Raw genomic sequence first — 115343 nt, forward strand, 5'->3', positions numbered from 1 at the left:
GGCGCTGGGCGACCAATAGTAGAAAAGCAACGGCCTTTTCTGCGCGTAAGCCGAAACAATGGCCGCATCCATGGCCGGTCCGGTGCCGGGACGAAAATCGACATAATGCCCGTCCAGGCCATAGGCGCGCAACTTGGCACTGTTGACGCCTTCGCACGTCCAGCCCGAGGGACAGTTTAAAAATCGGCCCTTGGCCGGTTGTTCGGGGTCGCGGAACAGGGCGACATAGCGGGGTTGGGACAGTTGCGGAACGTCGCGCAGCCCCGCCGCCGGTGCGGTTTCGCCCGCCACCATGTAGTCCGGCACATACCAGCCTTCGGTCGCGCCGACGAACGGATGACCTACGGCGCGCACGGTCCCAGCTTGGGCGGCCCGTTTCCAGGTGTCGCTGCGGCTGACCCATTCTTCGGCGATGATCTGGACATCGTCATTCGCAAGGGCCTGCTCCAGGGTAACTGTGTTGCCGGGCAGGGAATCGGTCTTGCAACCGTATCCGCGTTCCAGGATTTCACGCAGCACAGCCGTGAGGAATTCACCGCTTTCCCAGTTCAAGCCGGCAAACATGACGGCCTTGCCGGTCTGGCACGAAGATGGCTGTGCCGCGGCCACGCCCGACGCCAGGCAAAGCCATACGATCACCAATATCCGCGTCATGCCGGCCATGCTCTTCATATGGCAATGAGGCCATCATCGTCCACCAAGGTCAAGGGCGGGTGGCGCGCTTTCAGTCGAACGGCACGCGCTGTTCTATTTAGGATAGGCCTGTATAGGTCCCCTGCCCGTACGATGTAGCATTTCTCGGTTTACAATCGCGCCATAAGAAGCGACACCGAAAGCCTTCAAGGAGGTTTTTATGTGCGAGCTTTTGGCCATGAGCGCCAATGTGCCGACCGATGTCCGTTTCAGCTTCAGCGCGCTGGCGCTGCGAGGCGGCGCCACCGGCGTGCACACGGATGGCTGGGGCATCAGCTTTTACGAGCACAAGGGCTGCCGCACGATCCATGACCCAAATCCAAGCGCCCAATCGGAGCTGGCCCGCTTTATACGCGCCTACCCGATTAAGAGCCTCATGGTCATCGCCCATGTCCGAAAGGCGAACCGTGGCAAGACATCGCTCGAAAATACGCACCCTTACACGCGGGAACTATGGGGTAACGCCTGGAGCTTTGCCCACAACGGTCAGTTGAAAGGCATAAAGAAGCGCAAACTCGGCCACTATCTGCCCATCGGCACCACCGACAGCGAACACGCCTTTTGCTGGCTTCTGGATCAGCTCAGAGCACTATACCCGCGCCGCCCGTCCGACAGCAAACTGGCGCGGACCGTGTCCGACCTCTTCGCCGACCTGCGCGGGCTTGGCGTGTTCAATGCGCTGCTCAGTGACGGCCGCTCCCTCTACGCCAGTTGCTCGACCAAGCTGTGCTATGTTGAACGCAAAGCCCCCTTTGGCCCGGCCAGCCTGATCGATGATGATCTGGAAGTGGACTTCGCCAAGGAAACCACGCCCGACGACCGGGTGATCATCCTGGCGTCTACACCCTTGACGCGCAACGAAACCTGGACGCCGGTCCCGCCCCACACCACCCTTGTCATCCGTAAGGGTGAACACGTCAGCGCCACACCGAAATAGCCGGGATGAACGCGTAGGATCAGGCGCCCTGAACCTGACGCAGAAAGCTTTGCACCGGCTGGCTGAGGTACTCCGCCTGACGCGAGCCACGCCCGTAATAATTCGTATGAACCCGTGGCTAAGGGCGTCTTGTTTGACGCGACGTTCTCTTAGGTGGCCGGAATAAAGCAAATCCGACAAGTTAGGGGAGGAGGATGCCGGCCGCAACGGTGCGCCACCGGTATCATATAACCATGTGTTGTAATTTTCGTTTAGTCGCCCTCTGATTTAACCATTTCTGAACCATAATGATCAACCTTAGGTTATGCCTTGTGGAGGAGGCGAGCATGTTAAGTAGCGTAAAGATTAAAACCAAATTGTTAGCCCTTGTAGGCGTACTCGTAACACTGACCGGAGGCGTTGCAGCATTCGGCGTAACTCAAATCGATAAACTTGGCCGCGCCATCGTCGAAGTCGACAAGGACGACAGTACCGCCACAGCATCGGCGCGGATGTCGGCCTTGGCGGCGGCCATGAACCGCTCAGAATACAGAGCCATGACCGATTTTTCTGACGGCACGGTGGCGCAGATTCGCCAAACAAATGTCGATCGCGACGCCAAGTTTGAAAAGCAGTTGAACGCGGCCATGTCCATGGCCACCGATGACGCGCAGCGGCGTCAGCTCGACGAAATCAAGGCCACCTATAACCAATACAAGGCCTCTCGCGAGATGACCTTCGCCTTGGCCGAAACACACGAAGGACAGCAGGCCTTGGCAGACGGCGCCGCAGACATGCTTGCCCATGTAAAGAAGAGCCGCGCCGTAGCCGATGACTTCACGAAAAAGCTTGATTCGTTTGCTGACGCGGCAGACTCCATCGGCAGTCAGACGGCGGCCGAACAGAGCCGGCGAGCCCACGCGGCTGGCATCGCGATGCTGATCGTGGCAATCGTTGGCATCATTATAGGCCTCGCGGGGGGGTACCTGCTCGCTACTTTCGGCATTGCCGCACCGGTAATGAAAACAGTGACGCAACTGCGAGAGCTGGCTGACGGCAAGCTGGACATCAGTATCCTAGGCGTCAATCGCAAGGACGAATGCGGCGATATCGCCCGTGGGCTGGAAGTGTTTCGCGAAAATTGCCTGCGCTCTCGGGAAATGGCGCGGTCGGTCAACGGTATCGTTACGGTCGTATCTTCGGCCTCAACCGAGATGCAGGCAACCGCAACCCAGTTGAGCGCCTCGGCTCATCAAACCAGCGCACAATCCGTGACCGTTTCCAGCGCGGCGGAGGAGGCAGGCAGCAACGTCACATCCGTTGCCGGAGCCGCCGAACAATTGGGGGCATCGATTACAGAAATAGGTCGGCAAATACACAGTTCAACTGAAATTTCGGCCCATGCTGTACAGGAAGCCGACAAGGCGATGCAGGTCGTCGACGAATTGAAACAGCTTGCAACCGGCATCGGCGATGTGGTCGACATTATTTCCAATCTAGCCAGCCAAACCAATCTGCTGGCGCTGAACGCTGCGATTGAATCGGCGCGAGCCGGAGAAGCCGGACGCGGCTTTGCGGTTGTCGCTTCGGAGGTGAAGCAACTGGCAACGCAGACAAGCCGCGCCACGACGGAAATCGGTAAAACGATAACCCAGATCCAGAGCTCAACCGGCCGCGCTGTTGAGGCCATCGAAGCGATCCACGGCACAATCGGCGATATCCAAAAGGCATCGAATAATATTGCCGTCGCGGTTGAGCAGCAGAGCGCAGCAACTGGTGAAATTGTGCAGGCTATCAGCCAGGCATCGATTGGAACGCGCAGCGTCACAGAGAACATGGTCGGCGTCGCTCAGGCGGCGGAAGAGACAGGCGCCGCTGCCAGCCAAATGCTCAGTGCGTCCAGCGAACTCGCGCAGCAGGCAGGCATGCTCCAGATACAAATGGACGATTTCATACGCGTGTCCAAGGTCGCTTAAAAAACACCTGTTTAGTAGAGACCTGTGGCTACCTCGTGTTTATGCGGGGTGGCCACATGCATTTGCGGAAGCGGTACTTTCGAGTGAGCCATAGTCTCCACCGCCACCACCCCATGTGAATTTTTTGTTAAAATCTGCGTGATGTGAAATCGCCTGCGTCACTTGTCCTGGGGAGCGGTCTTAAGCCGCCATCTACCCACACGAGGACAAAGATGAAAAAGCACACATTCAAACTGGCGCTGCTGGCGTCAGCCATGGCCTTCGGCAGCTATAGCGCCGCTCAGGCACAAACCCAGACATCCGACACCAAAGCGACCGACGACGGCACGACGGTTGTCACCGTATACGCCACGCGCGACAAAGCCATCAGCGCACAAATGAAGGCGACAAATACGATCACCGCGTTGTCAAAGGACGATCTGGACCACACGGCGGTTCACAATGTCGCCGAAGCCCTGGGCACACTGCCCGGCGTTAACGTCATGAACACGGGCCACTCCTTCTTTGGTGGCATCGACGGCGCCTCACGGGGCGAAGGCATGTTCATTTCACTGCGCGGCATGAACAGCGAATATAACCTCAACCTGATCAATGGTGTTTCGGTCGCTCAAGGCATGCCCTATTCGCGCGGCGTCCAACTCAGCCTGCTGCCGCCTTCCGGCCTGCAAACCATCGTCGTCAACCTGACCTCGACCGCAGACATGGACGGCGATGCGATTGGCGGCACGGTAGATTTCCGCACGCCGACGGCGTTTAACTTCAGCCAGAAAACCTCAGCCAGCCTGACCGTCTCCGGCCGCCTCGAAAGCCGCGCCCGTGACTACGGTGACAACGGCACCGGTGGCGGCGTCGCGGGTGAATTCTCCCACAAGTTCGGCGATCACGACCAGTTGGGCATTTACGTCAGCGCCTTCTACGATGAACGCAGCTATGCCAACTCGGAATCAGCCGGCGTCATGTCGGCCACCAATGACGGCGGCTGGGACTATCTGGTCACCGACGCAAAAGGCAATTCCTATCCGGGTATCGACAAAGCCGCCAACCTGGCCCAGACCGGCCTGAACATCGGCGTATCGACCGGCTCGACCAAACGGTGGGGCGGCAATATGTCGTTCGACTGGAAGCTGGATGACACCACCGATCTCTACGCACGCGCGTCCTATGCCCGTGCCGATACCGAGCAAAACTCCACCCTGGTGCAATATGTCAGCGCCTCCAAGAGCCACGCCCAGATTGGCACCACAGACCGCTATGGCCTGAGTGTCGATCAGATCTCGACGCGCGTCTGGTACGAAACCAATCCGGAAAAGGCGATCTTGTCGACCTTCACCGTGGGCGGTGAAAAGCGCCTTGACCAATGGACCCTGTCATCCAGCGCCTTCTATAGCCACGGCCAGAATGACCGTCCTGACCACATCGAGGCCTCGGCGCGCATCAACCAAAGCGACCGTTTCAACCATGGCTCGAACCGTCCGCTGGGGGGCCTGTCCATCGGCTATGACAACAATGGCTTCCCCATTCCGCTGTACACGACCCAGATCTATAACGATCTGAACAATTCGGAAACCGCCCTGCTCGCCCGTCGTTCGGGCCAATTAACCCAAGGCCTGTCCAAGCAGGACAAGGACGGCTTCCGCTTTGATGCCCGCTACGATGCGGACGGCGGCGCGCTGCAATATATCAAGACCGGCCTCAAGTTTACCGAAAGCCGCCGGGCCATTTCCAATATCGACTGGACGAACGACCATTTTGCCAATTCTCTCGGACATGGCGGCGAAACCTGGTCCTCTTTGGGCCTTGCCACGGACTATTATAACAGCGTCTTCCCGGGCGTTTACAATATCCGCGCCCCCAAGGTCGATCAGGCCAAGCTGTTCCAGTACTTCTACCAGTTCAAAACCGACGCGAGCCTTGATACCTGCTCCAACAACACGATCAACAATCTGAATTGTAACACGCAGAAGGGCACCGAAGACGTCAGCGCCGCCTATCTGACCGCGAATTACCTCTTCAACAACCTGGAAGTCATTCCGGGCGCCCGTTACGAGCACACCCAGATTGACAACACCTACTGGGTCACGCCGAGACAAGCCGGCGTCGAACAGGACGGCCATTTCGAAACCAATCACGTTCGCTATAACAAGTTCTTGCCGAGCCTGTTCCTGAACTATCGTCCGGCGTCAAACGCAGTCTATCGCGCCTCGGTATGGACCTCCTACACCCGTCCGCCCTTTACGCAGCTGGGTGGCGGATCGAACACCTCGATCTCTGCCGACGGTACGACCACCATAAGCATGGGCAACCCGAATCTGAAGGCCATCGACGCGGTCAACTACGACCTGTCCGCCGAATGGACCAACAGCGCGGGCGGTCACGCCATGATTGGCGCCTATTACAAGTCCCTGTCGCACTATATCTACGACAACGGCTCAAACTATCTCAATACCGCCACCCTCACCGAAGGCAAGGTTATCACCACCCAACCGCAAAACGGCGGCAATGGTCATGTAACTGGCCTTCAGGCGCAATTGCGTCAGAAGTTCTCCATGCTGCCGGGCTGGCTGTCCGGCTTCGGCCTGGGCATGAATGCCACTCGCCAATGGACGCGGGTGGACCTCGGTGCGGACATGGGCTCGGGCCAGTTCAAGCCGATCCAGAATGCCCCTGAATGGCTGGCCAATGCCTCGGTCTTCTATGAGAAACACGGCCTGAGCGTTGACTTGAACTGGAACTACAAAGGCGCCTATCTGACCGATTACGCCCTGATCGCTGGCCAGGACCTGTGGATCAAGCCGGCCCGCCGCGTGGATTTGCATGCCGGTTATACCATCAACCCGCATCTGAAACTCGACCTGTCCGTAGCCAACCTGCTGAAGGACTACAGCTACTGGTCGCATGTCGGCAAGAAGGCCTACACCATCAACGATATCGTTGACACGGGCCAAACCACCCTGGTTACGCTGAAGTATCAGTACTAAGGCCTACCCTGTCCCGCCGCTCGGCCTCTCAAGCCCGAGCGGCGGGATATCTATTTTTTACCCATATTTTTAGATCGAGTATCCCATGCGCCTGGCCTGTAAATTGTCTCTCGTCTGGCTCATGGCCCTTTGTGTCACTGCCCCCGCCTGCGCCAGGCCGGCGGCCGCACATATGAAGCTGGAACGCGTCGTCATGCTGTATCGTCACGGCGTGCGTGCACCGCTAAAGGGCGAAGCCGAGGAAAGCCTGTCGCATGACGCCTGGCCCGTCTGGTCAACACCTGAAAGCCTTCTGACACCCCACGGCAAGGAGGGGATGCGACTATTGGGCGTCTATGATCGCCTATGGCTGACGAAAGAAGGGCTTTTGCCGTCAAACGGTTGCGCGACCGCCGCGCAGGTAAATATCTGGGCCAATAAGGAAGAACGCACCATCACATCGGGCAACGCCTTGTCGGAAGGGCTGGCGCCAGGGTGCGCCGTGCCGGTCGGGCACCTGGCCGCCGACGCACACGACCCCCTGTTCGAGCCGGTAGAGGCAAAGGCCGTTCCCTACGATCCCGCCGCCGCCCTGTCGTCTTTTAAGGCCGCGTTTGGCAGCGCGGACAAACTGATGGCGCCGCATCGTCAGGCGGTTCGCACGCTAGAAGACATATTGGATTGCCGCCACACCCAGCCCGCCTGCGATCTGGCCTCTGTTCCCGGCGATGTCAAAATCGGCGCCGATGGGCGCGGCATAAGCCTGACTGGTCCGATTGACACGACCTCAGGCACAGCCGAAGTGCTTATATTGCAGTATATCGAAGGCCTGCCCCTCGATCAGGTGGGTTGGGGGCGCGCCAGCCGGGCGCGTCTCAGCGAAATCTCGCGCCTGCACGGCCTGCTGTTCGACGTTTACGTGCGCTCCCCTTACATGGCCCCGCGCGTCGCCGGCCCGATGGGCCGCCGCATCCTCGACACGCTTACAGCCGAAAAGGCGCCACCCGTGACGCTTCTGGTGGGACATGACAACAACATCGCCGCGTTGGCGGCGCTTGTCGGGGTGGATTTCCATATCGACAGCTATGGCTATCAGGATATGCCCGTGGGTGGCGCGATCGGCTTTGAGGTTCTGAAATCGCAAAAGACCGGCAAGCGTTATGTGCGTGTCATATATCAGGCGCAAACGCTCGACCAATTGCGCACTCTGACGCCTCTGGATTTGCAGCATCCGCCCGTTGTCCAAACGCTCCGGATGAAGACCTGCACGGTCAACGGCCAAGCCCTTTGCCCGTTAAAAAGGTTTACATCCCTGATGAACGATCGGATGCGCCTTGATAATTGAGCGCTTTCTGAAACGTGTGACGCACGTTTCGGATAAAAATTTTGACTTAAGGACACACCGTATGCCCATCGGACGTTTTTCCAGCCTGATTGCCCTGATGTGGGCTATTGCCCTTCCCGTCGCCGCCCAAGATCCCCTGCCCGCCGTACGCGACCGCAGCCAGAATATCGACTACTATCAGGGCGATAAGGCGCTGCAAGAGGCCCTGAAACGCGCACCGAACGTCCGGCCGGCCAAGAACGTCATCCTGTTCATCGGCGATGGCATGGGCATCAATTCCGTTACCGCCGGGCGCATCCTGGCGGGCCAGAAACGCGGGCTGGATGGCGCCAGCTATCGCCTGTCATTTGAAACCTTCCCCTATGGCGGGTTTTCCAAAACCTATTCGATCGATAACCTGGTCACCGACTCGGCCAACGGGATTTCAGCGATCATGACCGGTGTGAAAACCCGCAATGCCGCCATCGGCGTAGACGGGAGCATAACCACCAACCGCTGCCGCGGCGCGCTCAAGGCCCGGGTCGAAAGCCTAGCCGAAACCGCCAAGCTCAGCGGTCGCTCCGCCGGGATCGTAACAACGGCAGGCGTGACCGATGCCACACCCGCCGGCGCCTATGGCCACACCCCGTCACGTCAGTGGCGCGCCGACAGCGACATGAGCGCCGAAGCCATCGAAAATGGCTGCATCGACCTGGCGCGGCAACTGGTCGAAGCCCCGGCCGCCATTCGCATGGATGTCGCCATGGGCGGGGATATAGAGAAATTCCTGCCGGACCTCGATCCGCGCAAAGGCGCCCGGGCCGACGGTCGCGACCTGACCCGCGAATGGCTGTCGCAAAGTCCACATGCCGTTTTCGCCGACTCGCTGTCTGCCCTGAAAAGCCTGGACGCGAAAAAGACGGACCATCTGCTGGGCCTGTTTTCGGAAGGCGATTTGCCATCGCCCGTTGATCCGGAACACAACACTATCCCGGACCTGGATCAGATGACCGCCAGCGCTATCGACGTATTATCGCAAAATCCGAACGGGTTTTTCCTGATGGTCGAATCGGCTTCGATCGACAAATGGCATCACGTCAATAATGGCTACCGCGCCCTCACCGATGTCGACGAACTCTCAAAAGCGGTTCAGGTCGCCCTCGACAAGACCAACCCGGCGGATACCCTGATTATCGTCACGGCGGATCACAGCCATGGCCTGGTCATGTCCGGCTACGCGTCGCGCAATGCCTCCATCATGGGACTGGCGCAAATCGACGGCAAGCCGCTCCTGGATGATAAGGGCCAGCCCTATACCATCCTGAGCTACGCCTCCGGTCCCGGCGCCAAGCGCGACGACACGGACAAGACTCCGCTCACCGAAGAGGTGGCTGAGTCGCCAGACTACCACCAGCAGGCTCTGATCCTGACAGGCAGCGCCAAACATGCCGGAGAGGATGTGCCTGTCTACGCCACGGGTCCGCAGGCACATCTGCTCTCAGGCACAGTTGAGTCCAGCTACATCTATCAGGTCATGGCGTACGCCCTCAGCCTGAAGGCCGAAAAACCAGCGGCGACCAAGCCATGAAAGCCCTAGCGGCGGCCTGCCTGTTCCTGAGCCTCGCCACCTCCGCCCTGGCACAGGCGGGAAATGAGCAGGCGTTACAGATCGCCAATGCCTCCGCCAAAGCCGGCATGGCGCTGAAAACACTGACCCAATCGGCTCAGGCCATCCGCGATCCGGAGCTGCGTCAGGCGGCCCTGGCGGCCCTTGATGACACGGCCTGTATTCACCACCGCGCCGGTTTAACCGCTCGCGATAAAACGCAGATAATTGATCGTCTGGTTGCCGCCGGGTGGCTATCCGCCCCGCGCGACCCAGCCGATCGCCTGAGGCTGACAAACGGCGTTTTTCCGCCGCTTCATGCGGAGGACAGCGCCTGCCCCCTGCGCCCGCAGCCTTTCCTGTCCGCGCCTGGCGGCAATATGGGCAGCCATCATGATTGGCCCGGCGGCCTGGCGCTCCATGAGGCATTTAACCTGCGCCAGAGTCATGACCTCGTTCAGGCCTGGCACGACGAGTCCGGCATTATACTGGACCAAGATCTGCTGACCGCGGCGGTCATCTGGCACGATTGGGGCAAGGCCCTGGTTTTTCAATGGCGCGAAGACGGCTCGGAACAGGCGGAAATTCAGATGGCGGGCACGGGCGCGCACCATGTGCTGGCCCTGGCGGAGGCCATAAGCCGCGGTCTGCCCCCGAGGCTTATCCAGACCATGGCCTGCGCCCATGCCGCCCCTTTAGATGGCGATCAAAAGAAGGTATCCGCCTGGCTGGAGGCCGCCACTATCATCGCCCAAAAAGACGCGCAGACCGCGCTCTATACAGGGGCACCCTGGCCGCCTGAATGTTTCGTGCATACCGTAAGCGATCAGAATTGGATCGTCTCGGAGCCCGCCGCACAAGCCAGCGATGCCGCATTGGCCCAGGTGGCACATCGCTTCGGGCTCGTGCCCAGGACCGCCTATTATAACTGGCGTCTACGCCTGCCTGCCCTGGCCCAGATTGGGCCCCTGCGCCTGTGGCAAGCCTCGCAAACCGGTGGGGACGCAGCGACGGAAAAACTGATCATCGACGCGGGGCTGCCCGTGAAAGGGCGATGAACCGTCTAAAAGCTGGAATCGAAGGACAGGCGATAGGTCTGGCCGGAATCGACGATATCGGAGACAGCCAGACTGTGCTTGCCGACATGAGTCCAGTAGGAGACCTCATTTAACAGATTGTCGACGCCGAACCGAACCCGCGCGTGCGGTGTCAGCGCCCAACTGCCCTTTACATCCAGACGCTGCGATGGTCTGACCCACTGATCATCCCAGGACGATTGGATATATAGAACGTCATAGCTGGCGAGATAGGCCGAACTAAACCGGTAGTTCAGCGTCGCGCTCAGGGTTTGGCCCGCATAGCCCAGGCCAATACTGGCAATAAAGCCAGGCGCATTTTGCAGGGGCTTATGGCGGCCGACCGCAGCACTTCCGGTATCCACATCCGTCCATTGCCGCGTCAAGGCCGTCGATAGACTGAAGTGTCGATATAGGGAGACCTGCCCCTCCAGCTCGAGACCGACCACGCTGCCGCGACCGCCATTATGCGGAATGACATAACGGACAGTGTCGGCGTCTGACGAACTGGCATTCACAAAACTGGTACCCGAGTCGTAAAGGTAATCTTTTAGACCCTTGCCGAACGCGGCTAACCGTATCTGCCCGCCGTGCGCCACAGGCCAGACAAGGGATATATCGGCATTGGTCGCCGTCACCGGCTTCAGGTTTGGGTTGCCACTTTCAATGATGATAACCCCGTCCGTGGTCGTCGCCTTGGCGCCGCCGGCGAGTTGCTGGAAAGAGGGACGGGAATAGGACCGCCACACGCCCAGACTTAAAGCCATCCCGTCGTCCCCACGCCAGGTGGCAAAAAAGCTGGGCAAACCTTCATTGTAGGATGTCTCGCTGTTTTGCCATTCACCAGGCTGTTCGTTTCCGTTTTCCATAGGCAGAAACCAGTAGGTGTTGCGGATGCTTGTCAATTCCTGCCGCCACCCGGGTAAGAGCCACCATCTTCCGACCGTTATGTGCACGGCGGCATAGGCGGCAAGGCTCTGTTCGCTGCCCGACTGGTTGGCGCAATTGTCGTTATTTATGAACAATGCGCCGCACGTATCAAAACTGGCATCCGTTTTGTAGCGATGGAACAGGGCTTCCAAACGCTGACTGTCTACGCGCGGCAACCGCCAGTCATAGAGCCCCGGAACAGCCGCCGAATAGGTACCCTTGACCAGCCCCAGATCGGACCAGGTCACACCGGCACGCCCCAACAGGGCGCTAAAATAGTCGTTGCGCCAATCGCGGTAGGTCATGCGTCGCCAGCTATCCGTAAGGCGTGCCCCCCAATCCAACGTCAATCCGTCCGCCGCCCGCCAGTGGAGGTCAAACCCGCCGCCGGCGCGTGTTTGTTCTGAAGTCTGGGCTGTCAATTGTCCCGCGCGCCGGGCCAAAAGCCGCGTATCCGCCTGATCGAAATCCGCCAGCATGTCGGGCGTCAAATTGAGCAGCGGCCGTCCAGACTGACTATAGTGTATAAGATCTCCCCCCAACGGGCGTGGGGCATTGTCAGCATTTATGCCGTCATTTTCGTCAATGCGGATCGAGGTTTCCAAATGGTCGGGACGGTCAAAACCGGAATGACTGGCGAACAGGTAGGCAGACAGGCTGAACGCTTCCGTCTTTAGATCCACCCCGGTCTTTACATTGGCCAACTTGATCGTTTCCGGATTGGTTTCGTACCAGACCCGCGTCGAAACACTGTCCACACTCAGCCTGTATGTGTCCGTGTTGGTTTTGCTCCATGAGACGGCCGTCGGAACAATTTGGTCCAGGGTCGAGGCCTGCTCGGTGTGCGCTTTTATCATATTCAGCCGCAAATAGGCATCCAGGCCATCGGCAGGCCGCCAATCGATATTGAAAACGCCACCGGTGCGCCGCGTCGTCCCTTCCGAGACGCCAAAATTCAACCCTGTGAGGGCCAGATTGGCATCGGCGTCATGCGCGGGCACAGCGCCCGCCGCCGACGTGGCCAATCCGAACGCCCAGGCGTGGTCATTTTGCGCCGCCATAATCCCGCCGATTTCGGAATTGGCGAACAGCCGGCTATCGCTATACAGGCTGAGATAGACGGCTATATCTTTATGGCGTCCCCATCGCCGCGCCAGTTCAAACGTGACCCCGCCGCCTAGACCTTTTTGCCCATAGTCCCGGGCACGACTTTCCGTCGTTGAAAGCACTTGCAGGCGCGTATAGCCATTGGCCGGAAAATCAAACGGGCTTGGTGTGCGCCAATCCAGCGTGACGCCAATAGCATCGCCCGCCATATCCGCCGTATTGGCGCGATAGAGACTGACCGCCTGCAAACCATCGGGCGGCAGCACGCCCATCTGCATGGCTCGGGAATAGGGCATGCCTTGGGCGATCGGCACACCGTCCGAAAGATTCAGGCTGTACTCGGCGTTGAGCCCCCTCGCCGCGACATACATCCCCTCGCCCCGCGACGCCCCATCTACACCGCCGATAAAGGAACTTCCCGTATTCAGAATATGGATACCGCTGAACAGAGACAAACTGTCCAAGGCATTGCCGCCCTGTTTGGACAGCAAGACATCGCGGCCGATTTCGGCCACAGGCGCCCCGGCCTTCCCGTAATGGATACCCGTCCCCCCACCATCGACCGAGAGGGGCTGGCGACGTCCGGTAACAACGACCTCTACCGGCTTGGCTTCGGCTATCGGCGTCACGCGATCGACCATCGACGCAGCGGGCGGTTCGACATAGATGACAAAGGTGTGCGCACTGACGCGCCGCACGCATAGGCCGCTATGCCCCAGCCCCTTTTTAAACGCCGCCTCAGCCGTCAACTGGCCGCGAACGCCCTCACTGACGCGGCCACGGACGGCGTCCGGTGAAAAAAGCAGCTGCGTATGGCTTTGCTCCGCTATGGCATTGAGCGCATCGCCCAAGGGCTGACGCGGCACGTCAAAAGGCAAGGCCTGCGCCTGACCATGGACGGGAACGGCCAGAAACAGCAGGACTATTACCGCCGATATTCCGGCGCGCCACCGTGAGCGGTTTGGCTGTCTCATGTCAGGCACGCCTATCGCCACCATGTCATAGTTTTGTGACGTTGCCGGCGTATTAGCGTTTTTTTTGATTATTTGACAAAAGGCGCGGCGTAATCGCCACAGCCTTGCGTCACTAGTAACAGGCGCATTGAGAAAGGCACAGGTTCGTGACCCTCACGGAGACGACCGACGACACGTGCGAGCTCAAACGCGGCACTGAAGTTCACCACGTGATGGCGCGCTTCGACGGGCGCCTGCGCCGCTACTTGGCGCGCGCCTTGAAAAGAGAAGACGTGGAGGACACTTTGCAGGAAATCTATTTGAGGCTGTCGCGACTGGCCCAGGGTGAACCGCCCCCAGACTTCAATGCGACCTATGTCTTCAAAACCGCCGACAGTGTGCTCCATGACCTGTATCGCCGCCGGCGTGCCCGCCATGCCGGCGACCACGATGAAATTCCTGTAGACCTGGCCGCGGAACAACCGTCACCGTTTGACGAAGTGCGCTGGCGCCAGAATGCTGACCTTCTGCGCGCGGCCATTGCAAAACTGCCGACGCCGGAGCGCCGCGTCCTGTTACAAAGCCGCATCGAAGGCTTAAGCCTCGGCGAAATTTCACGCAAGAACCGCACCCCGATGCGTACCGTTCAACGGCAACTCAGCCAAGCCTTGGCGCATTGCCGCGATAGCCTAAAGGAATGTGGATGGTTCGAAATTTAATCAACTTCCCCTCTCGTCCCCCAGCCGACAGCGAAACCTTCGTCGCTGATCTGGAGACATCGGGAAGCCCCACACCCAAAGACGACGAAATGGCAGATGTATGGGATGCCATTGGCCTTTTGGACATCGAAGACGTGCGTGCCGACACGGCCGCCCCACAAATGTCCCGTCGTTGGGCCATGGGCGGCCTGCTGGCGGCCGGCCTCACGGGCGCGGCAATCGGCACGGCGCTGTGGACTCAACGTCCATTGACCTACAGCACCCCCGTAGGCGGCCAGCTGACGGTAGCGCTGAATGATGGCAGCCGCGTGACACTGAACACAGGGTCCAATCTGGAGGTGCGCTTCCACGGCCGGAAACGCGAAATCCAACTGGTCTCCGGCGAAGCCTATTTCGAGGTGGCCCATCGTGCCGACCGCGATCCTTTTTACGTAACGGCCGGCGCCGCACGCATCCGCGTGACCGGCACCCGTTTTGCCGTACAGCTACACCTGGACCGACGGATCGATATCGACCTGCTCGAAGGCCACATCCGAACCGGTAAACGAGGCGACCATGCGGTTGAAGATGCGGGCGTACGCAGCCTGTCCGCCGGGCAAGCCTTGCGCCTGGACAGCCAAGGGCAGGTCCTGGCCCAAATTCCGGCGGAAAGCCTGCGCGTTGAGAACTGGCTGAACCAGCGCGCCTATTTCCACGACACCCCGTTGGTTGACGCCGTCGCCGAAATGAATCGTTACCGCACCACCCCACTCGTCGTCGATAACGCAACCTCAGCCAGGGTGCGGGTCAACGGCGTTTTCGATACGCACAATTCAGGGGACTTCGTTGCGGCAGTACACGCCCTGTATGGCATCCGGCTTCGGGAAAGAATGCCCTCCGTATAACCCATCGAAGACCAGGCCCCTGTGACTCTTGATCGCCGGACATTCGTCACCACCTCTGCCGGAGCCGCGTTTACGGCAAGCGTTCCCGCGACGGCTAGATCGCGCAGCTCTCTGGTGGATGTCGAGCACGTCGACATCTGATGCAGGAAAACGCGCCTCATGACGCCTTCATTTCAACCCGCAGGACGGTATGACCTGGTTGCGGCGAGCCTGAACACTCTGTAGGCTTGTGCCGCCGATGCGATTCATAGCCAGCCGTCGATTCGATCATCTTGCTAGACGTCATCGGCCGAATGGTTTGGGTGGCGCGGCCGTGTGGCACGCGTTAAAGGAGGGGACTATGAAAAAACTAACTTTAGTGCTCACTCTGTTTGTAGTTGGAGGATGTGCGAGCACGCCCCAGACGATGTTGAGCACGTTGGATCGCGCTGATCCAAAATACGAAAGCCAAGGCTGTATCGATGCCAGAAACATCGCAATGCAGTACGACAATAAGCCTTTGACCCGTGGTGCCTTGGAGGCCATATCCATGGCACTGGGCCCGCTGGCTACTGGCGGCTACTCGCTCCTCGACAGCAATACCCATGTGCGAAACAGGGATGAGGTGATGGCGGAAATCCATAGGCGCTGCACGTCCGGCTCGGCCGATTTGAAAAAGTGCCATGAAGAAAACGGGAAAATTATATGCGTTTAGTATCGACAATTGCACTTATTGCCCTGGCTGCGACAGCGCTTCCGACACATGCAAAAATGCCCTTGGGTTTCGATAGCCGTTTCTTGTTTAATGGTATGAAATATGAGGTCGACGTCGATAGGGACAAAGACACGCTATTGGTTGCCAATGTCAAAATCAAAGAGGGCGCAAAAGAAGACGTAGGCCAGATACGGTCTGTTGCTGAACACTTTGTCGAGCCATCCGGGTGCGGCATTTCGGCTATTCACCTAGATGATACAACCTTCGTGAAGATGAAAATTAAGATTTGGTACGCGGATTATGTATGCCCCGAAGGTACTAATCTTCGAACTTTGATAGTCGATCAACGCGACGCCCTGAGGAAGGGCGAGCCACTGCATAAATGAACCACCCTGCTCGGAACTGTCGAGGGTTACAGTTGCAAAAATAAGCCGTGGAGTCCTACGCCATCAAAGGCTGGCGCCGATGGACAACTTCGCATTAAAGCCAGAGCACCAGGAGCAACCGCCATTGCTAGCATTAAATACGAAAAGCGAGGCACCGCGCTCATACCAAACTGCTGATCTTCAATAAAAGCTACGGTGTAGCCGTTAGGCAGCAATAGCCTGGTGAGCCGCGCGTCTCAAATGATGATATTTTTTGCTCTGGTCAGGCTGCACCACTGACCTCCAAGGTTTGGCAAGCCTGAGGCGCAGGCTTGCCAAACAGGTAGCCCTGCCCCGTTTCACATCCCATTTGCGTCAACCGCAGCGCGTGCGCGTGGGTTTCGATGCCTTCCGCCGTTGTTTTCAGGCCGAGGCTATGGCTCATGGCGATAATGGCCTTGACCAGCTTCCGGCTTTCCCCACTTTCACTCATGTTCATGACGAACGACTGGTCGATCTTGAGCTTGTCAAACGGCAGGGAGCGCAGGTGTTGCAGACTGGAATACCCTGTGCCGAAATCGTCGAGCGCCAGGGTCATGCCTCTGGCCTTTAGCGACATGAGCGTATTGCGTGCGACATCGACATCGTGCACCAAGGCATTCTCCGTAATTTCGATTTCCAGGCATGCGGCCGGAAAACCGGCCTTATAGAGGATGTCGCAGATTTTGGTGCTGAGCTGCGGGTCCCGGAACTGGACCGGAGAAATGTTGAGCGAGAGGTAGGTCCCTTTCGGCCAGTCGCGCGCCTGCTCACAGGCCTGCTCCAGGAGCGACAGCGAAATCTCACCGATCAGCCCGGCTTCTTCGGCGATTTTGATAAACCGCTCAGGCGAGACAGGCCCCCAGGTGGGGTGAATCCAGCGCGCCAGGACTTCGTAGCCTTCAATTCGGCTATCCCGCAAGCACACCAGTGGTTGAAAATAGGGGTGGATTTGGCGTTGTTCTACAGCCTCTCTTAGCTCCAGTTCGATCAGAGTGCGCTCATGAATTTTGGCATCCATGGCGTCCTGGTAAAACCGGAACGTACCACGGCCTTCCGTCTTGGCGCGATAAAGCGCCAGGTCAGCTTTTTGCAACAAAGCGTCAGGAGTCTGCGATGTTCCGCCCTGCGCAAAAGCGATCCCCATGCTCGCCCCGACGTGGCAAACAAGTTGATCGATGCGAAACGGCTCAGACAAACTTGAGATAAGACGCTGCGCCAGTCCGGAAATATCCTCATCGGCAGAACTGGTATTGACGATAAGGGCGAATTCATCCCCACCCAGGCGTGCCAACAGATCCCCTGAGCGGAGTTGCGCCTGGGCACGCTGCGCAATCTGTTGCAAAAGCTGATCCCCAACAAGATGACCGTGGATATCGTTGATCGGCTTGAATCTATCGAGATCGAAAATACAGACGGCGAAACCGTGGGCATCGGTGGGGCTTGCTCCCAACTTCTGCTTCAGAGCGCCGTAAAGATGTCGACGATTGGCCAAGCCGGTCAAGGCATCCGTCAAGGCCAGGGTTTCCATCCGACCTTCCGCCTTCAGACGTTGCTCATACTGCCGCCGCATCTCCATAGACCGCCGTACGCAGATGATCGTTGCACCGATCGCTGTAAACACCACAACAATCAATAAGTTGTCGATCTGGAGGCTCTCATAGGGGCGGGTGAACGCATAGAGGGCTTCGAACCAGTCGAACCTATGCAGCACCAAAGTGCCAATCAAACTTACAGCTATGACGACCAAAAGGTCGGGCATAACTTTGCGAGGTGCTAGATTTGGCGTGTCGCGAAAACGCTTTGACGGATACATGTGAACTCAATTGCCAAAAACAACTTTTGGCAACATACCGAAATTAAATAACGTCGATATTAACGGGGACGGTTAATGCGCAACAACATGCCTCGTAGTTTGCACACTCCCCGGCGCGATCTCCAGTGAGGAAACTCACGCAGGTTACTTAAATTCGCTACCCTCATCTGCTGATCTCTGCCGATGCATCGCTAAACCCCTCATAGTCAGTCACAAAACAAAAAAGAGCGCCGGGTGTGGCGCTCTTTCTCGTTTTTAACGGTAGATGCAGGCTTAGAAGCTGTACTTGAGGCCTGCCATGACTGAATACAGCGTCGCGGTCTGATTGACCGTCGGCGTCGTCATGGTCGTCGAGACGCTGGAGATCTGGTAGCCGGCGCAAACGGCGCTGGCGGACGAAACCACCGTACCCGTGGCGTCGGTACAGGCCACCTTATAGATCGGCGTCCCCTGACGGCCATCTGAACCGTACTCAGCCACGACGCCCCACTTCTTGTTGAGCAGGTTGCTCAGGTTGAAGATGTCGAGCGTTGCGGTCAGCTTGTGACCTTCCAGCATCGGAATAGGGAGTTCCTGGGAGAGGTGCAGATCCCAACGCTTGACGTCCGGATTGCGGTTGGAGCCCTTGCTCAGAATGCCCGTCGGCAGGCCAAACTTGTCGACGATCGTCTTCAGGTTAGCCAGATCGGCGGAGGTCTTGAAATAGACCGGCACGTTTCCGGTCATGAAGCCCAGCGCATTACCGGACATCGGCGTCGTCATTTGCGGAATGAAGGCCAACTGGTTATTGGACACCACGCCGAACACCTGGCCGCGTGCGGCCGAACCGGCGTCAGCCACGTAGAAGCTCAACGGGCGGCCGTCATGCAGATCGCCAAACAGGGTGATATTGGTCTTGGCGCCGCGGAAGAACTCGACCTCGTAGGTCGCATTGAACTTATAGCCGTGATAGATTTCGTAAGACGACTTGCCCAGGGTGGGCGCATTCGGATCTTCCAGTGAAATCTGATCGCCATAGTTCGAACCACCGCAACAATCGGTCGTGGCGAATTCCGGCACCCCGCCATACTGGTTGGTCTTCTGGTTGGTGTAGGCGGCCGACAGATCGAGATGGTCCGGCACGCGGAAGAGGTGCAGGCTGTCGAAGCTCTTGGTCGCCGAGAAGGCGATGGTGCGGCTCGACGATTCCTGAGAGGGGTTGTAGGCCTGGATGTCATAGCCGGAACCCGGATTGGCCAGGTCGAGATCGCTGGAGCCGTCGGCATTCTTGGCGGTGTCGAGGCCCAGAGCGGTACGGTTGACGAAGATCGAGGCGTTGCGGGTGTCAAGCGTCGTGCCGGTGGTGGCCGCGACGGACAGACCGTCATAGCGCATGCGGCCGTCCGGGGTGTACTGCTGCACGCCGTTGATAGTCAACGGACGGGCGCGGACATCGCGAAACGCCAGACCGGTGTGGCTACGGACAAAGACGGCATCGAGGCCCAGAACCACGCCAATCGGGGTGTGGTAATGCGTCGACAGGTTCAGTTTCCAGTCGGACGGCATCTCGAAGCCCGGCGCGATGCTGTTGGTATTGGCGACCCGAACCAGACCCGGATTGAGCGACAACAGAGACGTGGCGGAGGACGGAACGCCCTGGGCGAATTTGGCGTCGGTCTTGTCGATGTTCATCAGAGCCGAAACCGTCGGATCGTTGGCCGCGAAGACCGTGCCCGAGTTCGTTTCCTTGAACGTGCCATCGGCCTGGCGCTGCAAGGTGAAGGTCGCCGTCAGGATGCCCGTATTGCCGAAGCGGTTCGACAGGAAGACGTCCGGCAGGCCGCCCGTGTAGAGGCCGAAGCTGGCCGAGGCGTCAAGCGTGCCCTCTTCGTTATGCCACTTGGCGCCGATGCGCGGTTGCAGCACACTCAGGCCGTCGTAAGTGACCTGATTGCTGTAGCCATTGCGCGCCGTGAAGTTCGGGTTGAGCGCCGGCTTGTCGTCCATATTCCAGAAGTCGTAACGCAGACCATAGTTGACGGTCAGGTTCTCAATCGGATCGAAGGTGTCCTGAACGAACAGTGTGTTGTTCATGTAGGAGAAATCAGCCGCGGCCTTGTTGGCGTCGCCGGACGGATTGTTGTTGTAGAACAACTGGTCGACCTTGCCGTCGCTGAAGGATTTCTGGCTGTCGAAGTAGTACAGACCGTTGGCGGCCTGAACGAACAGGTTGTAGATACCGATTTGTTTGCCCTGATAGCCGGCCTTGATCGAGTGGCCGCCGAGACGATAGGTGCCGACAAACTCACCGGAATTGTTGGTGGTCTTCAAGACGTTGGCTTGGCGGAACTGATCCGGACCGAAATTGAGCGTCAACTTGCCGGTCGTACAGCTGCTGACCGAGGCCAGGCTGGTGGCGTCAGTACAGACTTGAATGCCGGAGAAGCCCTGGCCTTCTGGCGGCATCTGACCGCGTTGATAATTGCGCATGGTGATGCGCGCTTCCGTCGAGAAATTATCGTTCCAGCGCGAATTGAGCTGCAGGGCGTAATTGTCTTCGTTTTCAGGCTGCGTGTACCAGTTGGTGTTCAGGAAAAGCGCTGAGGAGGAGGCGGGCGCCCCTTTCCAGGTGTTGGAGAAGGCATGACGGTAGGTGAAGGAGACGCGCTGGCCTTCCATGACGTTCCAGTCGAGCTTGACCGAGTACTTTTCGTCCTTGAACGGTGTGGTCAGCGGGATCGAACCCGGCTTGAGCGATGCCGAGGCGGCATAGGTGTTCCACGGTGCCACTATGGAATCGATGTAGGACTGATTGATCGGCACGAAGGTCGACGGCGTGGTCGTATTATCCGTATAGCCCAAGCTGGTGCCGAAGCCGCCACCGGACGGACCGGCGGCAACGACCGAGGCAGAGGTGTATTTTTCATAGGAGGTGGCGAAGAAAAGCTTATCCTTCAGGATCGGGCCGGACAGGAAGAAGCCGTAGTTTTCATCAGGAACGTAAAGCTTCAGCTTATTGGATACGCCGGTGTCCGGATGATAAAGCTGGCTACCGTTCCAGGCCTTGTTACGGAAATTATCGAACAGCGAGCCGTGGAAGCTATTGTTACCTGAGCGCAGGACCAAGTTCAGCGAACCGCCGGTGAAGTCGCCTTCTTCGACGTCCGCAGGCACGGCCTGAACCGTCATCTGCTCAATGGCTTCGATCGAAATAGGGCCCAGATTGGTCGACAGGCCGCCGGTGTTCAGGCCAAAGTCATCGTTCGAGCGTACGCCGTCGATGGTAATGCGGTTGGCGCGCGGCGCGGAACCCGCGATATAGAGGCCGCCGGAGGGGCCGGTGCCGCGCGTGTTCGGGTCGAGATTGGTCAGGGGATCGCGGCGCGCGGCTTCACGAATGTCGCGCTTATAGGTCACAACCTCTGCCAGTTCGGCGCGCCCCATGCGCGTACGTGAACCGGGATTGGACAGAATAGTCGTGCGCTTGCCGGTTACCACTACGGTCGTCGCCCCGACCTCTTCCATGGCGACGTCGAGCTTTTGCTGGTCGCCCAGGGTCAGATACACATCGGTCGTCTGGCTGTCCTTCTGGCCGGCGGCGGCGATGTCGATCTCGTAAGGGCCGCCCACTTTCAGGCCGGATACATCATAGCGCCCGTCGGCGGCGGTGCGTGCAACGACGCGCGTGCCGCTCGGCAAATGGATGATGGTGACGGTGGCATCGGCAACCGGCGCACCCTTTGCGTCTGTAACGACACCGCGTATCGCCGCTGTTGTCTGTTGTGCGTACACGGCCGGGGCAGAGGCCGCCATCATGGCCACGGCGGCAGCGCCGAGCATATATTTGTTGAACATCGAAACTATCCCGTTGAGTTATGAGCGGGGCGTTGAATCGTCCCGACGTAAGTAGATGCGTATGAAATTAGTATGACAGTTTTGTTGCGTTGCAACGCGCCGCGAAAAATTAAGTCCCAATGCGGTCAAAATAGCACATGCACGAATTACCATTTGAAATATATGGCATTTTTCAATCTTGGATGGCGTAATATTGCAGCAATGTTACATTTGTCATTCACTTAAATTCGTCGTAGCCTGTAAACTTGTGTGCGGCGCGATAACGTGGCGCGTCGAGGAGATAGGCGATGAGTGTGAAAACGTTTCCGATTGCGCTCGCGGCACTCGCCGTCGCCTTCACCGCCATCGCACCGTCATCCGCGTCGGCCTGGGGCGACACGGGCCATCGCATGATCGGAGAAGCCGCCATGCGCCGGTTGCCGGAGGGCCTGCCGGCCTTCCTGTACACGGAAGCCTCTATTAGCGACGTCGGGCAGTATTCGCGCGAGCCCGACCTTTGGCGCAAGGCGGGTCTTGTTCATGATGCCGACCGCGATCCCGCGCATCTCATAAGACTCGATGACACCGGAACATCACTGGCAGGCATGGGGCTTACGGACCTGCCGGCCACGCGATCGCTCTACGAAGCGGCGTTACGGGCCAAGGGCGTCGATCCGGTCGTCGTCGGCTACCTGCCCTACAGTTTGGCTGACGCCTATTTGCAGGTGACCAAGGACATGGCCTTTCTGCGCCTTATCGCTCTGGCGGACGCCCGCGAAAAAGATCCGGTGAAGCGGGCGTGGCTCAAGGCTGCGTTACGCCGCCGCCAGGATCTGACCTTACGCGACATTGGCATTCTCTCCCATTATATCGGTGATGCTGCCCAGCCGATGCATATGTCGATACATTATGATGGTTGGGGCGATTTCCCCAATCCCCAGGGCTTTACGACCGCGCATATCCACTGGCCTTTGGAGGGCGCCTATGTGCGCCAGAATGTAACGTTCGCGGCCGTCCTTCAGGGCATGGCGCCCTACGCGCCCTGCGCGGACGAGGTCCAGGCGTGCGTAGCGCATCGCCTCGAAACAGATTTCAAGGAGGTCATACCGCTTTTCGAGCTCGAAAAAGCCGGTGGCTTCAAGCCAGGCGATCCCCGTGGGGCCGTTTACCTGACCAGCCGGTTGGCGCACGGCGCCTCTGACCTTCGTGACATGTTGGGCGAGGCCTGGCGCGACTCATCCACCATGGCAATCAATTTCGCCGAGCAAACCTACAGAGACGCAGAAGCCGGTCGTATCCCTGACCTTTACCTGCTTCTGACCGGAGACAGCTAGGCCGTCCACGGGCTTTGGAGCCTCTTGGTTACCTAGCTTAAACGTGTGTCTGAACTTCCCAAGTGGCATGAGCGACGTCATGAACCTTGGAAAGATGCGTAACGATTGCGTCAAGATCGGCGGCGACTGCCCCCGTGCTTATCAACAACGCTCTGATTTCCACCTGATCTTCCGACCTCTCGATAAGCTCAATATCCGCCACGGGATAGCGCATCAGTTCGAGATGATCGACGAGCAGATCACGGAGTGCCGGCGCCTTTTGCGGGTCTGAAATGATCGTCACCCAATAACTCGCCTCGACGCCGCTTCCCGACAGGGGAATGCGGTTGATGGCGTTGACAACCGGTCGCAGGAGCGTGTTTCCGGCGACGACAAACAGCGTAAGGGTTGCGGCCTCGGCCACCATATCCGTTCCCGCACACGCACCAACCGCCGCAGAACACCACAGTGTCGCGGCCGTATTCAGTCCGCGGACATTCATACCCTCTTTCATGATCACGCCAGCACCGAGAAAACCAATACCCGATACGACATAGGCTATAACCCTGACCGCTTCGGCATCTCCAGCCAGCCTCTGGCCAAGATCAACGAACGCCGCCGCGCCGAGCGCTACCAAAGCATTTGTGCGAAGCCCGGCTGTTCGCTGGCGGTATTGTCGCTCCGCCCCGATGAACGCACCCAGCAAAAGCGCGCTCCCGTAACTCACCAAAGTGTCAAGATAGTGGGCGAGATGAAATGTCGTGAGAAAAAGCATGAGCGGCGTCGGAAAAACAGGATGTCACGGCATCCAGTCAACATCGACAGCGCCCCGTTCGTTCAACACTGCCTTCGTGACGCGATTATGACAATGACTGCCCCATATCGTGCTACGTTCGAGCCGAAAGGACTATCAAACGAGGCCGCCGCTCTTGTTTGTCGGTCTATCGTCATAACTGTCAGTCCGCACCATTCTATGCAACCGCACCTACATCGTCGAATTCAGGTGGTTAGGCTGTTGATAAACGCGTCGATCAGGGCAAATGTCGCCTCCGGTTGTTCGATGTGCGGGAGATGCCCTGCCTTCTCTACCAAGGCGAACCGCCCATTTCCGAATGCCTCGGCCATTGCACGCCCATATTTTGCGGTTACTATGCGATCGCTTTCCCCCCAAATCACCAACGCCGGAATCATGACTTCGCGTAGTCGCTTGAGCAACTCTGGATCGGCCATACGGGTCCCTGCCACCGCCCTTAACGTGGCAACATTACCTTGAATCAAGGCTAGTCGCTCGGGCGGTAAAGCCTGTGGATTGACAAAGAACCGATCCGGATCGTGATACGAATGCTCAGCGATCTGCCGAGGTGTCAGACTGAAAAAATCCACGATCGGCTCGCCTGGTACTTCGACCCCGACACTATTGATGAGCACCACGCGGCCAATCCGCCGCTGAGAATCCCTTAGGGCCATCTCTGCGGCAATCCAACCGCCCATCGACGAGCCAATCACCAAGACGTTGTTTAAATCTCGCTGTTCCAACTCGCGCAAATAAAGTTCGGCAAGATCCGCCACGCTGGATACAGATGCTGGCCGCAATGTGCCATTCCAGCCGGGATGAGTCGGCATCAGAACCAAGCCATCAGAGGCCATATGCGTAGCGAGGCCAGCCACAGTGAGCGGCCCACCGCCGCCATGCAGCACGAAAATAGGCGCGCCTTCCCCTTGTTCGGTCATCGTGATCTCTATTTTCTGTCCAGACATTTTTCGCTCACCATGTTGATATAAACATATTTATATAAATACATTCACATTATGGATATGGCAAGTGTGGAGAACGCGACGTGTCGATTGACCTCGAAGGCTTGGGACGAAAGATCAAAGCCGCACAGCACCGGCAGCACCGCGTACTCGATGCCGCCCTGGCTCCACTTGGCACAACCATCGTGCAATGGGACGCACTCCGCGCAATAGGGGCAAGGCCGGCTGCCTCTGGCCATGAGCTGGCGTTGGCGACATTTCAAACCGATCAGGCGTTTGGCACGTTGGCCAACAGGTTGGAAGCCCAGGGACTTATAGAGCGTCGAGCCGGAGAAGGCCGCCGAATTGATCATCGGCTGACACCCGCAGGCGCCATGGTTCTTGATGCCGCGAACGAGGTAGCCAGCTACATTCGCGTTCAACTATTCGCATCGCTAACGGATACCGAATGTGCCACACTCCAGGTATTATTGGACAAGCTGTTGGCCGATGCCAAGTCGCGCTGAGGCGCCGATTGCGACCCTCTGGGGGAACACAGGTCCGGATTTCGGCATTTACGACGCCCAAGACACAGTTGAGCACGAGGCAAGACTGCGAGTGAATTGACTAAGGGCTGCATGCCATTGAATATTGAAATGCTTGTGTTATAATTTAACAGATCAAATTAAACTCCAAATATCTCAATATTACTACAAATAATAATTATTGAACACCCTACAGAAGGTTCAATGTATACGTATTTTAATGTATTAAATACACACTCATCTCTCAATTTATTTTGAACATGATTGGCGACTTCAATTCCAGACTGTCGTTCTATTTCACCTAAAGAGTCATCAATACTATCTATATTTATTATTCGAATATCTATCTCGTCGATTATATTCTGTTTCCCAAATCCAAAAATTCTCGACTCGATGACAGACGAAAATCGTAAGATAAGCTGATCGGTTCCGCGCACTTTAAGCTGGATGTTTACAATCTCGTCACTGGAAAATGAAACTGCCGAGATTGCAGCATCATGAACTAAATCTGAATGATCGTCGTATACAAATAACATCCTTCAGTCTTTCATAACTATTTCACTGTGCTCGCTTGCCAAACTTTCTCACGGGTCAGTTGACGATGCACGTTAGCGACATGTCGCCCCCCCCTGAAAAGAACTTAACATGATGCACTAAGGCTTCCGACTACAAAGCAGAGCGTCTGCTAATGGGCGGAAGCGGCCTCAAGTCGAGCTCAGGCTTGGGCCAACAGCGAAAAATTTGATAATACCGCCAATATCAGCGCACTACAGAACTGACAGATGCGAAAACGACCTTGCCGAAGCAGACCGAGCTCGCGCCCTGGCTGAGCCGGTCAGGTGCCCCTCCTTAACCGGCCAGCAGCATACAAATGGCGACCCCTGAGGGACTCGAACCCCCGACCTCTGCTTTAGGAAAGCCTTGCTCTATCCGGCTGAGCTAAGGGGCCATCTGCGCCATATGCTCCTCTTACACAATGCATCCCGCGATGAGAAGCATAGCGCGGATTTTTTCGTGCATAAGCCCGCATCGGCTATGCCCATATGGTTAATCCCCAAGCGGCCCACCATATCTGGTAGAGAACAAAAGCGGTATCGCGCCATGTCAGTGATTCGGACATGGTTTGTTTCCCCATCGTTCGGCGCTTCGGTAACACCTCGTTCATAACTGAGATTTGCGCTTTGCAAACGCCGCCCGCGCGCCTATCTATGCGGCGTGTCAAACCCTGCCCCCACCCCGCCCCGCCCCGTCATCCACACCCTCAGCGACGCAAAGCTGATGGCTGTTCTCGGCCCGACCAATACCGGCAAGACGCACTATGCCATCGAACGCATGTGCGCCTACGGCTCCGGCATGATGGGCCTGCCGCTGCGCCTGCTGGCGCGTGAAATCTATGAGCGGGTGGTGGCGATCAAGGGGCCGAACGCGGTTGCCCTGATTACCGGCGAGGAAAAGATCATTCCGCGCCTGCCGGCCTATTTCATCTGCACGGTCGAAGCCATGCCGTTGGAGCGGCAGGTCGACTTCCTGTGCGTCGATGAAATTCAGCTCTGCAGCGATACGGAACGCGGCTATGTCTTCACCGATCGCCTGCTGCATGCGCGCGGCCGGTTCGAGACGCTATTCCTGGGGGCCAAGACCTTTGCGCCGCTGTTCCACCGTCTTTTCCCCGGCGCCGAAGTGATGATGCGTGAGCGACTGTCGGCCCTCACCTACTCCGGCCCGAAAAAGCTGACCCGCCTGCCCAAACGCACCGCCATCGTCGCGTTTTCAACCGAAAAGGTCTACGCCATCGCCGAACTGATCCGGCGTCAACGCGGCGGCGCGGCGGTCGTCATGGGCAGCCTGTCGCCCAAGACCCGTAATGCCCAGGTCGAACTGTTCCAAAAGGGGGAGGTCGACTTCCTGGTCGCTACCGATGCCATTGGCATGGGCCTGAACATGGATATCCAGCATGTCGCCTTTTCCGGGCTGACCAAGTTCGACGGCAAACACACCCGCCATCTGACGGCTCAGGAGATCGGCCAGATCGCAGGCCGCGCCGGTCGGCACATGAATGACGGCACGTTCGGCGTGACCGGCGAATGCCATGAACTGGATGAAGACCTGGTACACGCGGTCGAAAACCACATCTTTGAACCGCTCGACGCCGCGCAATGGCGCAACCACAAACTCGATTTCTCGACACTTGAGGCCCTGCTGAAAAGCCTGAGCCAGCCGTCGCAGGTCATCGGTCTGCACCTGGCCAAGGAGGCGCTGGACGAAAAGGCCCTGCGCGCACTGAGCCAGGACGAAGAGATTTCCGCCAAGATCCGCAATCCGGTCACCCTGCGCACCCTTTGGGAAGCCTGCCAGCTGCCGGATTTCCGCAAGATCGGCTTCGACGAGCATCTAAAACTGGTGTCCCACCTGTTCTGGTCGCGGCTGCGTCCGGACGGCTTCATCGAAGAAGAGTGGTTCGAAACCGCCCTTCGCGATCTAGACCACATGGATGGCGACATCGACACCTTGTCGTCGCGCCTGTCGGGCGTGCGCACCTTGAGCTACATTTCCAACCGCGGCGCCTGGCTGGCGCGCACGGAGCACTGGCGAGATGTGACGCGCGATCTGGAAGAGCGCCTGTCGGACAAACTGCACGAAGCCCTGATGCAGCGCTTCGTTGACGCCCGGACCAGCGCCCTTTTGAAGGCGCTTGATGCCGAAGAGCTGCCGCGCCCGGAAGTCACCCCCGAAGGCCACGTCATCATCGAAGGCCATACGGTTGGCGAAATCAAGGGCCTGAGCTTCCGCCCAAGCAGCAGCGAAAGCCTGATCGCCGACAAGACCCTTCGCCAGGCGGCCAATCGCGCCGTCAAGCCGATCCTGATCGACCGGCTGCGCGACCTCGGCAACAGTGCCTCGAAGGCCTTTCAGATTAAGGGACACGACATCCTGTGGCAGAAAGAGCCCGTCGCCCGCATCGAGCCCAGCGACTGGTTCGCGCCGCGCCTCAAACTGATCGACGCCCCCGACCATCCCGCCCTGGCGGAACGGGCCGTCAAGCGCCTGACCGACTATGTGCGCCAATCGGCACAATCGGGCCTGAAGAGCCTGTACAAGGTCAAGCAGGCGTCGGAAGCCGAAACCGTATCGCCCGCCGTCCGCGCCATCGCGTTCCAGCTTTATGAAAACGGCGGCGTCCTGCGCCGTGACGAGGCGCTGAAATTGACGCCGGAAGACAAGGCGGCCCTGAAGGCCCTGGGCGTTGCCGGTCACCGCTACGCCTGGTTCCTACCCGACCTGCAAAGCCCCCGTCTGCGCCCTCTGATCCAGGCGTTCGGCGCCGGAGAGGGCCAGCGTAAGCATAGCCAGCGTGGTCAGTTGCTGCTCGAAGAGTACGGCGCCGTTGCGCTGAAAACCCTGTCGCAACTGGACAAGATCATGGGCGGCGGATTGTGGCAGAAGGGCGCGACCTACCTGCCCGAAACCGCTTTCGCACCCTTGTCGCTCGGTGAAAAGCAACGCGACAAGCTGCTTCAGGCGCTTGGCTTCGTGAAGATGCCGCCGATTGAAGCGCCCGCCCCCAAAACCACCGACCAGCCATCGGCAGAGACGCCCGCCGAAACGATTGTCGAGCCCATCGAAGACGCCGGGACCGAAATACCCCTGCCGATAGACGCCGAAACACGGCAACCGGCTGAATCGGAGGCCGAAACTCATGTTCAGGCCGACGTCGCGGCGGAAGAGGCTGCGCCGGATGCGGGCGCGCAGACCACGCCGAAAATGCTGGTCGGCTGGCGGCAGAAATCGTTCGAACCGCGTCCGCCCCGGCACGCGCGCCGGGAAAAGCCGCGCGCAGTGAAAGCCGCTGTGGCGGGCGAAGAGGGCGAAGGCACGCCGCCCGAGCAGCGCTCCGGGCGGCCACGCGGCGAAAAGGGACGTCGCGACGGCAAGGCTCAGGGCAAACCTCAGGCGCATGGTAAACCGGGGACTGGTAAACCGGGGACTGGCAAAGGCAGCGGCGGCAAATTCGGCTCGAACAAAGCCGCGCGTGAGCCGAAACCGCGCGAGCCTTATGTCAATCCCTACTCGCCCTTCGCCGTATTACGGGAAAAATTCGGCAACCAGAACTGATGGCTGCCAAAACGGCTGCGGCGGTATAATTAAAAATAGTAAATGACTATATTGCGGCGTCTAAATTCAAGCGTCGCAATATAACTTGCTATTTTCAATAAAGGCTCTATATTGAGCTTATCGATTTATGATTGTCTGCCGTTTTGTTTCGCCCTTTTTCCAAAAGGGCACCGAGCGATCCCATTCAAAAGTTTAGCGAGAGGCATCCGGACATGTTGTTTGGATGCGTATACACATGTCATTGAAAGGGTTCACTTATGAGCACCGGCACAGTAAAATGGTTTAATCCGACCAAGGGTTTTGGCTTCATCGAGCCGAGCGACGGCGGCCAAGACGTTTTCGTTCACATCAGCGCCGTTGAGCGCGCAGGCATGCGCAGCCTCAACGAAGGTCAAAAGGTCTCTTACGAGATGGCCCGCGACCAGCGTTCGGGCAAGATGTCGGCTGAGCAACTCGCCAACGTCTAAATCCGCAAGGATTTGAAATCAGGGCCGGCTCCGCAAGGGGCCGGCCCTTTTTTCGTTGCCGATGGCTTGCCATCTGATCGCCGCGGATAAACGGGCATTTGACATTTCGCAGCAGCTTTCCAATATCTGTCGCCATGCACACAGACTCTTCTTCCTGCCGGCTCGACGTCTGGCTGTGGCGGGCACGCTTTTTCAAGACGCGCGCCCTGTCGGCCAAGGCATGTGAAAGCGGCCATATCCGCCTGGAACGGTTCGGCAAGGTCGGCCGTGTTGAAAAGGCATCGGCGGCGATCCGCCCGGACGACCACCTGATCTTCGCCATCGGCACACGTCTTTTCGACATCGTCGTCGTCGATACCGGTGACCGTCGCGGGCCCGCCTCTGAAGCACAAAGCCTCTACCGCGCGGTCAATACCGTGCCCGACACCGCAGCTAATGCCTCGAATTAGAACAAATCGGGTTTCGCCTGCGGCGGACTCTTGACACGGCGGCCTTATCTGAGCATGACGCACATCTAGTTTGTAATCGAGGCTGAGACCATTATGACCTACATCGTTATGGACCCGTGCGTGAAGTGCAAGTTCATGGATTGCGTGGAAGTGTGTCCGGTCGACTGCTTCTACGAAGGCGAAAACTTCCTGGTCATCAATCCGGACGAATGCATCGATTGCGGTGTTTGCGAACCGGAATGCCCCGTTGACGCCATCAAGCCGGACACCGAGGACGAAGGCACCAAGTGGCTTGAGATCAACACCAAGTACGCCGCCGTGTGGCCGAACATCTCCGAAAAGGGCACGCCGCCCGCCGACCGTGAGGATTTCGAACGCGAAACCGGCAAATTCGAGAAATATTTCTCGGAAAAGCCTGGCGACGGTAAATAGCCCTTAAGCGATTGGCTGTCTGCTTCGGCCATGTTTTGGCTGTTCGCGCTCGCCTTCTTGTGCCTCATAAACCTCGCCACCTGGCACGCCTGGGCGATGGATAAAAAATATGCCCTTGCCGGCAAACGCCGCATACGCGAAACCACACTTTTGTGGCTATGCGCCGCCGGCGGTTGGCCCTTGGGATTGCTGGCCAGCCAGGTTTTTCGTCATAAGCGCAGTAAAAAAGCCTTTATGCACAAGCTTTATGGCGCGGCGGCCTTTCACGCGGCAATTGTCTGCCTTATAGGACTGATTTGGTAGGGCGTGTTAACGATCCGGCGCACCGACCCTTTATTTTGCCGTAAATTTGTGATATAGACGTCATATTGCAAGAGTCGCACGGCCCGCTTCTTGTCCAATTTGGACGAACCCAGACCACACGATCCGCGCAAATCTTCGTTTGTTTTTATGTGCTCCAGGTCCGCTGTTCTGGCGGGTTTGTTTGCACCATCGACGCAGGTCGGATGACACCCTTGTCCTAGTTAAGAAACACGCACTTTTTCCTTCCCTGAGAGCTTCTCTTTGCGGATGGTTTCGTGCGTTTTATTGGTCACCTTCAACCCTCCCCGGTTTGAAGACAGCCTGCTTGACGCCTATTGGATGACAGTGCCGCCGGAGCTGCCCTAACCGCTCGAAAGGTTCGCCATGTCCGATACCCTCACCGCCTCCCGCCACGAATTCACCGTAGGCGACAAGGTCGTTTATCCTGCCCACGGTGTGGGTCAGGTCGCCGCGATCGAAACCCAGGAAGTGGCCGGTTATACCCTGGAAGTCTATGTCGTTACCTTTGATCATGAAAAGATGACCCTGCGCGTCCCGACCAAGAAGGCCAAGGTTGCCGGCTTGCGTCACCTCGCCCAGGAAGCCGTCATGTCGCAGGCGCTCGTGACCCTCAAGGGCCGCGCGCGTATCAAGCGCACCATGTGGTCGCGCCGCGCCCAGGAATATGAAGCCAAGATCAACTCCGGTTGCCTGGTCTCCCTGGCCGAGGTGGTTCGCGACCTGTACCGTTCGGAAAGCCAACCGGAACAATCCTATTCGGAACGCCAACTGTACGAATCGGCTCTGGACCGCATGGCCCGTGAAGTCGCCGCCATCGAAAAGATCGACCGCGATTCGGCCGTCGCCATCCTGAACAAGAACCTGACCAAGGCCGCCTAAGCCCTGATGGTTTGAAATCAAGAGCCTCCCGGTTTCGCCGGGAGGCTCTTTTTATATGCGCGCGCCGCGCCTGCACTTGTTTCGAAAGACGATGGAACGATAGCGGAATGGGGCAAAAAATGCCGTTTTGCCCTTGACCTCGCCGCCTCATTTGCCTATAGAACCGCCTCTCGCGCGACGGACAGGCGTTCGGACGCGCTCCCCTATTTGTTTTAACCGAAGGTACATCCCATGTCGCGTCGTTGCGAACTCACCGGTGTCGGTCCCATGGTCGGCCACAGCGTGAGCCACTCTAACATAAAGACGAAGCGCCGCTTCCTGCCGAGCCTGCGTCAAACCGCCCTGCAGTCCGATGCCCTGGGCCAATCCTTCCGCCTGAAGATTTCGAACGCCGCCCTGCGCACGCTCGACTTCCGTGGCGGCCTGGACGCCTTCCTGATCAAGGCTGACGATGCCGATCTGTCGATCCGCGCCCGTCGCCTCAAGAAGCAGATCAAGGACAAGCTGGCTCAAGCCGCTGCCTAATCCAGCCTTAAATCCGAACACATGAAAACCCGGCCGCGTGCCGGGTTTTTTATTGCAAAAAATCGGGCCCAAGAACGGGCAAGGCCTGACGGATTTCTGAAATCCACCAGACAGACGCGATAAGAATTGTCATGCGGCAGCCTCCACAGGAGACTTGCCATGACCGACCTTCACACCTTGAACATCCTCACCCATGTCACCGCCGGGTGCCTGGGGATCATCACCGGGCTGGCCATACTCAGCCGCCCCAAAGGCACGCCCTGGCATCGGGCGGTGGGCAGAATAGCCCTGATCTTTGCCGGCATTTGCGTTGGCGGCGCCTTGATCGGCGCCTTCGTTTTTCGCGGTCGGATCGATCTGATCGGCGTCAGCCTTCTGGTCACCTATCATATCTGGTCGGGGATACGCAGCCTCAGACTAAAGGCCCGCGGCCGACGCCCTGCCGACCTGGTTCCCGCCACCGGCATATTGGCGCTCGGAGCAGCCGTGGCGGTGCTATACGCGGCGGGAGAAGGCCAGTATCATTGGCCGGCGGGCCTCGTCTATCCCTCCGCCAGTGGCCTGGTTGTCTATGGCGGCTGGGACGTCTTGCGCACCCTATGGCCGCTATCCTGGCGCATCGCGCTGAACCCCGCCGAACATGCCTACAAGATGACCAGCCTGATCGGTTCCCTTGTGTCCGTCGCCTTCGGCACCGTCCTCAAAGGCTATGCCTTGCCGGCATCGCTCTCCGCCTCCGCTGTCTTTGCGTTGCTGGGGTTGGTTCTGGCTATACGAGCCGCGCGAAAGGCCGTCGGCGTCACACCCTCGGTCGCCTTGAAGGCACGATTGAAGACCGACAGCGAGGTATAGCCAGCCTCAAGAGCCAGGGCGAGAATAGTTTCGTCCGAGTCGAGCCTAGCTTTCATCGCCGCAATGCGCAGCGCGTTCAGGTAGGTGCTGAAATTGCGCTGATCTTCGCCGATATGAATGACGCGACGCAGGCGATGTTCCGGTACATCCAGCATCTGCGCCAATCGAGACAGGCTCAGCCCCGGATCGCGGAATATCTGTTCGTCCCGCATCAGATGCCGCAGCCGCCGTAGCACCTGGCCTTCGCGGTCGTCGAGCGCCTGCGGCTCGGCCTGCACCGGCGCAAGCGTCGCCACGATGGACTTGCCGAAGCCCGCTGCTATCACGCACAGGGCCAGGGTCGCGGCGGCACCCAGGGACACGGCGGCTTTCGAGTATCCCACGACGGCGCCGACACAGATGAGCGCGCCGATCACAGCGCCTAGGCCCAGCACCCACAGGCGCGCATTGCGGCGAGCTTCGACCAGATCATCCGGCAGCCCACGCCACACCATCACCGGCAATTCAAGGAAGAGGTACAGACTGATCAGGCTGAATCCCCATTGTGCCCCAATCCAGTGGGGCCCGGCATAACCGACGCCTCCCATAACCAGTATGACCATGAGAAGCCCCAGGTCGATTGTCACGGGGCGCGCCCGCGTCTCGAACGCCGCGCGATAAGCGCGATTGCTGGCCAGGGGCCCGACCAGCACCACCGGCAGTCCGAAAGCCAGGGCATCGGGAAAGGCCTTATACAGGAAGAAGGCCGCCCCGATCGCCATGCACAGGGACATGTCGCGCCGCCCGGGCAACCGCGGCTGCTGCCACGCCAGAACCGCCATGATAACCAAGGCGGCCGCGACCGCAGGAGCGAGCACGGCCAGCACGTCAGGGCGTCCAGTCGTAGACAAGTAGTTTGGAGCGTCCGTTTTCTTTCAAACTGTCACTGATCAGGTAGAGCCGGTAGCCGTCGCCGGTCTTCTGAGCGGCCACGCCTTCATAATTATCGTAAGGCTTCGGGCGGACCAGATCGGTAATAGCCGTCAGCGCCCCATTCTCATACTTCAGTAGACGCAAGATGTTGCGCGGGCCGGTCAGCGGATCGAAATAGCGGTACAAGGCCAAAATCTCATGGCGACGTACCGGATCGGCGTAATCGACCACCGCAAGCGAGGTCAGCATGTACAAAAATCCGGGCGCCGCGGGACCGTTGACGGGCGCGCAGGCATTGGAGGCCAGTTCGCAGCGCCAGAATCCCCCCGCCTCGACGCCGATCAGCAGGGCGTCACCGGTCTTGGCATCGGGCAGATAGGTCAGGCCTTCCATGCCGAAATTGGAAGGAAACAGCGCCAGGCCGGACAAGGGCAGGGTTTCTCCGGCGCCGCGCCAATCCGTGTAGGTCATGACGCGCTGAACGCCTTCGAAGGAGACGAAGCGCCGGCCAGTGACGGGATCGTAAGCCAGATCCTCGGAATCGGCGAGCGACTTGTTGTCGAACGTCTTGCCATCCGTCCCGCGCAAGGGATCAATTTCGAGGAGGCTGTCGAGATATCCCCCCTTGCCATCGGCTTTGAGCGTAAAGCGGGCGACGGCGCCGAAATCGCTGACGGCCTCGGCCTGCACGCCGTCGGCCGTAGGGAACACCTGAATGTCGGACAACCCGACAAGCCCGGACGTCCCCGTCGCCACCAATTCATAGGCGCCGACATAGCGCACCTTGGGGTTCAGCGGCCGGACATCGCCCCCCGTCAGGGGCCTGAACGCCACGGTGGGGCTTTCGAGGTAAGGCCGCGGTTCGGTATGGCCGACCATGGCGCTCAACAGGCAGAAAATCCCGCCGGAAACCAAGGCAACCAATGGCTTGCGCCCTATCCGCATGTCATTTTTCCTCGAAAAGCTCAGTCAGCTTGTCCATCAGGCCGCCAGCCAGATGTTCGACATCGATCAGGGTCAGGGCGCGTTTATAATAGCGCGTCACATCGTGGCCGATACCGATGGCGACCAATTGCACACGCGCCTGAGTCTGAATGTCGTCGATCACCTTGCGCAAATGGTTTTCGAGATAATGGCCGCTGTTCACCGACAGGGTCGAATCGTCGACCGGCGCACCGTCCGATATGACCATCAAAATCTTGCGCTGTTCCGGACGGTTGACGAGACGCGAATAGGCCCATTGCAAGGCCTCGCCGTCGATGTTTTCCTTCAGCAGCCCTTCGCGCATCATCAAGCCGAGATTCTTGTGCGTTCGCCGCCACGGATTGTCCGCCGCCTTGTAGATGATATGGCGCAGGTCATTGAGACGCCCGGGATTGGCCGGTTTGCCCGATCGCACCCACTGTTCGCGCGATTGCCCACCTTTCCACGCCTTGGTGGTGAAGCCCAGGATTTCGACCTTGACGCCGCAACGTTCAAGGGTCCGCGCCAGTACATCAGCGCAGATGGCGGCCACCATGATCGGCCGCCCGCGCATGGAGCCGGAATTGTCGAGCAGCAGCGTCACCACCGTATCGCGGAACTCGGTGTCCTTTTCCTGCTTGAAGCTGAGCGGGGCGCTGGCGTCGATGATGACGCGGGTCAGACGCGAGGCGTCGAGCACGCCCTCCTCGAGATCGAACGACCAAGACCGGCTTTGCTGCGCCAGAAGCTTGCGTTGCAGGCGGTTGGCCAGGCGCGACACCACACTGGCCATATTGGCCAGCTGGGCGTTCAGGAAGCCGCGCAGGCGCTCCAGTTCCTCAGGGTCGCACAGTTCTTCCGCGGTAATGATCTCGTCGAACTGGCGGGTATAGACATCGTATTCCTTTTTGACGTTCGGTTCCGGCACGTCCATGTCGCGACGTTCCGCCTCTCCGGCCTCACCATCGGGCGTTTCGTCGGTCGAGGATTCGGACGACATCTGCGGATCGCCCTGCATCTGGGTGTAGTCGTCCTCGCCCTCCTGCGGCTGATCCTGCCCCGTCTGTTCTTCCGGTTCGTCCTGCTGCGACTGGCCGTCGTCGGGCTGGTCATTGTCAGGCGCGTCCTCCTTGGGGCTGTCGCCTTCGCTTTCGCCCTCCTCACCTTCGTCCTTCTTTTCGTCCTCGGCATCCTGACTGTCGTCCTTCAGGTCCAACGCCGTCAGGATATGGCGCGCCTGACGGTTGAAAGCCTTCTGATCATGAATAAGCCCAGCCAGTTTTTCGAGACCGTCACCTGTTTTTTCCTCTATCTCCGCCCGCAGAAGGTTGACGACCCGCTGAACCGAGTTCGGGATAGGATCGCCGGTGACTGCTTCGCGCGCCATCAGGCCGAGAATTTCCGGCAGGCCGATGTCCGCCTTGTCTTCTTTGCGATACAGGCCTGAGCGTTCCAGATCGTTTTCCTGTGCCGCCAGAAGATTGACACGCACCCCTGCCATGGCTCTCGCGCCTATGGCCTCCAGCCGCGCCTCCTCCAAGGCATCGAAAGCATCCGCACTGATATCGTCGCGTGGCCGTGCGCGCGCATGCAGGCTGTCGTCGTGGTGGGCTACCTTCAGCGCCAGCCGATCGGCCTGGCCGCGCACGCGCTGGGCCAGTTTCGGCGCGAGGTCGCGCGGAGGATGCGGCAGGATGATCTTGTTGCCATCCAGCCGCGGTCCATCCGAACCGAACACGACTTCGAGTTCAGCATCCTCCGCCAGGGCGCGGGTCGAATGGATCAACGCCTTCTTGAACGGTTCGGAAAGGATGGTCGGCTTTTGGGCCATGAATGTCTAACTTAAAAAGCCGGGCCGGAACGAAAACCGCCCCGGGCCTCAGGCTTGCCGATAGGGGCCAGGACGGCGCACAAGGCGCGTCCTGAAACTAGATGACCTTTACCTTCAGGGCCGATTCCTTGACGTCGGTGCCGAAGGCGCGCTGATAGAACTCCGCCAGGGTGTGGCGTTCCAGTTCATCGCTCTTGTTGAGGAACGACAGGCGGAAGGCCAGTTCTGGGTCGTCATTGAAGATCAGGGTGTTCTGCGCCCAGGTGATGACGGTTCGCGGCGACATGACGGTCGAAATATCGCCATTGGCGAAGGCCGAGCGCGACATGTCGGCGACGCGCACCATGGCGTCGATAACGGTCTTACGCTCGGGCGTATTGAATTCCGGCACCTTGGCCAGTACGATTTCGACCTCGGCTTCGTGCGACAGGTAGTTGAGCGTCGTCACCAGCGACCAGCGGTCCATCTGGCCCTGATTGATCTGCTGCGTGCCGTGATAAAGCCCGGTCGTGTCGCCCAGACCGATGGTGTTGGTCGTGGAGAACAGGCGGAAGAACGGATTGGGTTTGATGACCTTGTTCTGATCCAGCAGGGTCAGGCGGCCCTGAGCCTCCAGAACGCGCTGGATAACGAACATCACGTCCGGACGACCCGCGTCATATTCGTCGAACACCAGGGCGACGGGGCGTTGCAGGGCCCACGGCAATATACCTTCGCGGAATTCGGTGACTTGCTGGCCGTCCTTCAACACAATGGCATCCTTGCCGATCAGATCGATGCGCGACACATGGCTGTCAAGATTGACGCGCACCAGCGGCCAGTTGAGGCGCGCAGCGATCTGTTCGATGTGTGTCGACTTTCCGGTGCCATGGAACCCCTGGACCATGACGCGGCGGTCAAAGGCGAAACCGGCGCAGATGGCCTGGGTCGTCTGAGGATCGAAACGATAGGCCGGATCGATATCCGGCACGTGGGCGTCGCGATGCGTGAAGGCCGGCACCTGCATATCGATGTCGATGTCGAACACATCGCGGGCATTGACCTTCGTATCGGGCGCGAGGGACAGCAGGGGATCGGGATATTCAAGCTCGGCGGACATGAGATTTTCAGGCTTTCAGCGACGGACAATCAGGCTTTTCAGCTAAGACTTTAGCGCAGGCGAAACAACCCGTAATTTCGCCGATGGCAAAGTTTTTTGTCGCCGCGGCAGTATCTAGGCTTCGTCCGGATACTGATAGCTCACTAGCTTGTCGAGAAAGGGCGCGGCCTCGATATCGTCGAGAGTCGTACGGCGCGACCAGTCATTGAGCCGGTCAAGATAGGCCAGACGGCCCTCAATCCCGTACTGGATGGTCGGCTCAAGGTTTTCGGGATGATCGAAGGCGCCGATGGCGACGGCCATGCCGTCCGGCGCTTCGTAGGTCAGAGGCGTGCCGCAGGCGGGACAAAAGCCACGCTGCACCAGATTGGAACTCTGGAAACGCGCCGGTTCGACGCGGGTCCAGCGAAAGTCGGTACCGCGAACGGAGACCAGCGGCGCAAAAAAGTTGCCAAAGGCCTTCTGGCACATCCGGCAGTGACAAATGGACGTATCCGTGAGCGGCCCGGTGACTTCGAAACGGATGGCGCCGCACTGGCATCCGCCCTTCAGAATCTGCGTCATCATGTCCTCCCTTTGCATACATTCAATCCGTGTGTTGAGCCAGATTCCGGCAGCAGAGTCGAAACCTTTCTGCTAAAGGGCGGCATGGACATCTCTATACTCGACAATCCCGCCTGGTCCGCCCTGACAGGCCGCCACGCCGCCCTCGCCATTGGCGATGGCCCGGTCCTGCGCTACCCGGCCGAGGTCTCGCCGTTCGCGGCGCTGGAGGCACCCTCCGCCCTGCCCATTCTGGCTTCGCGCATGCATGACGGTGATACAGCCGTCTTGTGGTCTCCAGACGCGTTGGAAGCCCCGGTCGGGCTCGATCTAGTGGTGCGATTTCCCTGTCTGCAAATGGCGGCCTTCGATTTCCGCCCGGCCGATGTCGAAGATGATGCATCGGCCATGACCTTGGATGACGTCGACGACATGATCGCCCTGACAACCCTGACAAAGCCCGGCCCGTTCGGACGGCGGACTGTGGAAATGGGCAGCTATATCGGTGTACGCGCTGACGGGCGCCTCGCCGCCTTGGCAGGGGAACGGATGAAACCCGAAGGATTTACAGAAATCAGCGCGATTTGCGTCCATCCCGACAACCAGGGCCAGGGGCACGCGCGACGCCTCACCTCGATTATGGGCCGCCGCATCGTCGCCGATGGCAAGGTGCCGTTTCTCAACGTTCTACCCGACAACCGGCCGGCTATCACCCTGTATGAAAGTTTAGGCTTTCGGCCGCGCCGCCTGATGCAGGTTCATCTGTTTCGCCGCCCGGGTGGCGACGCAGGCACGGATGCCTTTTTCAGCAGCCTGTAGCCATAAGCCCAATGGTGACCTGGCGTCCGACAGCAAAAACAAAGCGCGGCCTGCATCTTGTACAGGCCTCGCATGCAACACACTATCGGTCCAAACACCGCGTTTTTAGGCGATGGACATCTTTTTGAGGACTTTATACGCCTTGATGACGCGCTGAAGTTTGTCCTCGGCCGAACGGTCGCCGCCGTTATTGTCGGGGTGGCAACGTTTCAGCATTTCGGTGTAGCGGACGCGAATCTGTTCCGCGGTCGCGCCGACCTCGAGGTCGAGGTCGGCGAACGCCGCCCGCTCGATCTTTCCGTACTGGCGCGTACTGGGCTCCCCCTTCTCGCGGATGGGCGCCGCACCGGCGCCGAAAACGCTGTGCGGATCGTAGAAGCCGCCGGCCTTGGTGCCCTTTGTGGCGAAGTTCGCCGCCTCACGGCTGACGCGGGAGGCGCGGAACGCCCAGGTCGGACGGTCGCCGGTAGCGATGGATTCGCGATGGCGCTTGGCTTCGCCCTCGCTCATGCCGGAGAAGAAATTCCAGTTCTTGTTATATTCAGCCGCATGGTTGAGGCAGAAATTATAATATTCATTCATCATTTCGCGCGATTTGGGCGCGCGAGCCGTCGCAGCCTTGTGGCACTCTGGCCATTCGCAAGGCTTTTCGCCGGGTTTGAGATGCAGGACATCGTCCTCCGGACGGCGCGTTTTTTCCTCGCCTTCCTTTGGCGGACGAATGCGCATATCCATGCCGAGACGCGGCTTGTACTTAAATCCTTCGCTCATACCTTGAAATATGATCCCTAAATCTTAAAAGAAGCTGACATCCATTCCATACCCAACACGTGAGGCAGAATATGGGAATCGTAGCCGACCGCCTGAAAGCGAAGCTCAACCAGGCTTTCGCCCCGCAGCAATTGGATATCAACGACGACAGCGCCAAACATAGTGGACATGCGGGCGCGCGTGAAGGGGGAGAAAGTCATTTTTCCGTGCGCATTGTGTCCGAAGCCTTTATCGGGCTCACTCGCGTCGCTCGTCAACGGTTGATTAATGCCGCCCTGGCGGACGAACTGGCCGGTCCGGTCCACGCCCTCAGCCTCCAGACATTAACGCCCCTGGAAGCCGCTGAAAAATAATCTCTCGGCGGTTAGCCGGCAATTAAGCCTGTTGTGAGAAACTGACTGCTCAGTTGCATTTCAGCCAGGCATTGACATGTTCGGAAGACTATTTTCCATCAACGGCAGATATTCCATCTGGGCCAATGTCTCGCGCAATGCCAAAGGCAACGTGGCCATCATCGCCGCCCTCGCTATACCCGTTATCTTTCTCGCGATCGGTGGCGCGATGGATTTTAATCGCATGCTGCAGTTGCGCAACGAAATGCAGGATGCCGCCGACGTAGCCAGCGTCGGCGCGGTCGCCATCAATTCCATGGCCTTTAAGGCCAGCACCCAGATTGGTTCGGGTGAAATCGCCGTCGGCGAGACCCAGGCCGTCAGCATGTTCCAGTCCGGCATGCAATCGGCGAGTGATCTGACTGGGGTTACCGCCAGTGCCACGGTCACCAAGGCGACCAATACCCTGACGTCCACGCTCACGGCCACAGGCACATTCAAACCTTTGATGCTCGGCGTCTTAGGTTTTAGCGCCTTGCCGATTAACGTCACATCCAAAACGATCACCACGATCCCGCCCTATATCGATTTCTATCTTCTCCTCGACAACAGCCCGTCCATGGGCGTCGGCGCCACGACCGCCGACATCAACAAGATGGTCGCCAATACATCCGACCAGTGCGCCTTCGCCTGTCACCAGAGGGACATGGAAGGCAAGGACTATTACACGAAGGCAAAGAAGCTTGGTGTCACAACGCGCATCGACGTGGTGCGCCAGGCCACTCAAAATTTGATGACCAAGGCAGGTCAAAGCCAGACAATGGCCAATCAGTTCCGTATGGCTATCTACGATTTCGGCCTGTCCGCCGACACCATAGATGCGCAAAACCCGACGGCCTATCAGGTCAGCGCCCTGACTACTGATCTGGTTCAATCGGCCAGCAATGCCGCCAAGATCGACCTGATGGTCATGCCCTACGCAGGATATAATTCGGATCGCCAGACGAATTTCAAATCGACCCTAACCAGCATGAATAACCTCATTCCCACGCCCGGTGACGGTTTAACCGCCGGCGCGCCGCAAAAAGTTCTGTTCATGGTGAGCGACGGGGCCAATGATTCGTATGATTGCAACTATACAAACGGCAACACCTGCCGCCGCATCACGCCGCTGGATATCACCCAGTGCACGGCGATAAAGGCGCGCGGCATACGCATAGCCGTGCTGTATACCACCTACCTGCCCCTGCCTACCAACGGCTTCTACAACAGTTGGCTGGCCAAATATGTCGCGGCGCCGTCGCAGCTGGCGACCCAGATGCAAGCCTGCGCCTCGCCCGGCCTGTACTTCGAGGTCAGCCCCAGCCAGGGCATTTCCGACGCCATGCAAGCCCTGTTCAACCGAGTGATCACGGTTGTCCGCCTCAACGGCTAAGGGCTGATGCGCAGAGTCCGCACCCGAGGGCTATCTGCGCACCCGCCTGCCTAAAGGCTTGACGCGCCGCAGCATCCGCCCTAATCCAGCCGCGTGCCAAAGGTGCCCGCGCTGACCCGCGGGATAATAGGGAATCGGGTGTAACTCCCGAACTGTCCCCGCAACTGTAAGCGCCGAGCTTTGCAACAGATGTCACTGGTCCGCCGGGAAGACGTTGCGAGCGTCAGAGGCGCGAGTCAGGAGACCTGCCTTGGCTGTCGTCCTTTGCGTGGCCGGGAAGTGCAGCGCGAGCGGAGATCGAAGTCCCATGCCTGCATGGTGGCGTCTGCCCCCCGAGAGACGATGCTTTGTAAGCCGTGAAGGCGCGAGCTTTGTCGTGCGCGTTTGCGGCTTTCGTTTCTGACCGAAAGACCGTTTTACACATGTTAAACCGTAAAAACCTCTTGCTGATCAAGGCCTCCGCCCTGGCGCTAGCCATACCCAGCCTGACACTTCCGGGGTTAGCCCAGGCCGATGAGGCGCCAACTGAAGTCATCGTTTCCATCACGCGTGAAAGCCTGCCCGTCTCTAAACTGGGTCAAAGCGTCGATGTCCTGACGGACGCAGATATCCGCACCTATCAGTCCCTGCAAATTTCCGACCTGCTGGCGCGCACCACCGATCTCAGCCTGTCTCGTAATGGCGGTCCGGGTCAGGCGGCCACGGCATCCATCCGCGGCGCCGGCGGCGACCATACCCTGTACCTGCTCGATGGTGTCCGTCTCAATGATCCCTCTCAGGTGGGCGGCGGAACCAATCTGGGCCTGCTGAGCACAGACGATGCCGCCCGCATCGAAGTCCTGCGCGGCCCGCTATCCACCCTGTGGGGATCCGGCGCCCTGGGCGGCGTGGTCAGCATCACGACTCGCGCCCCATCGCAAGCCCTGGAAGGCGACCTGCGCGTGGAAGGCTTCGACGAATATGGCGCGGCTCGCCTCGGCCTCGGCGGCCGGGTCGGCAAACTGTCATGGCGCGTCTATGGCAGCACACAAAACGATCGCGGCGTTTCCGCCTTTGCCGGCGGCACGGAAAAGGACGGATTCGGGCAGACCACCCTCAGTGGCAAGCTGAGCTATGCCCTTACCGACACCCTGACCGTGAAGGCCTTCTCCAGTAAGGTCCACAGCCGAAATGACTATGACGGCTTCCCGGCGCCGCTCTATGCCTTCGCCGATACGGGCGATTTCGGCAAGACCGACACCACGATGAATGTTTTGGCCATCACCCATCGCTTCGCGGCGGGGGAGCAGACCCTGTCGATCAGCGAGACCGACAATGACCGCCACGATTTCAATCCCGACCACACGCCGAACTTTGTCGCCACCGGTCATATGCAGTCGGCAGACTATCACATCACCTATCGTCTGACGCCGCAGACCCGCCTGCTCGGCGGCCTAAGCTATGAGCGCGACACTATGCAAACCGCCTCACCGGCCTCTTGGGACCCCAACCCGACACCGCAAAAGGCGTCGTCCAACCTGTCGAGCGTCTATGGCCAACTCAGCCACGATTTTGGCGCGGTATCGGCGGCCCTGAGTCTGCGTCACGACGACGCGTCCAGCTTCGGCGGTCAGGATATCGCTCAGTTGAGCGTCAGCGCGCCGGTCACCGACCGGGTCCGTCTGCACGCCAGCGCTGGCCAGGGTGTAAAGGTGCCAAGCCTGTATCAACTATACAGCGATTACGGCAACACCGACCTTAAACCGGAAACCGCTGTCACGCTGGACGCCGGCGTCGATTACACCTTCGAAAAGGGCCAGTTCGGCGTCACCGCCTTCACACGCCGGGTCGATGACCAGATCGACTTCTTCTCCGGCTGTTATGCCGATCCCACCATCGGCCTGTGCCCAAGCCGACCGTTCGGCTACTATGCCAATATCGCCCGGACCGAGGCACGCGGCGTCGAATTGGAAGGTACGTATGCCTTGAGCGAGACCCTATCGCTGCGTGGCAATTACAGCTTCCTATATACGGAAAACCGCTCGGCCGGGTTCCTCGGCAACCGCCTGCCGCGTACGCCCCGACAATTGGGCAGTATCGATATGACCTGGATCGCCACCCCGCAGCTGACCCTCAGCGCCGGCGCGCGCTACGCTGGTGATCGGTTCAACGATGTCTACAATGCCACCCTGCTCAAGAGCTACGGCCTGGTCGACCTGCGCGCCGACTATGCGCTCAATGACCGGATCAGCCTCTATGGCCGCATCGAAAACGTCGGCGACACACGGTATCAAACCGCCGCCAACTACGGTCAGGTCGGCCGCCGCGTGTGGATCGGTATCCACACACGTTTGTTTTAAGAACATTACAGACGGTTTGATTTTGTGCGGCGCAGCAAATTAGCTAAACCGCACCTATTCGAGCCCCCTTCAACGCAGAGGCCCAGGAACGCAGAGGATCTGGGCTTCTGCGTTTCTTTTTGGCCAGCCTCTAAACCCAGTTGGATTTGCCACCCTGCTTGGCGGTAACGGCTATGCCTTCGATACGCATCCCCTTATCGACAGCCTTCAGCATGTCATAAAGCGTCAGCGCAGCGACGCTCACCGCCGTCAACGCCTCCATTTCCACGCCGGTCTGCGATGTCGTCTTGACCTCAGCCGCGATCCTGAAGCCCGGTAAGGCGTGATCGACCGTGATGGCGACAGCCACCTGGCTCAGCGCCAAGGGGTGGCACAGGGGAATCAGGTTCGCCGTCTGCTTGGCGGCCATGATGCCCGCCAGTTCAGCCGTCGATATCACCGCACCTTTCGGCATCGTGCCCGCAACGACCCTGTCCACCGTGGCGGCCGCGCAGATCAAACATCCTTCGGCCCGAGCAAGCCGCGCCGTCACCGCCTTATCCGACACGTCGACCATCCGCGCCCGTCCGGCGTCATCCAGGTGGCTCAGTTCGCTCATGTCTTGCTCCAACGTTTAAGATCCTCTGCATCGTGCGCGGTCGGCTCCACCCAGCGATCCAGGGTTTCCCCGACCTCCCGCTTCCAGAAGGCCGCTTCCGATTTTAGGCGGTCCATCATGTAATCGGCGGCATCGAATGCCGCCCTTCGATGAGCCGCCGCCGCCGCCACGAAGACGACCGGCTGACCTGCATCGATCCGCCCGCAGCGATGATGAACGCAGAGCGCGCGCACGTCGAAACGCTCCGCCGCCGCCTCGCCTATCGCCAGAAGCGATGCTTCCGTCATGCCGGGATACCAGTCGAGATAAAGATAATCGACGGCCTGGCCCGACGTGTCGCCTCGCACAACGCCGGTGAAGGCGGTTACGGCGCCGTAAGCACCAAAGCGTCTCAGGAAATCGGCATGGACCTGCGCCGGATCGAAGGGTCCGTCGATCAAACGAATATCGCACACCGACTTATCCACCGGAAAATACCGAAAAGAAGGCCACCTCATCACCATCGCTCAATGGCCGGTCGCCGCTTTCCACCTGCTGGTTGACGCTCATCAGCGGCGTCACATCACCATGGGGGGTAAACAGTTGCGCACGTAAGGCCAGCAGTGATAACCCGCCATCGGGCAGGTCGAGACTCAGGCGGCGCCTGCCCATTATGTCCGCGATCCGGCCGAAGAATAAAATATCGATCATGGTCATAGTCTTAACATCATGACGCGCCAAGAGTTGTGAAATTTTTCAAACGGTGCGCGTTTGCGCTTGCTAAAACAACCATAACACGCTCAATACGTACGTCTTATCTGCTTGTCGGAATATCAATGAGTCTGTCCAACTATCGGCTTCTAAGGTTCCTGTCACGCCTTGCCGCCTTTGGCAAAAAGCCGAACAGCCTCCCTCTGCCTGACCCGAGCGATCCCGCCTCTTTCAAGGTGCTCCTTCACCGTCCGCAGGTTGAACTGGACACGCAGGGCCTGAAAAACTTTTATGCCGGAAAACGTATTCTGGTTACCGGCGCCGGCGGTTCGATCGGGTCTGAAATTTGCAAGCAGGTGCTAACGCTTGGCGCCGCTCACGTTTCGCTGATCGACCATTCCGAACTGGCGCTCTACGAAATAGACCGCGCCATCCGCGAGACCTTTCCCAAAAACGGCGCCGGCGATCGCGCCCGCCCCTTCCTGTGCAGTGTCCGCCGTAAGGAACGTATTGCCGCCTTGGTCGCAGCACAAAAGCCCGACGTCATCTTCCACGCCGCCGCCCTGAAGCATGTGCCGATGGTCGAGATGAATCCGAGCGAAAGTGTGCTGACCAATGTCTTGGGTACGCAATACGTCATCGACGCCGCCAAGGCGGCGGGCGTACAGCAACTGGTCCTGATTTCATCGGACAAGGCCGTCGCGCCGTCATCTCTGATGGGGGCGACCAAGCGTTTGGCCGAACACCTGATCCGCACCCAGATTTCCGATACGCACCAGGCCTGTGTCGTGCGCTTCGGTAATGTGCTGGGTTCGACCGGGTCCGTCGTGCCTCTGTTCAAATCGCAGATCGAGCGCGGCGGGCCGATCACCCTGACCGACCGCGAAGTCGAACGCTATTTCATGACGATCTTCGAAGCGGTTCAACTTGTGCTGACGGCGGCCATGAACAACGCGCGTACGCCCGAGCATAAATCCGGCCTGTACATTCTGGAAATGGGTAAGCCGGTCAAGATATATGACCTGGCCACCCGGATGATCCGTCTATACGGACTGCGACCGGACAAGGACATCAAGATCAGCTTCACCGGCCTGCGCGAGGGTGAAAAGATCACCGAAGCCCTGGTCGACGACAACGAAATACGCGAGCTGGTGTTGCCGGGTATTTTCGAGGTGGTCAATCAGGCCCATGTCGAGCCAATCGCTGAGGAAGTCATGCAGACCCTCTACAACCTGGCGCAGGAAGGTCATGACGATCCGGCCAAGACCATGGTGTTCAATCTGGTGAAATCCCTCCGCGAATAACTTCGCCAAGAGGCCAAAGGTAAAACGGTCAAAACAAAAGGCGCCCCGATGGAGCGCCTTTTTTTAGTTTTTGTAGGGATCTTCGGCATCCGGATCGTCGGCGGTATGAAATTCATACCAGATGCCGTTGAGAATACCGACGGCGACAGCCAGGCCGACACCCAGGATCCATGAAAAATACCACATGTTGCACTCCTAACGAAGGGCCTAGGGGAGGTTTTTGCCTCCCCGGCCGTGTCTAATATAGATCGGGATTGGTCTTGAGGTGTTCGGTGCTGACGCGTCCGAACAGCACCTTGTAAACCCAGGCGGTGTAGAGCAGCACGATCGGCAGGAACAAAACCGTCACCAGCAGCATGATGAACAGGGTCATGTGCGAGCTGGAAGCCGTCCAGACGAGCAGGCTGGAATGAGCATCGACCGTGCTGGGCAGAATGATCGGGAACATAGAGCACCCGACGGTGCCGATGATGCCGACTATGGCCAGCGAAGAGCCAATAAAGGACAGCCAGTCACTGCGCAGACGCAGGCCGAGGAGCGCCAGCAACGGACCGGCAAAACCCAGCAACGGTGCGGCCCACATCCAGGGGTACTTGCTGAAATTCGTCAACCAGGCGCCCGCGGCGGGGATCACTTCGGCGCGGGTCGGGTTCGACGCACCGTCGGGGGACACCGCCGTGACGACGCTGAAACCCAGGTTGGAGAAGCGGATGAAGAGATAGCCGATGGCGAAGAAGACAACCAAAGCGAGGGCGGAAATCGCGCCGAAGCGAACAGCCCTGTCACGCGCATCGCCCTTTTCCAGCTTCATCGCCAGCCATGTGGAACCTTGCAGCACCAGCATGGCGACAGACGTCAGGCCGCACAGGAGGGTGAAGGGCGTGAACAAGCCCAAGAGCCCACCCAGGAACTGGTCCTGATAGGTGACCCGCAGGTCGCCATCATAGTGGATGGGAGCGCCCTGCAGGACATTGCCAATAGCGACGCCGAAGACGAGAGCGGGAATGAAGCCGCCAGCAAACAGCGCCCAGTCCCAATTGCGGCGCCAGGCCTTGCCTGGCCGCTTGGAGCGGTACTTGAAGCCGACCGGACGCAGGATGAGCGCCATCAGCACCAGGAACATGGCCAGGTAGAAGCCGGAGAAGCTGGCGCTGTAGACAAACGGCCAGGCCGCGAAGATGGCGCCGCCGCCCAGGATGAACCATACCTGGTTGCCTTCCCAGGTCGCACCGACCGTATTGATGACGGCGCGACGCTCACCGTCACTCTTTGCGACGAAGGGCAACAGGGCAGCGACCCCCATGTCGAAGCCATCCATGATGGCGAAGCCGATGAGCAGGACGCCCACAAGGCCCCACCAAATGACGCGAAGCGTCGGGTAATCGAGAGGAAGTTCCATAATCTATCTCCTTACTCAGCCGGGCCGACGACGGGCAGGGCCGGATTGTCAGTGGCGCTGACTTCGGGATCATTGTGCATGCGACCGAACTTGGCCTCATACGGTCCTTTTTTGATGGTCTTGATCATGAGCTGGATTTCGATGACCGCCATCACCCCGTACATCAGGGTAAAGCCGGCTATAGTGGCCCAGATCTGGGGTTTGGTCAGGCTGGACGCGCCCATGAAGGTCGGCAGCACGCCGTCCACTGCCCAGGGCTGGCGACCGATTTCGGCCAGCAGCCAACCGGCTTCGATGGCGATCCACGGAAAGGGGATGGCGACGATGCAGGCCAGCAGGAAGAGCTTGTTGTTGTGTTTATTGAGCGTCACCATCAGGAAGGCGGTGGCGAACAGCAGGATGAAGGCGAAACCCAGCCCTGCCATGGCCCGGAAGGACCAGAACATCACCGGCACGTTGGGAATGGTGTCCATGGCGGCCTTGGTGATAGTCGCTTCATCAGCCTTGCGCGGATCATCGACGTATTTCTTGAGCAGCAGGGCGTAACCGAGGTCGGCCTTGTGCGCTTCGAACTGCGCCCGGGCAGCAGGATCATCTGCATTGACCTTCAGCTTCTCCACACCATCATAGGCGATGACACCGGAGCGGATGCGACCTTCGTCCTTTTCAACCAGGTCCAGAATGCCGATCACAGGTTGATCGACGCTGCGCGTGGCGATCAGGCCCAGAACGTAAGGGATCTTCACATCGAGATCGGTGCGTTGTTCCTTGACGTTGGGGATGCCGAAGATGGAGATGCCGGCGGGCGCCTTTTCGGTGTGCCACATGGATTCCAATGCGGCCAACTTCATCTTCTGGTTATCGGTGAGTGCGTAACCCGACTCATCGCCCAGAACGACGACCGACAAAGCGGAGGCCAGGCCAAAGGCGGCGGCGACAGCCATCGACCGCTTGGCGACGCTCGTCCATTTGCCGTTGATTAGATATATGGCCGAGACCCCCATGACGAACACCGCCGCCAGCACGTAGCCGGCACTGACCGTATGGACAAACTTGGCCTGAGCGACAGGGTTGAATATGACCTCCATGAAGTTGGTCACTTCCATACGCATGGTTGCCGGGTTGAATTCAGCGCCGGCGGGATGTTGCATCCAGCCGTTGGCAACAAGAATCCACAAGGCGGACAGGTTGGTGCCGAGCGCCACTAGAAAGGTGACCAGCAAGTGCGCCGGTTTGGACAGCTTGTCCCAACCGAAGAACATCAACCCGACGAAGGTCGCCTCAAGGAAGAAGGCCATCAAGCCTTCTATCGCCAGCGGCGCGCCAAAAATGTCGCCGACATAGTGGGAGTAATAGGACCAGTTCATACCGAACTCGAATTCCATGGTGAGACCTGTTGCCACACCCAGAACGAAGTTGATACCGAACAGAAGGCCCCAGAAGCGCGTTATGGTGCGCCAAACCTCTTGTCGTGTAAGGACATACACGCTCTCCATGATGACCAGCATGAAGCTCAGGCCGAGCGTCAACGGGACAAAGAGGAAGTGATACATGGCGGTCAAGGCGAATTGCAGCCTCGACAGTTCTACGGTACTTAGGTCCATCGGATTTCCCCGGGAAAGTTCGCGTCTCCGGCGAAGAAGACACCCAAAATCAGCCCTTAGCAATGAGCATTTCTAACTAATAGGAATACTCACCGCTAAAACCATATAAATTGTAAGGCTTAAGCTTGGACCGTACAACACGCACAATGTCGCACCCGGACGCCGCACCGGGGTCGGTTTTGGATACCAAGGCCATCCGTGGCCAGTTGCGCGCATGGGCCTTATGGGACGCGCGCGGCCTGCGACGGGGGGGCTGGCTCGGACTGCTGGATGGACTATGCATCGGTGGCTTTGCCTGGGGTCTAAGCCATATGGTCAGCGACCTGTTTCAAAAAAATCAATCATTGATTTATCTTTGGCCCTCCCTCGCCCTGACAGTGATTTCCCTGGCGGTGCGCGCAATAATCGGTCTTTATAATCAAAAGCTTGGCATGGAAACCGCGCGCCGCATCGTCAGCCATATCCGACTCGACATCATGGAAAAGGCCTTGGCTGGCCGGGTCGATTCCGCGCGCCATCAGGCTCGGCTTAACGCCCTGTTCGAGGACACCGAAAGTCTGGAAGGCTACTATGCGCGCTTCCGTCAGGCTGACCTGTCCGCTCGCGTTCTGCCCCTCGTCTTCATCGCGGTCATGGCCATTGTCAGCCCGGTCAGCGCCGGCATATTGTTGTTGACCCTGCTTCCGTTTGTCGCACTGATGGCCATTCTGGGCATGACCAGTGCCGATGAATCGAAACGGCAACTCGATGCGCTGTCGCGCCTTTCGAATCTGTTTGTTGATCGTATCCGCGCCCTGCCCCTGATTTTGAGCTTCGATGCGGGGCCGCGTCAGGTCGGGATTGTCGGACGCGCCGCCCGCGACGTCGCCGAACGCACCCTGCGTGTGCTCAAGATCGCGTTCGTAACCTCCGCCGTTCTGGAATTCTTTAGCGCCTTGAGCGTCGCGTTGATCGCCATCTATTGCGGCTTTTATTTATTGGGCCAGTTGCCCTTCCCCGTGCCGGAAGTCCTGACCCTGGCCAAGGCCTTCTTCGTCCTGGCCCTGGCGCCAGAAGTCTATGCCCCCATGCGCCGCCTGGCGGCCGCCTATCACGACCAGCAAACCGCCATGGCGGCGGCTCAACGTCTTATGGCGCTGGACATCAGCCCGGACATCGCCGCGCAGCCGGCCCTTAAAGACGCGCCGGAAGTCACCTATGACGCCGTAACCTGCACCTTCCCAGACGATCCCGACTTCCGTATCGGCCCGGTTAGCTTTACGGCCCGTCCCGGCCAAGTGGTTGCTTTGAAGGGACCAACCGGTTCGGGGAAGACAACCCTGCTGCGCCTCCTCCTCGGTCACGGCCGGCATGAGGGCGCCGTACGGGTCAACGGTCAGCCGCTCATCGACCTCAGTCGCAGTATCGCCTGGGTATCGCAAAATCCGCCGATTCTGGCGGGCAGCCTGGCTGACAATCTCAACCTCGCCAACCGACAAGCCGATCCGAATGAAGTGATTGAGAAATTTGGCCTTAATACACTCGTTATAACGCGAGAAAGCGCATTGTCGGCACCAATTGACGAACGCGGCTCTGGCCTGTCGGGCGGCGAGCGGCGCAAGATCGGTTTGGCACGCGCCGCGCTTAAGGCCGCGCCATTATGGGTGCTCGACGAACCAACGGCCGACCTCGACCCTGCCGCTGAAGCCGACCTGATTGCCCGCTTGCCAGATCTCTTCAAGGGGCGGACGGTGATCCTGTCCAGTCATTCGCCAGCGCTGTGCGCTTTGGCAGACCGCGTGGTGGAATTGTGATGACTGGTAATTTCGGAAGCTTTTTGAAAGCCCTGAAAGATCATTTCGGTACACGCCTGTTCCTGACCGCGGTCTTCGCCGCCGGCGTCAGCGTATCGGCAGTCAGCCTGCTTGGGATTTCCGGCTGGTTCCTGACAGGCGCGGCCGTGGCCGGCGCCGCAGGTCCGATCGCCGCCCAGGCGTTCAACTACCTGTTGCCTAGCGCCGCCATCCGCTTCTTCGCCATCGCTCGTACAGTGCTGCGTTATGGCGAACGCTATATGGGCCACGATGCGGCCCTGCGCGCCATGGCAGAACTTCGCCCCGCCCTGTTGGAACGTGTGTTCAAAGCCAATCCAGAAAAGACATTACGCATTAGCCGGGGCGATGCCTCCAGCCGCTTTATCCAGGACGTAACGACGCTTGAAACCGCGCTCGTCATGCGCAGCGCCCCCGCCGCCGGCATATCCGGCGTGGTCGCCGCCGTGGTTTTGACCGCTTTCGCCGGCCTGTGGGCCGCGCTGGCTCTAGCGTGCTTCGTCGGCCTGGCCCTGCTGGCCGGTCTGTATATCCACCGCCGCCTGCCTGAGGATACCGCCCTTTCTGAACAGGCAGCCATGGGGGACTTGAAGGCACGGTTCTATAACCTGATGACGGTCTTGCCCGATATTCGGACCTACGATCTTCAACAACCCCTGTTGGCTGAATTGCAGATACTCGAAGCGCGGCTGCTGTCAGCCCGCACCCGCGTCGTCAGTCGAGACGCGATCACCGGTGCGATTACCACCCTACTAACCGGCCTATGCCTGGCCAGCGTCGCCCTTGCGAGCCTGCACGCCCCGTTACCCCTCATGGCCCTGGCCCTTCTGGCCAGCAGTATGGGATTCGAGTCGGTCGGAATCCTGCTGCGCGCACTGGGCCAAAAGGCCGGTTTCAGCGAGGCTGAACATCGCGTCGCCGCCATTTACGATCAGCCGCAAATCCTCAACCGTCACACAGACGCCGATCCGGTGTTTACCTATCGGGATCATACCTATGCCTTGACAGGCCTTAGGCTTCGCATCGCCGGGCCATCGGGATGCGGCAAGACACGTCTCGCTGAAGCCTTGATGGGATTGAGGTCCCTCGAAGGCTTTTCTACAAATGCCGGACGCGATCTCTTTTCCTTATGCCCGCAGGACGCCACGCCCCTCACCGGTACCCTGCGCGATAACCTGGCCATGGCAGGGGGCGCCGAAGCGGATATGTGGAATGCTCTGGAGATCGCCCAATTGAAAACCCGCGTATCCGCCATGCCAAAAGGGCTGGACACCTGGGTCGGTGACGGGGGCGTCACCTTGTCGGGTGGGGAGCGTAAACGATTGGCCCTGGCGCGCAGTCTGCTTCGGCCCGCGCCGGTGCTGATACTCGACGAGCCAACCGAAGGTCTTGATTTATTAACGGAGGCGGAGGTCGTCTCCCGGCTGGCGCATCATCTGGCCAGCGAAAACCGGTCATTGATCCTGATTAGCCACCGTCAGGCGCCCCACGGCCTGGCCAGCCACGTGCTGGATCTTACGCCGGACTGACTAGGCAAATGAGCTACGACAGACCGACTACGAAAGGCTAACTGGGTCGGTCGGCTTGCTGACGCCATAGGCGGCAAAGAAGACGAACAGCGCCGCGTCAACTTCCGCGGCGATTTCAGCGTCCGTCGGCTCGGGGATGTAATTCATCAAGCGCGCCTTGATCATGCGGCCATGAATAAGCGACACAAACTGATGCGCCACCTGTTCGGCATTAGGAAAATTCAGTTCGCCGCGCGCCTGAGCCTTATCGAAATAGCCAGCCAGAATGCGTACGCCGCTCAGCGGGCCGCTTTCGTAGAACAGACGGCCAATTTCCGGCGACTTCTGCGATTCCGCCGAAATGATGCGCCAGTTCTGCAAGGTCTGTTCCGAGGTGAACGAACGCAGATAGCGCGTCGCATAGTTTTTCAGAACCTTGCGCGCCTCGCCTTCTTCGTTCAGCAGCGCCGTTGTCTGGCCGCGATGGAAGACGCAATGGCGTTGAACATAGGCGGTGAACAACTCTTCCTTACTCTTGAAATAGTTATATAGCGTGCCCTTCGATCCGCCAAGCCGGGCAGCGATGGTCGACATTGAGGCGCTGGCATAGCCTTCTTCCATGAAAATCTCGGTCGCGACATCAAGGATCGCTTCGCGGCGCTCCTCGCTGCTCATGCGTCCCTTGGGTTCATGCGGTTTCAACGCCGTTACATTTTGTGTTTGCATCGCAAAAATATTCCTCAACCGTACGGTATGGTCAGCTTGACAGATATCGCACTGCAGTCTATATGTCCAGTTAATATGACCATACCGTACGGTTATTTCAAGAGTCGCCCCCAATGAACTATATTCGTGTTTCCACCCTGGTCGCCGCCCTTCTGACCACAACCGCGTTGAGCGCATGCACTACAATCCCGCAAAGTGCGCCTTTCGCATCCGAGCCCAGCCAGGCCAAAAAAGTCAATCCTATACAGGCGGTTAGCGAACAGAATTGGTGGAGCGGCCTTGGCGATCCGCAATTGCAGCGCCTGATGAACCAGGCGCTCAACAATTCGCCGTCGCTGGCCATTGCCGAAGCGCGTCTCAATCAGGCCCAAGCCGCCGTATCGCAATATCGCGCTGCCGACCGCCCGAATGTATCGGTGAATGCCGCCGCCTCCGAAGCACTGCAAAGCAACAACTATCTTTTTCCGCCGGGCCTGATTCCGCATAAATACATCGACCAGGGTCAGGTGACGCTCAATTTCAATTGGGAGCTGGACTTCTGGGGCCGCAACCGCGCGGCCATCGATGCCGCCTCCACCCTCGCCCGGGCTGCCGAAGCCGACGCCGCCCAGGCGCGCCTTATCCTGTCCACCGCGATAGCCAGCACCTATGTCGATCTCGACCGGCTGTACCAGTCGCGTGATCTGGCCGAGCGCGCCGTCGCCATTCGCGCCGACAGCGCCAAGCTGGTGCAGCAGAAACTCGACAACGGCGTCAGCAATACGGCGCAGAATGAACAGGCCAAGGCCGGTATCTATGCCGCCCAGGCCGATCTGGCCGCGATCGACGAACAGATAGATATCAACAAGCACATGATCGCCATGCTGACCGGGGCATCACCCGATTTCGCCGCGACCCTGCAACGTCCGACGCTGACGCCCAGCACACAAGCCTTCGGGGCTATTCCCAGTCAGATCGATCTCAACCTGATCGGCCGTCGCCCCGACGTCATTGCCGCCCGCTGGCGCGCCGAAGCCGCGTCGGCCCGTATCAAGCAGGCGCACGCCGCCTTTTACCCCAACATCAACCTAGCCGCCTTTGCCGGTTTTCAGTCGCTGAAACTGGATAAGCTGTTCGCCAATGGTTCGGACATGGGCCAATTTGGCCCTGCCCTCAGCCTGCCTTTGTTCGACGGCGGCGCCCTGAAAGCCAACCTGAAATCGGCAGAAAGCGAACACGCCCTCGCCATCGCCAGCTATAACCAGGACGTTCTGGTCGCCATGCAGCAAGTCGCCGATACCTTGACCAGTCAGCGCGCCCTGCAATCGCGCCTCGGCACATCCGAACAGGCCCTGACCGCGTATGAAGAAGCGTATCGCCTGAGCAAGCTGCGTTACGACGGCGGCCTGTCCGACTACACGTCGCTCCTGGTCGCCGAACAAAGCCTGATCAGTCAGCGCCGTGTGGTGGCCGATCTACGCAGCCGCGCCCTGACTCTCGACATCGCCCTGATCAAATCGCTGGGCGGCCAATACACTGTAAACAATTAAAGAAATCAGAGAGATTTCATCATGCCCGACACCGCCCCCGCCGTTGAAAAGTTGGAAGAATCCACCGAAGCCTACGGTGCGCCGCCCAAAGCCGCCGCCCCTGTAAGACCGCCGGTTGCCAACGCCGCCGGCAATGCCAAGCGGAAGCGCCTCTTGACCTATCTCGGCGTCGCCGTTGCCGTTGGCGCCGTGGCCTATGGCGCCTGGTACATGCTGGTCGCCTCGCACTACGTCTCCACCGATAACGCCTATGTCGGCACCGATACGGCGCAGGTCAACGCCCTGGTCGCCGGGCCGGTCGCTTCCATCGCCGTTTCGGAAACGCAAGCCGTCAAGGCCGGCGATGTCCTTCTGACTATTGACGATGCTGATGCCAAGATCGCCGTCGCCCAGGCCGAAGCCGCCCTGGCCCTGGCCCAGCGTCACGTTCAAGGCTATTATGCCAGCGATGCCGCCCTGGCCGGCCAGCTTGGCGCGCGCCAAGCCGATGTGGCCGGTGCCAATGCCCAGATCGCGGCAGCCGAAGCCAACCTCAGCAATGCCAAGACCGAACTGACTCGCCGCCAGAACCTGGCCCAGTCCGGCGCAGTTTCGCAGGAAGAACTCACCACCGCGCAGAACGCCTATACCCAGGCCCAGGCCGCGCTCAATACGGCCCAGGCCGCACGCGCCCAGGCCCTGGCCGGGGTGGAAGCCGCCGGTGGCCAGCGCGCCACCAACGCAGCGCAGTTTTCGGGCGTTTCGGCGGCCGAGAACCCCGAAGTCCTGTCGGCCCAGGCCAAGCTTGACGCCGCCAAACTGGCTCTGGAACGCACCGTCGTACGCGCCCCCACCGACGGCATCGTGTCCAAGAAGGCAGTCCAGGTCGGCCAGCAGGTCGGCGTCGGGACGCCCCTTATGACCGTGGTGCCGACGGCGCGCGCCTATGTGGACGCCAATTTCAAGGAAGGCCAATTGCGCAAGGTCGTTCCGGGCCAGAAGGTCGAACTCCATTCGGATCTCTACGGCAAGAGCATCACCTATCACGGTACCGTCCGCGGTATTTCCGGTGGCACCGGATCGGCCTTCTCGCTGATCCCGGCCCAGAACGCCTCCGGCAACTGGATCAAGGTGGTTCAGCGTCTGCCCGTCCGTATCGATCTGGACCCCAAGGAAGTGGCCGCCCACCCCTTGCGCGTCGGTCTGTCGATGGATGCCAAGATCGATACCCGCAACTAGCGTCACTGGCCCCGCGCTGCTTCTCCCCCTAAGGCGCGGGGCCCTTTTTATCTGATTTGTTTATCCAGAGAGGCGCTCCATGTCCTCCTCCGCTCCGGCCACGGCCGGTCCCGCGCCCCTCACCGGCGGGATCCTGGCCGTCACGGCCCTCGCCTTGGCGCTGGGCACCTTCATGCAGGTGCTCGACGGCACCATCGCCAATGTCTCCGTGCCCACCATTGCCGGCGATCTGGGCGTCTCGACGTCTCAGGGCACCTGGGTCATCACCTCCTTCGCCGTTTCGAACGGCATTTCCGTGCCGTTGACCGGCTGGCTGATGGGGCGCTACGGCGTCGTCAAGACCTTTACTGCGTCGGTGCTCCTCTTCACCATCGCCTCCTTCCTGTGCGGCGTGGCCTGGAATATCGATTCCCTGATCTTCTTCCGCATCCTTCAGGGCGCGGTGTCCGGCCCTATGATTCCGGGCTCTCAGGCCCTGCTCATGATGATATTCCCGCCCAATAAGCGCGGAACGGCCTTGGCGATCTGGTCGATGACCACCTTGGTGGCGCCGATCTGCGGCCCCATCCTGGGCGGCTATATTTCCGACAATTTTACCTGGCCGTGGATTTTCTTCATCAATATTCCGGTCGGCGCCTTCTGCGCCTTCTTCTGCTGGCGCGGCATGTCCGATCGTGAAACCCCGACCTTCCAGCGGCCGATCGATCGTACAGGTTTCGCCCTGCTGGTCGTGTGGGTCGGTGCACTTCAGGTCATGCTCGATACCGGTAAGGAAGCCGACTGGTTCAATTCCCCGGCGATCGTCGTTGAAACCCTTGTTGCCGTCATCGGTTTTATCGCCTGGGTCATCTGGGAACTGAACGACAAGAACCCGATGGTTGACCTGTCCTTCTTCAAGACACGCAATTTCGCCTTTGGGACACTCGTCCTGTGCGTGGCCTACGCCATCTTCTTCGGCGCCAACCTCCTGATGCCGTTGTGGCTGCAAACCAATATGGGCTACATCGCCACCTGGGCGGGGCTGGTGGCCGCACCGTCAGGCGTCATCGCCGTTATCCTTACGCCGTTCGCCGCACGGATGCTCAACAGATATGACGCCCGTATACTCGGTACGGTTTCGTTGCTGCTGTTCGCCGCCTCGTTCTATATGCGGTCCCTGTTCACCACCGACGCCAGCTTCTTCGTGCTGATGCTACCCATGCTGGTCATGGGGGCAGCGATGAGCATGTTCTTCATCGCCTTCATCAGCATAGGCTTGAACGGCGTGCCGCCCGAACGCGTACCCGCCGCATCCGGCCTGTCGAACTTCGCACGGATCGTCGCCGGATCGTTCGCCGCCTCGCTGGTCACCACCATGTGGGAACGCAGCGAAAGCCAGCATCAGACGCGCCTGGCCGAAATCATGGGCGGGCCTGGCGGGATGAGCGACGCCATGACCGGCGCGGTCAACCAAGCTACCCAGTTCGGATTGACGGCGGGCCAAAGTGCGGGCGTCATTATGCGCCAGGTCTCCAGCCAGGCCTTCCTGCTGGCGACGGTCGATCTGTTCCGCATCTCGGCCATCGTCATCCTGCTTCTGGTTCCCACGGTTTGGCTGTGCCGCAAGACATTGGTGCAGGGGCCGGTCACCCACGCGGCCGACTGATCCGTTTTTGGACTTGCCCTTGACGGCGCGGGCGATCATAGGTGCACCCGAAACCATCGGGAGACTCACATGATCGCCTTTGCCTTGCACGGCGGCGCCGGCGCCAAACAGGGACGTGACTACAGCGTCGAAATCGCCAATATGCGCGAGATCGCCGAATTCGCCCGCGCCTCGCTGGAAACCGGTGCCCGCGCTTTCGACGTCGTCACCGAAGCCGTACGGCAACTCGAAGACTCCGGCCTCTATGTTGCGGGCAAGGGGGCGTCACCCAACATGGCCGGCAATTATGAACTGGACGCCAGTTTGATGAATGGCGCCGATCAGACCTGTGGTGCGGTCACCGCGCTACAGGGCTTTGCCAACCCAGTGCTGGTGGCCCGCGCGGTCATGGAACACACGCCACACGTCATGCTCGCCGGCGAAGGCGCGGCCCTGTTTGCTCACGAACAGGGTTTCGACCCCATTGCCGACGAAGCCGAATATTTCACCCGTGCCGGCCGGTTCGAATCGAACCATCCCCCCGGCACCCTGGCCCACGGCACGGTCGGTGCGGTCTGCCTGGATCGTCACGGTCAACTGGCCGCCGCGACATCGACCGCCGGCGTCTTCGGCAAGCTGGCCGGGCGGGTCGGCGATACGCCATTGATTGGCGCGGGCACATGGGCCGACGGCCAGACCGCCATTTCCTGCACCGGTCAGGGCGAATATTTCATTCGCGTCAATGCGTCGGCGCAACTGGCCTTTCGGCACAAGGGCGGCCAGGGTCTGGCCGAGGCGGCCGACGCCACCTTGCAGCAGATCGTTGACATGGGCGGTGAAGGCGGGCTGATCGCCATTAACGCCCAAGGTGAAGTGATCGCCCCCTTCCGGTCTCAGGGCATGAAACGCGCCTGGTTCTCGGGCGACGGCGACATCCAGTCCGAAGCCTTCTAAGCGCCATCTCAGTCGCGATGAAAAATCGTCGCGACAGTTTGGCCGCAATCGCCGCGTATAAGGTCCATATCCGATAACGGTGAGGCCAAGACCATGGCATTAAACCCTGACTTTGAAACTGCGCTCGCCCTGTCGCGCTTCGGCCTGGGGAGCGGTGAAAACGGCGTTTCCGCCCTGACCGGCAATGTCCGCGAACGCCTAAAGGCGGAAATAAAGGCGGGCGCACCTCAGCCCAGATCCGACGATCTGCGCGATACCCCGACCCTTTTGGCAGAGGCCTACGACTACCAGAAGGAAAAGGCGGCGGCGCGCAAGGCCGCACGCACCAACGACACACCCGCTGCAATGACAGGCGAAGCGACGGATATGTCATCAGCCGCCATGGCAAAAAGCGGCATGCCGCCAGAACAGATGCCAGAACAGATGACAGCGCAAAAGCGCGGTGCCAAAACGACGACCGGACCCAATCCCATCCGCGATGCCGGGCTGGCTGAGATCCGTGCGCGTTTCAACGACACGATGATAACGCCAGACATCGGTTTCAATGAGCGGATGGTCATGTTCTGGACCAACCATTTCGCCGTCTCGACCAAGAAAAGCCAACCGGTCGCCGCCATTTCCGGCGCATACGAGCGCGAAGCCATCCGTCCCCACGTTTTCGGCCGTTTCCACGACCTGCTCCTGGCGGTCGAAACCCATCCGTGCATGTTGCTGTATCTCGACAACGCCCAGTCGGTCGGTCCGGATTCGCCGGCGCGTAACAACGGCAAGCGCGGCCTGAACGAAAATCTGGCGCGTGAGATCATGGAATTGCATACGCTCGGCGTCGGGTCCGGTTACACCCAGGCTGACGTCACCAGCTTCGCCAAGGTGATTACCGGCTGGTCGGTAAGCCGTAGCGAAAAACAAGGGCCACCGGGCACTTTCCAGTTCAATGCCCGCGCCCATGAACCCGGCACCCAGACCATTATGGGCAAGCGCTACGCGCAAGACGGACTGGCCCAGGGTCAGGCCGTTCTGGCCGATCTGGCCCGTCATCCGGCCACCGCCCGCCACATAGCGACAAAGCTTGCCCGCCATTTCGTTGCCGACGATCCACCGCCGGCTCTCGTTGAACAGCTCAGCCGCACATTTCTCGATAGCGACGGCGACCTAGCGGCGGTGTCAACCGCCCTGATCGAAGCGCCCGAGGCCTGGACGCCGCGCCTGACCAAGATCCGGTCTCCGCTGGAATATGTCACCGCCGCCCTGCGCGCCACCGGCGCAACCCTCCGCCCGCAAGCGATCACCCAGGCGCTCAATGCCATGGGCCAGCCCTGGTGGCAACCGGCCGGACCGAACGGATTTCCCGATACGGTGGCGGCGTGGGCATCGCCCGAGGGCCTGAGCACACGGATGGATTTCGCCAATTCATTGGCTGGCGCAGCCGATAAATCCGTCGATCCGCGCACCTTCGCCGCCAGCCACCTCGGCCCCCTGCTCAGCGTTCACACCGCCCAGGCCATTGCCCGGGCCGAAACCCAGGCGCAGGGCCTGAGCCTGGCCCTGCTCTCTCCCGAATTCATGAGGCGCTGATATGACCAACCGCCGCCAACTGCTCACTCTCGGCGCCACCGCCGCCTTTTCCGCCTTCATCCCGCGCCTGAGTTCCGCGGCGGGCGGACGCGATCCGCGCTTTGTCACCATCATTCTGCGCGGGGCGCTTGACGGCCTGACCGCCGTGCCGCCGATGGGCGATCCGGATTACGCGGCGCTTCGCGGCAATCTGCCGGTCGATGGCGCCCTTCCGCTCGATTCGACCTTCAGCCTGCATCCGTCGATGAGCACCTTCGCCCGACAATACAAAGCCGGGCAGGCCCTGGTGATCCATGCCGCCGCGTCGCCCTATCGCGAACGTTCCCATTTCGACGGCCAGGATGTACTGGAATCGGGCATGACGGCGCCCGGCCACACGGACTCCGGCTGGATGAACCGCTTTTTGCGTACATTGCCGGTGTCGCAGGCAGCCACCTTGCGCGGCCTGGGCGTCGGCGGTGTCACGCCTTTGGTCATGCGCGGTCAGGCGCCAGTTCTGGGCTGGGCGCCCGCGACGCTGAAACCCGTCGATGCCGACCTGCCGCCGCGCCTGCTGACCCTATACCAGGCGACCGATCCTTTGCTTGCCAGTACGCTCAGCGAAGCCATCGCCACCGGCAAGATTGTTGGTTCGGAAAAAGGCATGGTGTCGGCGGGCGGCGGTCCGGGCGACCCGAAAACGATGATTGCCATGGCCGAGGGGGCCGCGAAGCTGCTTGCCCAACCCGACGGCCCGCGCATCGCCGCGCTCGCTTTCGAAGGGTGGGACACCCATGCGCAGGAAACCCAACGCCTGGCAAACCTGCTCGGTGGACTTGACGGCGCTTTGGCGGCGTTTGAAACCGGACTGGGGCCAGCATGGCGCGACACCGCCATTCTGGTTGTCACCGAATTTGGCCGAACCGCTGCGGTCAACGGCACCGGTGGCACCGATCACGGCACGGCGGCCGCCGCCTTCATGGCCGGCGGCGCGGTCAAGGGCGGCCGCGTCATTGCCGATTGGCCGGGGCTCAAAACCGCGCTGTTGTATGAAGCGCGCGACTTGAAACCGACCACCGATCTGCGCGGCGTTATGAAAGGGATCATGACTGACCTCTACGCCGTACCGGAAAGCGCCCTCTCACGCGATGTCTTCCCGGATTCGGCAGGCGTGCGGCCTATGAGCGGGCTGATCGCTTAGGAAACCAGTCGCCACCCCTGACCTGCTTTGATCGTACTGGCGGCGAATTTCCCTTGATACCCCGGGAAATTAAGGCACATTTTTTGCCGTCGCTATTCACGTGCTCGCCAAAAATCGCCTTGAGGTGGTTTTTCTTTAGTTTTCAAAGACCAGTTAGAATTTTGGGAAATTAGCTCCTACTATAACCCTAATTGCTTTTTCGCCATTAGGTTAACTAGACCGCCGGAAAACCGACCTTCAATAGCGGCATGTTTAATGTCACTCTTAGAGCTCACTTCTGTTAGAAAAGGTAAGAGCTGTCTCGTGATAATCTCTGAAAATTTTGCCTCTCTGTCGCTGTCGGACAGAACGCCGTATTCCAGATCAAGCACATTTTCGAGTAATGCAGCAGTACCGGGATAGAGTGCAGACATTCGGATACGTATTGGGAATTTATGCTCTTTCGGTCTTGGCATTCCATAAACTGCGATGCCAAAGGGCAACAGGCCTATATTTAAATAAAATTTGTTACTGAATTCCGACTTTTGCAAATTCACAATCTGAAGAACGTCATTTGTTTCTTTATACCACGATGTCGATTTTTTTTGCATGCCATAAGGTGAGAGATATTTATCTGTCATCTTTTCGAGGGCCTTTTTATCCATTTTTATACCTCATAAGCTCAACTCTGCCCGTCCACGTTCCGCTGCACACGTGTTTTAAGCTCGCTGCGATATCCCTCAATCTGCTTTTTCCCAGAAGAATGGCGCGGGTGTTATTAGGTTTTAATTCAATTATCTCTCTTGTCTTAGCATCAGCTTGCTTCCACTTGGCAGCTTGACTCCCTTTTGAGAGCGATGATTGGGGCCGCCAATTGCGGCCAGCTGCACGCCCAGCTTGCGTGGCCGCTGTTTCGCCCCCGGGAACGACTGTGCGCAACAATTCACTATTTCGTATTGATACCTGTCCATTTGCATCGGTTTTGCGTTCATAAATGCATAGCCAGCAAAGTCCCGAGGCATTACTCTTATTGAGCGGTCTCCGCCAACATAGGCATAGATACCTAGACCGTTTTTTGATCCGATGGGGTTAGTTTGGGGGGCAATCCCGATCCGACTGCGTCAGATCGATGATCTATGCTACCGGCAAAGTGTATCGAGATTGGCAATATCGACGTCCGCTGGCGCTCCGGCCCAGATATCTGCGCCCTTTTCCTTCGCTTGCCGCTCAATCAGCAAGCCTTCGCCGCGATGGGCGCTGACCGCGCTGTAGACGGGATCGGTCTGGGCTTCGTCGAGCGAGACGAAGGTCGCGCCCTCGGCTTCGAATTCGCTCAGAACCTGCGGCAGCATCAGAGCCGTGAACGCCCCTTCGTGGATCAGCAGGACATGAGAGATCTGGCGTCCGTAAAGCTTTTGAGATCCATAGGTGGATCGCGCGATCGATGCCTTGACGCCCTGCATATACTGAGCCTTCATCGCCTCAATCGTGGCCGTGTCCCCTTTGGTCAGACAGCGGTTATAGGTTTCGGTATAGGCCCAGTCATTGAAGCTGATGGTCACATCGGCAATGCGGTATCCTTTGGCCGCCAGATACTCCATTATGCCCTTATGCAAAACGCGATCGGTGCCGGCATTGAGGAACGGGAACCGCAGAACGCGCCAATCCTGACCAGCCATCAATTCCGCCAGAACCGGCTCATTTTTCTCAATATCGCCTTCGAACGCCGTCAAGCCGCCCGCATTGATGTTCATGTGCGTGTAGCCATGGTTGCCAAGCGGATAACCGGCGTCGCGCCACAGCTTCAGAACCGCCTGGGTGCCGGGTTCGCGTTCCAACGCAACGGCATTGATGAAGCCATAGACACCCGGCACCTTGTGCGCCTTCAGCGCGGCCAGGTAGTCACGCGCGACCGCTTCACGGCTATGACCAGGGACCGGGCTGCCGTGCGCGGGCAGATCATCGACCGTGATCGCCACCTTGAACGGCTCTGCCTTAGCGCCAAACGCCATTAGGGCCAGAACCGCCGCCACGCCCGTTAAAATCCGCTTCATGCCTATCTCCCAATCAGTCGGCTTGTCGTCAGCCGTTGGCGAACCATGCGTCAAATCCGGGACGACGACAAGCGGGATTGCGGTTTATAGAGCCAAGCAATGGATAGGCCGGCACATGGCCGTTTCGTCTCAGGCGGCGAATGACCATTTTAGTCTCAGGCGGCGAATGCCTGGGCCGCCTGTTGCGTCAGATCTTCCAGTTCCGCGAAACGCTCCGGCGCCACATCTTGAAACACGAAGCACGTCTTGCTTTGGGCATGCTTCTTGAGCGCGTCGGGCACCCTTAAATCCCGCCCCTGGCGCATGGCCAATGGCGGCAGATAGTAGGACACCGTATTACCGCTGAGACGAACCGTCCCGAACCACGCCGGGTCCCGGGACTGCATGACGTCGGTCGGTACATTGAGGGTCATTTCGCCTTGTACTTCCTTGCCGATCTTCATCGCAGGGGCAGCGCGCACCATCAGGTCGCGTAGAGAAATATAAAGCGGGTACATATCAGCCATCTATGCCTTTTCCTTGCAGATATGACGCTCTCACGGCGTCGTGACACCGTCATAGATGGAAAACCCAAAAAAAGGATTGCCACGGAGCGTTAACACGCATAGTTTCATTAGATACTATCCTATTGGAAACGATCATGACCACCGACCTGCTGACCAAACCCGGCCTGTTCGCGACGCTGGACGATCAGCCGCTCGACGCCATGCTGACCCTGCTCCACCGTCTCCGCAGCGATCCGCGCGAAGGCAAGATCGATCTCGGTATCGGCGTCTATGGCGATGAAACCGGCCAGACGCCGGTCATGCGCGCCGTCAAGCAGGCCGAGGCGCATCTATACCAGCACCAAACCACCAAGACCTATGTCGCCGCTGAAGGCGATGCGGGTTTCATCGCCGCGCTGGCGCCGCTGGTGCTCGGCGACAGCCGCGCCCGCGATGACCGCTTTTGTGGCCTGCAAACCCCCGGCGGTACGGGTGCCCTGCGCCTGGCGGCCGAGCTGATCGCCCGCGCCAACCCCGAGGCCCGCGTCTGGCTGGGCACCCCGACCTGGGTCAATCATCGCGGCCTGATGCAGGCGGCTGGCCTGCAGGTGCTGGAGCATCCCTTCTTCGACAAGGCCACCCAGACCCTGACCTTCGACGCCATGATGAGCGTGCTGGAAACGGCGCGTGGCGGAGATGTCCTGTTGCTGCACGCCTGTTGCCACAATCCGACGGGTGCGGAATTCACGCCGGATCAATGGGGCCTTATCGGCGACCTGTGCGCGCGCAAGGGCCTGGTCCCGCTCATCGACATCGCCTATCAGGGGCTCGGCCACGGCATGGAGGCCGACGCGACGGGTATGCGTACCGTCCTCGACAAGGTGCCGGAAGCGATTGTCGCCGCTTCGTGCTCGAAAAACTTCGGTCTGTACCGCGAACGGATCGGCGCCTTGTGGGTGAAGGCGCAGACCGCCCAAACCGCCCTGCGCGCTCGCGGCAACCTGATCCTGACTGCCCGTACCATGTGGTCCATGCCCCCCGACCATGGGGCATCGGTTGTTCGCATTATACTGGAATCACCCGCCCTGACCGACCTGTGGCGCGCCGAACTCGATGAGATGCGCGCCCGCCTGAATTCGGTTCGCGCGGCCCTTGCCGCTGCCGTGCCCGCCCTGTCGACAATCGCCAGCCAGACCGGCATGTTTGCGCTTCTACCGTTAGAGCGTGATCAGGTCGTCGCCCTGCGCGAACAGCATGGCATCTACATGCTGGACTCCGGCCGCATCAATATCGCCGGCCTACAATCGGACAACCTTCCACGATTTGCCGCCGCCCTCGAACCCTATCTGCAAGGAGACACACATGCGCGATAATCCTTTAGGACTGAACGGTTTCGAATTTGTAGAATTTACCGGCCCCGACACCGCCACCATGGCCGCTCAGCTGGAGATGATGGGCTTTGTCGCCGCCTCCCGCCACAAGAGCCGCGACATCGTGCGCTACAAGCAGGGCCATATCAACTTTCTGCTCAATACCAACGGGTCCGCCCAGGCGCGCGATTTCGCCGATCACCATGGCCCGTCGGCCAATGGCATGGCCTTCCGCGTCACCGACGCCAGGGCAGCCTACGACCTGGCGCTTGAAAACGGCGCCCAGCCCGCCGACGCGGCGCAAGGGGCTCTGGGTGCCGATAGCCATGTGCTGAAAGGCATCGGCGGTTCACTGCTCTATCTCGTAGACCACGACATCTATGCCGACTGGGACGCCGTTCCGGGCGCGGCCGAAGCGGAAGCCGCCAATACGGTCGGCTTCGAAGTCCTCGATCACCTCACCCACAACGTCAAACGTGGCCAGATGCGCACCTGGTCCAGCTTCTATGCCCAAATCTTCGGATTCGAGGAACAGAAGTATTTCGACATCAAGGGCCAGGCCACGGGATTGTTCAGCCAGGCCATGATCGCACCCGACGGTCATATCCGCATTCCGCTCAACGAAAGCCAGGACGACACCAGCCAGATCGAGGAATTCCTGCGTCAGTACAATGGCGAAGGCATTCAACACATCGCCCTTACGACCGAAAACATCTATGAGACGGTTGAAAAGCTGCGCGCCCGGGGCGTCAAGCTGCAGGACACGATCCTGACCTACTACGATCTGGTCGACAAACGCGTGCCTGGCCATGGCGAGGATCTGGAGCGCCTGAAAGCCAATCGCATCCTGATTGACGGCGACGTCGGCGAAGACGGCATACTGTTACAGATCTTCACCGAAAACACGTTCGGTCCAATCTTCTTCGAAGTCATTCAACGCAAGGGCAATCAGGGCTTCGGCAATGGCAATTTCCAGGCCCTGTTCGAATCGATTGAACTGGACCAGATTCGCCGCGGCGTTATCAAGGTGGCATAGACCGGCCGCCGGCGCCGCGCACGCATATGTGCGTGGTGGCCGGACGCCTGACTTCCTATAAGGACAAGAACGGGAGGTTCGCAGATGTCAGAGTATATGACCGGGTTCGGCAACCACTTTTCGACCGAGGCCGTGCCCGGTGCCTTGCCCATCGGCCAGAACTCGCCGCAAAAGGTGCCATTCGGCCTCTATGCCGAACAGCTGTCGGGGTCTGCTTTTACAGCTCCACGCCACGAAAACCGCCGCACCTGGCTTTATCGTCTGCGCCCGTCGGCCAGTCACGCGCCGTTCACCCCGTACCGCGATGCCACCGCGTGGGGCGAACCCACGCCCAACCGCCTACGGTGGTCGCCGGTTTTGCCACACACAACGCCCGCCGATTTCATTGACGGCCTTATGCCCTATGCCGGCAACGGAAATCCGGCCGCGCAAGCGGGGATCGGCATCTACCTTTACGCCGCCAACCGGTCCATGCACGGCCGGGTTTTCTTTAATGCCGACGGCGAACTGCTGATCGTCTCGCAATCGGGGCGGCTGGTCATCTTTACCGAAATGGGCGTTCTGAAGCTTGAGCCATTGCAGATCGCCGTCATTCCGCGCGGCGTGAAATTTCGCGTCACCCTGCCCGAAGGCCATGCGACCGGATATGTCTGCGAAAACTACGGCAAGCCTTTTCGACTGCCGGACCTGGGCCCCATCGGCGCCAACGGCTTAGCCAACCCCCGCGACTTCGAAAGCCCCGTTGCCGCCTTCGAAGATATCGATGCGCCTTGTGAACTGCTGCAAAAATTCTGTGGCAGGCTATGGACAACCGCGATCGATCATTCGCCGCTGGACGTAGTTGCCTGGCACGGCAATTTGGCCCCGTGCCGCTATGACCTGCGCCGTTTCAACACCTTAAATACGGTCAGCTTCGACCATCCCGACCCGTCGATCTTCACGGTCCTGACGTCTCCATCGGAGTCGCCCGGCACCGCCAACTGCGATTTCGTTATCTTTCCGCCACGCTGGATGGTGGCCGAACATACGTTCAGACCGCCGTGGTTCCATAGAAATATCATGAGTGAATTCATGGGCTTGATAACCGGCGTCTATGACGCCAAGGCCGATGGCTTCGCGCCGGGCGGCGCCAGTTTACACAACTGTATGAACGGCCATGGCCCGGACCGCGCCAGCTATGAAACGGCCATCGCCGCCGACCTGGCCCCGCACAGGATGGACGGCACCATGGCCTTCATGTTCGAAAGCCAGTTGCCGCTTGTTCCGAGTGCCGCGGCACTCGCCTCACCGCTGTTGCAAGCCGACTACGACCATTGCTGGGACGATTTCAAAAAGGCCGAATTACCCGAATGCCCATGACACGAATGCCCATGACCGCCATCGACAATACGCACGATCCGAAACGCACCTCATGGGTAAGCAGCGCCAACGGCCACGCCGACTTTCCCATCCAGAATCTGCCCTATGGATTGGTCAGCCCCCCGAACGAAGCGCCGCGTGCCGCCGTTGCAATTGGAGAATCAATCATTGATCTTCAGGCACTCGTCGCCGCCGGGCTGATGCACGACCCCGTCACGCTCGATGCCATTCTGGCCACGCCCGCCTTGCGCAAATCGGTTCGCACCCAGATGTCGCGCCTGCTCAGCGATGAGCGCTACATCGACGCGGCACAACCCTATCTCCATGCCGCCAGCGACTGCACCGTGCACCTGCCGACACGGATCGGCGACTACACCGATTTCTACGCCGGCATTCATCATGCGGTCAGCGTCGGCAAGCTGTTTCGGCCGGACAACCCCTTACTGCCCAATTACAAGCATGTCCCCATCGGCTATCACGGCCGTGCTTCATCGATCCGGCCGTCAGGCGAACCTGTGATCCGCCCGAAGGGGCAGACCCGCGCGCCCGATGCCGAAACTCCGACCTTCGGTCCCAGCAAGCGTTTGGATTTCGAACTCGAATTGGGCGTTTGGGTCGGGCCGGGCAATGCGCTGGGCGCCCCCATCGACATTGCCAACGCGGCTGCGCACATTGCGGGCTTCTGCCTGCTCAACGATTGGTCGGCACGCGATTTCCAGGCGTGGGAGTATCAGCCGTTGGGGCCGTTCCTGGCCAAGAACTTCATGACCACCATCTCCCCCTGGATCGTCACGCCCGAAGCCCTGGCCCCGTTCCGCCTGGCCCAACCCGCGCGGCCGGACGGCGACCCGCGCCCCCTGCCCTATCTGTGGGACGACGCCGACCAAGCCGGCGGCGCGTTGAACCTGAAACTCGAAGTGACCCTGCGCACCCAGGAAATGCGCGCCCAGAACCTTCCGGCCTATAGTCTGAGCCACAGCGAGGCGCGTCACATGTACTGGACCGTAGCGCAACTGCTCACGCACCACGCGTCTAACGGCTGTAACCTGCAACCGGGCGACCTTCTGGGAACCGGCACCATTTCCGGCCCGACGCCGGACAGCGCGGGCAGCCTGCTCGAAATCTCCGAAGGCGGTAAAAAGCCCGTGACTTTACCGTCAAATGAGACGCGAACCTTTCTTGAGGACGGCGATGAGCTTATCTTAAGGGCACACGCCGAAGCAGACGGCTTTGTTTCGCTCGGTTTCGGCGATTGCCGCGGGATCATTGTACCCGCGATATAAGGGACAGGAAATGCTCAAGCTGCATGATTACTGGCGCTCCAGCGCCGCATACCGTGTTCGGATCGCACTCAATCTGAAAGGCCTGGACTACACGGCCATCGGCCATGACCTGCGAACCAATGCGCATCATGACCCAGCCTATAAGGCGTTGAACCCGCAAGGTCTCGTTCCGGCGCTCGACATCGGCGGCCAGGTCCTGACCCAGAGCTCCGCCATCATCGAATGGCTGGAAGAGACCTGTCCGCAGCCACCCCTTCTGCCCCAGGCGGCGGCCGATCGCGCGGTCGTCAGGTCCATGGCGGCGCTGGTCGCCTGCGACATCCACCCGCTCAATAATCTGCGCGTCCTGCGTGAACTGAAGGCTGAACTGGGCGCAGACGACACGCGCACCAAGGTATGGGCGACCGGATGGATTGCCGAAGGGTTTACCGCACTGGAAAGCCTGATTGCCCGCCATGGCCGTGGCTACTGCTTTGGCGACGTGCCGACCCTGGCCGACTGCTTCCTGGTGCCGCAGGTTTTTTCCGCCCAGCGCTTCAACGTCAGCCTCGATCCCTACCCGCACATTCGCGCCGTCAACGAACGGTGCGATGAACACACGGCCTTCGTGCGCGCCCACCCGCGCCATCAGCCCGATGCCGATACGGTGGATTCCAATCGGTGACGACACGCGTCTACGCCACGCCCGCCGGTGTCAGGCTGGGGGCCGAGGACCTGATCAAGCCGGACGCCGCGCGTAATTTCGTACTGCAAATCGGTGAGGCCTTTTTTCATGGCTTTGTCGTCCGCAAGGCGGACGCCTATTACGGTTATGTCGATCGCTGCCCACACGCCGGCTTGCCCTTGGCGCAGGAACTTGACGACTACCTGACACCTCGCGCCGATCTGATTGCATGCAGCTGGCACGGCGCCCTGTTTCAGATTTCATCGGGCCGGTGCGTCGGTGGCCCCTGCGCCGGCCAATCCCTGACGCCCTGGCCCGTCCGCATAGAGGATGGGTTTATCGTAACGGCCTAACGGATATCAAACCGGTTCCGCCGGCGGCCGTTTCGACGTCATGGTCGAGCCCGCCGACGCAATGATAATCAGGGCGACGGCCAGCCATTGCAGAGGCGTCAGCAATTCGTGAAGAATGACCAGCCCAAGCACGGCGGCGACAGCGGGCTCAAGACTCATCATCAGGCCGAACGTTTTGGCCGGCATGGCCTTAAGCGCGATCATCTCCAGGCTATACGGAATGGCGCTGGCCAGAATGCCTATGCCAATGCCGTAGGGCAAAAGGCTCCACGACCACAAGGACGCGCCGGCGGCGACAACGCCGACCGGGACCGTAAATAGCATGGAAAACGCCATGCCAAGCGCCACGGCCTTGCCACCATGCACGCGATCGCCGACCTTCTGCCCGACGATAATATAGGCGGCCCAGCACACCCCGGCGACTAGGGCCAAAGCGACACCGAGCGGATCGAGCGCGCCGGCGCCCTGCGTCCAGGGCAGAAGGATCAAAAGGCCGGCGACGGCACAACCGACCCAGATGAAATCGCTCCATTTGCGCGACCCGAAAATCGCCACCGCCAGCGGGCCTGAAAATTCGAGCGCCACGGCGATCCCGAGCGGAATACGCGCCAGGGACATATAGAAGACGAGGTTCATGATCCCGAGAATGGCGCCGTAAAGCCCCAGGACAGGCCAATGCCTGCGTTCAGGACCGCCCTGCCACGGACGAAAGACGATCAACAACGCAGCGGTGGCGAAGAACTGACGCACGGCCGTCGTACCGGCGGCGCCAATCAGCGGAAACAGGTGCTTGCCCAGGGTCGCCCCCAGTTGCACCGAAACGATGGCGATCAATATGGCGACAATCGCCCATAGTTTGGTATTGGTTTTGGACATGATGCGACTCAGATAATGGCGTCGTCTTGTCTTGACCGGGTACGGCGCACCTCGTCCGGAGAATATCTGCTCGTTTCATACCGCGTCCCGCGCGCTTTCTCAATGAGAGGCGATCAAGGGAGAAAAATAAAATTGGTCTTGTTGATTATGACCAATAACAATGCCACTTTCGACAAAACCATAGAGTGGATAAAACCAGAGGGAACGTCGCGATGAAACACCTGATTGCCGGCGCCTTTTGCCTGTCTGCCACCGTTATGGCTCTCCCGGCCGCTGCCAAGCCGGCTTCGAAGCCGGTCGTCATCGGCTACCTGCCCGCCTTCAAGGGGCCCATGCTGCCGCATATGGACACCATCGATTTAAGCAAGGTCACCCATATCAATCTGTCCTTCGTCAATCCCGACGCGCAAGGGCAAATCGTCAGCGACACCCAGATGGCCTGCATGGATACCCATGGCCATGGTCCGACGCCCCTGGCCGACGTCAAGGCCGTAATCGCCCGCGCGCATGCATCGGGTGTCAAGGTGCTCATCTCGCTCGGGGGCGGTATTATTCCGGCCTGTTCGGGCGACTGGCCTACCCTGCTCAAGCCCGAAAACCGAACCCCTCTGGTGCAAAACCTGCTTGCCTTCGTGGATGAAACCGGTCTGGACGGGCTGGATGTCGATCTCGAATGGCAGGTGCTCACGGCCATCGATAGGGCCGGCGAATACACGCCCTTTATCCGCGACCTGAGCGCAGGCCTGAAGGCGCGTCATAAACTTCTAACCTGCGCAACCGCATCGGCCGAAGGCGGCATGATCCCGGTCGATAGCATTCCTTATTTCGATTACGTGAATATCATGTCCTATGACGGCGTAGGCCCAAGCTGGGGTACGGCTGGCCAAGAGCATTCCAGCCTGGCCATGGCCAAACGCGATATAGCCGTCTGGCAGGCGCGTGGCGTCACCAAGGCGCAACTGGTTCTTGGGGTCCCCTTCTACGGTCACGCCTTCGGCACCTATGCCAACGGAATGCTTGATTACAAGGGCCTGCTGGCGACCTACGGCGATACGGTTGCCGCCAATGACATCATCGGAAAGCCATGCAACGGCTGCGACTACGTGACCTACAATGGCCGCCCCACCATTCGCGCCAAGGCCGAACTAGCGCGTCAGGTCGGCGCGGGCGTCATGATCTGGGAACTGACTGGCGATCAACCCGGCCCGAACAGCCTCCTTGACGCCCTGCATGATTCTTTGAATCCAGGTGCACAATAGCGCAGCATAATTTCTTTTGATTGTGCTAACGCGTGAGAAATTTTGCGAAATTTCAGGTAAATTTCCAAATTTGACAGAAATGTCAATTTTTGAAATTGACCCTAGGTCCGGAATTTTGTAGTGTCTTTTCAACGATAAGAGAAACGCCACAAGACCGCACAGATGCACGTATCGCCGCTTACCCACGCTGACCGGATCACCACTCCGGATCAGCTGACCGCTCCGGCGATCCGCCCTATCCGCGCACTATCGTCCCGCCCACGACTCAGAATGCTGCAGCCGAAAGGTATGCAGCATTTTTTGTATCGAGGCGTCGCGCCCGCTCCTACCGTTGATAACGATAAGCAATAGTACAGGCAGGAACCTCCTATGCCAGATCCGATTTTCGACTACGTTCTTCGTCTGGGCGATGACGCCCTTGTCCTGGGCCAGCGCCTGAGCGCCTGGTGCGGCCACGCCCCCAGTCTGGAGGTCGATCTCGGCCTCTCCAGCCTGGCGCTCGACCTGGTCGGCCAAGCGACGTTCTGGCTGGAACTGGCGGCGCAGAATGATCCCAAGGGCCGTGACGCGGACACCCTGGCCTTCCATCGCGACGCCCATGACTTTCACAACTGCCTTCTGGTTGAACAGAATAACGGCGATTTCGCCCAGACCCTGGCGCGCCAGTTCCTGTTTTCCAACTACCAGCTTTTGTTCCTCGAAGCCCTGAGCACCTCTGCGCACAAGGGCTTGGCGGATATTGCCGAAAAGAGCGTTCGCGACGTCACCCATCACGTTGCCTTTACGCGCGACTGGATGATTCGCCTCGGCGACGGCGCCTGCCTCAGCCACAAGCGCCTGATCAAAAGCCTGGACTACATGTACCATTTCGTCGACGAACTCTTCCTGATGGACGAGGTCGACGAAACCTTGCTGCCCAAAGGCATTTCCATCTGCAAGACGTCGCTGCGGCCTGAATTCGACGCCCGCATCGCCGCCGTCCTTCACGAAGCGGGATTGACGCCACCCAAGGCCAATCGCTCGGTCATACTGGGCCGCAAGGGCCATGACAGCGAACATGTCGCGCACCTGCTGCACGACATGCAAATTCCGCCGCACGACGGCCGCGAGACACACTGGTAAGCGCCGGTTTGCGCTTAAATCCGTTTGCGCTTAAACAGGGCGCATGACGGACAAACTCAAAAAGCCACCGGAAATCGGCTCCCGCCTCCAGGCCCTGCGCAAGCAGCAGGGCCTGTCCCTCGACGACATGGCCGTGCGCAGCAAGATTTCGCGCTCGATGCTGAGCCAGGTCGAACGCGGCCTGGCCAACCCAACCTTCGCGACCCTGTGGGCGCTGACCCAGGCGCTTGGCATCGATATCGCCACCCTGATCGGTGAAGCGGCCGACGAAAGCGAACAGGCCATCGAACTGGTCGAAGCCCATAACATTCCCCGCATTCATTCGGCCGACGGTCATTGCCTGCTGCAAATCCTCAGCCCGCCGGAAACGACGGGTGACGTGGAATGGTATCGCCTCGAAATCGAGCCCGGCGCCTCTCTCACCTCGCAACCGCACGCCGCCGGCGCGCGCGAACACCTGACCCTGCTGACCGGAGAGGCCTTGGTGATCTCATCAGAAGCGCAGCAAAAGGCGGCGGCTGGCAGCACACTGCGATATCGCGCCGACGTACCACACAGCATTAGCAATACCGGCACGGGAAAGCTGGAAGCCCTGCTGGTCGTCATTCCCGGATAGTGCAATTCCATCATACCGAAATAAATTTCGATATGATGGAATTTAAATTGCGAGCCCGACCATCATATTGTACATTGCGTCAATATAATGGAATTCGGAGCCCCTGCATGCGTGCCGCCTTTTATGATCGCGTCGAAGCCACCCTTACCGATATCGACGCGCGCGGCCTGAAAAAGCCCGAACACGTTATTTCATCGCCACAGCGCCCGGCCCTGCGTCTGAATGACGGCCGTGAGGTCATCAACTTCTGCGCCAATAATTACCTCGGCCTGGCCGATCATCCCGAAGTTATCGAAGCCGGCCGCGAAGCCCTGCTGAAATATGGCTCCGGCATGGCCAGCGTCCGCTTCATCTGCGGCACGCAGGATCTGCACAAGACGCTGGAAGCCAAGATCGCCGCCTATGTCGGTATGGAAGATGCGATACTATTCGCCGCCTGTTTCGACGCCAATGGCGGGGTGTTTGAGCCCTTGCTGACAGACGAAGACGCCATCGTTTCGGACAGCCTCAATCACGCGTCAATCATTGACGGCGTACGCCTGTGCAAGGCGAAGAAGTACCGCTTCAAGAATGCCGATCTCGCCGATCTGGAAACCCAGCTCAAGGCCGCGCGCGACAACGGCGCCCGCACCATACTCATCGCCACGGACGGCGTCTTCTCGATGGACGGCTATTATGCGCCGCTCGAAGGCATTGCCCGTCTGGCCGAACAATTTGACGCCTTGGTCATGGTCGATGACTGCCATGCCACCGGTTTCACCGGACCCAAAGGGGCCGGCACACCGGCCCGTGCCGGCGTCAAGGTCGACATCTTGACCGGTACCTTCGGCAAGGCCCTGGGCGGCGCAATGGGCGGCTACATCGCCGCAAAAAAGCCGGTTATCGACCTGCTGCGTCAACGCGCCCGCCCCTATCTCTTCTCCAACGCTTTGGCCCCGGCGATCACGGCGTCAAGCCTGAAGGCCATCGAACTGGCCGAAGCCGGCGATGATCTGCGCGACCGCATCCAGCAAAATGCCGAACGGTTCCGCACCGGCCTGACGGCTGCTGGCTTCGACCTTCTGCCCGGCTCGCACCCGATCATACCCGTCATGCTGTACGACGCGAAACGGGCGCAGCAAATGGCCGCGAAGCTGCTCGACGAAGGCATCTACGTCATCGGCTTCTCCTTCCCAGTTGTGCCGGACGGTCAGGCGCGTATCCGGACCCAGATTTCCGCCGCCCACACCTTTGACCAGATCGATACCGCCATCGCCGCCTTTACCAAGGTCGGGCGCGAACTGGGCATCATCGGCTAGTCAAAAAACAGAATTTTGTGTCTGCGCGCTTTTTCCGAAAAGGTGCGTCACTTTCGGAAAGTGCTTCTATGGACGACCTGCGCCCCCTTACCGCCGCCCACACCCTGCCCACCACAATGGCCGCCCTGGCCAAGCTGAAAGCGGAACCCGGCATCTGGCAAACCACGGCGCCCGTGCCCGACTGTGGCCCGGACGACGTGCTGGTGCGTATCACCCACACCGCCATATGCGGAACCGACATTCATATCTATAACTGGGACCAGTGGGCGCAAAAGACCATTCCGGTGCCCATGGTTGTCGGGCATGAATTCGCCGGCGAGATCGTCGCCATTGGCGCACGCGTCACGCGTCCGCTTAAGATTGGCCAGCGCGTTTCCGGCGAAGGCCACGTCATCAACATGGATAGCGACGCCGCTCGCATGGGCCGCTTCCACCTGGATCCGGATACCCAGGGCATAGGCGTCAACCGCCCCGGCGCCTTCGCGCAATATCTTGTCCTGCCTGCGTTTAACGTCGTGCCGCTGCCCGACCGCGTATCGAACGAACTGGGCGCGGTGCTCGACCCCTTCGGTAATGCCGTCCATACGGTGCAACAGACCGATATGGTTGGTGCCAATGTGCTGGTGACCGGTGCGGGCCCTATCGGCATCATGGCGGCCGCCGTCGCCAAATTCGTCGGCGCGCGCAGCGTGACCCTCACCGACATCAATCCCTACCGCCTTGGCCTGGCCGCGACAGTGGCCGATATCCGCACGGTCGATGTCGCCCGGGAAGACCTGAATGACGTGCGCCACGAACTGGGCATCGCCAACGGCTATGACGTCTGCATGGAAATGAGCGGCGCCAAGCCGGCCATCCCTCAGGCCATTGAACATCTGCGCATGGGCGGGGCACTGACCTTGCTGGGGATTCCCGCCGGTGAAAGCACCGTCAATTGGAACGACATCATCATGAAGGCCCTGACCGTCCGCGGTGTCTACGGCCGCGAAATGTTCGAAACCTGGCGCAAGATGCTGGGCCTGATCGAGGCCGGCTTCCCGCTGGAACGCATAATCACTCATCATCTACCGGCGAGCGAATTCCAGCAGGGCTTCGACATCATGCGCGCCGGTCAGTCCGGCAAGATCGTCCTGGACTGGCAAGGGATCTAACCCAAGGCTTCAGCCCACGGCCAGGGACGCCGCCGCCAGGTCCTGCGCCGCATCGCCGACGCTCTTGAACACCGTCACCGCCTCACTGCGTCCATCGATAGCGGCGACCCGGCACAGGTCCGCCAATGTGCCGCGAATGGCTTCGTGGTGCAGCAAGCCGGCGGCGATCGGTTGTGTCAGGTCCCCCGCCTCGCTCATAGCCGCGTAGCTGTCGACCCAGACCTGTCCTTCGGTCATTAGCAGGTCGTCGCCTTCACGCATGTCCTTGAGATAACCGCCGATCAGAGCCACGTGCTGACCGGCGCGAACCCATTCCCCCTTGATCAACGGTGCGTTTGACAAGGTGGCGCAGGCGATAATGTCCGCCTTGGCCGCACTGGCTTGCAGGTCGTGCGACGCATGGGCGTTAAACCCATTGTCGCGCAGGTGATGCGCCAGCTTTTCCGCATTGGCCTGTGTCTGGCTGTGGACCTCGACCGAGCGGATATCGCGCACCGCCCGATAGGCGAAGGCCAACTCCGAGGCGATGCGACCCGATCCGACCAGCAGCAGGTCATGCGCTTGCGCGGACGCCAACCGGTCAGCCGCGATCGCCGCAACCGCTGCCGTGCGCCTTGCCGTCAGCTCACCCCCATCCAGCAAGGCCAGATGTTCGCCGGTGATCGCGTCGAACAACAGATAGCTGGCCGTCACGGCGGGCAGTCCTCGCTTCAGATTGCCAGGGGTGACATTGACCAGCTTGACGCCGCCCATCCCTTCGGCCCAGGCCGGCATCAGAAGCAGGGTCGCGTCCGGCTCCCCCTGATTACGCAAGGTATGGACGTGGCGTTGCGGGCTTTCGGTTTCGACCTGGAGCAATTTCGGCAATTGCCGCGTCAGCACGTCGTAGGACAGGCGTTCGATCAGATCATGGGCGGTCAGGTTCAGCATGGCGGCCTCCTTATGAGTATGGGCTAGTTATGACTATTGGCATCGGCGGAAATTTCAGCGTCTATCCAGTCGCGGAACGCCGTCAAAGGGGGGTGATCGGCCCGGTCTTCCGGCCAGGCCAGATAATAGGCCTCGGCCGTTTGCATCGGCAGGTCCAGCGCGCGGACAAGCTGACCGGTGCGCAACTCTTCCTCGATCAGGAAGGCCGGCAAGAGGGCGACACCCAGCCCGGCCCGCGCCACCTGCGCCAGGGTGGAAAACTGGTCGAACAGCATGCCCTGGACCTGTTCTGCCGGGGCGCCGTGCAGCCGCAGCCATCGTTCCCATGCGTCCGGGCGGGTGGTGATATGCAACAACGGCGCCTTGCGCAGATCGGCCGGTGCCTCGAAACGATAGCGTTCCAACAGGGCGGGGCTACATGCCGGCACGACATATTCGTCGCGCAGCCTGTGGGTCTGCGCACCCGGCCAGTCGCCCGTGCCGTGATAGATGGCGGCGTCCATGGCTTCCAGGCGGAAATCAAACGCCGTCAGCCGCGTCACCAAGTTAAGCGTGGTGCCGGGATGCTGCGCGAGAAAGGATGGCAGGCGCGGCGCCAGCCACCGCGCCCCAAAGGTCGGCAGTACCGCCAGGTTGAGCGTCCCGCCGAACGGGTTGGCCCGCAGGTTCAGGGAGGCAGTACTGATCTTCTTGAGCGCGTCACGCACCTCCCGCGCATAGGCTTCGCCGCCTGGCGTCAGGCGGATGGTCTGACGTTCGCGGTAGAACAACTCGACTTCCAGCAAGTCTTCCAATGCTTTTATCTGACGGCTGACCGCGCTTTGCGTCAAGTTCAGTTCGCGCGCCGCCGTCGTGATGCTGCTCGTGCGCGCGGCGGCCTCAAAGGCCTGCAAATGCGCAATCGGCGGAAGAAAACGGCGCGGCGTCAGCATCCTGAACACTTTCCAATAAAAGTGTAACGCGCTTTTCGAATTAAAAGGGCGTCAAGGCAAAAATCCAGAGCCTTATCTGCTCCGGAAACACTTCACTCATTCCATTTAGGAATGATGTATTGCCGAAATGGCAATGGATATGGGCCATATTAGCGCGTATAAGGCATAAGTCCATACAGATACGGAATGACATGCAGAACGATACCAAGACACACGGCCTTTGGGAAACCACTGCGCCGCCAGCCCCCGCCACCAAGGGGTTGACCGGCGATGTGCGCACGCAGGTCTGTATCGTCGGCGGCGGCTATACCGGCAATTCGGCAGCGCTGCATCTGGCGAAAAAAGGCATCGAATCGGTCGTTCTGGAAGCCAAGGAGATCGGTTTCGGCGGCGCCGGGCGCAATGTCGGCCTGGTCAATGCCGGCATGTGGGTAATGCCCGACGAACTGCCAAATGTGCTGGGTGAAGTCCATGGCGCTCGCCTGCTCAAACTGCTCGGTGACGCCCCGGCCGCCGTGTTCGAGATCGTCGAGGCCTATCGCATCGATTGCCAATTGCAAAAGCACGGCACCCTGCATTGCGCCGTCGGTCAGGCGGGCCTGGACGAATTGCGCCAGCGCGAAGCCCAATGGCAGGCGCGGGGCGCGCCCGTTCGACTGCTGTCCGCCGAAGAGACGGCACGCCGTGTCGGAAGCCACGCCTATACTGGATCGCTTCTTGACCTGCGCGCCGGCACCATTCAGCCTCTGGCCTATGTGCGCGGCCTGGCAGGCGCGGCGCTTAAGGAAGGGGCCGTGATCTATACCGGGTCTCCGGCCCTGGAGGTCGTGGCCGACGGCGCTCGCTGGCGCGTCCGCACGCCGGGCGGCTCAGTCACCGCCGACTGGGTCGTCATGGCCACCGACGCCTATACGCAGGGCCCGTGGGAAATCATCCGCCGCGAACAGGTGCACCTGCCCTACTTCAACCTGGCCACCGAGCCCCTGCCCGATTCTATTCGCGCCACGCTCCTCCCCGGTAACGAGGGGGTATGGGACACCAAGGAGGTCCTGTCCTCTTTCCGTATGGATAATCGCGGCCGGCTGATCTTCGGCAGCGTCGGCGCGTTGCGCGGCGCGGGCGAAGTCATTCACCGCGGCTGGGCCCTGCGCGCCCTGCACAAGATATTCCCTCAGATCGGCAAGGTCAGGTTCGAAGCCGAATGGTACGGCCAGATTGGCATGACCGACGACAATCTGCCACGTTTCCACGCCTTTGCGCCCAATGTCATCGGCATCAGCGGCTATAATGGCCGGGGAATCGCCCCCGGCACGGTCATGGGTCGCACCCTGGCCGAACGAATTGCGGGCGATCTGGGCGACGATGACCTGCCGCTACCCGTTACCACGCCCGCAGACGCCAAGATGCGGGCGATCAAGGAAGTTTTTTACGAGGTCGGCGCCCAAGCCGCCCATTTGACCGATTCCCGTTTTTAGAAGGTTCACACCATGATCACTGAAACCACCCGCTTTTCCGCCGATGTGGCGGACCTGCTGAAAGCCCTCGGCGTCGACGCCAAGACCTATACCGGCGGCAGCCTGGCTGTCACCTCACCCGTCACAGGTGACCGGATCGCCGACGTCGTTGAAACCTCGGCTGCCGACGCCACCCGGGCCATCGACGCGGCGCACAAGGCGTTTCTCGACTGGCGCATCGTGCCGGCCCCCAAGCGCGGTGAACTGGTCCGCCTGTTCGGCGAAGAACTGCGCGCTCACAAGGCGGAACTGGGCAAGCTTGTCTCCATTGAGGTGGGCAAGGTGACATCGGAAGGCCTGGGCGAAGTCCAGGAAATGATCGACATCTGCGATTTCGCCGTCGGCCTGTCGCGCCAGCTTTACGGCCTGACCATCGCCACCGAACGCAGCCACCACCGCATGATGGAAACCTGGCATCCGCTGGGCGTCGTCGGCATCATTTCCGCCTTCAACTTCCCCGTCGCCGTCTGGGCATGGAACGCGGCCCTTGCCCTGGTCTGCGGCAATGCCATCGTTTGGAAGCCATCAGAAAAATCGCCGCTCACGGGCCTGGCTACCCACGCCCTGTTCGAACGCGCCCTTAAGCGCTATGTCGACGAAGGCTATGATGCCCCGGCCGGTCTGTCCGCCCTGATTATCGGCGCGCGCGACATCGGCGAAGCCCTGGTCGATCATGAAAAGGTGGCGCTGGTCTCGGCGACCGGCTCGACCGCCATGGGTCGTGCCGTCGGCCCCAAGCTGGCCGCCCGCTTTGCCCGCTCCATTCTCGAACTGGGCGGCAACAACGCCGCCATCATCGCCCCCACCGCCGACCTTGATCTGGCCCTGCGCGGCATCGCCTTCGCCGCCATGGGCACGGCTGGTCAGCGCTGCACGACACTGCGCCGCCTGTTCGTCCACGACAGCATCTACGACACCCTCGTCCCGCGCCTGAAGAAGGCCTACGCCTCCGTCAAGATCGGCAACCCGATGGAAGACGGCACGCTGGTCGGCCCCCTTATCGACAAGGCCGCTTTCGACGGCTTCGAGAAAGCCCTTGCCGAAGCGAAGGCCGCTGGCGGCCAGGTTGAAGGGGGCGATCGCGTCAAGATCGCCGGCGACAACAGCTATTATGTCCGGCCGGCCATCGTCGAAATGCCGCGCCACGAAGGGCCTATGCTGCGCGAAACCTTTGCGCCCATCCTCTATGTCGTGCGCTATTCCGACATCGCCGAGGCTATCGCCATGCAAAACGCCGTCGGCGCCGGCCTGTCGTCCTCCGTTTTCACCAACGATGTGCGTGAAGCCGAGCTGTTCATGTCGGCCGCGGGTTCCGATTGCGGCATTGCCAATGTCAATATCGGCACCTCCGGCGCGGAAATCGGCGGCGCCTTCGGCGGGGAAAAGGAAACCGGCGGTGGCCGTGAATCCGGCTCCGATGCCTGGCGCGCCTATATGCGCCGCGCCACCAACACCATCAATTACGGCAGCACCCTGCCGCTGGCCCAGGGCGTGGTGTTCGATGTCTGAGTTTCAGTGGAGTGATCCCTTTTTGCTCGACGCGCAACTGAGCGACGATGAGCGGATGATCCGCGATGCGGCGCAGGCCTATGCGCAAGGTTCCCTGCAACCCCGCGTGCTGAAGGCCTATGGCGAGGAATATACCGACCGCCATATCTTCAACGAGATGGGCGAACTGGGCTTGCTTGGCGTGACCTTGCCCGAAACCTATGGCGGCGCGGGTGCGTCCTACGTCGCCTATGGCCTGGTGGCGCGCGAAGTCGAACGGGTCGATTCCGGCTACCGATCGATGATGAGCGTCCAGTCGTCCCTGGTCATGTATCCGATCTATGCCTATGGCAGCGAGGCCCAGCGCCAGAAATACCTGCCTAAACTGGCCTCGGGCGAATGGGTCGGCTGCTTCGGCCTGACCGAGCCCGACGCCGGATCCGATCCCGGCGGCATGCGCACCAAGGCCGAAAAGATCGACGGCGGCTACCGTTTGACGGGCACCAAGATGTGGATTTCCAATTCCCCCATCGCCGATGTCTTCGTGGTCTGGGCCAAGCTCGACGACGTCATTCGCGGCTTCGTCGTCGACAAGGGGCTGAAGGGCCTGAGCGCGCCGAAGATTCACGGCAAACTGTCCTTACGCGCCTCGATCACCGGTGAAATCGTCATGGATGGCGTCGAGGTCGGCGAAGACGCGCTCCTGCCCAATGTCAGCGGATTGAAGGGGCCGTTCGGCTGTCTCAACCGCGCCCGCTACGGCATTGCCTGGGGCGTCATGGGCGCGGCCGAAGACTGCTGGCACCGCGCGCGCCAATATGGCCTGGACCGCAAGCAATTCGGCAAACCCCTGGCCCAGATGCAGTTGTTCCAGAAGAAGCTGGCCGACATGCAGACTGAAATCACCCTGGGGCTCCAGGCGGCCTTGCGCGTCGGGCAATTGTTCGACGCCGGCCAGATGGCACCTGAGATGATCTCGCTGATCAAGCGCAACAACTGCGGCAAGGCGCTCGACGTCGCCCGCCAAGCGCGCGACATGCACGGCGGCAATGGCATCCATGAGGAATTCCATGTCATGCGCCATGCCCAGAACCTCGAAACCGTCAATACCTATGAAGGCACGCACGATATCCATGCCCTCATCCTGGGACGGGCGCAAACCGGGTTGCAGGCGTTCTTCTAAAGCCCAAGGATAGACATGAAACCGCTGGCCGGCCTTAAGGTTCTCGAACTCGCCCGCATCCTCGCCGGCCCGTGGTGCGGGCAACTGCTTGCCGACCTTGGCGCTGAGGTCATTAAGATAGAGCGGCCAGAAACCGGCGACGACACCCGCACCTGGGGACCGCCCTTCGTGACGGATGCCGCAGGTAATGCCTGGGGCGCCGCCTACTTCCATAGCTGCAATCGCGGCAAGTCGTCGGTCGCCGTCGCCTTCGAAACGCCGGAAGGCCAGGCCGTCATCCGCAAGCTAGCCGCCGAGGCCGATATCGTCATCGAAAACTTCAAGGTCGGCGGCCTGAAAAAATATGGGCTCGATTACGCCAGCCTGAAGGCCGTCAATCCGCGCCTGATCTACGCGTCGATCACCGGCTTCGGCCAGGACGGTCCCTACGCCGCCCGCGCCGGTTATGACTACATCATCCAGGGCATGAGCGGCCTGATGGACATTACCGGCGAACCCGACCGCGAACCACAGAAGGTCGGTGTCGCTGTCGTGGACATCTTTACCGGTGTCTATACGGCAACGGCCATACTCGCCGCCCTGAATGGCCGGCACACCAGCGGCGAAGGCTGCCATATAGATATGTCGCTGTTCGATACCGCGACATCTATCCTGGCCAATCAGGCCAGCAACTATCTCGTCTCCGGCACATCGCCGTCGCGCCTGGGCAATGCCCATCCCAATATCGCCCCCTATCAGGTGTTCCGCGTAAAAGATGGCCACGTCATCGTCGCGGTCGGCAATGACGGCCAGTTCCGCAAGTTCTGCGTCGCTCTGGACGCCGGTGATATCCTGCTGAACCCGGACTACCAGACCAATGCCCAACGCGTCGGCCTGCGTGCCCGCCTGCAGGCTGAACTGGAACCCTACCTCGCATCCTGGACACGCGCCGGCCTGCTTGCCCTGCTCGAAGACCACGGCGTGCCCGCCGGTCCGATCAATCGTATAGAAGACGTGTTCAACGACCCTCAGATCATCCATCGCCGCCTGAGGCTCGATCTCACGGCACCGGACGGCTCACACGTCGCCGGCGTTGCCTCACCTATTGTTATTGATGGCGAACGCATGTCCGCCCTATCACCGTCGCCCATGCTGGGCACCGGCCACCCTGAATGGAAATCCTGATGTCCGCTTCTTCCCCCACGCCGCGCACCGGTGGTCAGATTCTCGTCGACCAACTGAAGATTCAGGGTGTCGACCGCATCACCTGCGTCCCTGGCGAAAGCTATCTGGCGGCGCTGGACGCTATGTACGACGCCGATATCGACGTGCTGATCTGTCGTCACGAAGGGGGCGCCGCCATCATGGCCGAAGCCTATGGCAAGCTAACCGCACGCCCCGGCATCTGCTTCGTCACGCGCGGGCCGGGCGCGATGAACGCCGCCCATGGCGTCCATATCGCTCAGCATGACTCAACGCCAATGATCCTGTTCATCGGCCAGGTCGAGCGGGCGATGCTTGGCCGTGGCGCGTTCCAGGAAATGGATTATCAGGCTGTCTTCGGAAGCACGGCGAAATGGGTTGTCGAAATCACCGACGCCCGCCGTATACCGGAAATCATCGCCCGCGCTTTCCGAGTCGCCATGCAGGGACGCCCTGGACCGGTCGTCATTTCCCTGCCGGAAGACGTGCTGACAGACGTTGAGTCCGTTGGCGACGCATCAGTTATTACATACGTAAAACCAACACTGTCTGTTGAAATACTTAAGCAATTTGAGGGTCATTTACAGACGGCCAAACGCCCGCTGATCATTCTGGGCGGCAGCAACTGGAGTACTGACGGCTGTAAAGCTATCGCTGATTTCGCCACGCGTTTTCAGATTCCGGTCGCGACCGAATTTCGCCGCTCTGCCCTCTTCCCGGCCGATCATTCGGCCTATGCCGGCGATCTTGGCTTTGGTCAGAACCCCAAGCTAAGTGCCCGCGTCAAGGAGGCCGACCTGCTGATCCTATTGGGTGCGCGCATGGCGGAGGTGCCCTCGGCCAGCTACACCCTGATCGACAGTCCACAGCCGAAGCAGACCGTAATCCATGTCTTCCCGGACGCGGGCGAAATCGGCAAGGTCTATCAGCCTGCCCAAGGCATCGTCTGCGCCCCGGATGAATTCGCACTGGCCCTGTCCGCGCTGAATACGCCTATCGACGCGCCATGGGCGGAGCAGACCCAGAACGCTCACATGGACTTCCTGATGTGGACGACCACACCGGCGAAACTTCCCGGTGAGTTTCAATATGGCGAAGTCATGGTGTGGCTGCGCGAAAACCTGCCCGCCGATACGATCACCTGCAACGGTGCCGGCAATTACGCCATCTGGCTGCATCGCTACTGGCGGCATACCCAGCCGCGCACGCAGATCGCGCCGACTTCCGGCAGCGTCGGCTATAGCGTACCGGCAGGCGTCATGGCCAAACGCCAATGCCCCGACAAGACCGTGGTCGTCTTTGCCGGCGACGGCTGCTTCCTGATGCACGGCAACGAATTCGCCACAGCGGTTCAGTACGACATTCCGGTCATCGTGATCGTCATCGATAACGGCATGTACGGCACGATCCGCATGCACCAGGAACGTAACTATCCGCATCGCGTGGTCGGCACCGATTTGAAAAATCCCGATTTCGCCGCCTATGCCACAGCCTTCGGCGGTCATGGCGAAACCGTGCGCACTACCGCGGAGTTCGCCCCCGCCTTCCTGCGTGCCCAGGCCAGCGGCAAACCGGCCATCCTGCACTGCTACATCGACCCGCAAGCCATCACTCCGGCCAAAACGCTCGACCAGATTTCCGCCGAAACGGCTTAAGCCGAGTTAGGCCAATTTCAATTGCAGGGCGTCGAGTTGCGCGGCGGAGAAGGCGCTTCTCTGCACCCCTGTCAGCCCGCTCACCTGGGTTGAGGTAAAGGCTGCGATCTGGCTGGTCGTCAGGCCGGTTATGGCCGACAGCGTCAGCGCACCAATCTGCCCGGTGCTAAGCAAGGACAATTGCGTCGTCGACAGAGACGATAACTGTGTCGCAGTCAGCCCCGTCAGGGCCGTCGTGGTCAAGCCCCCGATCTGGGTTTGATTGACTGAGGTCATCTGAACCGGGCTCATTGCTCTCAGTTCTGTAGCTGTCAAGGCGGCAAGCTGGCTCGTGCCCAAGGCGGCGATGGCCGTTGTCGACAGGTTACCGAAGATAGTGGTCGTCAAACCGAACAGCTGCGCGCTTGACAGGGCATTGATCTGAGCCGACGTCAGGTTATTCGCCTGGGTTTCATTGAAGCCGGAGATGGCCGTATTGGTCAATGCGCTGAACTGGGTGGCCGATAAGCCGTTCAATTGATCCGTGGTTAAGGACGCCAGTTGGCTCGAATTGAACCCGCTCAGTTGCGTCGTCGTCAGATTGGCGACCTGGGCCGAGGTCAGGCCATTCAGGGCGTCTTGGGTCAATGACGCGATCTGGGTCTGGCTCAGGCCGGCCACCTGCGTGGTGGTCAGATTGCCAATGACGGTTTGGGTCAGGGCCGACAGGCTGCGCGTCGACAGCGCGCCAATCTGGGTAGACGCAAACCCGCCCAATTGGGTTGGGGTGAGCGCGACCAGGTCGGATGCCGTAACCCCCGCTATCTGGGCCGTGGTGAGGGCGCCGATCTTCGTCGTATCCATGCCGGCGAAAGCCGTTGTGGTCAGCGCACCGATCTGGAGCGCACCAAGGCCCGCCAATTGAGTCGAGGCAAGCGCGCCTACAGCCGTTTCATTGAGCATGGCCACGCTGGTCGTCGATAGCGCGGCCAACTGAGTCGACAGCAGCCCCCCAATCTGGGTCGTCGTCAGGCCGGAAATCTGGGTGGTGCCCAACCCGGCGATCTGGGTCGTCGTCAGGCTGGTAATAGCGGCGGGCGCTAGGCCGCTCCAGGCGGTCGACGTTAATGCATTCAGTTGGGTGGTCTTCAAGGCCGCAATCTGAGTTATCGACAGCGCGGCGACCTGCGTCAAATTCAATGCGGCAACGACATCCGTGGTCAAGGCGGACAGGACGGTGTTGGCCAGGCTGCCGACCTGTGTTGTTGTGAGAGCGGCAGCCTGAGTGCTCGTCAGGCCTGCGGCGGCCGTGACGGTCAGTTTGTTAAGCTGATCGGTGGACAGCGACGCCAGCTGCGTGGCTGTCAGATTACCAACCTGCGCGCTGGTGAGTCCCAGGGCCTGGGTCGTCGTCAGTCCATCCAGCGCCGTTGGGGTCAACGCGGTAACCGCCGATGTCGTCAAGGCGCCAATACGGGTAACCGCCAGACCAGACAGAGCGGTCGAACTGAGGGCCGAGGCCTGATCGCCGGTCAGGGCCGACAGGGCAGTGGTTGTCAGCGCGTTCAGTTGCGTCGAAGCCAAAGCGGCGACCTGGGTCGAAGACAGGGCTATGAGTTCAGAGGCCGTTACCCCGGCCAATTGCGTCGAGGTCAAGCTTGCCAAGGTCGTCGACGTCAAGGTCGCGAAATTCGTGGCGCCAAGCCCCGCGATCTGGCTCGCATTCAGCTTTCCGATCTGCGTGGTCGATAAGGCGGCGACATCGAGCGGTGTAAGGCCGCCGAGCGCGGTGGCGGTCAATGCGGCCAGTTTGGTTTCCGCCAGGCCAGAAATCTGCGTTGTTGTCAGGCCGCCGACCTGAGCTGCCGTCAGACCGACAAGCGCGGAAGGTGTAAGGATATTAAGCCGATCGGCGGGCAAGGCGGCTATGGTCGTGACGTCGATGGCACCGACTTGTGTCGCAGTCAGTCCCGACAATGCCGTTGTCGTCACCGCCATCAACTGGGTAACGCTGAGACCGTTCAGTTGCGACGTCGCCAGCCGGCTTACCTGCGCAGCGGTCAAGCCGCCCAGTTGCGTGGAGGTCAAAGCGCCGATTTCGGTGGTCGTGAAGGTCGCCAGGTTCGCGGCCGTCAAGGCGGCCATCTGCGTGGATGTCAAACCCGCGATCTGTGTCTGCGTCAAACGTTCGGCCTGGGTTGCTGTCAGCCCGGCCAGCTGGGTAGTCGTCAGGGCCGCGACATCGGTCGTTGTCAGATCTGTAAATGCCGTACCGTTGATCGCATTCAATTGCGTCGTAGTCAGAGTGGCGAATTGCGTAGAGGTCAGGGCCCCGAGCTGAGTATCGTCCAGCGCCGCCAGAATAGACGTGTTGAGGGCTTGCAGGTGTGTTGTGTCCAGTCCTGAAAGCTGGGAGGACGTTAGGCCTGTCGCCTGCGTCGACCGCAGCGTGCCAATCGCGCCGATCGTCAGGCTGTTGAGCTGCGTCGTCGTCATCGCTTTCAGTTGGTCTGCCGAAAAGCTCATGACCTGGGCGGGGGTAAGGCCGACAATCTGGGATGTCTTGAGACTGGTGATGCTGCTCGTGCCGAGATTGGCGATCTGGGTTGTCGAAAGTCCGGCAATCTGGGTCGTTGTCAGCCCGGCCAATTCAGTCGTCGTCAGGCCGCCGACGGCCGCAGCGGTCAAGGCATTCAACTGCGCAGCCTTTAGCGACTGAATCTGCGAGGCGTCGAGCGCGGCGATCTGGGTTTGGTTCAGAGCCGCGATCGCCGTGGTCGGCAGGACGCTTAAAAGGGTGGTCGCCAGCCCGGCCAGTTGGGTGGTTGAGAGCGCACCGGCCAGGGTGGCGGTGAGCCCGGCAACAGCGCTTACCGTCAGCTTGTTGAGCTTCTCCGTAGTCAAGGCGGCAAGCTGGGTCGAGGTGAGATTGGCAACGTGCGCGCTGGTCAGTCCGAGGGCCTGGGTCGAGGTCAGGCCGGTTAGGGCGGTCGCCGTCACGGCGCTAACAGCTGAGGTTGTCAGGACACCGATGCGGGTCACCGCAAGCCCCGCCAAGGCTGTGGATGAAAGGGCCGCAGCCTGGTCCGCCGTGAGCGATCTCAGCGCCGTCGTGGTGAGTGCGTTCAGCTGCGCGGCACTCAGTCCGGCCATCTGTCCCGGGCTGAGGGCTGCGACCTGGGCCGAGGTGAGGCCGCTTAGTTGCGTGACCGACAATGTCTCGAACTGGGTCGCATTGACAGCGGCCAGATTGGCCGCGCCAAGCGCGGCGATCTGGGCGGAACTGAGCCTGGCGATCTGGGACGTCGACAACATCGCGGCATCGGTTGTCGTAAGACCGCTCAGGGCCGTCACGGACAGCGACGCCAACTTATTTTCAGTCAACCCGGCAATCTGGGTCGTCGTCAGCCTGGCCGACTGGGTGGCTGTAATCCCCCCGAGGGCCGCCGCCGTCAGGCTATTCAGTTGGCCAGCGCCCACCGAAGCAAGCGCATCGGCCGATATGCCCGCGATCTGCGCCGCCGTCAGCCCAGACAGGGCCGTCGATGTCAGGGCTGCATACTGCGTCGCGCTCAGGTTCGACAACTGAGCAGCGGTAAGCTTGCCCGCTTGAGCGGAGGTGATGCCGGCCAGTTGTGACGTCGTAAGGGCGGCGATCTCAGCGGTGGAAAAGGTGGCGATGGTCGCCGGCGCCAAAGCACCAAGCTGAGACGCCCCAAGCGCCGCAATCTGGGTCTGGGTCAGGCGCTCTACCTGGGTTGAATTCAATCCGGTAAGCTGCGTCGCCGTCAGGACACCAACGTCGGTCGTGGTCAGATCGGCGAAGGCCGTGGCGTTGATGGCATTGAGCTGGCCCGGCTGAAGCTGGGTCATCTGGGTCGAGGTCAGGGCCTCGACCTGAGTGGCATTGAGCGCGCCGAGTATGCTGGAATTCAACGCCTGCACGCGGGTCATGTCGAGTCCGGCGATCTGGGTCGTAGACAGGCCCGCCGCCTGGGTTGCCTTCAGCGCGCCCAGCGTGGTGGCGGTCAGACTGTTGAGTTGTGTCGTCGACAGCGCCGCAAGCTGGTCCGTCGTGAAACTGCCCAGTTGCACACCCGTCAATCCGGGGAGTTGGGTGGTCTCCAGATTGGCGATGTGCGTGCTACCGAAAATAGCGATCTGCCCCGTCGACAGGCTGGCCAATTGCGTCGATGTCAGGGCGTCCAGTTCCGTCGTCGTCAGCCCGTTAAGCGCCGACGACGTCAGGGCGTTCAATTGTGCCGCCTTCAAGGCCTGCATCTGAGAGGTACTGAGCGTGGCGACCTGGGTTTGGTTAAGCCCGCTGATGGCGCTGGCGGACAAGGCCGCCAGGAGGGTTGTGGCAAGCGCCGACACCTGCGTTGTCGTCAGGGCCGCCGTCAGTGTGGCGTTAAGGCCGAAGACTGCGGCGGTGGTGAGCTTATTGAGTTGCTCCGTGCCCAAGGCGGCGATCTGGCTTGTCGTCAGGGCGGCCACCTGCGCGCTCGACAAGCCGAGCGCCTGGGTTGAACTCAGACTGGCAAACGCCGCTGGCGTCAGAGCGTTGACGGCAGCAGTGCTCAGGGCGGCGATACGTGTCACCGACACTCCGGACAGTGCCGCCGGGCCTAACGCACGCGCCTGATCGGCCGTCAGCGCCTTGATCGCCGCCGTGGTCAGGGCATTGAGCTGGGTTGAGGTCAGAGACCCCACTTGGGTCGAGCTAAGGCCGGAAACTTCGGTGGCTGTTACGCCGGGCAATTGCGTGCTGGTCAATGCCGCGAGTGTTGTAGCGGTCAAGGCGGCCAAATTGGTGGGACCAAGTGCACCGATCTGGCTGGAGGTCAGTTTGCCCACCTGCGTGGCGGACAAAAGCGCTACGTTCGTCGTCGTCAGGCCGCCGAGGGCGGCCGCCGAAATGGCGCCGATCTTGGTTTCACTCAGCCCACTCACCTGAGTTGCCGTAAGCGCCGCCGCCTGGGTCGATTTCATGGCCGCCAGGGCTTCATTGCTCAGGCCATTTACCTGATCGGCACCAAGCGCGACCAGTCTATCGGTCGTAACGCCCCCGATCTGGGCGGGCGTCAATCCGGCCAGCGCCGTGGGAGTCAGAGCCGCGAACTGGGTAGCGGTCAAGGTGGTCAGTTGCGTAGTCGTCAGACGTCCCACCTGAGCCGAGGTAAGCCCAGCCAACTGGCCGGTGCTGAGCGCCGCAATATCGTCGGCCGAGAAGGTCGGAATGCTAGCCGCCGCGATGGCGCCGAGCTGGGTAGAGGACAGCGACGCGACCTGGGTCGCCGTCAGACGCTCGACATGGGTCGAATCCAGCCCCGCCATCTGGAGGGTTGTCAGGGCGCCCAAATCTGTGGTCGAAAGTTCAGTGAATGCCGTGCCGTTGATAGCGTTCAACTGAATCGTCTTCAGCTGGGCGACCTGACCGGGCGTGAGGGAATCGACCTGGAACGGGGTTAGCGCCGTCAGCAGGCTTGTCGTCAGCGCCTGGATGTGCGTGGTGTCCAGACCGGAAATCTGGGTCGTCGTCAGGCCCGCCGCTTGATTGGGCTTGAGCGCCGCCATCGCGGTCGTCGACAGAGAATTGAGCTGGCTTGTTGTGAGCGCCGCAAGCTGGCCGGTCGAAAAATACGCCACCTGGACAGCCGTCAGAGCAGCGGTCTGAGTGGGCGTCAGGACGGTGGCATCCGTCGTCGTAAGCCCCGCAAGAGCCGAGGTACTGATGGCGGCGAGTTGAGCGCCGGACAAAACCATAGCCTGAGTTGTCGTCAAGGCCCCGATCGTGGCTGCATTGAGATCGGCGATCTGCGTGGTCGCCAGGTTCGCGACAAGGCGTGTTTCAAGCGCAGCGACCGCCGAGGTCGATAGGCTGTTCAGATTGGCGGCCGACACCGACTTCAGTTGTGTTGCACTCAGTTCTGACAAAAACGTCGTGGCTATCTCAGCGAAGGTCGTCCGTGTCAGGCCAAAAACAGCGGATGTCGATAGTCCCTGCACCTGAGTGGAGCTCAGGGACAGCAGGGACGTCGACCCCAGGGCGGCGATACTGGTGGCGGTGAAAGCGCTCAACTGTAGGGGCGTCAAGCCGGTCAGTTGCGTGGTCGTTAGGGACGAGACTTCGGTCGTTGTGAGGCCGCGAATTTGCCCGGTGGTGAAACGACCCACCTGATCGGGCGTCAGGGCCGCGAATTGAGTCGGCGTCAGATGGCTGATTTCGGCAACGGTCAGACCAGCCAATTGGGCCGTATCTAGGGCCGAAATAGCGGTGGCGGAAAAGGCTTCCAATTGGGCCGTCAGCAATACGGCAAGCTGATCACGGGTAAAGGCAACCGCGCCAGTGGCCAGAAAAGCCATTTGGTCGGTTGTCAACGCCTTGACTTGATTGGTCGTAAGCGCCTTGACCTGGGTCGTGGACAGCGCACCAATCTGAGTCGTGGACAGAATCGAGACCGCAGACGTGGACAGGGCGCTGATCTGTGTCGTCTTCAGCTCGGCCAGATCCGACGTCGACAAGCTTTCGATGTACGTCGTACTCAGCTTGGATATCTGCGCCGCCGACAGTCCTGATATGGAAGACACGGTCCTGCCCTTGTGTTCGTCAGCCTAGATTAATGAACCACTTATTAAAATTTACGGTAAACTTTTGATTAATTTCGACTGATGGCTGTGTTTTCGCGTTATGCCGAAAAAGTAAATTTTAACCCGCCGCCCAATAGCGAAACCTGTTTTACATGAGTCGTGTCATTCAGCGGTGTTTTTGCGAAAACAGCTGTTGATTTTTGACAATCGGCTGAGCGCCGTTCAGTTTGGATGCACCCATTAAGTTTGATAAACAGGCGAATCGGAAAGTTTAAATGGCGGATACGTACGGACAGGTCGCACATGGAGGCAAACCTATGACGGTGATGGAGCTGATACAGTCGGCCGAAACGCTGAAAGCCGCCGGCCAGGAGGCTGCTGTCGTCGCCCTCTACAATCAATTTCTGGCGCAAAATCCCGACCACCCCCTGCTATATGCCCTGCTGTTCAACCTTGGCGTCATCCTGACCGACACCGGGGATCTGGCCCAGGCCCGCGACGTGATGGAGCGGGTGGTGAGCCTCAATCCGGACTTCCACAGCGTCTATATCAACCTCGGCCGCATCCACGAAGGTTTGGGCGACAATGCCCAGGCGGTCATTACCTGGAACGCGCTCGCCAGCCGCCTCGATCAACTGACCGGCTCCGCCGTGCGGCACAAGACCATGGCGCTCAATCAGGCCGCGCGCGTGCTGGAAGGCGCGCATCAGGACGAACCCGCCGAAACCGCCCTACGAATTAGTCTGGAACTCGATCCGCAACAGCGCGAAGCCATGCAGCACTTCATCGCCCTGCGTCAGCGCCAGTGCGCGTGGCCGGTTGTGCTTCCCTTCGAAAACATGACGCGCGACCATCTGCTGTCCGGCATTTCGCCGCTGTCGGTTGACGCCTATACGGATGACCCGATCTTTCAGCTGGCGGTCAGCTATACCTACAATCTGCGCGATGTCGGCATGCCCGGCGACAGGCTGACCACCCATTGGGCGGCAATGAACGCACCGAAGGACAAGCCCATCCGTATAGGTTATCTGTCATCGGATCTGCGTGAGCACGCCATCGGCCACCTGATGTATGAAGTACTGGGCCTGCATGATCGGTCGAAGGTCGAGGTTTTCGCCTATTATTGCGGCATTCCCTCGACCGATCCGATCCATGCCCATTACAAGGCGACGGCGGACCATTTCATCGATATCACGAAGATGGATGACGCGACTGCCGCCCGGCGCATCGCCGACGACGGCATTCAAATCCTCATCGACGTCAACGGGTATACCCGCGACGGCCGCACCAAACTTCTGGCCCTGCGCCCCGCCCCGGTCATCGTCAACTGGCTGGGCTTTCCGGGCAGCCTCGCCAGCCCCTATCACAACTACATCATCGCCGATCCTTGGATCATACCGGAAGGGGACGAGATCTACTATTCTGAGCAGGTTACCCGCCTGCCCTGCTATCAGCCGAACAACCGACTACGCGTTGTCGCGGACCATACACCGACGCGCGCCGAAGCCGGCCTGCCTGAAGACGCCTTCGTCTATTGCTGCTTCAATGGCACGCACAAGATCACACGCTTTACCTTCGACCGCTGGCTGGAAATCCTGGCGCGCGTGCCTAAATCCGTTCTGTGGCTGTTGTCCGGTGCGGAAACCTCTCACACCCGTCTCAAAGCCTATGCCCAGGAAAAGGGCATTGACCCGGACCGAATTATTTTTGCCGACAAGATGGCCAACGCCCACCATCTGGCGCGCTATCCGCTAGCCGATCTGTTCCTCGACACCACGCCCTATGGCGCGCATACCACCTGCTCGGACGCCCTCTGGATGGGCGTGCCGGTGCTGACCTTGTCGGGACGCACGTTCGCGTCGCGCGTCTGCGGATCGCTCGTCAAATCGGCCGGACTGCCGGACTCACTTGTCTGCACCCGCATCGAAGACTATGTCGACCAGGCCGTGGCGCTTGGCCGGGGACATGGCGATCTTAAGGCCTGGCGCGAACACCTATTGGCCAACCGCTTGACCTCCACCCTGTTCGACACCACCAAACTGGTGGCGCATCTCGAAACCCTCTATGCCGGCATGTGGGCCGACTGCCTGGACGGCAAACTGCCCCAGCCCGATTTGACCAATCTGAACATCTATTTCGAGATGGGCCTCCACCACGACCACGAAGTCACTGAGGTTCAGGCCATCGCCGATTATACCGCCTTCTGGCGAGAGAAACTGATCCGGCGTCACGCCTGGCGGCCCATCCCCCACGATGGGCGACTATGGCCTCGGCAGGACTGACACCGGACCGGCACCAGCCTACTTCAACGCGGGCTTATCCAGATTAAGGTCTGTCACGGAGATAATCTCGGCCTTGGGCAGGGCGGCGGTAATCGCGTCGCCCATCTGGCTGCGGTCTCCCACAACAATCACGCTGGACGTCGCAGGATCGAGCTGGGTTCCGGCAAAGGCGCTGACCTGCTGCGGCGTCACCGCGGTCACCTTGGTCGTATATTGCTGAATTTCCTTCAGATCGATCCGGTAGAAGGCCAGATCGCCCAGTACATTGGCCAGACCGTCGGCCCGTTCCAGGTTTCGCCCGTAATTGCCGATCAGCACCGATTTGCGTGCGGTCAATTCGTCCGCGCTTACCGGTTCTGCCGCCAGACGCGTCATTTCGGTCTTGATGAGACCGACGACCTGCGCCGCCGATTCGTTCTTGGTCTGGGCCTGGCCGGTAAATCCGCCGGTCGTCAGGCGCGTGGACAGGCTAGCATTCGCGCCGTAACTCAGGCCGCGCTTGATACGGATTTCCTGATTGAGACGTGCCGAATAACCGCCGCCCAAGACCGTACTGGCCACAATGCCGGGATAATAGTCGGGCGATGAACGGGCGATGGTCGTCTTGACCACCCTCACCGCCGCCTGCCCCGTGCCGGGCAGATCGATAATCACGTCGCGCGGCGGTGCCGCGGGGGTCACGACGGGTGCTGTCAGGGGCTTGCCCGCCAGCGCCTTCCAGTTTCCGAAGGCGGCCTGGGCCAGGGCAAAGCCTTCCTTGGGCGTGATGTCGCCCGTGAGCACCAAGATCGCATTGTTCGGCCGCCAGGCGCCCGTATGCAGCGCCACCAGATCCTCACGCGTAATGCCAGGCAGAGAGTGCGGCGTACCGCTCGACACATGGCCCATCGGCGTACCGCCATAGATCAGGGGCGCCGTCACGTAGCCGGACAAGGCGCCGGGCTGTTGATAATTGACTTTCAGTCCATCGAGCGTCTGACTGCGCATACGCTCAATCTCATCGGCCTTGAACGCCGGATGCAGAGCGACGTCAGACAGTATGGCCATGGCCGGCGACAGGTTGCCCTTCACCACATTCATGCTGAGCGCGGAATATTCCCAATCGGACCCGGCGGAAATTTCCGTACCCAAGGCCTCGCTTTCGGCGGCGATCTGCTGCGCCGTGCGCGTCGCCGTGCCTTCGGTGATGACATCGGACATCAGGCTGGCCGCGCCGGCCTTACCCGCCGGATCGGACGACGCACCGGCCTTCACCGTCAGCCGCACGGCGACCAGCGGCAGGTCCGAGCTTTTCGCCACCACGACCTTCAAGCCGTTGGGCAGAGTGGTTTCAGCCGGTGCCGGCAGGGTCGGGTTGACGGCGGCGCCCAAGGGCGGCAACGGGGTGCGCTCGCCTTCCGGACGCAGGGTATAGATCGGGCCGGTAAAGGTGGCGCTGGCTGCCGGCGGCACGGTGGCGACAACCGGGGCAGCGTCCTTGCGTTCGGATTCCGCAACATAGCGGATGGTCGTCATGCCATTCACGGTGAGGTATTTGCGCGCCACGGCCTGAACATCGGCCGCCGTTACCGCCGACAATTCGGCGACTTCGCTGTTGGCCTTGTCCGCATTGCCTTGTGTCACTAAGGCATAGCCCAGGGCGAAGGCCCGGTTATCGATGGTCTCGCGCTGGCGCACCGCATTGGCGATCAGTTCGGTCTTGGCCTCGCTAAGTTCGTCCGCGCTGACCGGCGTGTCGCGCAGGCGGGCGGTCTGAGTCAGCAGCTGGGCTTCACCATCGGCTAATGGCTTTCCATCCGCCATGATGGCCCCGACATAGATCAGCCCCGGCTGGGCCGGCAGATCGGCATTCGAAAAGACGCTGGTCGCGACCTGGGTGTCATACACCAAGCTATTGTAAAGACGCGAGGATTTGCCACTCGTCAGGATGGCGTCGAGCACCTTCGTCGCCGCAGCGTCAGGATCGGACGCCTTGGGCCCCATCCAGGTCAAGGCGACGGCGGGCAAGGGAACGTTCGGCCCATAGGTGGTGACCGTCTTCGCCACCGTATGCGGCGGCTCGACGGCCGTGACGCGCGGCATGGGCGACGCGGGCGTTTTCAACGGCCCCATATATTTGTCGACATAGGCATTGAGCTGCGCCTCGTCAAAGTTGCCAACAACGATCAGGGCGGCGTTGTCAGGCCGGTAATAGGTGGCATGGAAGGCGCGCACGTCGTCGATCGTGGCGAGGTTCAGTTCCTCGATCGACCCGATGCCTGGCCGCTTGTACGGGTGGGTGGTGTAGGAATTTTGCGCAATATAAAGACCGAACAGGCGGCCGTAGGGCTGAGCCAGGACACGTTGACGCAGCTCTTCCTTCACCACGTCGCGTTCCGACTTGAAGATGTCCTCATCGACGACCAATGCCCCCAGGCGCTCCGATTCGGCCCAGATCAAGCGTTCCAGGCTGGCGGCAGGAACAACCTCGTAATAGTTGGTGAAATCATCCCAGGTCGAGGCATTGTTGAAACCGCCGACATCTTCGGTCAGGCGGTCAAAGGTTTCCGATGGCATGTCCTGGGTCGCCTTGAACATCAAATGCTCGAACAGGTGCGCAAAGCCGGAACGGCCGTTGGGATCGTCCTTTGAACCGACGCTGTACCAGACCTGAACTGTGACGTTCGGCGTGGTGGTGTCGCGAGAATAGAGCAACTTCATGCCGTTCGGCAGGGTGCGCGTCTTGTAGACGATCGGCGGTACGGTGATTGGCGCCGCCTTGGCCGACACAGGCTTGGCCGGCGCAGCCGCCTGAACAGGAGATCCGGCCATCGGCGCCAATGCCACCAAGCCCGCCGCGAACGCCAAACTGAGGCGGCTCGGCTTAAATTTAAAGGATTTCGTCATGGCGCAGCCCTCTCATCGGTTAAGGCCGCGACTATTTCATATGGAACTAAACTGTAAAGTTACGAAAATGTTAGATGGCGGCACAGTCACCAAAAACACCGTATTGATCCGCTTGACATTCATACCCAAACAGCTATGAATAATTTATAGCCATTCAGGTATGAATTGTGATGCCGGTGTCCGACACGCCCAATGATATTTTGTTCCGGTCCCTGTCCGACCCAACGCGACGGGCGATTTTCGAACGTCTGTGCCGCGACGGCGAGCAGACCGTGGCCGCCTTGACCGCTCAGGCCGGTGTGTCTCAGCCGGTGGTGTCCAAACATCTGGCGGTCCTGAAGCAGGCCGGCCTGGTCCGTGACCGTCCCGCCGGCCGGCAGACCCATTACAGCGCGCAACTCAAGGCCCTGACACCTCTTGTCGACTGGACACATGAAATGTCCGGGTTCTGGGAAAGCCGCATGGACGATCTCGAAGACTTGCTGAAGAGGATGGATCAATGACTGTGAACACATGGATACGGCAAAGCCACCGCTGGGTGTCGATCTTTTTCGCCCTGACCGTCGCCGCCAACTTTGCGGCGCTGGGTTTGGGTCATCCGATTCAGTGGCTGTACTATGTACCGTTGCCGCCCTTGTTCTTCCTGCTGTTTACGGGGCTATATATGTTTGTGCTGCCCTATACCGGCCGTCGCGGCCTGACGACGGGGGACTGATGACTAAGGAAACAACCGGCCCGGTCCTTCTGTCCGGCGGTAATCCCCAGATCGCGAAGGGTGACGGCGATGGCCCCGTGCAGGCCTATATCGCCGCCATGCCGGCTTGGAAGAGCGAGGTTGGCCGTCAACTGGATGCTGCGATCTCGCAGGCCATTCCTGATGTGCGAAAGGCGGTTAAATGGAATTCTCCGTTCTACGGCACGACCGAAAATGGCTGGTTCCTCGGCATCCACTGCTTCAACCGGTATGTTAAAATTGCCTTCTTCCACGGCGCGGCACTCAACCCACTACCGCCGGGCGCCTCAAAACAGAAGAACGTACGCTATCTCGATATCCACGAAAACGAACCGATTGACGACGCGCAGCTGATTGATTGGGTTCGGCAGGCCAGCCGGATCCCCGGCGATCCCATATAGAAAGGCCCCTCATGAAAAAGCCCCTTAAGAGCACCGAAGGCGTCCCGGCCGCGCAGCTTATCGACGACGCCATCCGGGACTATGCCGATTGGCGCGGTGACACGCTTAACCGGCTGCGCAGCCTGATCAAGCAAGCAGATCCCGACATCGTTGAGGAATGGAAATGGAATATTCCGGTTTGGTCGCACGACGGCATTGTCTGCACCGGTGAAACCTACAAGGCCGCGGTAAAAACGACCTTCGCCAAGGGCGCCTCGGTCCCCGATCCGGAGGGGCTGTTCAATTCCAGCCTGGAAGGTGCCACACGGCGTGCCATCGATTTCCGTGAGGGCGAACCAATCAATGAGGCGGCTTTCATGGCCTTGATCCGGGCCGCCATCGCGCTGAATATCTCGACCAAGGCGAATGCGCCTAAAAAGAAGGCCAAATCCTGATGACGACACCCGAAACTCGCTCTGTCATCGTCGAACGCGATTTTCCCCACCCGCCGGAAAAACTGTGGCGCACCCTCACCCAGCCGCACCTGATGGCGGAGTGGCTGATGAGAAACGACTTCCAGCCCGCCATTGGTCACAGGTTCAACCTGCGCGGCGACTGGGGCGGCGTGCTGGATTGTGAGGTGCTAATCCTTGACGCCGGCAAGTGCCTGTCTTTCACCTGGGATCATGTCAATGATAATGCCGCCTACGATTTACGTAGCGTGGTGACCTTCACCCTCACCCCGACCATGACGGGTACGCACCTGCGCGTGGAACAGGCCGGTTTTCGGACCGATCAAAAGCAGGCCTTTGGCGGCGCCATGCACGGCTGGAACAGTTTCCTGTCCAAACTGGAAGCAGTCGTGGCCCGCGATATCTGAACCTCGCCACGCCGTGTGAAAAGCCGATTGGCGGAGGTTTCGCTCGCCCCATCGACGTCTTGCTATGCGCCTCTATTCAACCTTAATGGCTTCCTTGCACTCGTTGTCCATACAGACATAGGTGTCGTTTCCCACGCGTCCAGACGTTTCGCCCTTCGCAATCACGCCTTTTGATTTCCGCACCACCGTGGGACGGGGCCCCTCGCCCTTTCCATCTGACGGCCACGGCGGCTGAGATAAATCTGTGAAAGACCCGAGCCTAACCGGCGCACACCCCGCCAACAGACCGCCCATTGCCAGGACGAGAACCATGGATAGGGCGCCTCGGTGGTGGAGATATTTGAGGCTCATAACGGTCTCCCTGTCTGTTGATCTCGCCTGTGCAGGAGATAAGTTTGCAGCCCGCATAGCGTGCTGAACATGTCCACAACGTAACGTGCGAGGACAGTGAACGCAAGACGGGCTCCGCAGGTCAGTGCGGAGCCCGAACTTGATTAGCGCGTGAAGCGCAGATTGATCCAGCCTGTACGGCCAATCACATCGAACACGCCAGCCTGCCAGCCTTCGTCACCGAAGTAGGCGCCACCGGCTTCAGCGCCCGGGTAGCGAGGCGGCTGCTTGTTTAAGGCGTTGGACAAGCCCGCGCTGAGGTTCACATTGGGCTTCAGCCAGTACGACACATACACGTCGTCATAGGCAATCGGCTTCGTCTTATAGGGCGCATATGCGTCCGGTGTAATGGTCACGGTCTGGCGCATGCCCGAATAGAAGCGGCTGGTCCAGCCAACCCACAGCTTGTCATGACTGTAGGTGAAGGCGGTGCGACCCTTCAATTTCGGGAAGCCGAAGATACCGACCGTGTCGGTGATCACTTCCGGATGATCCGGATCGGCGGTGTATTTGTTCTCGAACAGGCGGGTGAATACGCTGTTGACGCCTAAGCGACCCGCATTGACCCCCCAGCCCCACGAAGCGAGATCGACGGAATAATCGAATTCCATGTCGATACCGCTGGTTGTGCGTTTGGCGAGATTGATGTTCTGCTTAACCACGGAGACGAGGTTGTGGGTCTTTGGATCGCGAACGATCATGCTGCAATAGGCGTTGTCGAGCGTTGGCGCGTCCATGCACTTGTTGATGATCTGCTGCGGCTCGATCGACGAAATGACATTGCTCATCTTGATGTCGTAATAATCGATGGTGGCCGTGAAATTCTTCATGAAGCGCGGTTGCAGCACCACACCCGCGGTCAGGGTCTTGGCGGTTTCGACCTTGAGATCCGAATTGCCTTTCTTGATGACATCCAGCCACAGCCAATAGTCGTTTTTGTTGGCCGGCATGGCGGCGGCGCAGTTGGTGGCGGTGTACTTGGTCTTGTCGACGCGATTCGGCAGGTTCCAGTAGTTACATGGATCACTGAGCCACTGCCCGCTAATCGACGAGGCGGTAAAGACTTCGCTGATATTCGGCGCACGGACGGCTGTGCCGTAGGTGCTGCGGAAACGGATATCCTTCACAGGCGCCCACTGCAGGCCGTACTTTTCAGCCGTCGTCTTGCCGGCGGTCGAATAATCGGCGGTACGAACGGCGGCGTCAGCCGTCAGGCGGTAAGCGAACGGCAGATCTTTGAGGATCGGTACGCTCAGTTCTGCAAAGACTTCCTTGACGTCGAATTCCCCCTTCAGAGGCGTCTCGGATACCCCGTAATCAGGCACAAATTTCGGGCTGTCGGGGTTATATTCGTCACGCGCGCCGATATTGTTCGCCTCGCGGCGGTATTCGGCGCCCAAGGCCACCTGCACATCACCGGCTGGCAAGGTGAAAATGCCACCCGTAACATAACCGGACCAGACATATTGTTCGAGCGAGGTGTTGGACTTGCTGCTATTATAATTCAGATAGGCAATGACATCCTGAGTGACCGGCTTGAACGGATTTAGCGGCTTACAGGCGGGATCGTCGTTGGTGGTGTCGGCATCGGCGTTAACCGCACAGATCGGCGTACCGCCGGGACCGGTAACCGCGTCCAGCGCGCGCATGTAACGGTCATTGGAGGTGTTGTTGAAATCCTGGATTGTTTCCTTGGTTTTGCCGTAGGAAACATAGGTTGACCATGCCCAGTCATGGCCACGGAACAGAGCAGGGAGATCACCTTCAAAGCCGGTGACGAACTGGTACATGTCGCGCTGGTAGTTTGACCGAGACTTCCCAAATTCCGGGAAGTTACGCACGAAGGACAGACCATCGGGGAAGCCGCCGCCATTGGCATTTATCATTTCTTGCGTGATAAACGGATTACCGTCCTGCAGCTTGTTTGTGCCGCCTTCCCACCACAGACCATACTCACCGTGCGATTTGTTAGTGGCGAAGTCTGCTTCGAAGAAATAGCGGGCATGTTCGCTAAGCTGATAGCCGAAGCTGCCGTGGGTGATGAAGCGCTGGCTGGGCACGGACAACAGCCAGTTGTCGTAACGGCCCCCGAACTCGCCGCCGTCGGTTTCCAGGTTGGCGATGCTCGAATTGTTGCTCAGGTTGTAGGTGTTATATAGGATACCCGATGGCCCAAGGATCGGATTACGCATCGAGCCATCGTCGTTGAAAGTATAAACCTTTTTGTTCAGCAGCACCATGGCGCGTGGCGAATAGCCCAGATTACGACGCCCATCGAGGATGGTGTTCATTGCCGATCCCGGCTTCTTGGTCCACCATGGATTGCCGGTCGCCGTCCAGGGACGATCCTGACCGCCAACCGTGCCGTCGGACTGGTCGTAGCTGGCGAATAGGGTGACATTGCCTCGACCGTCGTTAAAATTTTTGCCCCACAACAGATCCGCCGCATAGCTCGGCATGTCGTTATAGTTCGAATTGCCGTAGCGGATATTGGCGTCGACGCCCTGATAGTTCTTCTTCAGAATAAAGTTGGCGACACCGGCCACGGCGTCGGCGCCATATTGCGCCGAGGCGCCGCCGGTGACGATTTCGACGCGCTCCACCAGACCGGAGGGCACCGTGCTGACGTCGACAGCGGCGCTGCCCGGCGCGCCGGGGACGTGGCGGCGGCCATTCACCAAGACAAGGGTGCGCTTGGTACCCAGGCCGCGCAGATCGAGGGCGTTCAGGCCCGGATGGCCCTGATCCAGGGAGTCTTTGTCACGGTTGGCGTTGGAGGTCTGGTCGCTCTGGCTGATGACGAGCGCAGGCATCTGGTTGACCAGATCGGCGATCTGACGCGTGCCGGTTTTGCGGATGGTATCAGAATTGATGACGGTGGTCGGCGTGGCGCTGGCCGCGCCCTTATGGCGAATGCGCGAACCGGTGACGACAACCGTGGTTTCTTCGGCCGCCTGTTCCTTTTTCTTGGCTTTCGTCGAACTGTCGCTGGTGTCTTGCGCCAGTGCTGGCGCGCAAATCATGGCCACCATAAGTCCGCTGGCAGCGAGTAGAAATGTCTTGCTATTTTTAGTGCGCATCTTTGTCATCAGTCCCTAGATTAAAACAGGCCCGACACAATAAGGACACGAATGCGCCACACGTCAAAATAATTTATATCGTATACAAAATATCTTGATGCGTTTGTTTCTATTTTGCAACAGCGAAATAAGTCAGGATGCGGCCGGTATGAAAATACAGCCGTCTCTGACCTAGGACAGACACCCGATCAGCGCCTTAAGGGCGGGTGCGATACGACGATTTTTAGGGTAATAGAGGTGCCACCCTTCAAAGCTCGGACACCAATCTTCGAGAACCCGAACCAACTGTCCGGCAGCGAGATGCGTTAAGATGGTCGCCTCTGTGACATAGGCGAGACCTGCTCCGTCGAGCGCTGCGGCAATCAACAGGTCCGGGTCATTAGAAGCGAGCGGCCCCTCCTGCGAAATCGTCACAGCCCTGTCGCCGGCACTAAACTCCCAGGGCAGCAGGCGGCCACTCGTAGGCAGCCGGTAGTTTAACAAGCAAAAGCGATGCAAGTCATCGGGAGAGACGGGAACGCCCGCAGCTTTGAGGTAGGCGGGCGATCCCACAACAACGCCACGCATGGGGCCGCATATCGGCACCGTTTCCATGTCTCGACGCACCTGGTCTGCAAGGCGAATACCTGCATCGAAGCCATCAGCGACGCTATCCACCAGGCCGTCATCAACTGTGATGTTCAATTGGATGTCAGGGTAGGTTGAGAGAAAACGTCCTACAACAGGGGCCAATACCATCTGTGCAGCGACCCGTGGCACCGTCAAGCGAACCGTGCCGGTCGGCTTCTCAGCCCCCTCATTGATCTCATCCATTGCGCCCGTGATTTCGGCGAAAGCAGGCTGAAGCCGCTGTTGGAGGCGAAGTCCGGCATCGGTGAGCGATACGCTGCGTGTCGTCCGGTGCAGGAGTTTGGTACCCAGTCGATCTTCCAAGGCGCGCAGTGTATGGCTGACGGCCGAGGGCGAAAGAGCCAACTTGTCCGCGGCGCGACGAAAACTGCGCCCCTGCGCAACGGCAAGGAATGTCTCCAATTCCGCGTACTGCATCCCTCGCATTGCTGCCTCCTGCTCATGTGTGTGGTGAAATCATAGACGATTGTTCACTCATAAGCATCAACTACAGTGTGGAGATGTTGAACGGAGAGACACAATGACATATCCAACGCCAATCAGACTGGCCGGCAGGGTCGCACTTGTAACCGGCGCCGGAAGCGGTATCGGCCGGGCCGCCGCCCTGCAATTCGCTCAGGAAGGTGCCGCCGTCGCGTTAGCTGGGCGCCGGGAAGGGCCGCTGACTGAAGTGGCGGAGATCATCCGGAGGCGGGGCGGTAAGGCAATAGTCGTGCCGACGGACGTTGCCGACGAAGACTCGATAGACCAACTGATCAAAACCACCGAGGAAAGACTTGAACCGCTGGATATCGCGTTCAACAATGCCGGCATCATGGGGGCCTATAAGTCGATCACGGACATGACGGCTGAAGAGTTCGATGAGGTTATGTCTACCAATCTGCGTGGTGTCTGGCTTCTGGCGCGGGCTGAAATTCGGGCAATGATCAACTCCGGACGTAAGGGCAGCATCGTCAATACATCCTCTTTTGTTGCTGAAGCTGCAACGCCCGGCATGTCGGCCTATGCCCCCAGCAAGGCGGGCCTGAATGCCTTGGTCAGAGCGCTGGCCCTTGAAGTCGGTCCCAAAGGCATCCGCGTCAATAATGTTGCACCCGGCGTTATCCGGACGCCGATGTCAGATGGTTTGAGCCCAGAAATGTACCAGGCGCTTGCCGATCACTCCGCCCTCAAACGACTTGGCGATCCAGAAGACATCGCCATGGTCGCCGTGTGGTTATGTACGAGCGAAGCCCGCTTTGTCACGGGACAGACGCTTTTAAGCGATGGAGGATTCGCTATCCCCGGACTTCACGAATAGATCATCCGCGTTATTCACGGTCACGGGCGGCGTTTCGCCCCGTGCCAATTCAAACGCCTGGGCATAACTGAAGTTCCGAAAATGCGTTTATTTTCGAACATTTATCAGGAAAACAGCAATAAAAAAGCCTCCCAAAAGGGAGGCTATTTAATCTCTTGAATGGCGCACTCGGAGCGATTCGAACGCCCGACCCTCAGATTCGTAGTCTGATGCTCTATCCAGCTGAGCTACGAGTGCATGCCTTACAAACAACCGAATGAGCGATGCCCTCCGGCGAGGGGCGGACATTTAGTTGAGCTTCGCGGCAAAGGCAAGGCCAGAATGGCACTTTTTCCACGCTTTTGATGATTTTTTGTTGATAGCCCTCGCGACGCCGGGCAGTGATCCCATATTGACCGTGCGTCTGTTGCCGAAGGAATGCCCCCATGATCCGATTGCCCCTGACATCCGTTCTCGCGACAGGGCTGATCATCGGGTGTCTAGGGAACGCGGGTTGTGCCACCCTGCCCACCGCCGCGCCCCATGCCCAGACATCGCCTTCCCCGACCTCCCCGAACATCGCCCCGCGCTATGCGCCCATAGTCGTCGCGGCCGAACCCGAGGCGGCCGAGGCCGGTATGGCCGTGTTGAAGCGTGGCGGCACCGCCGCCGATGCCGCGGTCGCAGTGCAGACCGTGCTGGGCCTGGTCGAGCCGCAAAGCTCCGGCCTCGGTGGCGGCAGCTTTATGCTCTATTATGATGCGAAGACCGGCCAGATCACAGACTATAACGGCCGCGAAACCGCCCCGGCCGCCGCCACGCCGGATATGTTCATTGGTGCGGACGGCAAGCCGCTGGATTTTCTCGACGCCGTAGTATCGGGACGTGCCACGGGCGTGCCGGGTGCGATGCATCTGCTTGACCGCGCCCAGCGCGAGCACGGAAATCAGGACTGGGCCAGCCTGTTCACCGCCGCAGAATCCCTAGCCGACAATGGGTTCACCGTTACCCGCCGCCTCGGCAACTACCTTCAGAACGTCGACTTTCCGCAAAAACATACGCCCGATTTCATCGCCTATCTCGGTGATGGCAAGGGCGGCTACCGCCAGACCGGCGATATCATCAAGAATCCAGCCTATGGCGATACGCTGCGCGCCTTTGCCAAACAGCGTGGAGAGGTTCTCCGCAAGGGACCGATCGCCGAGGCCATCGTCGCAAAGACGCATGACGCGCCCCTCCCCGGCGGCATGACCATGGCCGACCTCAAAACCTATTCGGTGAAGGCCACTACCACTCAGCCCTATGCCACGACGGGCGACTATCAGAACCGGGCCGTCTGCATCACCTATCGCATCTATATAGTGTGTTCCAACAACGCGCCCGCCGGCGGTATCGCTCTGTTGCAAGGGCTAAAGATCGCCGAATCCCAACCCATCGGGCAATGGGGTGTGCACGATCCGCGCGCCTGGCAGGCGCTTATCGAAACCGAACGGCTGATGTACGCCGACCGCGATCAGTACGTCGCAGATACCGACCTGTTCCGCTCGCAAACCAATGCCTATCTCGACCCGGCCTATATCAAGGGGCGCGCCGATTTGATCCGGATCGGCCAGGCCAACCCGGCGCCAAAGGCAGGCGTACTGCCTATGACGGTGGCGATGGACCAGACCATCGAACCGGGCGGCACCACCCATTTCGTCATTCGCGACAGTTACGGCAATGTGGTCAGCATGACGACGACCGTCGAAAGCTTCTTCGGCACCGGCCGCATGGTTGGCGGCTTCTTCCTCAATAACCAGTTGACCGATTTTTCGTTCAGCCCCAGCACCGCCGACGGAATGCCCATTGCCAACAGCGTCGCCGGCGGCAAACATCCCCGTTCGTCCATGGCGCCAGTCATCGTCTTTGACGCCACGGGCAAGACCGTGGTCGCCGCGGTCGGTTCCCCCGGCGGCACGTCCATCCTCTCCTACAACCTGAAAGTCCTGTTCGGCATTCTCGACTGGGGACTGCCGATGCAGGATGCCATCAACCTCCCTAACGTCGTATCGCGCGGTGACAGCATCCGCATCGAACAGGGCCGGATGGAGCCGGCTGTCTGGGACGGTCTCGTCGCCATGGGCTACAAGCTGACGCCGGTGTCGGGCGAGGAATCGGGCCTGAACGGCATCCTCAAGCAACCCGATGGCAGCTTCGATGGCGGCAGCGATCCCCGCCGTGAAGGCGTAGTGGTCAAATAGCACGATCTGGCCTCAGGCATAGACCCATGAAAAACATCGTCATTCTGACCGGCGCCGGCATATCGGCAGAATCGGGCGTTCCCACCTTCCGCGCCTCGGATGGATTATGGTGCGGCCATCGTGTCGAGGCGGTGGCGACGCCGGAAGGCTATGCTGCCGATCCGGCCCTTGTGCAGGATTTCTACAACCAGCGCCGCCGTCAACTGGCTGAGGTCGCGCCCAATGCCGCCCATCATGCCCTGGCGCGGCTGGCGGCGGAACATAAGGGTCAAGTGCTTCTGGTCACTCAGAATGTCGATGATCTTCATGACCGGGCCTATGACGCGGCCGGGGTGCCGCGCGACCACCTCATCCATATGCATGGCGAACTTCTAAAGGCGCGCCACACCGAAAGCGGCGACGTAACGGACTGGCACGCCGACTTGCCCGCCGATGGTGCGCTTCGCCCACATATTGTCTGGTTCGGGGAAATGCCGCTGGAAATGGACCGCATCGAACGGGCGCTGTCGGACTGCGACCTGTTCCTGTCGATCGGCACGTCCGGGAATGTCTATCCGGCGGCGGGATTTGTCTCCGCTGCCCGCCATGCCGGGGCGCATACGGTGGAGCTTAACCTGGAGCCTTCGCTCGGCCATAGCCTGTTCGACGAAAAAATCCTCGGGCCGGCCACCAAGGTCGTGCCAGACTATATCGACGCCCTGCTCAGGTCAGCCTGATTTCCGAATACCCCAGCCCCTGATACAGGACGAGCAGTTCGACAAAGGCGTCGAGCGGCGCGGTGCCCATATCGACATGAATACCTTCGCCATCGATGGTCAGGGAATGGATATTGCCGGAAAAACGTGTGTCGGGATCGAAGGTCTTGTCATCCGGATCGAACCAGGTTTCAAACCAGTCAGCCAGCTCGGCGTCGGTCAAAGGCGGCTGTGATTTGATATTGATGTCGTTCCATTGCAGGCGCTCCACTCGCATGTCCATGTCTTCCAGGCTGACATCTATTGGGTCGAAGCTGACTTCTTCGTCAGGCATAAGCTCGGTGATATTGCCGTCTTCGGAACTGGCATAATCGGCGCAGTAATAATTGCGGTAAAGATCACTGTCTTCCAGGACGAACTTCACCTCGGCCTTGCCTTTTATGTGGGTCTTGGCCTGCATGTCTGCAAAAGTCACGAACTGCCCCATATAGCTTTCGCGGGCCAGCTCAATCAATTCTTCAAATTCCACAGAACTCTATCCTTTTAGCGGGAGACGCACCTCGAACGTCGTACCTTCGGCGCCGGAACTGACAAGCCGGACATCTCCGCCGTGCAGTTGCGCCAATTCGCGGGCGATGGCAAGACCCAGGCCGGAGCCGCCCGGGGTCGTCGATGAGGTAAACGGCTGGAACAGCTTTTCGCGCAGCTTTTCGGGAATGCCAGGGCCATTGTCACTGACAATAAGAAAGACATCCTCAGTCGTCTTGATCGCCGTCAGTGTGACACGACCGCGCGCCTTGCGATTCGGCTGCAACTCGATCGCCTGGCGGGCATTGCGCATCAGATTAACCAGCAGACGGTGCAATTGTTCCGGATCGGCCTCCAGGAAGAAGCCTTTGGCGATCTTGCAGCTATAGCGAATGGTTTCGGGACCGTGCGGCCCGATGCTCAGGCCCGCGTCCTCGGCGGCGGCTTCGGACAGGTCGCGCAATCGGACGATCTGGATCTGCGGCGTCTGCTCATCCGACTTTCCGTAGGTGAGCACGTTGGTGGCCAGGGACAGCGCCCGGTCAAGCGCGCGTTCGAGACGCGGCAATGCCTTGGCAACCGTCGGATCGGCCGAATTGGCCAGGCGGTCGGACGCCATTTGGGCGGCGGTCAGCATGTTGCGCAGGTCGTGATTGATCTTCGAGACAGCCTGGCCCAGAGCGGCCAAGCGGGCGCGTGACCGCAAGGACTGACGCACTTCTTCCTGCATGGAAGCGATTTCCCGCTCGATCTGGCCGATTTCATCGGGCCGGTCGGACGGCCGGTAGGTGGCGCTGGCGTCTTCGGGATTGGCCTTGAAGCGCACAATACCCTTCGTCAATTGGCGCACCGGCCTGACGATAAAGACGGACAAACCGATGAAGATGAGAAAACCGGCCAGGAAGGAGATGCTCAGGCTAACCCGCAACATGCTGGCCAGGCTGGATTTGAGATAGGTCTTGAGCGGTTCGGCCTTGACCACGATCTCGATTTTTTGCCCGCCCCGTACTTTGGGCTGGGCGACGATATGAATCAGGCGGTCGGGGCGCGACGTGAAGGTCTTCCACGGCGCCCAAAGATAAGCGATGTCGTGGAAAACGTCCTTGTGAGACTGGCGCAGGTCGAGAATTTCATCCGGCACCGCCACCTTCGAATCGTAGAGCCGGTAGGTTTCGCCGTTAATTTCGACAGCCAGGTACAGCACGCCGGCACTTTTGCGCAACTGGTTCGACACTTCCTTGGACACGGCGTTGTTCTGCGCGACATCAATCGACTGCGACGCGATTTCGGCCTGGCGGACGCGATCGAGCAACCAGCGTTCATGGTCGGATGCAAGCGACGGAATCACGATGACGGCTTCGACGACAATAACGAAGACGGCGGTGAAGATAACCAGCTGTCCCGACAGGCTGAGCACGAAGCGGCGCACGATATCGGCGGCCTGCAATCCGTATTTGAGCGACAGGCTGGCGACCAGGCTCAGGGCACGGGTCAGCCTCTGGGCATAGAAGCCTTCCCGCCGCGCTAACGGCGAGGGCTTGCCCCGGTCCACAAGTTTCGCGTCTAGTTTACCCTGGTCGAACACGTAAGCCTTTGGTCTGACGAAGTCATTGTTGTATATATAGCAGAAATGCGGCGCAACCGCTGCAAATTCGCGAAGCAACGGGAAATTTCCGACAAAATCCCCGTCAAATTCATTGACAAGGCGCGGCGGCTGGACTATCCACGCGCCTCTTTACGCAATTCCGGCCTCTTGTGGGCCCTGTTACACCAATCGGAGCCCCCTATGGGAACGAAACGTACCTATCAGCCGAGCCGCCTTGTCCGCAAGCGCCGTCATGGCTATCGCACCCGTATGGCGACCAAGAACGGCCAAAAGATTGTTGCCCGTCGCCGCGCCAAGGGCCGCAAGCGTCTGACGGCTTAATCGCTTTCAGCCATTGCTATGAATTTGAGAAGAGTCCTTAAGTCACTTAAGGACTCTTCTTGCATTTCGGGCCCGGCGCCTCATCTATAGCGGCGGGCCACCCACCGTCCCGCAATTCAACGTCTGGCCAGGCGACATCCCGCATGATTCCCCGCTTAAAAGTTCGCCCGGAATATCTGGCTGCCGCCAAGGCGGCGTGGCAGGCCCGCCCCCGAGTCGTGGTGCAGGCCAGACCGCGCGACGACGACGTCATAAAGGTCGGGTTCACCGCGACGAAGAAGGTCGGCAACGCCGTCGTCAGGAACCGCGCCAAACGCCGCCTGCGCGAAGCCGCAGAGCTGATAATTCCGCAATTTGGCCTGCCGGGACACGACTATGTGCTGATCGCCCGGGCCGATACGCATACCTGCGACTGGCAGGCTTTACTTGACGATGTCAAAGCCGCCCTGATAAGGCTGGCCCGCCCTAAACCAAACTCCGCGACGCCGTGATCTCTTCGCGGCAGCGCGGCAGGGGCAACCGCCCGCCCGCGCCGATGCGACGAGCCATGCGGCGATTGAGCTCAAACAGGAAACAAAGACCGTTCGATGAATAACAATACCGACAACCGGAATATGATCTATTTCCTGGTCATCAGCATGGCTGTGCTGGCGTTTTACCAGTTCTTCGTCTTCGGTCCGCAGCAGAAGGAGCGCGCCAAGGCCCAGGCCGCAGCGGCCGCCTCCTCGTCAAGCGCCGCCGTGGCCGCTGGCCTGCCGCTCGGTGCCGCCGCGCCGGTCGTCACCCGCCCGCAGGCCCTGGCGCAATCTCCGCGCGTCGCCATCGATACGCCGTCGCTGAAAGGCTCGATCGCGCTGAAGGGTGCCCTGATCGACGACCTCTACCTCATCAAGTACAACAAGACGGTAGACAAGAAGAATGATCCGGTCGAGTTGCTGACGCCCAAGGGTGTCGCCACCGCCTATTACGTCACCTCAGGCTATAATTTCCAAAACATCCCCGGCGCGCCGACCGACGACACGGTCTGGACCCAGACCGGCGGCACCTCGCTCAGCGTCGGCAAGCCGGTCGTTCTCAGCTACAACAACGGTGCCGGACTGACCTTCACGCGCACGCTGAGCATCGACGAAAACTACATGATCACGGAAGACGACGCGGTCAGCAACGCCACGCCGCAGGCCGTGGCCTTCGCGCCCTATGCCATGGTCGTACGCACCGGTATGCCGGAACATGCCGGCAAGGAAGCCGTCGTCCACGAAGGCGCCATCGCCACCTATTCCAGCGTCCTGACCGCGCCCAAGCCGGGCGACTACCGCACCCGCTCCTTGAAGTACAAGGACATGGCCAAGCCGAAGGACGCCAAGGCGATCGAAAAGCAGTCCTCCGTCGGCGGCTGGTACGGCATCACCGATAAGTACTGGATGGCAGCCGTCATCCCGAACCAGGCCCAGAGCGTGACCTTTACCGCCAAGGCCGATCTCAACAACAATATCCCGACTTTCCGCACCGGCTATGTCGATAGCGCCGTGACCTTGGCGCCCGGCCAGACCTGGAAATCGCAATCGCACGTCTTCGCCGGCGCCAAGCTGAAGCCCCAGCTCCAGGCCTACGAAAAGGACATGAAGATCCCGCGCTTTGGCTACGCCATCGACTGGGGCGCCATGATGGGCTTCATCACCTATCCGATGTACTGGCTGCTCGACAAGCTGTACGGCCTGATCGGCAATTTCGGCCTGTCTATCCTGGCCCTTACGGTTCTGGTCAAGCTCGTCTTCTATCCGCTGGCGCACCGCTCCTACGAGTCGATGACCAAGATGAAGCAGGTTCAGGAACGCCTGAAGCCTAAGCTTGATGCCATCAAGAAGCGTTTCCCGGACGATGCGCAAAAGCAGCAGGAAGCGACCATGGCCCTCTATCAGGAGGAAAAGGTCAATCCGATGGCCGGCCTGGGGGGCTGTCTGCCTATGCTGCTGCAAATCCCGGTGTTCTGGGCCCTGTATAAGGTTCTGACCCTGGCCATCGAAATGCGTCATGCGCCCTTCGTCGGCTGGATCAAGGACCTGTCGGCGCCGGATACGACCACCATCGTCAACCTGTTCGGCCTGCTGCCCTTCCATCCGGCCGACGTGCCGATGATCGGCGGCATCCTGGACGGCCCGCTCCATATCGGCGTCATTGCAATTCTCTATGGCTGCTCGATGTGGCTAAGCCAGCAGATGACCCCGATGACTGGCGTCGATCCGATGCAAAAGAAGATGATGTCCTTCATGCCCGTCATGCTGACCTTCTTCATGGCCCACGTCGCTGTCGGCCTGATCATCTACTGGATCTGGAGCAACATCCTGACCATCCTCCAGCAATATTCGATCATGCACCGCCTGAAGGTCGAAAACCCGATCGACACCTTCATCGGCAAGATCAGCAAGAAAGAGCCCAAAAAAGCGTGACACCAGAAAGCCTGAACCAGGACCCAAAAACCCTGAACGAGGACGAAGCAACCCAGCACGCTGAACAGCTGGAAGCCGCGCGGGTATTGTTTGCCCGCCCGGTCTCTTTCGTCATGGGCGCGGTTGCCGTGACGCAATTGCCGTCTGACGAACTGCCGGAAGTCGCCTTCGCCGGACGGTCCAATGTCGGCAAGTCATCGCTGATCAATGCCCTCGTCGGCCAGAAATACCTGGCGCGCGCCTCTAACGAACCGGGCCGGACGCGGGAACTGAATTTCTTCCTGCTCAATGACGCCCTGCACATGGTCGATCTTCCCGGCTATGGCTGGGCCAAGGCGTCCAAGGTAGCGGTCAAGAAGTTCCAGAATCTGGGGCGCGACTATCTGCGTGGACGCCCCAACCTTAAACGCGCCTATCTGCTTATCGATGCCCGTCATGGCCTGAAAGACGTGGACAAGGAGCCGATGGACGCGCTCGACAAGGCCGCCGTCAGTTACCAGATCATCCTGACCAAGGCCGACAAGATAAAGCCTGCCGAACTGGCCCAGGTCGTCGCGGCGACGCAGGATGCGATCCGCAAGCGGCCCGCCGCTCACCCGATCGTGCTGTCGACTTCTTCCGAAACCGGCTTTGGTATCCCGGAACTGCGCCTCGAAATCATGCGAACCTGCGAAGTCACGCTTTAGTCGATTGCGGGTTGTCGCCGTCGTGATATCCTGACAACCGGAGGTCAATATGGGACTCGAGGTCGAAGGACAGGTGCGCATCGGTATGCAAAGCGCCACAGGCAAGCTTGTGCTGGAAAGCCATGAGCTGATTATTCGCGGGCCTTTTCGACGCACACTCGCCATCGCCGAATTGGTGGAACCACGGGTCATCGATCAGGAACTGCTGTTCGACCATAACGGCCTGGCCTATGCCTTGCGCTTGCCCGACGGCCATGCCGTAAAATGGCTCAAGAAGATGACCACCCCGCCGCCCGACTTGGCGCAAAAGCTGGGTGTCAATATCGGGCACAAGGCGTTGATCTGGGGCCATGTCGATGACCCGGATCTGCGGGTGGCGCTTATCAACGCCACCACCACCGATCCAAAACAGGCTGTGGTCGCCATTGCCGTGACGCATAGCCAGGATCATCTGAACGCCGCCTTGGCTGAGCTAAGCCAGCGCCTGCCGTCGGCCCCCATATGGGTGGTATATCCGAAGGGACCCAAATCCCCCTTGCCGGAGGCGACGATCCGCGCGCACATGCGCACGGCCGGACTTGTCGACACCAAGTCGTGCCGGGTATCGGACACCTTGACTGCCGCGCGGTTTTCTTTACGTAAGCACGAATAAATTCATGACAGCGCCACACTTATCCGCTATGGCGCGCGCATGATTATTCAGACCGAAATCGACTCCCTCGAAGAAAAGGGCTGGGCCAACGCCAAGACCCTGGCCGAAGCCTTGCCCTATATCCAGATCTACGATCGTGAGATCGTGACGATCAAGTATGGCGGGCACGCCATGGGCGAGGCCGAGACGGCGAAAATCTTCGCGTCGGATATCGTCCTGCTCAAGCTGCTCGGTATCCACCCGGTGGTCGTCCATGGCGGCGGGCCACAGATTTCGAGCATGCTGGGTCGTGCCGGTGTCAAATCGACCTTCGTTGACGGCCTTCGCGTCACCGACGAAGCCACGATGGAAATCGCTGAAATGGTACTGTCGGGTGCGGTCAACAAGGAGATCGCCAACTGGATCACCCAGGCCGGCCGCGAAGCCGATGTGCGCGGCGTCGGTCTGTCGGGCAAGGATGCCGGCCTGATCACCGTCGAAAAGGCGACCCGGACCAAGAAGGACCCGGATTCGATGATCGAACAGGTTGTCGATCTAGGTTTCGTCGGCGAGCCCAAGATGGTCGATGACAAGTTGCTGCGCACCCTGATCGACGATCCCAACCACGACTACGTCCCCGTCATCGCCCCGATCGGTGTGTCGGAAGAAGGTCATACCTACAACATCAATGCCGATACGGTTGCTGGCGCCGTGGCGGGCAAGCTGTCGGCCAAGCGCATGCTGCTGCTGACCGATATTTCCGGCGTGCTCGACGAAAACAAGAACCTTATCCGCCAGATGACGATCTCCGAAGCGAAGGGCCTGATCGACTCCGGCGTCGCCATCGGCGGCATGATCCCGAAACTGGAAACGGCCATAATGGCGGTCGAAGCCGGGGTCGAAGCCGTGGTCATTCTCGACGGCCGCCGCCCGCACGCCATGCTGGTCGAACTATTTACCGAACACGGCGCCGGAACCCTCATAACGGCGGACTAAAGTCCGCCGTAAGGCTTACGCGCAAACCT

At 59.9% G+C, this 115343-nt stretch carries 95 protein-coding genes, 2 tRNA genes and 2 riboswitches (1 of these 99 running past the window's edge); of the genes, 63 read left to right on the plus strand and 34 right to left on the minus strand.

What is annotated here, in order from left to right; all coding sequences use genetic code 11:
* Nucleotides 1-672, minus strand: partial view of a glycine betaine ABC transporter substrate-binding protein gene (locus tag RCJ00_RS06060; RefSeq protein WP_316220881.1) — the beginning only. The gene continues 1212 nt to the left of window position 1, outside the view; the window shows 672 of its 1884 coding nt (coding positions 1-672); its start codon is at nt 670-672; its stop codon lies beyond the left edge, outside the window.
* 181 nt (nt 673-853) lie between these two features.
* On the opposite strand from RCJ00_RS06060, the gene RCJ00_RS06065 reads away from it, so the two are divergent.
* The 6 genes from RCJ00_RS06065 (at nt 854) to RCJ00_RS06090 (ending at nt 10530) form a co-directional block, all read left to right on the plus strand.
* Complete coding sequence (locus tag RCJ00_RS06065; protein ID WP_316220883.1) at nt 854-1630, plus strand: class II glutamine amidotransferase; 777 nt, start codon at nt 854-856, stop codon at nt 1628-1630.
* Nucleotides 1631-1956: 326 nt separating this feature from the next.
* Entirely contained in the window at nt 1957-3585 is a 1629-nt protein-coding gene (locus RCJ00_RS06070; protein WP_316220885.1) for a methyl-accepting chemotaxis protein, read from the plus strand.
* Between the two features lie 212 nt (nt 3586-3797).
* Nucleotides 3798-6563: a TonB-dependent receptor gene (locus RCJ00_RS06075; RefSeq protein ID WP_316220887.1), complete on the plus strand. Its 2766-nt coding sequence runs from the start codon at nt 3798-3800 to the stop codon at nt 6561-6563.
* Between the two features lie 172 nt (nt 6564-6735).
* Entirely contained in the window at nt 6736-7887 is a 1152-nt protein-coding gene (locus tag RCJ00_RS06080) for a histidine-type phosphatase (protein WP_316220888.1), read from the plus strand.
* A gap of 61 nt (nt 7888-7948) precedes the next feature.
* A complete protein-coding gene (locus tag RCJ00_RS06085) occupies nt 7949-9454 on the plus strand; it encodes an alkaline phosphatase (protein ID WP_316220890.1) in 1506 nt (501 codons plus the stop codon).
* Entirely contained in the window at nt 9451-10530 is a 1080-nt protein-coding gene (locus RCJ00_RS06090) for a hypothetical protein (RefSeq protein WP_316220891.1), read from the plus strand. Before RCJ00_RS06085 ends, RCJ00_RS06090 begins: the two co-directional genes overlap by 4 nt.
* Before the next feature lie 5 nt (nt 10531-10535).
* Here the strand turns inward: RCJ00_RS06090 and RCJ00_RS06095 are convergent, their stop codons facing one another.
* Entirely contained in the window at nt 10536-13559 is a 3024-nt protein-coding gene (locus RCJ00_RS06095) for a TonB-dependent receptor (RefSeq protein WP_316220892.1), read from the minus strand.
* Nucleotides 13560-13705: 146 nt separating this feature from the next.
* On the opposite strand from RCJ00_RS06095, the gene RCJ00_RS06100 reads away from it, so the two are divergent.
* The 4 genes from RCJ00_RS06100 to RCJ00_RS06115 all read left to right on the plus strand — a co-directional run bounded on the left by RCJ00_RS06100 (nt 13706) and on the right by RCJ00_RS06115 (nt 16221).
* Entirely contained in the window at nt 13706-14257 is a 552-nt protein-coding gene (locus RCJ00_RS06100; protein WP_316220893.1) for an RNA polymerase sigma factor, read from the plus strand.
* The gene (locus tag RCJ00_RS06105) at nt 14242-15141 is read left to right on the plus strand and encodes a FecR family protein (protein ID WP_316220894.1); all 900 of its coding nucleotides are present in this window, start codon (nt 14242-14244) and stop codon (nt 15139-15141) included. The genes RCJ00_RS06100 and RCJ00_RS06105 overlap by 16 nt, the downstream gene beginning before the upstream one ends.
* A gap of 340 nt (nt 15142-15481) precedes the next feature.
* The gene (locus RCJ00_RS06110) at nt 15482-15835 is read left to right on the plus strand and encodes a hypothetical protein (protein ID WP_316220895.1); all 354 of its coding nucleotides are present in this window, start codon (nt 15482-15484) and stop codon (nt 15833-15835) included.
* On the plus strand, nt 15826-16221 hold the full coding sequence (locus RCJ00_RS06115; protein WP_316220896.1) for a hypothetical protein: 396 nt from the start codon (nt 15826-15828) through the stop codon (nt 16219-16221). The genes RCJ00_RS06110 and RCJ00_RS06115 overlap by 10 nt, the downstream gene beginning before the upstream one ends.
* Before the next feature lie 262 nt (nt 16222-16483).
* Here the strand turns inward: RCJ00_RS06115 and RCJ00_RS06120 are convergent, their stop codons facing one another.
* Together RCJ00_RS06120 and RCJ00_RS06125 are read right to left on the minus strand one after the other, a co-directional pair.
* Nucleotides 16484-18001 carry a putative bifunctional diguanylate cyclase/phosphodiesterase gene (locus RCJ00_RS06120; RefSeq protein WP_316220897.1) on the minus strand — a complete coding sequence of 506 codons (1518 nt, stop codon included), beginning with the start codon at nt 17999-18001 and terminating at the stop codon, nt 16484-16486.
* A gap of 327 nt (nt 18002-18328) precedes the next feature.
* On the minus strand, nt 18329-21889 hold the full coding sequence (locus tag RCJ00_RS06125) for a TonB-dependent receptor (RefSeq protein ID WP_316220898.1): 3561 nt from the start codon (nt 21887-21889) through the stop codon (nt 18329-18331).
* A gap of 287 nt (nt 21890-22176) precedes the next feature.
* Here RCJ00_RS06125 and RCJ00_RS06130 point away from each other — a divergent pair, with 287 nt between their 5' ends.
* The gene (locus RCJ00_RS06130; protein ID WP_316220899.1) at nt 22177-23202 is read left to right on the plus strand and encodes a phospholipase C/P1 nuclease family protein; all 1026 of its coding nucleotides are present in this window, start codon (nt 22177-22179) and stop codon (nt 23200-23202) included.
* Between the two features lie 37 nt (nt 23203-23239).
* On the opposite strand, the gene RCJ00_RS06135 is transcribed toward RCJ00_RS06130, so the two are convergent.
* Together RCJ00_RS06135 and RCJ00_RS06140 are read right to left on the minus strand one after the other, a co-directional pair.
* Complete coding sequence (locus RCJ00_RS06135; RefSeq protein WP_316220900.1) at nt 23240-23908, minus strand: MgtC/SapB family protein; 669 nt, start codon at nt 23906-23908, stop codon at nt 23240-23242.
* A 272-nt stretch (nt 23909-24180) separates the two neighbouring features.
* Complete coding sequence (locus tag RCJ00_RS06140; RefSeq protein ID WP_316220901.1) at nt 24181-24939, minus strand: alpha/beta fold hydrolase; 759 nt, start codon at nt 24937-24939, stop codon at nt 24181-24183.
* 80 nt (nt 24940-25019) lie between these two features.
* On the opposite strand from RCJ00_RS06140, the gene RCJ00_RS06145 reads away from it, so the two are divergent.
* Nucleotides 25020-25442, plus strand: a complete 423-nt coding sequence (locus RCJ00_RS06145) for a MarR family winged helix-turn-helix transcriptional regulator (RefSeq protein ID WP_316220902.1) — start codon at nt 25020-25022, stop codon at nt 25440-25442.
* A gap of 890 nt (nt 25443-26332) precedes the next feature.
* On the opposite strand, the gene RCJ00_RS06150 is transcribed toward RCJ00_RS06145, so the two are convergent.
* Nucleotides 26333-26409 (minus strand) — tRNA-Arg (locus RCJ00_RS06150).
* Between the two features lie 266 nt (nt 26410-26675).
* Between RCJ00_RS06150 and RCJ00_RS06155 the strand changes: the two genes are divergently transcribed.
* From RCJ00_RS06155 to rpmB, 7 genes are all read left to right on the plus strand, one after another.
* Nucleotides 26676-29573 (plus strand): helicase-related protein, encoded by a 2898-nt coding sequence (locus tag RCJ00_RS06155; RefSeq protein WP_316220903.1) that lies wholly within the window; start codon nt 26676-26678, stop codon nt 29571-29573.
* Between the two features lie 257 nt (nt 29574-29830).
* Nucleotides 29831-30040: a cold-shock protein gene (locus tag RCJ00_RS06160; RefSeq protein ID WP_023456871.1), complete on the plus strand. Its 210-nt coding sequence runs from the start codon at nt 29831-29833 to the stop codon at nt 30038-30040.
* Nucleotides 30041-30174: 134 nt separating this feature from the next.
* A complete protein-coding gene (locus RCJ00_RS06165) occupies nt 30175-30489 on the plus strand; it encodes an RNA-binding S4 domain-containing protein (protein WP_316220904.1) in 315 nt (104 codons plus the stop codon).
* A 93-nt stretch (nt 30490-30582) separates the two neighbouring features.
* The gene (fdxA, locus tag RCJ00_RS06170; protein WP_023456869.1) at nt 30583-30921 is read left to right on the plus strand and encodes a ferredoxin FdxA; all 339 of its coding nucleotides are present in this window, start codon (nt 30583-30585) and stop codon (nt 30919-30921) included.
* A 30-nt stretch (nt 30922-30951) separates the two neighbouring features.
* Nucleotides 30952-31224 (plus strand): DUF1294 domain-containing protein, encoded by a 273-nt coding sequence (locus RCJ00_RS20645; protein ID WP_411267520.1) that lies wholly within the window; start codon nt 30952-30954, stop codon nt 31222-31224.
* Between the two features lie 384 nt (nt 31225-31608).
* Nucleotides 31609-32124: a CarD family transcriptional regulator gene (locus tag RCJ00_RS06175; RefSeq protein ID WP_023456867.1), complete on the plus strand. Its 516-nt coding sequence runs from the start codon at nt 31609-31611 to the stop codon at nt 32122-32124.
* 231 nt (nt 32125-32355) lie between these two features.
* A complete protein-coding gene (gene rpmB / locus RCJ00_RS06180) occupies nt 32356-32649 on the plus strand; it encodes a 50S ribosomal protein L28 (RefSeq protein WP_023456866.1) in 294 nt (97 codons plus the stop codon).
* Nucleotides 32650-33356: 707 nt separating this feature from the next.
* On the opposite strand, the gene RCJ00_RS06185 is transcribed toward rpmB, so the two are convergent.
* The 5 genes from RCJ00_RS06185 to RCJ00_RS06205 form a co-directional block, all read right to left on the minus strand.
* Nucleotides 33357-34391: a helix-turn-helix domain-containing protein gene (locus tag RCJ00_RS06185; RefSeq protein ID WP_316220905.1), complete on the minus strand. Its 1035-nt coding sequence runs from the start codon at nt 34389-34391 to the stop codon at nt 33357-33359.
* Nucleotides 34369-35358, minus strand: coding sequence for an esterase-like activity of phytase family protein (locus RCJ00_RS06190; RefSeq protein WP_316220906.1), 990 nt, complete (start codon nt 35356-35358; stop codon nt 34369-34371). The genes RCJ00_RS06185 and RCJ00_RS06190 overlap by 23 nt, the downstream gene beginning before the upstream one ends.
* Before the next feature lies 1 nt (nt 35359).
* Entirely contained in the window at nt 35360-37207 is a 1848-nt protein-coding gene (gene cobT, locus RCJ00_RS06195; RefSeq protein WP_316220907.1) for a cobaltochelatase subunit CobT, read from the minus strand.
* 97 nt (nt 37208-37304) lie between these two features.
* The gene (cobS, locus tag RCJ00_RS06200) at nt 37305-38306 is read right to left on the minus strand and encodes a cobaltochelatase subunit CobS (protein ID WP_316220908.1); all 1002 of its coding nucleotides are present in this window, start codon (nt 38304-38306) and stop codon (nt 37305-37307) included.
* 114 nt (nt 38307-38420) lie between these two features.
* Nucleotides 38421-38873: a GFA family protein gene (locus tag RCJ00_RS06205; protein ID WP_316220909.1), complete on the minus strand. Its 453-nt coding sequence runs from the start codon at nt 38871-38873 to the stop codon at nt 38421-38423.
* Between the two features lie 81 nt (nt 38874-38954).
* Here RCJ00_RS06205 and RCJ00_RS06210 point away from each other — a divergent pair, with 81 nt between their 5' ends.
* Entirely contained in the window at nt 38955-39668 is a 714-nt protein-coding gene (locus tag RCJ00_RS06210) for a GNAT family N-acetyltransferase (RefSeq protein WP_316220910.1), read from the plus strand.
* Between the two features lie 105 nt (nt 39669-39773).
* Here the strand turns inward: RCJ00_RS06210 and RCJ00_RS06215 are convergent, their stop codons facing one another.
* Nucleotides 39774-40439, minus strand: a complete 666-nt coding sequence (locus tag RCJ00_RS06215; protein ID WP_023456858.1) for a J domain-containing protein — start codon at nt 40437-40439, stop codon at nt 39774-39776.
* 71 nt (nt 40440-40510) lie between these two features.
* Here RCJ00_RS06215 and RCJ00_RS06220 point away from each other — a divergent pair, with 71 nt between their 5' ends.
* The 3 genes from RCJ00_RS06220 to RCJ00_RS06230 all read left to right on the plus strand — a co-directional run bounded on the left by RCJ00_RS06220 (nt 40511) and on the right by RCJ00_RS06230 (nt 44545).
* Entirely contained in the window at nt 40511-40792 is a 282-nt protein-coding gene (locus tag RCJ00_RS06220) for a BolA family protein (protein WP_316220911.1), read from the plus strand.
* Nucleotides 40793-40868: 76 nt separating this feature from the next.
* A complete protein-coding gene (locus RCJ00_RS06225) occupies nt 40869-42206 on the plus strand; it encodes a TadE/TadG family type IV pilus assembly protein (protein ID WP_316220912.1) in 1338 nt (445 codons plus the stop codon).
* Nucleotides 42207-42288: 82 nt separating this feature from the next.
* Nucleotides 42289-42473: riboswitch (cobalamin riboswitch) on the plus strand.
* 155 nt (nt 42474-42628) lie between these two features.
* The gene (locus RCJ00_RS06230) at nt 42629-44545 is read left to right on the plus strand and encodes a TonB-dependent receptor plug domain-containing protein (RefSeq protein WP_316220913.1); all 1917 of its coding nucleotides are present in this window, start codon (nt 42629-42631) and stop codon (nt 44543-44545) included.
* Between the two features lie 130 nt (nt 44546-44675).
* Here RCJ00_RS06230 and moaC read toward each other — a convergent pair whose 3' ends face one another.
* From moaC to RCJ00_RS06245, 3 genes are read right to left on the minus strand one after another with little or no spacing between them, the layout of a single operon-like run.
* A complete protein-coding gene (gene moaC, locus RCJ00_RS06235) occupies nt 44676-45143 on the minus strand; it encodes a cyclic pyranopterin monophosphate synthase MoaC (RefSeq protein WP_316220914.1) in 468 nt (155 codons plus the stop codon).
* Nucleotides 45140-45598 (minus strand): molybdenum cofactor biosynthesis protein MoaE, encoded by a 459-nt coding sequence (locus tag RCJ00_RS06240; protein WP_316220915.1) that lies wholly within the window; start codon nt 45596-45598, stop codon nt 45140-45142. Before RCJ00_RS06240 ends, moaC begins: the two co-directional genes overlap by 4 nt.
* Nucleotides 45599-45602: 4 nt before the next feature.
* Nucleotides 45603-45833 (minus strand): MoaD/ThiS family protein, encoded by a 231-nt coding sequence (locus RCJ00_RS06245; protein WP_316220916.1) that lies wholly within the window; start codon nt 45831-45833, stop codon nt 45603-45605.
* A gap of 125 nt (nt 45834-45958) precedes the next feature.
* Between RCJ00_RS06245 and RCJ00_RS06250 the strand changes: the two genes are divergently transcribed.
* The gene (locus RCJ00_RS06250) at nt 45959-47137 is read left to right on the plus strand and encodes a polysaccharide biosynthesis protein (protein WP_023456851.1); all 1179 of its coding nucleotides are present in this window, start codon (nt 45959-45961) and stop codon (nt 47135-47137) included.
* A gap of 63 nt (nt 47138-47200) precedes the next feature.
* On the opposite strand, the gene cydX is transcribed toward RCJ00_RS06250, so the two are convergent.
* Genes cydX through RCJ00_RS06265 form a run of 3 tightly spaced genes read right to left on the minus strand, consistent with a single transcriptional unit; the run spans nt 47201 to nt 50140 of the window.
* A complete protein-coding gene (gene cydX / locus RCJ00_RS06255; RefSeq protein ID WP_316220917.1) occupies nt 47201-47323 on the minus strand; it encodes a cytochrome bd-I oxidase subunit CydX in 123 nt (40 codons plus the stop codon).
* 52 nt (nt 47324-47375) lie between these two features.
* Nucleotides 47376-48536, minus strand: a complete 1161-nt coding sequence (gene cydB / locus RCJ00_RS06260) for a cytochrome d ubiquinol oxidase subunit II (protein WP_316220918.1) — start codon at nt 48534-48536, stop codon at nt 47376-47378.
* Between the two features lie 11 nt (nt 48537-48547).
* On the minus strand, nt 48548-50140 hold the full coding sequence (locus RCJ00_RS06265; RefSeq protein ID WP_316220919.1) for a cytochrome ubiquinol oxidase subunit I: 1593 nt from the start codon (nt 50138-50140) through the stop codon (nt 48548-48550).
* A 125-nt stretch (nt 50141-50265) separates the two neighbouring features.
* Here RCJ00_RS06265 and cydD point away from each other — a divergent pair, with 125 nt between their 5' ends.
* Both cydD and RCJ00_RS06275 read left to right on the plus strand, forming a co-directional pair.
* Nucleotides 50266-51933: a thiol reductant ABC exporter subunit CydD gene (gene cydD / locus RCJ00_RS06270; RefSeq protein ID WP_316220920.1), complete on the plus strand. Its 1668-nt coding sequence runs from the start codon at nt 50266-50268 to the stop codon at nt 51931-51933.
* On the plus strand, nt 51933-53480 hold the full coding sequence (locus RCJ00_RS06275) for an amino acid ABC transporter ATP-binding/permease protein (protein ID WP_316220921.1): 1548 nt from the start codon (nt 51933-51935) through the stop codon (nt 53478-53480). The genes cydD and RCJ00_RS06275 overlap by 1 nt, the downstream gene beginning before the upstream one ends.
* Before the next feature lie 27 nt (nt 53481-53507).
* Here RCJ00_RS06275 and RCJ00_RS06280 read toward each other — a convergent pair whose 3' ends face one another.
* Nucleotides 53508-54185 carry a TetR/AcrR family transcriptional regulator gene (locus RCJ00_RS06280; RefSeq protein WP_316220922.1) on the minus strand — a complete coding sequence of 226 codons (678 nt, stop codon included), beginning with the start codon at nt 54183-54185 and terminating at the stop codon, nt 53508-53510.
* Between the two features lie 113 nt (nt 54186-54298).
* On the opposite strand from RCJ00_RS06280, the gene RCJ00_RS06285 reads away from it, so the two are divergent.
* From RCJ00_RS06285 to RCJ00_RS06310, 6 genes are all read left to right on the plus strand, one after another.
* The gene (locus RCJ00_RS06285; RefSeq protein WP_316220923.1) at nt 54299-55714 is read left to right on the plus strand and encodes an efflux transporter outer membrane subunit; all 1416 of its coding nucleotides are present in this window, start codon (nt 54299-54301) and stop codon (nt 55712-55714) included.
* A 21-nt stretch (nt 55715-55735) separates the two neighbouring features.
* Nucleotides 55736-56932, plus strand: coding sequence for an HlyD family secretion protein (locus RCJ00_RS06290; protein ID WP_316220924.1), 1197 nt, complete (start codon nt 55736-55738; stop codon nt 56930-56932).
* 79 nt (nt 56933-57011) lie between these two features.
* The gene (locus RCJ00_RS06295; RefSeq protein WP_316220925.1) at nt 57012-58577 is read left to right on the plus strand and encodes a DHA2 family efflux MFS transporter permease subunit; all 1566 of its coding nucleotides are present in this window, start codon (nt 57012-57014) and stop codon (nt 58575-58577) included.
* A 69-nt stretch (nt 58578-58646) separates the two neighbouring features.
* Nucleotides 58647-59510 carry an isoaspartyl peptidase/L-asparaginase family protein gene (locus tag RCJ00_RS06300; protein ID WP_316220926.1) on the plus strand — a complete coding sequence of 288 codons (864 nt, stop codon included), beginning with the start codon at nt 58647-58649 and terminating at the stop codon, nt 59508-59510.
* 93 nt (nt 59511-59603) lie between these two features.
* The gene (locus RCJ00_RS06305) at nt 59604-61085 is read left to right on the plus strand and encodes a DUF1800 domain-containing protein (RefSeq protein WP_316220927.1); all 1482 of its coding nucleotides are present in this window, start codon (nt 59604-59606) and stop codon (nt 61083-61085) included.
* A 1-nt stretch (nt 61086) separates the two neighbouring features.
* A complete protein-coding gene (locus RCJ00_RS06310) occupies nt 61087-62265 on the plus strand; it encodes a DUF1501 domain-containing protein (RefSeq protein ID WP_316220928.1) in 1179 nt (392 codons plus the stop codon).
* A 179-nt stretch (nt 62266-62444) separates the two neighbouring features.
* Here the strand turns inward: RCJ00_RS06310 and RCJ00_RS06315 are convergent, their stop codons facing one another.
* From RCJ00_RS06315 to RCJ00_RS06325, 4 genes are all read right to left on the minus strand, one after another.
* Nucleotides 62445-62909, minus strand: coding sequence for a DUF4304 domain-containing protein (locus tag RCJ00_RS06315; protein WP_316220929.1), 465 nt, complete (start codon nt 62907-62909; stop codon nt 62445-62447).
* The gene (locus tag RCJ00_RS20690; RefSeq protein WP_524524937.1) at nt 62902-63186 is read right to left on the minus strand and encodes a hypothetical protein; all 285 of its coding nucleotides are present in this window, start codon (nt 63184-63186) and stop codon (nt 62902-62904) included. The genes RCJ00_RS06315 and RCJ00_RS20690 overlap by 8 nt, the downstream gene beginning before the upstream one ends.
* A gap of 197 nt (nt 63187-63383) precedes the next feature.
* Complete coding sequence (locus RCJ00_RS06320; RefSeq protein WP_316220930.1) at nt 63384-64298, minus strand: polysaccharide deacetylase family protein; 915 nt, start codon at nt 64296-64298, stop codon at nt 63384-63386.
* A gap of 155 nt (nt 64299-64453) precedes the next feature.
* Nucleotides 64454-64804: a hypothetical protein gene (locus tag RCJ00_RS06325; RefSeq protein WP_316220931.1), complete on the minus strand. Its 351-nt coding sequence runs from the start codon at nt 64802-64804 to the stop codon at nt 64454-64456.
* Nucleotides 64805-64938: 134 nt separating this feature from the next.
* On the opposite strand from RCJ00_RS06325, the gene RCJ00_RS06330 reads away from it, so the two are divergent.
* The 6 genes from RCJ00_RS06330 (at nt 64939) to RCJ00_RS06355 (ending at nt 70848) form a co-directional block, all read left to right on the plus strand.
* Nucleotides 64939-66156 carry an amino acid aminotransferase gene (locus RCJ00_RS06330; protein ID WP_316220932.1) on the plus strand — a complete coding sequence of 406 codons (1218 nt, stop codon included), beginning with the start codon at nt 64939-64941 and terminating at the stop codon, nt 66154-66156.
* Complete coding sequence (gene hppD / locus RCJ00_RS06335; RefSeq protein ID WP_316220933.1) at nt 66146-67189, plus strand: 4-hydroxyphenylpyruvate dioxygenase; 1044 nt, start codon at nt 66146-66148, stop codon at nt 67187-67189. Before RCJ00_RS06330 ends, hppD begins: the two co-directional genes overlap by 11 nt.
* Nucleotides 67190-67273: 84 nt before the next feature.
* Nucleotides 67274-68548 (plus strand): homogentisate 1,2-dioxygenase, encoded by a 1275-nt coding sequence (gene hmgA, locus RCJ00_RS06340; RefSeq protein ID WP_316220934.1) that lies wholly within the window; start codon nt 67274-67276, stop codon nt 68546-68548.
* An 11-nt stretch (nt 68549-68559) separates the two neighbouring features.
* Nucleotides 68560-69831: a fumarylacetoacetase gene (fahA, locus tag RCJ00_RS06345; RefSeq protein ID WP_316220935.1), complete on the plus strand. Its 1272-nt coding sequence runs from the start codon at nt 68560-68562 to the stop codon at nt 69829-69831.
* Nucleotides 69832-69841: 10 nt separating this feature from the next.
* Nucleotides 69842-70495 (plus strand): maleylacetoacetate isomerase, encoded by a 654-nt coding sequence (maiA, locus tag RCJ00_RS06350; RefSeq protein ID WP_316220936.1) that lies wholly within the window; start codon nt 69842-69844, stop codon nt 70493-70495.
* Nucleotides 70492-70848: a Rieske (2Fe-2S) protein gene (locus tag RCJ00_RS06355; protein WP_316220937.1), complete on the plus strand. Its 357-nt coding sequence runs from the start codon at nt 70492-70494 to the stop codon at nt 70846-70848. The genes maiA and RCJ00_RS06355 overlap by 4 nt, the downstream gene beginning before the upstream one ends.
* A gap of 6 nt (nt 70849-70854) precedes the next feature.
* Here RCJ00_RS06355 and RCJ00_RS06360 read toward each other — a convergent pair whose 3' ends face one another.
* Entirely contained in the window at nt 70855-71724 is an 870-nt protein-coding gene (locus RCJ00_RS06360; protein ID WP_316220938.1) for an EamA family transporter, read from the minus strand.
* Nucleotides 71725-71739: 15 nt separating this feature from the next.
* A riboswitch (guanidine-III (ykkC-III) riboswitch) is annotated at nt 71740-71811 on the minus strand.
* A gap of 125 nt (nt 71812-71936) precedes the next feature.
* Here RCJ00_RS06360 and RCJ00_RS06365 point away from each other — a divergent pair.
* From RCJ00_RS06365 to tdh, 5 genes are all read left to right on the plus strand, one after another.
* Nucleotides 71937-72983: a glycosyl hydrolase family 18 protein gene (locus RCJ00_RS06365; RefSeq protein ID WP_316220939.1), complete on the plus strand. Its 1047-nt coding sequence runs from the start codon at nt 71937-71939 to the stop codon at nt 72981-72983.
* A 369-nt stretch (nt 72984-73352) separates the two neighbouring features.
* Complete coding sequence (paaC, locus tag RCJ00_RS06370; protein WP_316220940.1) at nt 73353-74105, plus strand: 1,2-phenylacetyl-CoA epoxidase subunit PaaC; 753 nt, start codon at nt 73353-73355, stop codon at nt 74103-74105.
* 43 nt (nt 74106-74148) lie between these two features.
* Complete coding sequence (locus tag RCJ00_RS06375; protein ID WP_316220941.1) at nt 74149-74721, plus strand: helix-turn-helix domain-containing protein; 573 nt, start codon at nt 74149-74151, stop codon at nt 74719-74721.
* A gap of 107 nt (nt 74722-74828) precedes the next feature.
* Nucleotides 74829-76019: a glycine C-acetyltransferase gene (kbl, locus tag RCJ00_RS06380; RefSeq protein WP_316220942.1), complete on the plus strand. Its 1191-nt coding sequence runs from the start codon at nt 74829-74831 to the stop codon at nt 76017-76019.
* A gap of 68 nt (nt 76020-76087) precedes the next feature.
* Nucleotides 76088-77170 (plus strand): L-threonine 3-dehydrogenase, encoded by a 1083-nt coding sequence (gene tdh / locus RCJ00_RS06385; protein WP_316220943.1) that lies wholly within the window; start codon nt 76088-76090, stop codon nt 77168-77170.
* 9 nt (nt 77171-77179) lie between these two features.
* On the opposite strand, the gene lhpI is transcribed toward tdh, so the two are convergent.
* Nucleotides 77180-78100, minus strand: a complete 921-nt coding sequence (gene lhpI / locus RCJ00_RS06390) for a bifunctional Delta(1)-pyrroline-2-carboxylate/Delta(1)-piperideine-2-carboxylate reductase (RefSeq protein WP_316220944.1) — start codon at nt 78098-78100, stop codon at nt 77180-77182.
* A gap of 23 nt (nt 78101-78123) precedes the next feature.
* Nucleotides 78124-79032: a LysR family transcriptional regulator gene (locus tag RCJ00_RS06395; RefSeq protein ID WP_316220945.1), complete on the minus strand. Its 909-nt coding sequence runs from the start codon at nt 79030-79032 to the stop codon at nt 78124-78126.
* Between the two features lie 191 nt (nt 79033-79223).
* Here RCJ00_RS06395 and RCJ00_RS06400 point away from each other — a divergent pair, with 191 nt between their 5' ends.
* From RCJ00_RS06400 to RCJ00_RS06420, 5 genes are read left to right on the plus strand one after another with little or no spacing between them, the layout of a single operon-like run.
* Nucleotides 79224-80507 (plus strand): NAD(P)/FAD-dependent oxidoreductase, encoded by a 1284-nt coding sequence (locus tag RCJ00_RS06400; protein WP_316220946.1) that lies wholly within the window; start codon nt 79224-79226, stop codon nt 80505-80507.
* Between the two features lie 12 nt (nt 80508-80519).
* The gene (gene amaB / locus RCJ00_RS06405; RefSeq protein WP_316220947.1) at nt 80520-82055 is read left to right on the plus strand and encodes an L-piperidine-6-carboxylate dehydrogenase; all 1536 of its coding nucleotides are present in this window, start codon (nt 80520-80522) and stop codon (nt 82053-82055) included.
* Nucleotides 82048-83217, plus strand: a complete 1170-nt coding sequence (locus RCJ00_RS06410; protein ID WP_316220948.1) for an acyl-CoA dehydrogenase — start codon at nt 82048-82050, stop codon at nt 83215-83217. Before amaB ends, RCJ00_RS06410 begins: the two co-directional genes overlap by 8 nt.
* A 15-nt stretch (nt 83218-83232) precedes the next feature.
* A complete protein-coding gene (locus RCJ00_RS06415) occupies nt 83233-84381 on the plus strand; it encodes a CaiB/BaiF CoA transferase family protein (protein WP_316220949.1) in 1149 nt (382 codons plus the stop codon).
* Complete coding sequence (locus tag RCJ00_RS06420) at nt 84381-86054, plus strand: thiamine pyrophosphate-binding protein (protein ID WP_316220950.1); 1674 nt, start codon at nt 84381-84383, stop codon at nt 86052-86054. The genes RCJ00_RS06415 and RCJ00_RS06420 overlap by 1 nt, the downstream gene beginning before the upstream one ends.
* A 6-nt stretch (nt 86055-86060) precedes the next feature.
* On the opposite strand, the gene RCJ00_RS06425 is transcribed toward RCJ00_RS06420, so the two are convergent.
* Nucleotides 86061-92624, minus strand: coding sequence for a beta strand repeat-containing protein (locus tag RCJ00_RS06425; RefSeq protein WP_316220951.1), 6564 nt, complete (start codon nt 92622-92624; stop codon nt 86061-86063).
* Between the two features lie 275 nt (nt 92625-92899).
* Between RCJ00_RS06425 and RCJ00_RS06430 the strand changes: the two genes are divergently transcribed.
* Nucleotides 92900-94906 (plus strand): O-linked N-acetylglucosamine transferase, SPINDLY family protein, encoded by a 2007-nt coding sequence (locus tag RCJ00_RS06430; RefSeq protein WP_316220952.1) that lies wholly within the window; start codon nt 92900-92902, stop codon nt 94904-94906.
* 18 nt (nt 94907-94924) lie between these two features.
* On the opposite strand, the gene RCJ00_RS06435 is transcribed toward RCJ00_RS06430, so the two are convergent.
* Nucleotides 94925-97792: a M16 family metallopeptidase gene (locus tag RCJ00_RS06435; protein ID WP_316220953.1), complete on the minus strand. Its 2868-nt coding sequence runs from the start codon at nt 97790-97792 to the stop codon at nt 94925-94927.
* Between the two features lie 170 nt (nt 97793-97962).
* Here RCJ00_RS06435 and RCJ00_RS06440 point away from each other — a divergent pair, with 170 nt between their 5' ends.
* From RCJ00_RS06440 to RCJ00_RS06460, 5 genes are read left to right on the plus strand one after another with little or no spacing between them, the layout of a single operon-like run.
* A complete protein-coding gene (locus tag RCJ00_RS06440; protein ID WP_316221087.1) occupies nt 97963-98295 on the plus strand; it encodes an ArsR/SmtB family transcription factor in 333 nt (110 codons plus the stop codon).
* Nucleotides 98292-98507, plus strand: a complete 216-nt coding sequence (locus tag RCJ00_RS06445; protein ID WP_316220954.1) for a hypothetical protein — start codon at nt 98292-98294, stop codon at nt 98505-98507. Before RCJ00_RS06440 ends, RCJ00_RS06445 begins: the two co-directional genes overlap by 4 nt.
* A complete protein-coding gene (locus RCJ00_RS06450) occupies nt 98507-98926 on the plus strand; it encodes a DUF1801 domain-containing protein (protein WP_316220955.1) in 420 nt (139 codons plus the stop codon). The genes RCJ00_RS06445 and RCJ00_RS06450 overlap by 1 nt, the downstream gene beginning before the upstream one ends.
* Before the next feature lie 11 nt (nt 98927-98937).
* On the plus strand, nt 98938-99360 hold the full coding sequence (locus tag RCJ00_RS06455) for a DUF1801 domain-containing protein (RefSeq protein ID WP_316220956.1): 423 nt from the start codon (nt 98938-98940) through the stop codon (nt 99358-99360).
* A complete protein-coding gene (locus tag RCJ00_RS06460) occupies nt 99360-99785 on the plus strand; it encodes an SRPBCC family protein (RefSeq protein WP_316220957.1) in 426 nt (141 codons plus the stop codon). The genes RCJ00_RS06455 and RCJ00_RS06460 overlap by 1 nt, the downstream gene beginning before the upstream one ends.
* A gap of 494 nt (nt 99786-100279) precedes the next feature.
* On the opposite strand, the gene RCJ00_RS06465 is transcribed toward RCJ00_RS06460, so the two are convergent.
* Together RCJ00_RS06465 and RCJ00_RS06470 are read right to left on the minus strand one after the other, a co-directional pair.
* Nucleotides 100280-103255 carry a TonB-dependent receptor plug domain-containing protein gene (locus tag RCJ00_RS06465; protein ID WP_316220958.1) on the minus strand — a complete coding sequence of 992 codons (2976 nt, stop codon included), beginning with the start codon at nt 103253-103255 and terminating at the stop codon, nt 100280-100282.
* Between the two features lie 171 nt (nt 103256-103426).
* Nucleotides 103427-104311, minus strand: coding sequence for a LysR family transcriptional regulator (locus RCJ00_RS06470; RefSeq protein WP_316220959.1), 885 nt, complete (start codon nt 104309-104311; stop codon nt 103427-103429).
* Nucleotides 104312-104405: 94 nt separating this feature from the next.
* Between RCJ00_RS06470 and RCJ00_RS06475 the strand changes: the two genes are divergently transcribed.
* Complete coding sequence (locus tag RCJ00_RS06475) at nt 104406-105185, plus strand: SDR family NAD(P)-dependent oxidoreductase (RefSeq protein WP_316220960.1); 780 nt, start codon at nt 104406-104408, stop codon at nt 105183-105185.
* A gap of 160 nt (nt 105186-105345) precedes the next feature.
* On the opposite strand, the gene RCJ00_RS06480 is transcribed toward RCJ00_RS06475, so the two are convergent.
* Nucleotides 105346-105422: transfer RNA gene (locus tag RCJ00_RS06480), tRNA-Arg, on the minus strand.
* 188 nt (nt 105423-105610) lie between these two features.
* Between RCJ00_RS06480 and RCJ00_RS06485 the strand changes: the two genes are divergently transcribed.
* Nucleotides 105611-107404: a gamma-glutamyltransferase family protein gene (locus RCJ00_RS06485; protein ID WP_316220961.1), complete on the plus strand. Its 1794-nt coding sequence runs from the start codon at nt 105611-105613 to the stop codon at nt 107402-107404.
* A 26-nt stretch (nt 107405-107430) separates the two neighbouring features.
* On the plus strand, nt 107431-108120 hold the full coding sequence (locus tag RCJ00_RS06490; protein WP_316220962.1) for an NAD-dependent deacylase: 690 nt from the start codon (nt 107431-107433) through the stop codon (nt 108118-108120).
* Here RCJ00_RS06490 and RCJ00_RS06495 read toward each other — a convergent pair.
* Together RCJ00_RS06495 and RCJ00_RS06500 are read right to left on the minus strand one after the other, a co-directional pair.
* Nucleotides 108107-108628 carry a hypothetical protein gene (locus RCJ00_RS06495; protein ID WP_316220963.1) on the minus strand — a complete coding sequence of 174 codons (522 nt, stop codon included), beginning with the start codon at nt 108626-108628 and terminating at the stop codon, nt 108107-108109. The genes RCJ00_RS06490 and RCJ00_RS06495 overlap by 14 nt on opposite strands.
* Before the next feature lie 6 nt (nt 108629-108634).
* Nucleotides 108635-110212, minus strand: a complete 1578-nt coding sequence (locus tag RCJ00_RS06500) for a sensor histidine kinase (RefSeq protein ID WP_316220964.1) — start codon at nt 110210-110212, stop codon at nt 108635-108637.
* 201 nt (nt 110213-110413) lie between these two features.
* Here RCJ00_RS06500 and rpmH point away from each other — a divergent pair, with 201 nt between their 5' ends.
* From rpmH to argB, 6 genes are all read left to right on the plus strand, one after another.
* Nucleotides 110414-110554 carry a 50S ribosomal protein L34 gene (gene rpmH / locus RCJ00_RS06505; RefSeq protein WP_018080783.1) on the plus strand — a complete coding sequence of 47 codons (141 nt, stop codon included), beginning with the start codon at nt 110414-110416 and terminating at the stop codon, nt 110552-110554.
* A 143-nt stretch (nt 110555-110697) separates the two neighbouring features.
* Nucleotides 110698-111045: a ribonuclease P protein component gene (rnpA, locus tag RCJ00_RS06510; RefSeq protein WP_316220965.1), complete on the plus strand. Its 348-nt coding sequence runs from the start codon at nt 110698-110700 to the stop codon at nt 111043-111045.
* A gap of 96 nt (nt 111046-111141) precedes the next feature.
* Nucleotides 111142-113001 carry a membrane protein insertase YidC gene (yidC, locus tag RCJ00_RS06515; RefSeq protein WP_316220966.1) on the plus strand — a complete coding sequence of 620 codons (1860 nt, stop codon included), beginning with the start codon at nt 111142-111144 and terminating at the stop codon, nt 112999-113001.
* Between the two features lie 32 nt (nt 113002-113033).
* Complete coding sequence (gene yihA, locus RCJ00_RS06520; protein WP_316221088.1) at nt 113034-113687, plus strand: ribosome biogenesis GTP-binding protein YihA/YsxC; 654 nt, start codon at nt 113034-113036, stop codon at nt 113685-113687.
* A gap of 49 nt (nt 113688-113736) precedes the next feature.
* Complete coding sequence (locus tag RCJ00_RS06525; RefSeq protein WP_316220967.1) at nt 113737-114339, plus strand: hypothetical protein; 603 nt, start codon at nt 113737-113739, stop codon at nt 114337-114339.
* Between the two features lie 39 nt (nt 114340-114378).
* Nucleotides 114379-115314, plus strand: coding sequence for an acetylglutamate kinase (gene argB, locus RCJ00_RS06530; protein WP_316220968.1), 936 nt, complete (start codon nt 114379-114381; stop codon nt 115312-115314).
* The last annotated feature ends 29 nt before the right edge of the window (nt 115315-115343 follow it).

Source organism: Asticcacaulis aquihabitans (genome assembly GCF_032490435.1).
Lineage (GTDB): Bacteria > Pseudomonadota > Alphaproteobacteria > Caulobacterales > Caulobacteraceae > Asticcacaulis.

Excerpts from the sequence above, each read along its gene's own strand:
- RCJ00_RS06360 (WP_316220938.1), bottom strand. The coding sequence starts at position 71,724 with ATGTCCAAAACCAATACCAAACTATGGGCGATTGTCGCCATATTGATC.
- RCJ00_RS06420 (WP_316220950.1), top strand. The coding sequence starts at position 84,381 with ATGTCCGCTTCTTCCCCCACGCCGCGCACCGGTGGTCAGATTCTCGTC.
- rnpA (WP_316220965.1), top strand. The coding sequence starts at position 110,698 with ATGATTCCCCGCTTAAAAGTTCGCCCGGAATATCTGGCTGCCGCCAAG.
- RCJ00_RS06070 (WP_316220885.1), top strand. The coding sequence starts at position 1,957 with ATGTTAAGTAGCGTAAAGATTAAAACCAAATTGTTAGCCCTTGTAGGC.
- RCJ00_RS06410 (WP_316220948.1), top strand. The coding sequence starts at position 82,048 with ATGTCTGAGTTTCAGTGGAGTGATCCCTTTTTGCTCGACGCGCAACTG.
- RCJ00_RS06230 (WP_316220913.1), top strand. The coding sequence starts at position 42,629 with ATGTTAAACCGTAAAAACCTCTTGCTGATCAAGGCCTCCGCCCTGGCG.
- RCJ00_RS06315 (WP_316220929.1), bottom strand. The coding sequence starts at position 62,909 with ATGGATAAAAAGGCCCTCGAAAAGATGACAGATAAATATCTCTCACCT.
- RCJ00_RS06215 (WP_023456858.1), bottom strand. The coding sequence starts at position 40,439 with ATGAGCGAAGGATTTAAGTACAAGCCGCGTCTCGGCATGGATATGCGC.
- RCJ00_RS06430 (WP_316220952.1), top strand. The coding sequence starts at position 92,900 with ATGGCGGATACGTACGGACAGGTCGCACATGGAGGCAAACCTATGACG.
- RCJ00_RS06475 (WP_316220960.1), top strand. The coding sequence starts at position 104,406 with ATGACATATCCAACGCCAATCAGACTGGCCGGCAGGGTCGCACTTGTA.
- rpmB (WP_023456866.1), top strand. The coding sequence starts at position 32,356 with ATGTCGCGTCGTTGCGAACTCACCGGTGTCGGTCCCATGGTCGGCCAC.
- RCJ00_RS06090 (WP_316220891.1), top strand. The coding sequence starts at position 9,451 with ATGAAAGCCCTAGCGGCGGCCTGCCTGTTCCTGAGCCTCGCCACCTCC.
- RCJ00_RS06375 (WP_316220941.1), top strand. The coding sequence starts at position 74,149 with ATGACGGACAAACTCAAAAAGCCACCGGAAATCGGCTCCCGCCTCCAG.
- RCJ00_RS06465 (WP_316220958.1), bottom strand. The coding sequence starts at position 103,255 with ATGCGCACTAAAAATAGCAAGACATTTCTACTCGCTGCCAGCGGACTT.
- RCJ00_RS06460 (WP_316220957.1), top strand. The coding sequence starts at position 99,360 with ATGACGACACCCGAAACTCGCTCTGTCATCGTCGAACGCGATTTTCCC.
- RCJ00_RS06105 (WP_316220894.1), top strand. The coding sequence starts at position 14,242 with ATGGTTCGAAATTTAATCAACTTCCCCTCTCGTCCCCCAGCCGACAGC.
- RCJ00_RS06065 (WP_316220883.1), top strand. The coding sequence starts at position 854 with ATGTGCGAGCTTTTGGCCATGAGCGCCAATGTGCCGACCGATGTCCGT.
- paaC (WP_316220940.1), top strand. The coding sequence starts at position 73,353 with ATGCCAGATCCGATTTTCGACTACGTTCTTCGTCTGGGCGATGACGCC.
- RCJ00_RS06175 (WP_023456867.1), top strand. The coding sequence starts at position 31,609 with ATGTCCGATACCCTCACCGCCTCCCGCCACGAATTCACCGTAGGCGAC.
- lhpI (WP_316220944.1), bottom strand. The coding sequence starts at position 78,100 with ATGCTGAACCTGACCGCCCATGATCTGATCGAACGCCTGTCCTACGAC.
- RCJ00_RS06140 (WP_316220901.1), bottom strand. The coding sequence starts at position 24,939 with ATGTCTGGACAGAAAATAGAGATCACGATGACCGAACAAGGGGAAGGC.
- RCJ00_RS06310 (WP_316220928.1), top strand. The coding sequence starts at position 61,087 with ATGACCAACCGCCGCCAACTGCTCACTCTCGGCGCCACCGCCGCCTTT.
- maiA (WP_316220936.1), top strand. The coding sequence starts at position 69,842 with ATGCTCAAGCTGCATGATTACTGGCGCTCCAGCGCCGCATACCGTGTT.
- RCJ00_RS06285 (WP_316220923.1), top strand. The coding sequence starts at position 54,299 with ATGAACTATATTCGTGTTTCCACCCTGGTCGCCGCCCTTCTGACCACA.
- RCJ00_RS06320 (WP_316220930.1), bottom strand. The coding sequence starts at position 64,298 with ATGAAGCGGATTTTAACGGGCGTGGCGGCGGTTCTGGCCCTAATGGCG.
- RCJ00_RS06330 (WP_316220932.1), top strand. The coding sequence starts at position 64,939 with ATGACCACCGACCTGCTGACCAAACCCGGCCTGTTCGCGACGCTGGAC.
- amaB (WP_316220947.1), top strand. The coding sequence starts at position 80,520 with ATGATCACTGAAACCACCCGCTTTTCCGCCGATGTGGCGGACCTGCTG.
- RCJ00_RS06115 (WP_316220896.1), top strand. The coding sequence starts at position 15,826 with ATGCGTTTAGTATCGACAATTGCACTTATTGCCCTGGCTGCGACAGCG.
- RCJ00_RS06085 (WP_316220890.1), top strand. The coding sequence starts at position 7,949 with ATGCCCATCGGACGTTTTTCCAGCCTGATTGCCCTGATGTGGGCTATT.
- RCJ00_RS06220 (WP_316220911.1), top strand. The coding sequence starts at position 40,511 with ATGGGAATCGTAGCCGACCGCCTGAAAGCGAAGCTCAACCAGGCTTTC.
- RCJ00_RS06095 (WP_316220892.1), bottom strand. The coding sequence starts at position 13,559 with ATGAGACAGCCAAACCGCTCACGGTGGCGCGCCGGAATATCGGCGGTA.
- RCJ00_RS06395 (WP_316220945.1), bottom strand. The coding sequence starts at position 79,032 with ATGCTGACGCCGCGCCGTTTTCTTCCGCCGATTGCGCATTTGCAGGCC.
- RCJ00_RS06265 (WP_316220919.1), bottom strand. The coding sequence starts at position 50,140 with ATGGACCTAAGTACCGTAGAACTGTCGAGGCTGCAATTCGCCTTGACC.
- RCJ00_RS06525 (WP_316220967.1), top strand. The coding sequence starts at position 113,737 with ATGGGACTCGAGGTCGAAGGACAGGTGCGCATCGGTATGCAAAGCGCC.
- RCJ00_RS06110 (WP_316220895.1), top strand. The coding sequence starts at position 15,482 with ATGAAAAAACTAACTTTAGTGCTCACTCTGTTTGTAGTTGGAGGATGT.
- RCJ00_RS06080 (WP_316220888.1), top strand. The coding sequence starts at position 6,736 with ATGAAGCTGGAACGCGTCGTCATGCTGTATCGTCACGGCGTGCGTGCA.
- RCJ00_RS06130 (WP_316220899.1), top strand. The coding sequence starts at position 22,177 with ATGAGTGTGAAAACGTTTCCGATTGCGCTCGCGGCACTCGCCGTCGCC.
- RCJ00_RS06325 (WP_316220931.1), bottom strand. The coding sequence starts at position 64,804 with ATGGCTGATATGTACCCGCTTTATATTTCTCTACGCGACCTGATGGTG.
- RCJ00_RS06210 (WP_316220910.1), top strand. The coding sequence starts at position 38,955 with ATGGACATCTCTATACTCGACAATCCCGCCTGGTCCGCCCTGACAGGC.
- RCJ00_RS06250 (WP_023456851.1), top strand. The coding sequence starts at position 45,959 with ATGAGTCTGTCCAACTATCGGCTTCTAAGGTTCCTGTCACGCCTTGCC.
- cobS (WP_316220908.1), bottom strand. The coding sequence starts at position 38,306 with ATGTCCGCCGAGCTTGAATATCCCGATCCCCTGCTGTCCCTCGCGCCC.
- fdxA (WP_023456869.1), top strand. The coding sequence starts at position 30,583 with ATGACCTACATCGTTATGGACCCGTGCGTGAAGTGCAAGTTCATGGAT.
- argB (WP_316220968.1), top strand. The coding sequence starts at position 114,379 with ATGATTATTCAGACCGAAATCGACTCCCTCGAAGAAAAGGGCTGGGCC.
- moaC (WP_316220914.1), bottom strand. The coding sequence starts at position 45,143 with ATGAGCGAACTGAGCCACCTGGATGACGCCGGACGGGCGCGGATGGTC.
- RCJ00_RS06440 (WP_316221087.1), top strand. The coding sequence starts at position 97,963 with ATGCCGGTGTCCGACACGCCCAATGATATTTTGTTCCGGTCCCTGTCC.
- hmgA (WP_316220934.1), top strand. The coding sequence starts at position 67,274 with ATGTCAGAGTATATGACCGGGTTCGGCAACCACTTTTCGACCGAGGCC.
- RCJ00_RS06435 (WP_316220953.1), bottom strand. The coding sequence starts at position 97,792 with ATGACGAAATCCTTTAAATTTAAGCCGAGCCGCCTCAGTTTGGCGTTC.
- cobT (WP_316220907.1), bottom strand. The coding sequence starts at position 37,207 with ATGGCCCAAAAGCCGACCATCCTTTCCGAACCGTTCAAGAAGGCGTTG.
- kbl (WP_316220942.1), top strand. The coding sequence starts at position 74,829 with ATGCGTGCCGCCTTTTATGATCGCGTCGAAGCCACCCTTACCGATATC.
- RCJ00_RS06445 (WP_316220954.1), top strand. The coding sequence starts at position 98,292 with ATGACTGTGAACACATGGATACGGCAAAGCCACCGCTGGGTGTCGATC.
- RCJ00_RS06075 (WP_316220887.1), top strand. The coding sequence starts at position 3,798 with ATGAAAAAGCACACATTCAAACTGGCGCTGCTGGCGTCAGCCATGGCC.
- yidC (WP_316220966.1), top strand. The coding sequence starts at position 111,142 with ATGAATAACAATACCGACAACCGGAATATGATCTATTTCCTGGTCATC.
- RCJ00_RS06485 (WP_316220961.1), top strand. The coding sequence starts at position 105,611 with ATGATCCGATTGCCCCTGACATCCGTTCTCGCGACAGGGCTGATCATC.
- cydX (WP_316220917.1), bottom strand. The coding sequence starts at position 47,323 with ATGTGGTATTTTTCATGGATCCTGGGTGTCGGCCTGGCTGTCGCCGTC.
- RCJ00_RS06245 (WP_316220916.1), bottom strand. The coding sequence starts at position 45,833 with ATGATCGATATTTTATTCTTCGGCCGGATCGCGGACATAATGGGCAGG.
- RCJ00_RS06190 (WP_316220906.1), bottom strand. The coding sequence starts at position 35,358 with ATGCGGATAGGGCGCAAGCCATTGGTTGCCTTGGTTTCCGGCGGGATT.
- RCJ00_RS06165 (WP_316220904.1), top strand. The coding sequence starts at position 30,175 with ATGCACACAGACTCTTCTTCCTGCCGGCTCGACGTCTGGCTGTGGCGG.
- RCJ00_RS06300 (WP_316220926.1), top strand. The coding sequence starts at position 58,647 with ATGATCGCCTTTGCCTTGCACGGCGGCGCCGGCGCCAAACAGGGACGT.
- RCJ00_RS06305 (WP_316220927.1), top strand. The coding sequence starts at position 59,604 with ATGGCATTAAACCCTGACTTTGAAACTGCGCTCGCCCTGTCGCGCTTC.
- RCJ00_RS20645 (WP_411267520.1), top strand. The coding sequence starts at position 30,952 with ATGTTTTGGCTGTTCGCGCTCGCCTTCTTGTGCCTCATAAACCTCGCC.
- hppD (WP_316220933.1), top strand. The coding sequence starts at position 66,146 with ATGCGCGATAATCCTTTAGGACTGAACGGTTTCGAATTTGTAGAATTT.
- RCJ00_RS06120 (WP_316220897.1), bottom strand. The coding sequence starts at position 18,001 with ATGCCCGACCTTTTGGTCGTCATAGCTGTAAGTTTGATTGGCACTTTG.
- cydB (WP_316220918.1), bottom strand. The coding sequence starts at position 48,536 with ATGGAACTTCCTCTCGATTACCCGACGCTTCGCGTCATTTGGTGGGGC.
- RCJ00_RS06160 (WP_023456871.1), top strand. The coding sequence starts at position 29,831 with ATGAGCACCGGCACAGTAAAATGGTTTAATCCGACCAAGGGTTTTGGC.
- RCJ00_RS06415 (WP_316220949.1), top strand. The coding sequence starts at position 83,233 with ATGAAACCGCTGGCCGGCCTTAAGGTTCTCGAACTCGCCCGCATCCTC.
- RCJ00_RS06280 (WP_316220922.1), bottom strand. The coding sequence starts at position 54,185 with ATGCAAACACAAAATGTAACGGCGTTGAAACCGCATGAACCCAAGGGA.
- RCJ00_RS06365 (WP_316220939.1), top strand. The coding sequence starts at position 71,937 with ATGAAACACCTGATTGCCGGCGCCTTTTGCCTGTCTGCCACCGTTATG.
- tdh (WP_316220943.1), top strand. The coding sequence starts at position 76,088 with ATGGACGACCTGCGCCCCCTTACCGCCGCCCACACCCTGCCCACCACA.
- RCJ00_RS06205 (WP_316220909.1), bottom strand. The coding sequence starts at position 38,873 with ATGATGACGCAGATTCTGAAGGGCGGATGCCAGTGCGGCGCCATCCGT.
- RCJ00_RS06290 (WP_316220924.1), top strand. The coding sequence starts at position 55,736 with ATGCCCGACACCGCCCCCGCCGTTGAAAAGTTGGAAGAATCCACCGAA.
- fahA (WP_316220935.1), top strand. The coding sequence starts at position 68,560 with ATGACCGCCATCGACAATACGCACGATCCGAAACGCACCTCATGGGTA.
- RCJ00_RS06125 (WP_316220898.1), bottom strand. The coding sequence starts at position 21,889 with ATGTTCAACAAATATATGCTCGGCGCTGCCGCCGTGGCCATGATGGCG.
- RCJ00_RS06470 (WP_316220959.1), bottom strand. The coding sequence starts at position 104,311 with ATGCGAGGGATGCAGTACGCGGAATTGGAGACATTCCTTGCCGTTGCG.
- rpmH (WP_018080783.1), top strand. The coding sequence starts at position 110,414 with ATGGGAACGAAACGTACCTATCAGCCGAGCCGCCTTGTCCGCAAGCGC.
- RCJ00_RS06490 (WP_316220962.1), top strand. The coding sequence starts at position 107,431 with ATGAAAAACATCGTCATTCTGACCGGCGCCGGCATATCGGCAGAATCG.
- RCJ00_RS06450 (WP_316220955.1), top strand. The coding sequence starts at position 98,507 with ATGACTAAGGAAACAACCGGCCCGGTCCTTCTGTCCGGCGGTAATCCC.
- RCJ00_RS06455 (WP_316220956.1), top strand. The coding sequence starts at position 98,938 with ATGAAAAAGCCCCTTAAGAGCACCGAAGGCGTCCCGGCCGCGCAGCTT.
- RCJ00_RS06275 (WP_316220921.1), top strand. The coding sequence starts at position 51,933 with ATGACTGGTAATTTCGGAAGCTTTTTGAAAGCCCTGAAAGATCATTTC.
- RCJ00_RS06225 (WP_316220912.1), top strand. The coding sequence starts at position 40,869 with ATGTTCGGAAGACTATTTTCCATCAACGGCAGATATTCCATCTGGGCC.
- RCJ00_RS06400 (WP_316220946.1), top strand. The coding sequence starts at position 79,224 with ATGCAGAACGATACCAAGACACACGGCCTTTGGGAAACCACTGCGCCG.
- RCJ00_RS06295 (WP_316220925.1), top strand. The coding sequence starts at position 57,012 with ATGTCCTCCTCCGCTCCGGCCACGGCCGGTCCCGCGCCCCTCACCGGC.